The organism is Sphingomonas chlorellae (assembly GCF_056485145.1).
In genome coordinates, this window is record NZ_JBQXXM010000003.1 from 56,412 (window position 1) to 169,114 (window position 112,703).

A 112,703-nucleotide genomic window follows, 5' to 3' on the forward strand; every position below is an offset into this window, starting at 1 on the left:
GTTCATTCCATTGCGGAGGGTCGTGTATTCCTCCGTGCCCATGTAGAAAGTTGCCCCGTCGATGCGGGTCGTCTCCTTCTCCGAAATGACGAGACGGCGAACACCCTTGAGTTCCTGTATTGAATTCACCAGCGGCTTCATCTCCTTGACGAAGCCGAGGCCGAATGACGGGTCCTTGATGAAGCCGTTGGGGATGGCCTTCATAAGCTCAACCACGCCGAAGTGCTCTTCGGGTAAGTCTGGCTCCTGAGGCAGGTCGATCTGTATCTCCTCCAGCTGCTTGTATTTTTGCTGGTAGAGCCGGTCAGAGAAGTAGATCAGCTGTGGGTAGATGCTGAGCGTCCCTGCCTCATAATCAAGCCGCAATGCCGTCCTGGGCACAGGTTCTTCGTCCTCGAAGTACTCACGAGCTACACTCCGCACGAGCGCGTCCGAGGCTTTGATCTTCACATCCACGATCTTATCGCTTCGTGTGACGATGAAGCGCGCCTCGCCAAAGCCAGTCTTTGGCGTGATGTCGCCAAGGAGCTCGTTGAAGTCGTCGGGTTCTGCGCCGGGCAGCATGTCCAAGTCAGTCATATCGCTGACTTACCTAAGCTGGCGTAGATTTAGAACTAGGTCGGGCTGAGTAGGAGAAACAGCGCTGTATCGCAATTGGGCACGCCGACGATGATGTGCTGTCCGCTTCTCGTAAAAACCTGGCGGCCCAGTCGCAGCCGCTCTTATCCGCCACTGACCCCCGGTACCGATCGCGCTCGACACCGCGCACGCCAAGCCGTTTGTGCCCGCTGTCCGTCACCATCGGCCCGGACTTTGCCGAACCGCAGGCGAGCAGGCGCGCATTCCTGCCCACCTCGGCGAGCGGCGGTCCGCCCGCCGGGGTCGGTGCGTCAGTTGGCCAGCGCGGCGGCGGCGCGGGCTTTTTGTTCGACTTCGGGCATCGTGCCGGTGGCGATCCAGCTGCCGCCGACGCACAGCACCGGATCGAAGCCGAGCCAGGCGGGCGCGCTGTCGAGCGTGATGCCGCCGGTGGGGCAGAAGCGCGCCTGATAGAAGGGGGCGGCGAGCGCCTTGAGCGCCTTGAGCCCGCCCGAGGTCTCGGCGGGGAAGAACTTGAAATGGCTGAGGCCGAGATCGAGCCCGCGCATGATGTCGGCGGCGCTGGCGATGCCGGGGAGGAAGGGCACGCCGCTTTCGATCACCGGGCGCGCCAGCCGCTCGGTGAGCCCCGGCGAGACGATGAATTCGGCGCCGGCATCGACCACCTGGGCGAACTGGTCGGGATTGATGACGGTGCCCGCGCCGACGATCGCGCCGTCGACCTGCTTCATCTCGCGGATCGCGTCGAGCGCGGCGGGGGTGCGCATCGTCACCTCGAGCACGCGCAGCCCGCCGCGGACGAGCGCCTCGGCCAGCGGGCGGGCGGTGGCGGCGTCGTCGATCACCAGCACCGGGATCACCGGGCTGGTGCGCATGATGGCTTCGATGTCGTGCGTGCTCATCGGGCATGCTCCTGGGCAAAGGCGGCGGCGGCGCCGAACAGGCCGGGCTGGGGATGGGTGATCAGCTTGACCGGGATCGTGGCCATCAGCCCGCGGAACCGGCCCTTGGCGACGAAACGCTCGCCGAAGCCCGACTGGAGCAGATGGTTCTTGAGCCGCAGCCCGAGCCCGCCCGCGATGACGACGCCGGTGGGGCCGTGCGACAGCGCAAGGTCGCCCGCGACGGCGCCGAGGCTGAGGCAGAAGCGATCGAGCGCGGCGACGGCGAGGCTGTCGCGCCCGTCGAAGGCGAGCTGCCAGATCTCCTTGTCGTCGAGGCGCTGGAAGGGCTTGCCCTCAAGCTCGGCGAGCGTTTCGTAGATCGAGACGATCGCCGGGCCGGCGGCGACGCGTTCCTTCGACACGCGCGTATAGGTCTTGCGCAGCCGCTGGACGAGCGCGTCCTCGATCGGGTCGAGCGGGGCGAAATCGGAATGGCCGCCCTCGGTCGCGATGACGTGATAGCCGCCGTCGTGGCGGAACACCTGGGCGACGCCGAGCCCGGTGCCCGGGCCGCAGACGGTGAGCGAGCCGGACGCGGGCAGCGGCGTTTCGGGGCCGCACAGATGCTGGAAGTTCGAATCGTCGAACTGGGCGACGGCGTGGCCGATCGCCTCGAAATCGTTGACGACGGTCCAGATCTCGGCGCCCAGCCGGTCGGGGATCAGCGCGGGGCGGATGATCCAGGGGTTGTTGGTGAGCTTGATGATCTCTCCGCCCACCGGCGAGGCGACCGCGATCGCCGCCGCGCGCGGGGCGGGCCGATCGAGCGTGGCGGCAAAGGCCTGCCAGGCGAGCTGAAGGCTGGGATGCTCCGCCACCTTCTGGGTCACCGGGGGGCTCATCGAGACGACGCGACCCTCGGCGACCTCGGCAACGGCGAAGCGGGCGTGGGTGCCCCCGATATCGACCGCGACGACTTCCATTGTTCCTCCCCGATTTTTCGGACGCGTTCCACTGTCAACGTTGGCAGTGCCGCACGCCTTTCGGCCTTTCAAGCCCGTTTTGTAAAGCGTCGATCAAGCGGCGGGTCAGAGCCCCGCCGCCGACAGCATCGCGCTTGCCCCCCGTTCCGCCTCGTCCGCGCCGGTGCGCAGCATCGCGAACAGCTCGCGGCCGGTGCCGATCGCCGCGGGCGGGGCGGCAACGGGCCGGCGCGCCGCCCACTCCTGTGGATCGACCACGGCTTCGAGGATGCCGCGTTCGGCATCGAGCCGCACGCGGTCGCCGTCGCGCAGCAGCGCGATGGGGCCGTTGCCGATCGCTTCGGGCGAGAGGTGGATCGCGCAGGGCACCTTGCCGCTGGCGCCCGACATCCGCCCGTCGGTGACGAGCGCGACGCGGAAGCCGCGGTTCTGGAGCACGCCGAGCGGGGGCGTGAGCTTGTGCAGCTCGGGCATGCCGTTGGCGCGCGGGCCCTGGAAGCGGACGACGACGACGACGTCGCGATCGAGCTCGCCCGCGCGGAACGCCGCCTGCACCTCCGACTGGTCGTGGAAGACGCGCGCGGGGGCGTCGATGACCCAGCGGTCGCGCTCGACCGCGCTGACCTTGATGCAGGCGCGGCCGAGATTGCCCTTGAGGATGCGGAAGCCGCCCTCGGGCGAGAAGGGCGCGTCGGCGGTGCGGACGATCGCGGGGTCGCCGCTGGTCGCGGGAAGATCGCGCCAGGCGAGCGCCTCGTCCTCGATCACCGGCTTGCGGCCATAGGCGGCCATGCCGCCTTCGGCGACGGTGAGCGTGTCGGCGTGCATCAGCCCGGCGGCCAGCAGCTCGCGGATGACGAATGAGGGGCCGCCGGCATCCTCGAACTGGTTCACGTCGGCCGAGCCGTTGGGATAGACGCGCGCGAGCAGCGGCACGACGCGCGAGAGCCGGTCGAAATCGTCCCAGTCGATCATGATCCCGGCAGCGCGGGCAAAGGCGGGGATGTGGATGAGGTGGTTGGTCGATCCGCCCGTCGCGAGCAGCACGATCGCGGCGTTCACGATCGCCTTTTCGTCGACGACATGGCCGATCGGGCGATAATCGTCGCCGTTCCAGCCGATCGCCGCGAGGCGATGCACGGCGGCGCGGGTGAGTTGCTGGCGCAGCCCGGTCTGGGGGTTGGCGAAGGCGGCGCCGGGGATGTGGAGGCCCATCGCCTCCATCATCATCTGGTTCGAGTTGGCGGTGCCGTAGAAGGTGCAGGTGCCCTTGCCGTGATAGGCGGCGATCTCGGCCTCGAGCAGTTCCTCGCGGCTCGCCTTGCCCTCGGCGAAGCGTTCGCGGACGGCGGCCTTGTCCTTGTTGGCGAGGCCCGAGCGCATCGGGCCGCCGGGCACCATCACCATCGGCAGATGGCCGAAGCGCAGCGCGCCCATCAGCAGGCCGGGGACGATCTTGTCGCAGATGCCGAGCAGCGCCGCGCCCTCGAACACGCGGTGGCTGAGCGCGATCGCGGTCGACAGCGCGATCGTGTCGCGGCTGAACAGCGACAGCTCCATGCCCTCATAGCCCTGGGTCACGCCGTCGCACATCGCGGGCACGCCGCCCGCGACCTGCGCCGTGGCGCCCGCCTCGAGCGCCCAGACCTTCATCTGCTCCGGGTAGCGATAATAGGTCGCGTGCGCCGAGAGCATGTCGTTATAGGCGGTGACGATGCCGATGTTCATCGCGCGACCGTCCTTCATCCGGTCGCGCTGTTCGTCGGTGCCGGCATAGGCGTGCGCGAGGTTCGCGCAGCCGAGCTTGGGACGGTCATTGCCCGATTCGCGCGCCTGGCGGATCAGGTCGAGATAGGCGGTGCGTCCCGCCCGCGACCGTTCGATGATCCGGTCGGTGACGGCGGCGATTTCGGCGTGCAGCGTGGCCATCAGGCGCTCCAGTGGATGTCGACCGGCAGCTCGACGTCGGCAAGCACGCGGCCGATGGGGTAGGGCGAGGCGGCACCCGCCTCGATTGCGGTTTCCAGCACGTCGCGCTTGGCCTGGCCCGACACGGCGATCATCAGCGCGCGCGCCGAGGCGATGGCGGCGCGGCTGAGCGTGACGCGCGCCACCGGCGCTTCGGGCGGCAGCGGATCGGGCATGACGCCGAGCGCGCGGCGCTCCTTGGGGCCGTTGAGCGCCTCGTCATAATCGGGGCCGGGGAAGATCGAGGCGCAATGCCCGTCGGCCCCGACGCCGAGCAGGCACAGGTCGAGCGGCCAGTGGACGTCCTGGAGCCGCGCGTCGGCGGCACGGCCGGCGGCCTTGTAATCCTCGGCCTTGTCGCTGATCAGCGGCAGCACGCGCGCGCCCCGGGGAATGAAGATCTTGCCGATCGCGGTGACGTTCGACAGCGGATCGCCCAGCGGCACCAGCCGGTCGTCGCCGGGGATGATCGTCACGCGCTTCCAGTCGAGCTTGGCCGCGGCGAGTTTTTCATAGATCGGCAGCGGCGTCTTGCCGCCGGCAAGCGCGACGACCGCGCCGCCGCGCGCGTCGATCGCGCTTTCGATGATGAACTGGATGTCACCGGCGACCGCGTCGGCCATTTCGGCGGCGTCGTCATAGTCCCACCATTCGATTTCGGTCATTCTTGTTCTCCTGCGCGTGGGGTCCGGTGGGTGGACTTCGGATATGGGATCACGCGCCTATTCGTTCCACGTCACCCCGTCGCGCTCGGTCAGCGCGACCGAGGCCGAGGGGCCCCAGCTTCCCGAAGCATAGGGCTTTGGCTTGAGGTCGGAAACCTGCCATCCGTGACGGATGCCGTCGATCCAGGCCCATTGCGCCTCCACCTCGTCGCGGCGGACGAACAGCGTGGGATCGCCCTCGATCAGATCGAGGAGCAGGCGTTCATAGGCGATGCGGCGGCGCGTGCCGGCGAATTCGTTCTCGAGGCTGAGGTTGAGCGGCACCTCGCGCAGGCGGATGCCGTCGCGATCGAGCCCGGGCTGCTTCGCCATGACGAGCAGCCGCACATATTCCTCGGGCTGAAGCCGGATGACGAGCGTGTTGGGGTGCAGCACGCCGCCGCGATCGGCGAAGATCGAGTGCGGCACCGGCTTGAACTGGATGACGATTTCCGAACGGCGTTCGGCCAGCCGCTTGCCGGTGCGCAGGTAGAAGGGGACGCCGTGCCAGCGCCAGTTGTCGACATGCGCCTTGATTGCCACGAAGGTCTCGGTCGACGACGGCTTTTCGAGGTCGGTCGCATAGTCGCGGACGATCGAGCCGTTGACGGCGCCGCCGCCATATTGGCCGGTGACGGTCAGGTGCGCCGCATCGCCGCCGGTGATCGGGCGCAGCGAACGCAGCACCTTGACCTTTTCGTCGCGGATCGACGTGCCGTCGAACTGGGCAGGGGCCTCCATCGCGATCAGCGCAAGGAGCTGAAGCATGTGGTTCTGGACCATGTCGCGCAGCGCGCCGGTCTCGTCATAGAAGCCGGCGCGCCCTTCGAGCCCGACGGTTTCGGAGACAGTGATCTGGACATGGTCGATGCCCTGGGCGTTCCACACCGGCTCGAACAGCGAGTTGCCGAAACGCAGCGCCAGGATGTTCTGGACGGTTTCCTTGCCGAGATAATGGTCGATGCGGAAGGTCCGCTCCTCGGGAAAGACGCTGGCGACGAGGTCGTTGATCTCGCGGCTGGTGTCGAGATCCTTGCCGAGCGGCTTTTCGAGGCTGATCCGCACATTGTCGCCGGCAAGACCCGCGGCTTCGAGGCCGCGGATCGTCGGGCCGAACAGCCAGGGCGCGGTCGACAGGAAGATCGCGAGCCCGTCGCGGATGTCGCCCACCTTTTCCTTGAGCGCGGCGAAGCCCGACACGTCCGAGGCGTCGAGCGGCTGATAATGCACGCGCTCGAGAAAGCTTTCGACAGCGCTGTCATCGCGCCGGTCGGCGGTCAGGAAGGTGTCGAGCGCCTGACGGGTGAAGCGGCGATAGCCGGCATCGTCGAGGTCCGAGCGCGCGGTGCCGATGATCGACAGCCCCTGCGGCAGCAGGCCGTCGGCATGGAGCGCATAGAGCGACGGCAGCAGCATCCGCTGCGCCAGATCGCCGGTTGCGCCGAACAGCAGGAGTTTGCCGACGGATTGCTGCATTGCGTGCCTCTTCTGATCCTGTCCCTGGTCCTTCAGGACACGAACGGCGGGCAAAGATCAAGCGTCGGCTTGGCCCGGACGCGCGGGGACCGGCCCCGCCGCGCCCGGTCGCCGGTTCAGAGAACGAGCCCCGCGCTGGGCGAAAAGCCCGCCATGACGTTGAGATTCTGGACCGCGGCACCCGCCGCGCCCTTGCCGAGATTGTCGAGCGTCGCCACCAGTCGCGCCTGACCGCGCTCGGCATTGCCGAACACGCGCAGCGACAGCCGGTCGGTGCCGGCATCGGCCTCGATCGTCACCATGGTCTCGTCGGCGGGAAGCACGCGAACAATATCGCTGTCGCGATACGCCTCGCGCAGCACATTCTCGATCGCCTCGATCGAGGGACGCCGGGTGAAGGCGAAGAGCGGCAGCGGCACTTCGATCAGCATGCCGCGATAGGTGCGCGCGACCGCCGGCATGAAGATCGGCGGATGTTCGATGCGCGCGTGCTTCTGCATCTCCGGCACATGCTTGTGCGCAAGGCCGAGGCCATAGGTGCGGAAGGCGGGATGCGCATGCCCGGGCGATTCGGGCTGTTCGAACTCGGCGATCATCGCCTTGCCGCCGCCCGAATAGCCCGACACGGCGTTGACGCTGAGCGGATAGTCGTGCGGGATCAGCCCCGCGCGGACGAGCGGCCGGACGAGCGCGAGGAAACCCGTGGGATAGCAGCCCGGATTGGCGACGCGGGCCGATTCGGCGATCGCCGCCATCTGGCCGGGCTCAAGCTCCGGGAAGCCATAGGTCCAGTCGGGCGCGACGCGATGCGCGGTCGACGCGTCGATCACGCGGGTGCGGTCGTTGCGGATCATCGCAACCGCCTCGCGCGCCGCATCGTCGGGCAGGCAGAGAATCACGAAATCGGCATCGTTGAGCGCGGCCTCGCGGCGCGCGGGATCCTTGCGCTCGGCATCGTCGAGCTGGATCAGCGCGATTTCCTGGCGGCCGGCCAGCCGCTCGCGGATCTCGAGCCCGGTGGTTCCGGCCGCCCCATCGATGAAGACGCGCGTCGTCATGCTGCTGCATTCTCCTCGGGCAGGGCCACGGCGGTCGCGTCGACATAGCCGACCAGACGCAGTTCGGGCGCGCTGCCCCAGACATGCGCGCCGGCGACCTCGAGCACCTCGAACACCGTCCCGGCGGCGAGCGTCGCCAGCAGCGGCGAATCGGCGCTGATGCCGCTGCGCAACGCTGCGGCGCGCACGAGCGGGCAGGGCATCGGCGCGGCATAATGTGGCGCGAACACCCGGTCCGCCAGGCGCACATCGGCCAGATCGCCGCGAACGGCGTCGGCCCGCGCGTCAAAGACGGGGGATTTTCCCTTTAGTGAGAAACGTTTACGCGTTGGCCCTGCGGACGACCGGTTCGTTGTCGTGGTCGCCCGCAAGGAATTGCCCGAACTCTGCAAGAAAATCTGCCCCTTCAGCGGTCCGTGCGACGAAGATGTTCCGCTTGTCGGTATCGTCGCGTTGGCGACGCAGATAGCCGAGCGTGCCCAGGCGATTCAAGGCGCGGGTGACTACGGGTTTCGAAACGTTGAGCGCGCGCGCGAGCCCGCGGACCGTGTGCGGCCCCGGTTCGAGATAGATGAGCAGAAGCATCGCCATCTGACGATTGGTGAGATCCGGCTCCCCCGAGCGCACATAGTCGATCAGGGTGGTCTTCCAGGAAGATAGCGCCTGGTCTTGAAGTGCGTTCACAGCGTTTACCCGGTCTGCAAATTGGCCCCCGGCCATGACGGGGGCTTCCCAGCAGCGGTAACGCGTCTTGGCGCGACTGGTTTCAGTGCGTGGCCGAAATGTTTCATCTTCGTGTAAAAAAGTATCGCAACGGCGGGCCGATCGCCGCATTTTGCGACGAAAATCGTCCGTTCGCCGGCAACGAGGCGTCGCCGCCGCGCAAAAATGCGCCCGAAGCCGCCGTTCGGGGCAACGCGATGGCGACCCGCCGCGGCGCGCGCCGAAGCGCAAGGTTGATCCCCGCGCCCGGCTCCCCTATGTCGCCGCTTTCTCAACAGGTCGGGTCCTGATGTACACCTTTCTGCTCGTCGTCCACGCCATCATCGCGGCGCTTCTCGTGACCGTGATCCTCGTGCAGCGCTCGGAGGGCGGCGGCCTGACCACCGGCGGCAGCCCCTCGGGGCTGATGTCGGCGCGGGGCGCAGCCGATTTCCTGACTCGGTCGACCGCGATCCTGGCGACGGCGTTCATCGTGATGAGCATCGTGCTCGCCGTGATCGCCGCGACGCGCCACAACGTCTCGATCGACACCTCGCTGCGCCGTGCGCCTGCGCCCGCAAGCGCGCCCGCCGCGGCCCCGACGGCGCCGGCTCCGGCCGCGCCCGCCGCACCGGCGCCCGCCAACGGCCAGGTTCCGCTGGCCCAGTAACCGGCCGGCCCCGCGCCCCTGCGGCGCGGGCCTGACCACCCCCATGGCTCCCCGGCCGCGGCGCCGGGGGAGCCGTTTCGCTGTCCGGCATCCGCCGGACTTGACCAAAAAATAGTGCGCCGGCCCGGATTCGGGCGCTTGTCGGCGCGCGCACATTCACGTTAGGCGTTTCCTCCCATGGCGCGGTATATCTTCATCACCGGCGGCGTGGTCTCCTCGCTTGGCAAAGGTCTGATGGCGGCAAGCCTTGCGGCGTTGCTCCAGGCCCGTGGCTATCGAGTCCGCATCCGCAAATTCGATCCCTATCTCAACGTCGATCCGGGCACGATGTCGCCCCACCAGCATGGTGAGGTGTACGTCACCGACGACGGGGCCGAGACCGACCTGGACCTGGGGCATTACGAACGCTTCACCGGCGTCGCCTCGCGCCAGTCGGACAACGTCACGTCGGGCCGGATCTACAAGACGATCATCGAGCGCGAGCGGCGCGGCGACTATCTGGGCGCGACGGTGCAGGTGATCCCGCACGTCACCGACGCGATCAAGGCGTTCGCCCAGGCCGAGACCGAGGACCTGGATTTCGTGCTGTGCGAGATCGGCGGCACGGTGGGCGACATCGAATCGCTGCCGTTCATCGAGGCGATTCGCCAGCTCCGCAACGACCTGGGCCGCGGCCAGACGGTGAGCATCCACGTCACGCTGGTGCCGTTCATCGCAGCGGCGGGCGAGCTGAAGACCAAGCCGACGCAGCACAGCGTGCGCGAGCTCGCCGCGCTGGGCGTCCAGCCCGACGTGCTCGTCTGCCGGTGCGAGCGCGACCTGCCCGCGGGCGAGCGCGCCAAGATCGCGCAGTTCTGCAACGTCCCCGCGAGCGCGGTGATCCCCGCGCTCGACGCGAGCAGCATCTATGCCGTGCCGCTGCAATATCACCATGAGGGCCTCGACGTCGAAGTGCTCAAGGCGTTCGGCATCGACGCGGGCGGCCCGCCGCCGCTCGAGCGGTGGGAAAACATCGTCGCACGGCTCCAGAACCCCGAGGGCGAGGTCACGATCGGCGTCGTCGGCAAATATATGGGCGTCCCCGACGCGTATAAATCGCTGACCGAGGCGCTGGTCCATGGCGGCATCGCCAACCGCGTGAAGGTCAACATCCGCTGGCTCGACGCCGAATTGTTCGAGAAGGACGAGGCCGACATCACCGCGACGCTGGAGCCGATGCACGGCATCCTCGTCCCCGGCGGCTTCGGCGAGCGCGGCAGCGAGGGCAAGATCGCGGGCGTCCGCTTTGCGCGCGAACGCAACGTGCCGTTCTTCGGCATCTGCCTGGGCATGCAGATGGCGTGCATCGAAGGCGCGCGCGCGCAGGGCATCGCCAAGGCGTCGACCACCGAATTCGGCCCGACCGAAGAGCCGGTGGTGGGCATGATCACCGAATGGATGACCGCCGACGGGCTGGAAAAGCGCGAGGCCGGCGGCGACCTGGGCGGCACGATGCGGCTGGGCGCCTATCCCGCGCGGCTGGCGGGCAACAGCGTCGTCGCGTCGATCTATGGCGGCACCGAGATCAGCGAACGCCATCGCCACCGTTACGAGGTCAACACCGCGTACAAGCCGGTGCTCGAAAAGGGCGGGCTGGTGTTTTCGGGCATGTCGCCCGACGGTACGCTGCCCGAGATCGTCGAGCGCCCCGACCATCCGTGGTTCATCGGCGTGCAGTTCCATCCCGAGCTGAAGTCGAAGCCGTTCGATCCGCACCCGCTGTTCGCGAGCTTCATCGCCGCGGCGGTGAAGCATTCGCGGCTGGTGTGAGCGCCGGGCGGGGAGGGCATCGCGCCGGCCCCGCCGAACGATCACCGCAAGACGGGCAGGGGGGGCGGGCGACCGCCCCCTTTTTCGTGGCGCCGCCGCGCCGACGACGGCGGGCCGGGGGGCGGGCCGGGGTCGGGGCGATGCCGTGCCGGGGCCGGGCCGGCGCCGTGCCGCGGCGGAACGGAGTTCTCCTCTTGTTCCGCGAGAACAAATGGAATACATAGCCATTCGCGCGGTTGAACGAGCGGCGCAAACGCTTTAGCGACGGGGACTTCAGATGGCAGCATCCCTCAAGGTGATCGAAGGCAACATGGCGATTTCTTCCGACAAGCAGAAGGCACTCGACGCCGCGCTCGCACAGATCGACCGCGCGTTCGGCAAGGGCAGCGCCATGAAGCTGGGCAGCCGCCAGACGATGGAGATCGAGGCGATCTCGACGGGGTCGCTGGGGCTCGACATCGCGCTGGGCATCGGCGGGCTGCCGCGCGGGCGCATCGTCGAGATCTATGGCCCCGAAAGCTCGGGCAAGACGACGCTGGCGCTCCACGCGATCGCCGAGGCGCAGAAGAACGGCGGCGTCGCCGCGTTCGTCGACGCCGAGCACGCGCTCGATCCGGTCTATGCCAAGAAGCTGGGCGTCGACATCGACGAGCTGATCGTCAGCCAGCCCGACACGGGCGAGCAGGCGCTGGAGATCACCGACACGCTGGTGCGATCGAACGCGATCGACGTGCTGGTCGTCGACTCGGTCGCCGCGCTGGTGCCGCGCGCCGAGATCGAGGGCGAGATGGGCGACAGCCATGTCGGCCTGCAGGCGCGGCTGATGAGCCAGGCGCTGCGCAAGCTGACCGGATCGATCAGCCGGTCGCGCTGCCTGGTGATCTTCATCAACCAGGTGCGCATGAAGATCGGCGTGATGTACGGCAACCCGGAGACGACGACGGGCGGCAACGCGCTCAAATTCTATGCGTCGGTCCGGCTCGACATCCGCCGCACCGGGCAGATCAAGGACCGCGACGAGATCATCGGCAACAGCACGCGCGTCAAGGTGGTGAAGAACAAGGTCGCGCCGCCGTTCAAGCAGGTCGAGTTCGACATCATGTACGGCGAGGGCGTGTCGAAGATCGGCGAGATCCTCGACCTGGGCGTCAAGGCCGGGCTGGTCGAGAAGTCGGGCGCGTGGTTCAGCTATGACAGCGTCCGCATCGGCCAGGGACGCGAGAACGCCAAGAACTTCCTGCGCGAGAACACCGAATTGTGCGCGCGGCTGGAGGCGGCGATCCGCGGCCGGACCGAACAGGTGGCCGAGGGGCTGATGGCGGGGCCGGAACCCGACGACGATCTTTGAGGCGGGAACCCCCGGCCTTGCGGTGAAGAACCGGCCCGGAGCGCAGGCTTCGGGCCGTTTTTTGTTGGGACGCGTGCGGCCGGCGGGGCGGTGCGGCCGGGCCGGGGGGCGAGGGCCGGTACCCCGCGGCCGGGGAGAATGCGGGGGCAGGGACGTTTTGCTTCGGGCGGGAAGCCTTTAGGATCGGGGCGCGGGGCAGGTGCGACCAGGGGGGGCGCCGCCTCGCACGCAGGAGGCCGATGATGACGACACCCGCCGATCCCGACGACGGCGACGCCACGCAGGCGCAGGTCGAGGGTTTCATCGACCGTTTCGCACCCGAAATCGCCGACCGCGTTCGCACCGCGCGCGCGGTGCTGCGCGTGCGGTTCCCCGGCGCGACCGAGCTGGTCTATGACAATTACAACGCGCTCGCGATCGGCTATGGCGCGGGCGAGCGGGCGTCCGAGGCGATGTTCAGCCTTGCCGTCTATCCGCGCAACGTCCTGCTCTATTTCCGTTTCGGTACGACGCTGCCCGACCCTGCGGGGTTGCTGCGCGGCGAGGGGCGCCAGGGGCGCTATGTCTGCCTGAAGGACGTCGCGCTGCTCGATGCGCCGGCGGTGATCGCGCTGCTCGACGCCGCGCTCGCGGCTGCCGGGCGCCCGATGCCGGCGGCGGGCGGGCGCACGATCGTCAAGTCGATCGCCGCGCGACAGCGCCCGCGCCGGCCGGGCGCGGCGCAGCGCTGATCCGGGCGGAGGACCGGGGCGGGGACCGACCCGTCGCGGCGCGCATGCGCGGCGCGGGGCGTTCGGCCGCGCTGGCGGAGGTTCGATGCCGGGGTTCCGCCGCTTACGCGGCGGCCCCTCCACCACCGGCCTGACGGCCGGCGGTCCCCCTCCCCGGGGCGGGGAGGATTTTTTTGGGCGAGGCGGTGGGGGCGGCTTTGGTGGGGTCGCGGCTTGCCAGTCGGGGGGCGGGGCGGCACCTTGGGGGCGCGCGGGCGGAACGGCGTCGGCGCGTGGAGGGGAGGATCGGCGATGCTGACGGTGCATCATCTGGAGAATTCGCGGTCGCAGCGCGTGCTGTGGCTGCTCGAGGAACTGGGCGTGGCGTACAAGGTGCGGCGCTATGCCCGCGATCCGCGCACGATGCTGGCGCCGGCGGCGCTGCGCGCGGTGCATCCGCTGGGCAAGTCGCCGGTGATCGAGGATGACGGCACCGTCGTCGCCGAGACGGGGGCGATCGTCGAATATCTGGTCGAGAAGGCCGGCGGGCGGCTGGGGGCGCCCGCGGATCGCGAGGGGGCGCTGCGCTATCGCCATTTCCTCCATTATGCCGAGGGATCGCTGATGCCGCCGCTGCTGGTGATGCTGGTGCTGGGGCGCGTGCCGCTGATGGGCAAGCTGGCGCTGCGCCGGTTCCGGCCGATGGCCGCGGTGCATTTCGACTATGTCGAGCGCGAGCTGGCGACGCGGCCTTGGTTCGCGGGCGACGATTTCACCGCCGCCGACGTGATGATGAGCTTTCCGATCGAGGCGGCGGCGGCGCGCGCCGGGGCGCTGGACGGCCGCCCGCATCTGGCGGCGTTCGTCGAGAAGGTGCAGGCGCGCCCGGCCTATGCCGCGGCGCTGGCGGCGGGCGGCCCCTATGCCTATGCCCGCTGACGCGAGCGGGCGCCCCGGCCGGACGGTTCCGGCCGGGGCGCCGCGGCGTCAGTCGTGCGACTTGCCGTAGTCGCGGAAGCTGTCGGCATCGTCCGCCGCGTGCGCCGCGGGGAAGCGGATGTCCTCGTCGGGGTTTTCGGGGCGGTCGAGCTGCCCCTCCCAGCGCGCGACGACGGTGGCGGCGACCGCATTGCCGATGACGTTGGTGGCGGTGCGCCCCATGTCGAGGAAATGATCGACCGCGAGGATGAGCAGCACCCCCGCCTCGGGGATGTTGAAGTGCGACAGCGTGCCGGTGATGACCACCAGGCTGGCGCGCGGGACGCCGGCGATGCCCTTGCTGGTGATCATCAGCATCAGCAGCATCGTGATCATCGTCCCCCAGTCGAGATGGATGCCATAGGCCTGCGCGATGAAGATCGACGCGAAGGTCATGTACATCATCGACCCGTCGAGGTTGAACGAATAGCCGAGCGGCAGCACGAAGCTGGCGATGCGCGGCGGCACGCCGAACCGGTCGAGCGCGTCGAGCGTGCGCGGATAGGCCGCTTCGGACGAGGCGGTCGAGAAGCCGAGCAGGATCGGATCGCGCAGATAGCGGATCAGCAGCCGCGTGCGCGGCCCGACGATGACGAAGCACGCCGCGAGCAGCACCGACCACAGCACCGCAAGCCCGATATAGAAGCTGCCCATGAACAGCGCGAGATCGCCGACGACCGACAGCCCCTTGGTCGCGAGCGTGCGCGCGACGGCGCAGAACACCGCGACCGGCGCGAACAGCATCACATAGCCGGTGACGGTGAGCATCACCTGGACCAGCGCCTCCATCCCGCGCAGCAGCGGCGCGGCCTTTTCGCCCACCGCCGCCATGCCGACGCCGAAGAAGAGCGAGAAGATGACGAGCTGGAGAATGTCGTTGTTCGCCATCGCGTCGATGGCCGAGGTGGGCACGATGTGCGTGAAGAACTTGGCCGCGTCGAACGCCGAACGGTCGACCCCGCTCGAGGCGGTGGCCGGCGGCAGCGGCAGGTGAAGCCCCACGCCGGGATGGAGCAGGTTGACGAGCACGAGCCCGAGGAACAGCGAGACGAAGCTGGCGCCGAGGAACCAGCCGAACGCCTTGATCCCCACGCGCCCGATCGCGCCGGTGCCGCCCATGTGCGCGATGCCGACGACCAGCGTCGACACCACGAGCGGCGCGAGGATCATCTTGATGAGATGAAGGAACATCTGGGTGGGCACGTCGAACCAATAGGCCGCCCCCGCCAGCCATTGGGTGCCCGGCCCCCCATTGTCGTCCCAGGTGGCATGGAGCCCCCAGCCGAGCAGCCCGCCGGCGACGAGCGCACCCAAGATCAACCACGTCAGTCTTTTGCCCACGAATGACCCCTGTATCGTTTGCGGCGCAGGGAAGGGGATTGTGGCGGCCGGGTCAAGCGCCGTATCGCCGGGTTGTCGCCAACGCATCGAAAAGGGGAATGCCGATGCCCGCCTGCTCCCGCCGCCAATTGCTTGCCGCCGCCGCGGCGTTTCCGCTGATCGGGGCCGCCGGCGGCGTGCTGCGCGCCGCCGAGCCCGACCTGGCCGGATTGAAGGACATGACCGCCGGCGCGGTGCCGATCGGCGTCGACGAGCGGCTGGCGCGAATCGCGCGCGCGCAGGCGCTGATGAAGGCGAACGGCATCGGCGCGGTGCTGATCGAGCCGGGGGCGAGCCTGGTCTATTTCACCGGTGTGCGCTGGGGGCGCAGCGAGCGGCTGACCGCCGCGGTGCTCCCGGTCGAGGGTGAGCCGTGCATCGTCACGCCCTTCTTCGAGGAGGCGCGGACGCGCGAGACGCTGGCGATCCCGGCCGAGGTGCGCGTGTGGCAGGAGGACGAGGACCCGCTGAAGACCGTCGCCGGGCTGCTGCGCGACCGCAAGCTGGCCGGGATGCCCGTGGGGATCGAGGAGACGGTGCGCTATTTCGCGGTCGACGGGCTGCAGAAGGCGGGGCTGCGCGTCACCTCGGCCAACCCGGTCGTGCGCGGATGCCGGATGATCAAGAGCCCCGCCGAGATCGCGCTGATGCAACTGGCGACCGACATCACGATCGCGGCGTATCGCTGGGTGCATCCGCGCGTCGAGAAGGGAATGTCGCAGCGCGACGTCTCCGCGCTGATGGACGCGGCGACGCGCAAGCTGGGCGGCAGCCCCGAATTCAGCATGGTGCTGGTGGGCGAGGGCGCCGCCTATCCGCACGGGACCAAGGTGCCCGCGCCGGTCGCCGAAGGGCGGATCGTGCTGATGGATTGCGGGTGCAACGTCCAGGGCTATCAGTCCGACGTGTCGCGCACCTTCGTCTATGGCAGCGCGAGCGCCGAGCAGCGGCGCGTGTGGGACGCAGTGGCCAAGGGACAGCAGATCGCCTTTGCCGCCGCGCGGCCGGGGGCGGCGGCCGGAAGCGTCGACGATGCGGTGCGCCGCTATTACGCGTCGCTGGGCTTCGGCCCCGACTACAAGCTGCCCGGACTGTCGCACCGCACCGGCCACGGCATCGGCCTGGACGGGCACGAGCCGGTCAACCTGGTGCGCGGCGAGACGACGCGGCTGGCGCCGGGCATGTGTTTCTCGAACGAGCCGGGCATCTATATTCCGGGCAGCTTCGGCGTGCGGCTGGAGGATTGTTTCCACATGACCGAGTCGGGGCCGAAATGGTTCTCGACCCCGCCCGTCTCGATCGAGCAGCCGATGGGCTGAGGCCGGGCCGCGACCGGGCGCGACCGCGGCGGGCCGCCGGCGTCCGGTCGTGATCCGTCCGGTCGCATCGGCGCGTTGCCGCGCCCTTGGGGTACGCCAGCGCAGCATCGAAGTGCCGCCAACCGATACGATGGCGGAACGATCGCGCGCGGTGGTGTGTTTCGCTTGAGCGAAACGCGCCATGCCCTTAAGTCGGCGCTCATGACGTCGACCAATGATATTCGCCGCTCGTTTCTCGACTATTTCGAGGGCCAGGGGCATGCCCGCGTCCCCAGCGCGCCGCTGGTGCCGCACAACGATCCCACGCTGATGTTCACGAACGCCGGCATGGTCCCGTTCAAGAACGTTTTCACCGGGCTCGAGTCGCGGCCGTACACCACCGCGACGAGCAGCCAGAAGTGCGTGCGCGCGGGCGGCAAGCACAACGACCTCGACAATGTGGGCTATACCGCCCGCCACCACACCTTTTTCGAGATGCTCGGCAATTTCTCGTTCGGCGACTATTTCAAGGATCGCGCGATCGAGCTGGCGTGGAACCTGATCACGCGCGAATGGGGCATCGCCAAGGACCGGCTGACGGTCACCGTCTATCACAATGACGACCAGGCGTTCGACCTGTGGAAGAAGATCGCCGGGCTGCCCGACGAGCGGATCATCCGCATCGCCACCAAGGACAATTTCTGGGTGATGGGATCGGACGGGCCGTGCGGGCCGTGCTCCGAGATCTTCTATGACCATGGCGACCATATCTTCGGCGGCCCGCCGGGATCGCCCGACGAGGACGGCGACCGTTTCGTCGAGATCTGGAACCTGGTGTTCATGCAGTTCGTCCAGGCGAACGACCAGATCGTCGGCGACCTGCCGCGTCCGTCGATCGACACGGGCATGGGGCTGGAGCGCGTGGCGGCGGTGCTCCAGGGCGTCACCGACAATTACGACACCGACACGTTCAAGGCGCTGATCGAGCAGTCGGGCGCGCTGACCGGCGCGTCGACGACGGGCGAGAACCAGGCGAGCCACCGCGTCATCGCCGACCATCTGCGTTCGTCGGGATTCCTGGTCGCCGACGGCGTGCTGCCGGCGAACGAGGGCCGCGGCTATGTCCTCCGCCGCATCATGCGCCGCGCGATGCGTCACGCGCACCTGCTGGGCGCCAAGGACCCGCTGATGCACCGCATGGTGCCCGCGCTGGTCGCCGAGATGGGCGCCGCCTATCCCGAGCTCGTCCGCGCGCAGCCGCTGATCGAGGCGACGCTGTTGCAGGAAGAGACGCGGTTCCGCCAGACGCTGGCGAACGGGCTCAAGCTGCTCGACGAGGCGACGCAGGGGATGCAGGCGGGCGACACGCTGCCCGGCGAAACCGCGTTCAAGCTCTATGACACCTATGGCTTCCCCTATGACCTGACCGAGGATGCGCTGCGCGCGCATTCGATCGCGGTCGACCGGGCGGGCTTCGATGCGGCGATGGCCGAACAGAAGCGCGCCGCGCGCGCCGCGTGGAAGGGATCGGGCGACAAGGCCAGCGAAGAGGTGTGGTTCGACATCGCCGACGAGCTGGGGAGCACCGAGTTCACCGGCTATGCCGGGACCGAGGGCGAGGGCCAGGTGGTGGCGATCGTCAAGGACGGCGCCCGCGTCGAGCGCGCGGCGCCCGGCGACAGCGTCGTGATCCTGACCAACCAGACGCCCTTTTATGCCGAGAGCGGCGGCCAGATGGGCGATGCGGGCACGATCACCAACGACAAGGGGCTGCGCGCGATCATCGACGACACGTCGAAGCCGCTCGGCCGGCTGCACGCGCACCAGGCGCGCGTCGAGGCGGGCGAGATCGCCGTCGGCGACACGGTGAAGCTGAGCGTCGACGCGGTGCGGCGCGACCAGATCCGCGCCAACCATTCGGCGACGCACCTGCTCCACGCCGCGCTGCGCAAGCGGCTGGGCACGCATGTGACGCAGAAGGGCAGCCTGGTGGCGCCCGAGCGGCTGCGTTTCGACTTTTCGCACCCGGCGGCGCTTTCGGCCGACGACATCGCCGCGATCGAGGCCGATGTGAACGCGCAGATCCGCCACAACGAGGCGGTGTCGACGCGGCTGATGACCCCCGACGACGCGATCGCCGCGGGCGCGATGGCGCTGTTCGGCGAGAAATATGGCGACGAGGTCCGCGTGCTGACGATGGGCCGCGGCGATGATGCGGCCTATTCGGTCGAGCTGTGCGGCGGCACGCACGTCAATGCGACGGGCGACATCGCGATCTTCAAGATCGTCGGCGAAAGCGCGGTCTCTTCGGGCGTGCGCCGGATCGAGGCGCTGACCGGCGAGGCGGCGCGCCAGTGGCTCAACGCGCGCGACGAGCGGCTGCGCGAGGCGGCGGCGGCGCTGAAGGCGACCCCCGACGAGGTGCCCGCGCGCGTCGCGGCGCTGGTCGAGGAACGCCGCCGGCTCGAACGCGAGCTGGCCGAGGCGAAGAAGGCGCTGGCGCTGGGCGGCGGTGCGGGCGCGGCGCCGGCGGGGCCGGAACAGGTCGCCGGGATCGACTTTGTCGGCCAGGTGATCGACGGGCTGGAGCCCAAGGCGCTGCGCGGCGCGGTCGACGAGGCCAAAGGGCGGATCGCGTCGGGCGTCGCGGCGTTGGTGGCGGTGAACGAGGGCCGTGCGTCGGTCGCGGTCGGCGTGACCGACGACCTGAAGGGATCGCTGAGCGCGGTCGATCTGGTCAAGGTCGCGGTGGCGGTGCTCGGCGGGCAGGGCGGCGGCGGCCGGCCCGACATGGCGCAGGGCGGCGGCCCCGACGGCGACAAGGGCGCCGAGGCGCTGGCGGCGGTGCGCGCGGCGATCGCGGCGGCACGAGCGAGCGCCTGACGCTTTGATCCCGCGCAAGGCCCGGGCGGTTTTCCGTGCCTAGGCGCGGAAAATGGCTCCGATGCGGAGTGAGGCAAAAGGGGTAGTGGAATGACCAAGGCTCGACTGATTTCGGTGATGGTGGCCGCGCTTGCGGTTTCGGCCTGCGGCTCGCAGTCGAGCGCGCCGGCACCCGAGCAGACCGCAGCGGCGCCCGAGGCCGCGGGCAATATCGAGATTCCCGCGATCGACAACGCCGCGACGCCGGGCAACGCGACCGTCGCCGACGCCAGCGCGGCCGCCGGCCCCGCCGCACCGGCCGCGTTCACGCCGTGCAAGACCTGTCACACCGCCAACAAGGACGGCAAGCCGGGCGTCGGCCCGAACCTGTGGGGCGTTGCGGGCGGCAAGGCCGCGCAGAAGGCGGGCTTTGCCTATTCGGACAAGCTGAAGGCCGCGGGCCTGACCTGGGACGACGCGACGCTCGACAAGTGGATCAGCGGCCCGATGAAGCTGGTTCCCGGCACCAAGATGACCTTTGCGGGCGAGGCCGATGCGGCCAAGCGCCAGGAGATCATCACCTATCTGAAGTCGCTGCACTGATCGTGCCGCCCGTCGCGCGCGTGCCGTTCGCGGCCGCGCCGGCGGGTTGACCGGACCTCGGTTCTGCCCCCGCCCGGCATTGCGTCGGGCGGGGGCATTTTCGTTGGGGCCGCGCCGGGGCGTCCCGTTGGGCGGTTGCCGAACGACGGCTCAGGCCGCGTCGTCGGCGGGCGCGGGGGGAGCGGCGTCCTGCTTGAGCCGGCGGATGCGCGGATCGCGTTCGAGCCCCGCCTGCTCGCGGATCGCGCGGCGCATCTCGTCGCGCTTTTCATGGACCGACGCGATCACCGGGCCGACCGCGACGCCCAGATCGACGAGCACCGCCTCCGAAAGCTGGAGCGAGCTTTCGAGCGTTTCGGGCACCGCCTCGGTCGCGCCGGCGCGATAGAGTTCGGCGGCGTGGCGCGCGTCGCGCGCGCGGGCGATGATCGGCAGGTCGGGCACCCAGGCGCGCACGCGCTTGGTGAGGCGGACGGTGAGCACCGGATCGTCCATCGTCAGCACCAGGGCGGTGGCGTGGCCGAGCCGGAGCTGATCGACCATCTCGCTGCGCGTCACGTCGCCGAACATGACGTTGAACCCCGCCTTGCGCGCAGCATTGACCGCGTCGATATCGGCATCGACCGCCAGATAGGGGCGGCCGTGGCGCGCGAGCATGTCGGCGACGGTGCGCCCGACGCGGCCGAAGCCGATCACCACCGCATTGCCCGTCGCGGCATCGAGCGCGGGCGGCGGCACCTCGCCCGGCGCGCGCCGCTCGATCAGCCGCGCGGCGAGCTGCCCCGCCTTGGCGAGCAGCGGCGTGGCGGTGAGGCCGAGCGCGGTCACGGTGGTCCAGAAGGCTGCGGTGTTCGGGCTGATGAGCCCGGCCGCGGCGGCGACGCCGAGGACGATCAGCGTCGTTTCGGACGGGCTGGCCATCAGCACGCCGGTCTCCGCCGCGGTGCCGAGCCGCACGCCCGCGATCTTGAGCAGGCCGCTGGTCACCAGCACCTTCACCACCATCACGAGCAGCGTCGCGAGCAGCAGCGGCCCCCAGCTCGCGAGGATGAAGCCGAGGTCGAGCCGCATGCCGACGGTGATGAGGAACACGCCGAGCGCGAGGCCCTTGAACGGCGCGGTGATCGCCTCGACCTCGCCGTGATATTCGGTCTCGGCGATCAGCAGCCCCGCGACGAGCGCGCCGACGATCGGCGACAGCCCGGCGGCGGTGGTGGCGAGGCTGGCGGTGATGACGACGAGCAGGCTGGCGGCCAGGAACAGCTCGGGGCTCTTGGTCCGCGCGGCCTGGGCGAACATGCGCGGCAGCAGCAGCCGCCCGCCGAGGAACAGCACCGCGACCGTCAGCGTGCCGATGCCCAGCGTGGTGAACAGCCCGGCGACGCCCGCATCGCCCGCCGCCGGCGCCAGCGCGCCGAGCAGGAAGATGATCGGCACGAGCGCCAGATCCTCGAACAGCAGCATCGCGAAGGCGGCGCGGCCGACCGCGCTGGTCGTCCCCGCGATCGGCAGCACGATCGCGGTCGACGACAGCGCGAGCGCCAGCCCGAGCCCGATCGCCCCGCCGGTGCTGAGCCCGGTGAGATAGAGCAGCGCCGCGAGCACGAAGCCGGACAACAGCAGTTCGGCCGCGCCGACGCCGAACACCAGCGTGCGCATCGACCAGAGCCGCCGGAACGACAGTTCGAGCCCGATCGAGAAGAGCAGCAGGATGATGCCGAATTCGGCAAAGGGCTCGATCGCGTGCGCGTCGGAGATGGTGAAATAATAGAGCCAGGGATAGCTGCTGACGAGCGTCCCGAGCCCGGCCGGGCCGACGAGCGCGCCGACGAGGATGAACCCGATCACCGGGCTGATGCGGAAACGCGCGAAGGCGGGGATGACCAGTCCCGCCGCGCCGAGGATGACCAGCGCGTCGCTGAAGCCACTATTCTGAAGATTGAGCGCCATATCCGTTTCTTAGACGGCGGATGGCGGCGCTGTCATGCCTTAAGCCGCCGGGCCGGCCGGGCGCCGCCGCGCGGCGGGGCGGACAAGCAAAGGGCCACCCCGGCGGGTGCCGGGATGGCCCTGAAAAGCTGCGTGGCCGCGACGGCTCAGCGTCGCGGCGCGGGGCGGGGCGTCAGGCCCACTTGCCCATCGCTTCCTCGAGGTTGACGCGAATCGCCTCGAAGAACTGCTCGGTGGTCATCCAGGGCTGTTCCGGCCCGATCAGGATGGCGAGGTCCTTGGTCATCTTGCCGCTCTCGACGGTCTGGATGCAGACCTTTTCCAGCGTTTCGGCAAAGCGCGTCACCTCGGGGGTGTTGTCGAACTTGCCGCGATACTTGAGGCCGCCGGTCCAGGCAAAGATCGACGCGATCGGGTTGGTCGAGGTGGCCTTGCCCTGCTGGTGCTGGCGATAGTGGCGGGTGACGGTGCCGTGCGCCGCTTCGGCCTCGATCGTCTTGCCGTCGGGGGTCATCAGCACCGAGGTCATCAGGCCGAGCGAGCCGAAGCCCTGCGCGACCTGGTCCGACTGGACGTCGCCGTCATAGTTCTTGCAGGCCCAGACGAACTCGCCGTGCCACTTGAGCGCCGAGGCGACCATGTCGTCGATCAGGCGGTGCTGATACTCGATACCCGCATCCTTGAAGGTCGACGCGAACTCGGTCTCGTAGATCTCCTGGAAGATGTCCTTGAAGCGGCCGTCATAGGCCTTGAGGATCGTGTTCTTGGTCGACAGGTACAGCGGCCAGCCGCGGCCGAGCGCATAGTTCATCGACGCGCGCGCGAAATCGCGGATCGATTCGTCGAGATTGTACATGCCCATCGCGACGCCGGCGGCGGGGAAGTTGAACACCTCCTCCTCGATCGTCTCGCCGTTCTCGCCTTCCCACTTCATCGTCAGCTTGCCCTTGCCGGGCACCTTGAAGTCGGTGGCCTTGTACTGGTCGCCGAACGCGTGACGGCCGACGACGATCGGCTTGGTCCAGCCGGGGATCAGGCGCGGCACGTTCGAGATCACGATCGGCTCGCGGAAGATCACGCCGCCCAGGATGTTGCGGATCGTGCCGTTGGGCGACTTCCACATCTTCTTGAGGTCGAATTCCTCGACGCGCGCCTCGTCCGGCGTGATCGTCGCGCACTTCACGCCGACGCCATATTCCTTGATCGCGTTGGCCGAATCGATCGTGATCTGATCGTTGGTCTCGTCGCGCTTCTGGATCGACAGGTCGTAATATTTGAGATTGACGTCGAGATAGGGGAGGATCAGGCGCTCGCGGATCCATTCCCAGATGATCCGCGTCATTTCGTCGCCGTCGAGCTCCACGACCGGCGTTGCAACCTTGATCTTCGCCATAAGCTTCTTTCCTGTGAGGGAGTGGATTGCCGCCCGTCTAGGAGCAAGCCCGGCCGGGATCAACCTCCGGGCCGATGCGGGCGCCCGCGCGCGCCGCACGGGCGGGGCGCCGGGCGGGCGGCGCCGCCGGCCGGCTCAGTCCTTCCACGCCCAGTAGAGCTGCGCCGGGGGGATGTTCCACCACTCCATCGCATGATCGATCCGGTGCCAGTGCGGCGTCAGCCGGTGCTTCACCGTCGGCGAATATTGATAGACGAGGAAGGCGCCGCCGGGGCGCAGCACGCGGTGCGTCGCCGCGGCGATCGCCTCACCCACGCCGGGCGGCAGCGTCGAGAAGGGCAGGCCCGAGGCGATATAGTCGGCATGGTCGAAGCCATGGTCGCGGACGATGCGCTCGACATCGGCGGCCGAGCCCTGGACCGGGATCAGCCGCGGATCGGCGATCGTCTGCTTGAGATAGCGGATGAAGTCGGGATTGGTGTCGATCGCGATCAGCCGCGCATCGGGCGCAAGGCGACGCAGGATCGGCACGGTGAAGGTGCCCACGCCCGGGCCATATTCGACGAACAGCCGGCAACCGGCCCAGTCGACCGGGCCGAGCATCCGCCGAATCAGGCGGTCGGAAGAGGGCGCGATCGCCCCCACCATCACCGGCTCCTTCAGAAATCCCTTGAGGAACATCCGCCAGGGCGACGGAAGTCCGGCAGCGCGGCGGCGTGCACGGCGTTCGGCAGCGGTCGATACGGACATGCAATTCCTTGATCTGCAATGGACGGACCCGATGGGTGCGCAATTCCGAACGAACATTCAAGCGTCGTGGTTGCGCCGCGGTTGCGCCGTGGTCGGCCGCGGGCGGCGCCGGACGGGCCGCGCGGGGAACCGCTATTGTCGCGCGACCATCGCGGCGGCGCGCGCGCGCGAACCAATTCTTGCGACGGACACGATTCGTGTCGTCTCGTGTCGCCGCCGCCAGTTGCGCGGCGGGCTCTAGGCATTGTCCGTCGGCGCGGCTAAACCCGGGGCATGGGTTCGCTCGATAAGCCGCCGGTCGGCACCAACACCGTCAAGTGGCGCTTTCCGGATGTTCATCCGGAAGGGCGCAAATATGCGCTGATCGCCGCCGCGATCACGCTGCTTTCCTTTTTCGTCTGGAAGTTCCTCACCTGGCCCTTCGTTTTTCTGACGATGGGCGTCGCGGCGTTTTTCCGCGATCCGGTGCGCGTGACGCCGCAGGAGGACGGCATCCTCGTCTCGCCCGCCGACGGGCTGGTGACGATGATCGAGCGCGTGCCGGTGCCGCCCGAACTGCGCGGTCCCAACGCGCTGGGCGACAACCCGCTGGTGCGCATCTCGGTGTTCATGAGCGTGTTCGACGTCCACATCAACCGCACGCCGATCACCGGCACGGTGCGGCAGGTCATCTATATCGCGGGCAAGTTCCTCAACGCCGATTTCGACAAGGCGAGCGAGGAAAATGAGCGCCAGCACATCCTGGTCGAGGACCGGATGGGGCTGCGCATCGGCTTTACCCAGATCGCCGGGCTGGTCGCGCGCCGCATCGTCGCGTTCGTCAAGCCTGGCGACATGGTGGTGGCGGGGCAGCGGATCGGCCTGATCCGCTTCGGCAGCCGCGTCGACATCTTCCTGCCGCCCGAATATGCGCCGACCGTGGCGCTGGGCCAGCGCGCGATCGCGGGCGAGACGGTGCTGGCGCGTCGCGGCGCGGTGGCGGCGAGCGGCATCGCCCAATGAGGCCGCCGCTTCGCGAGCGCGGCGTGCCGCTGCGCACGTTGCTGCCCAACACCGTCACCGCGCTCGCGCTGTGTTCGGGGCTGACCGCGATCCGTTTCGGGATGCTCGGCAACTGGGAGGCGGCGGTGCTGATGGTGCTCGCCGCCGCGGTGCTCGACGGCATCGACGGCCGCATCGCGCGGCTGGTGCATGGCGAGAGCCGCTTCGGTGCGGAGCTCGACAGCCTGTCCGACGCGATCTCGTTCGGCGTCGCGCCGGCGATGATCCTCTATCTGTGGGCGCTCCAGCCGCTCGGCCGTTTCGGCTGGCTCGTCGCGCTGCTGCTCGCGCTGTTCTGCGCGCTGCGGCTCGCGCGGTTCAACGCCAATATCGACCGCGCCGAACAGCCGCACAAATCGGCGGGCTTCCTCACCGGCGTGCCCGCGCCCGCCGGGGCGGTGCTCGCGCTGGCGCCGCTGTTCCTGTGGCTGTGGACCGGGCACGAGGTGCTGCGCACGCCGATCGCGATCGCGCTGTGGACGGCCTTTGTCGCGGTGCTGATGATTTCGAGCGTCGCGACCTTTGCCCCCAGCATCCGCCTGCGCCACGAAGTGCGCTTCCAGGCGGTGGCGGTGCTGATGGGACTCGTCGCCGCGCTCGTCTCGGCGCCGTGGCCGACGCTGGCGGTGCTCGCCGGCCTCTACCTCGTCTCGATCCCGTTCAGCATCCGCCGCTATCAGCGGATCAGGCTGCTGCGCGCCGGGGGCCAGGCGCCGTCGGCCGCACCCGCGCCGCCCGCACCGTAAGGCGCGGCGCGCGCGGCGGCAGCGCCGGCAGCGTCGACATCGGGCGGAACAGCTCGGCGAAGCGATGGCGCTGGGCGGCGACGCTTGAAACCAGCGTCCACAGGGCCGCCGCAAACGCGGCACCGAACAGCAGTGCAATGGCGAGACCAGTCATTCCAGCGCCTCCTTCACGACCCGTGCGGTCGCCCTGTCGCCGGGCGTCCTGCATCGGGCGGTTCCAACGGTGCGCGGTCGCCTTCTGTTCCGTCGTCCGCGCTATGGACCCCATATGTTCCAACAATGTTCCGGCGTCAAGCCCCGCGTTCCGGCTTGCCATGGCCGGCATTGTGGAGTAAGCGCGCGGCCTCAACCCGCATGGGAGGCATCATAGCCCGGTGTCCGGAACGGTTTCCGGATGTCCGCCTCCCAGAGGTTCAACCGGAAGGAGATATCCCTATGGCGGCACCCGTCGTCACCATGCAGCAGCTGCTCGAATCGGGCGCGCATTTCGGCCACCAGACGCACCGCTGGAACCCGAAGATGAAGCCTTACATCTTCGGCGACCGCAACGGCGTCCACATCATCGACCTGTCGCAGACCGTTCCGCTGTTCGCGCGCGCGCTCGAGTTCATCAGCGCCACCGTCGCCGCGGGCGGCAAGGTGCTGTTCGTCGGCACCAAGCGCCAGGCGCAGGAGCCGATCGCCGACGGCGCGCGTCGTGCGGGCCAGCACTATGTCAACCACCGCTGGCTGGGCGGCATGCTCACCAACTGGAAGACCATCTCGGGCTCGATCAAGCGCCTCAAGACGCTTGAAGAGCAGCTTTCGGGCGACACGCGCGGCCTGACCAAGAAGGAAGTGCTGCAGCTCACCCGTGAGCGCGACAAGCTCGAGCTGTCGCTCGGCGGCATCCGCGACATGGGCGGCATTCCCGACGTGATGTTCGTGATCGACGCCAACAAGGAAGAGCTGGCGATCAAGGAAGCCAACACGCTGGGCATCCCCGTCGTCGCGATCCTCGACTCGAACGTGTCGCCCGACGGCATCGCGTTCCCGGTTCCGGCGAACGACGACGCGAGCCGCGCGATCCGCCTGTACTGCGAGGCGGTGTCGATCGCCGCGACGCGCGGCGGCCACGAAGCGCTGCTGAACGCGGGCTATGACATCGGCGCCGCCGAGGCTCCGCCGGTCGAGGAAGCGATCGAGGCCGAGCGCCAGATCGACGCCTGACCGGTGCGTCCGCGCGCAAGCGCGTCATTGCATTGTAATCCGGGCGGGGCAGGGCGCGAAGCACTGCCTCGCCCGATCCTTTAATCAGAGGAATTTTGAACATGGCCGAGATCACTGCAGCCGCCGTCAAGGAACTGCGCGAGAAGAGCGGCGCCGGTATGATGGACTGCAAGAAGGCGCTTGCGGAAAACAACGGTGACATGGAAGCTGCGGTCGACTGGCTGCGCACCAAGGGCCTCGCCACCGCCGCCAAGAAGTCGAGCCGCACCGCGGCCGAGGGTCTGGTCGGCGTCGCCGTCGCGGGCACCAAGGGCGTTGCGGTCGAGGTCAACTCGCAGACCGACTTCGTCGCCAAGAACGAGATCTTCCAGAACTTCGTGCGCGGCGTGACGGCGCTGGCGCTCGAGCAGGGCGCCGACATCGACGCGCTGAAGGCGGCGAAGATGGCGCAGGGCGGCACCGTCGAGGAAGTGCTGACCGCGAACATCGCGACGATCGGCGAGAACCAGGTGCTGCGTCGCGCGAAGGCGGTGCAGGTGAGCCAGGGTGCGGTCGTCTCCTACGTCCACAATGCCGCGGCTCCCGGCCTGGGCAAGATCGGCGTGCTCGTCGCGCTGGAATCGGACGCGGGCGTCGACGTGCTCGAGCCGCTGGGCAAGCAGATCGCGATGCACGTCGCGGCGGCTTTCCCGCTCGCGCTCGACGAGAACGCGCTCGACCCCGAAGTGATCGAGCGCGAGCGCGCGATCGCCGCCGAAAAGGCGTCGGAGAGCGGCAAGCCCGCCGAGATCGTCGCCAAGATGGTCGAGGGCGCGGTGAAGAAGTTCGCCAAGGAAAACGCGCTGCTCAGCCAGCCGATCGTCATGGACGGCAAGACCCCCGTCGCCGACGTGGTGGCCAAGGCCGCCAAGGACGCCGGCACGACGATCGTGCTCAAGGACTATGTCCGCTTCCAGCTCGGCGAAGGCATCGAGAAGGAAGAGAGCGACTTCGCGGCCGAGGTCGCGGCGACGGCCGGCCTGACCAAGTAAGGTCGTCCTTCGATCGAACGCGCGGGCGCGGGCACCCACGGGTGGCCGCGCCCGTCGTCGTTTCGGGCGTCGCCGCAGCGCGCGACCGGCGCGCGCGCGCCGATGCTTTCCCGGCGCTTGCGGCCATCGGCGCTTGTCGCGGCGGGTCCGCGCCTCTAAGGTCCGCGCCGCTTCTTTCCCCCCGATTCAAGGCTTCCATGACCGTTTCCCGCTTCAATCGCATCCTGCTCAAGCTCTCGGGCGAGGTCCTGATGGGCCAGGGCCAGTTCGGTATCGACCCCGCGACGTGCGACCGCGTCGCCGCGGAGGTGAAGGAGGCGGTGGAGGCCGGTCTCGAAATCTGCATGGTGGTCGGCGGCGGCAACATCTTCCGCGGGCTGGCGGGCGCGGCGCAGGGCTTCGACCGCGCGAGCGCCGACTATATGGGCATGCTCGCGACGGTGATGAACGCGCTGGCGATGCAGAACGCGCTCGAAAAGGTGGGCATCCAGACGCGCGTCCAGTCGGCGATCCCGATGGCGAGCGTGTGCGAGCCCTATATCCGCCGCCGCGCCGAGCGGCACATGGAAAAGGGCCGCGTGGTGATCTTTGCCGCGGGCACGGGCCTGCCGTTTTTCACCACCGACACCACTGCGGCGCTGCGCGCGGCCGAGATGAACTGCGACGCGCTGTTCAAGGGCACCAGCGTCGACGGCGTCTATGATGCCGATCCGAAGAAGGTCGCCGGCGCGACCCGGTACGACACGCTCAGCTATGACCGCGTGCTCGCCGACAATCTGAAGGTGATGGACGCATCGGCCGTGGCGCTGTGCCGCGACAATCATATCCCGATCGTGGTGTTCAACATCCGCGACGAGGGCAATCTTTCGGCCGTGCTGCGCGGCGAGGGAACGTCCACGATCGTCCAGGACCAAGCTCAAACCGCATAAGAGGAGAGCCATTCATGGCTGCTTACGACAAGGCCGACCTCGAGCGCCGCATGGCGGGCGCGGTCGAGGCGCTGAAGCACGATCTCGCCGGGCTTCGCACCGGCCGCGCATCGACGACGCTGCTCGATCCCGTGACCGTCGAGGTCTATGGCGCGCAGATGCCGATCAACCAGGTGGCGACCGTGTCGGCGCCCGAGCCGCGCATGCTTTCGGTGCAGGTGTGGGACAAGACCAATGTCGGGCCGGTCGACAAGGCGATCCGTTCGGCGGGCCTGGGCCTCAACCCGATCGTCGACGGCCAGACGCTGCGCCTGCCGATCCCCGACCTGACCGAAGAGCGCCGCAAGGAGCTCGCCAAGCTGGCCAACCAATATGCGGAAAAGGCCCGCATCGCCGCGCGCAACGTGCGCCGCGACGGCATGGACAGCCTCAAGACCGACGAGAAGAAGGGCGTGTTCGGCGAGGACGAGCGCAAGCGCCACGAAACCGAGGTCCAGAAGCTGACCGACGCGACGATCGCCGATATCGACGCGGCGGCGGCGGCGAAGGAAAAGGAAATCCTGGGCAAGTGATGCGCCGGGATTCCGCGGCAACGACGCCCGGCATCGGGCGGGCAGGGCGCCATGGCCGCTAGGCCGGCGCCCGGCGCGCCGCCGGGGCCGGTGCCGCGCCACGTCGCCATCATCATGGACGGCAACGGCCGCTGGGCCAAGGCGCGCTTCCTGCCGCGGATCGCCGGGCATCGCCAGGGTGTCGAGGCGGTGCGCCGCGTCGCGCGTGCGGCGCGCACGCTCGGCATCGAGGTGCTGACGCTCTATGCCTTCTCGTCGGAGAACTGGCGCCGGCCCGAGGACGAGGTGCGCGACCTCATGGGGCTGTTGCGCCATTTCCTTGCCAACGAGCTCGACGAGCTGGCGCGCGAAGGCGTGCGGCTGCGCGTGATCGGCGCGTGGCGCAACCTTTCGCCCGATCTGGTCGCGATGATCGACGGCGCGATCGCCGGGACCGCCGACAATCCGGGGCCGACGCTGGTGATCGCGCTCAACTATGGCGCGCAGGCCGAGATCCTGGCGGCGGCGCGGACGCTGGCGACGCGCGCCCAGTCGGGGCTGCTCGATCCCGCCGCGATCGACGAGACGATGTTCGAGGCGAACCTGACGACCGCGGGGTTGCCGCCGCTCGACCTGATGATCCGCACCTCGGGCGAACAGCGGCTGTCGAATTTCCTGTTGTGGCAGGCGGCCTATGCCGAGCTGCTGTTCGTCGACACGCTGTGGCCCGATTTCGACGAAAAGGCGCTCGCCGCGGCGATCGAGCAGTTCGGGCGCCGCGAGCGCCGGTTCGGCGGGTTGTGAGCCGGCCGCGTTCCGAACTCGCGACGCGCGCCATCGTCGGCGTCGCACTCGTCGCCGTCGCGCTGGCGGTGATCGTCGCGGGCGGCGCGTGGTTCTGGGGCGCGCTCGCGCTTGTCGGCGTGCTGATGGTCGACGAATGGGCGCGGCTGGTCGGCGTGTCCGGCCCGGCGGTGCGCGCGGGTCAGGCGCTGCTCGTGCTGCCCTTCCTCGCGCTGGCGCCGTTCATTCATTTCGGGCTGCCGATCACGCTCGAGCTGCTGGCGATCGCGGCGATCTGCGCCGGGCTCAACGCGCGCTCGGCGGCGTTCGGCGCGGGGCTGCTCTATGCCGGGCTGCCCGTCGCGGCGCTGTGCGTGCTGCGCGCGCCGCCGTTCGGGCTGGTGCCGACGCTGTGGGCGATGGCGCTCGTCTGGGTGTGCGACACCGGCGCCTATTTCGGCGGGCGCGCGATCGGCGGGCCGAAGCTGGCGCCGCGGGTCAGCCCCAACAAGACCTGGGCGGGCTTTCTGTCGGGCAGCATCGCCGCGGGCGCGTTCGGGCTGATCCTCCACGCGACCGCCGGACTGTCGCTGGGGCTTGCCCTGGCGTCGCTTCCGCTTGCCATGTTGTCGCAAGGGGGCGATCTGTTCGAAAGCCATCTCAAGCGGCGGGCGGGCGTGAAGGATTCGGGCGCGCTGCTGCCGGGGCATGGCGGGTTGCTCGACCGGCTCGACGGGCTGGTGCCGGTGGCCCCGGCGGCGGCATTGTGCGCGATCGTCGATTTCTGGTTTCAATCGGGACAGTTCGCTTGGCAGTAAAACGGGTTACCATCCTGGGCGCGACGGGGTCGATCGGCACCTCGACGCTCGACCTGATCGAGCGCGATCCCGACGCCTTCGACGTGGTCGCGCTCACCGCGCATCGCGACGTCGCCAAGCTGGCCGATGCCGCGCGGCGCGTGCGCGCGCAGGTGGCGGTGATCGCCGATCCCGCGTGCCACGGCGCGCTGCGCGCGGCGCTGGCGGGCAGCGGCGTGACCGCGCTGGCCGGGGCCGACGCGGTGTGCGACGCCGCGCGGATGGGCGCCGACTGGACGATGGCCGCGATCGTCGGCACCGCCGGGCTCAAGCCGGTGATGGCCGCGGTCGAGCGCGGCGGCACGATCGCGCTCGCCAACAAGGAAGCGCTGGTTTCGGCGGGAACGATCATGACCGCGGCGGTCGCGCAGCACGGCGCGACGCTGCTTCCGGTCGATTCGGAACACAATGCGGTGTTCCAGTGCCTCGACGCGTCGGCGCCGCGCGCGGTGCGGCGGATCATCCTCACCGCCAGCGGCGGGCCGTTCCGCGAGACTCCGGCCGAGGCGATGCGGACGATCACCCCGGCCCAGGCGGTCGCGCATCCCAACTGGTCGATGGGCGCCAAGATCTCGGTCGATTCGGCGACGATGATGAACAAGGGGCTCGAACTGATCGAGGCCTATCACCTGTTCCCGGTCGCCGCCGAACAGCTCGACGTGCTCGTCCATCCGCAGTCGGTGGTGCATTCGATGGTCGAATATGTCGACGGGTCGGTGCTGGCCCAGCTCGGCACGCCCGACATGCGCACGCCGATCGCCTATGCGCTCGCCTGGCCCGAACGGATGGCGACGCCGTGCGCGCCGCTCGACCTGGCAAAGGTCGGCCGGCTCGATTTCCAGGCGCCCGATCCGGTGCGCTTTCCCGCGCTGCGGCTGGCGCGCGAGGCGCTGGTCGCGGGCGGCGCGCGCCCGGCGGTGCTCAACGCCGCGAACGAGGTGGCGGTGGCCGCTTTCCTCGGCGGACGCATCGGCTTTCTTGAAATTGCCGCAATCGTTGCCGATACCCTGGCCAGCTTCGATCCCGAGGCACCGCAATCGCTCGATGCCGTGCTGGCGATCGACGCGGAGGCGCGGGTCCGGGCCGAAGCGCGCGTGAAGGACTGCCTCGCTTGATCGAATCTCCCGGTTTGCTTCTGACGGTCCTTGCCTTTGCGCTGGTGATCGGCCCGCTCGTCTTCGTGCACGAGCTTGGCCATTACCTCGCCGGACGGCTGTTCGGCGTGAAGGCCGAGGCCTTCTCGATCGGGTTCGGGCGCGAGATCGCGGGCTTTACCGACCGGCGCGGCACGCGGTGGAAGTTCGGCTGGCTGCCGCTGGGCGGCTATGTCCGCTTCGCGGGCGACATGAACCCCGCCAGCCAGCCCGAGCCGGGCTGGATCGCGCTGCCGCCCGCCGAACGCGCGCAGACCTTTCAGGCCAAGCCGCTGTGGCAGCGCGCGATCGTCGTCGCGGCGGGGCCGGTCACCAATTTCCTGGTCGCGATCGTCATCCTCGGCGGTTTCGCTGCGGCCTTTGGCGAGGTGCGCACGCCCAGCACGGTCGGCGCGGTGATGCCCGGCACGGCGGCGGCGAGCGCGGGGCTGCGTCCCGGCGACCGCATCGTCGCGATGGGCGACCGCACGGTCGACGATTTCGGCGACATGGCGCAGTTCACCGCGATCCGTCCGGGCGAGGTGGTGACGATCCGCTTCGAACGCGACGGGCAGCCCCTGGCCGCAACGGTGACGATCGGCAGCCGCAGCCTCAAGGACCGATTCGGCAACGTCACGCATCGCGGCGTGCTGGGGATCGCGCCGGGCGCGCCGACGGTGGTGCCGGTGCCGCTGTGGCAGGCGCCCTGGGTCGGCGTGCGCCGCACGGGCGAGATCGTCGAGATGATGGTCGACGGGCTCGGCCAGATGATCCTTGGCCGCGTCCCGGTGAGCGAGCTTGGCGGGCCATTGAAGATCGCGCAGATTTCGGGCCAGATGCTGTCGATGGGGGTGTTCGACTTTGTCGGGCTGATCGCGCTGCTTTCGATTAATCTGGGATTCATCAACTTGTTGCCAGTCCCTGTGCTCGACGGCGGGCACCTGCTCTTCTACGCCATCGAGGCGGTGCGGCGGCGCCCCGCCGATCCGCAGATGGTGGAGTGGGCGTTCCGCGGGGGACTGATCGTCATTCTTGCGCTGATGCTGTTCGTGACCTTCAACGATCTGAGCGGCCTGGGCGTGTGGAAGAATATCGCCGGCTTGATCGGGTGACGGGGTTCAGGCAGGGGCGGTTGCGAAGTCCGCGTGGGCAAGCGGCATTACTCGAGTTCCACTGGGGTTGGATGTGACGACGAAGAATAGCAATTTGAGTGCCCGCGCGGTGGCGACGCTGTTGGTTGGGACGATGCTGACCAGCGCGCCGGCGCTTGCCCAGTCGCGTGGCGGGCGTCCCGCACCGGGACGCGCCGCGCCGCCGGCCGCCCCGGCGGCGGTGGCGACGCCCGCACCCGTCCAGGCGGTGACCGATCCGGCCGCGCGCACGATCAAGTCGCTGCGCGTCGAGGGATCGCAGCGGCTCGAGCCGGAGACGGTGCTGTCCTACACCCGTCTGCGCGTCGGCGACCGCTACACCAACGAGACGGTCGACCAGGCGATCAAGGACCTGCTCGCCTCCGAACTGCTCGCCGACGTGCAGATCGAGGGCGTCGAGACCGGCGACCTGGTGATCCGCATCCGCGAGAACCCGATCATCAACCGCGTCCTCTACGAGGGCAACAAGCGGCTGAAGCAGGACAAGATCGGCAAGGAAGTGAAGCTGGCCCCGCGCCAGATCTTCACCCGCACCGCGGTCCGCGCCGACGTTGCGCGCATCATCGAGCTCTATCGCCGCCAGGGCCGCTTCGCCGCGCGCGTCGAGCCCAAGATGGTCACGCTCGACCAGAACCGCGTCGACGTGATTTTCGAGATCGACGAAGGCCCCAAGTCCAAGGTCCGCCAGATCAACATCATCGGCAACGAGGTGTTTTCGGACAAGAAGCTGCGCGGCGAGATGGCGACCAAGGTGTCGGGCTTCGCGCATCTGCTCAGCTCGAACACGAGCTACGACCAGGACCGGCTGGCCTATGACCAGCAGAAGCTGCGCCAGTTCTACCTCACCAACGGCTATGCCGATTTCCGCGTGATCTCGGCGGTGGCCGAGCTGACGCCCGACAAGCGCGACTTCATCATCACCTATGTGATCGAGGAAGGCCCCCGCTACAAGTTCGGGCCGGTCACGGTCGACAGCGCGATCCGCGACTTCGACGACAAGAAGCTCGCCGCCGCGCTGCCGATCAAGCAGGGCGACTGGTACAACGCCAAGGCGGTCGAGGACACGGTCGAGCAGCTCAGCGAGACCGCCGGCGCGTTCGGCTATGCCTTTGCCGATGTCCGTCCCGAGTTCCAGCGCGACCACGACACGCTGACGATGGGGCTCAACTTCCACATCGGCGAGGCGAACCGCACCTATATCGAGCGGATCGACATCACCGGCAACCGCACCACGCACGACAAGGTGATTCGCCGCGAATTCCGCGTGGCCGAGGGTGACGCCTTCAACACCTTCATGGTCAAGCGTTCGCAGGACCGCATCAACAGCCTGGGCTATTTCCAGGACAAGTTCGAGATCGAGCGCAAGGAAGGCTCGTCGCCCGACCGCATCGTGCTCGCCGCGAACGTCGAGGAAAAGCCCAGCGGCGAGCTCACGCTGTCGGCCGGCTTCTCCAGCCTCGAGCGCTTCATCCTCTCGGCCTCGGTGCGCCAGAACAACTTCCGCGGCATGGGCCAGACGGCGTCGATCGCCGCCGACTATTCCTATTATTCGAAGTCGGTGTCGCTCGGCTTTACCGAGCCGTATCTGTTCGACACCAACATCGCGCTCGGCGCGTCGGTGTTCCGTCAGGACTATAACTCGTTCAGCTATATCGGCACCAACCGCAACACCACCTATTCGCAGGTGTCGACCGGTTTCCAGGTCGTCGCCGGCCTGCCGCTGACCGAGTTCTGGACGCTGTCGACGCGCTACACGCTGCGCAAGGACGAGGTCTCGCTCGACAAGAACAACTTCTACACCGACGGCGTCTGCGATCCGCTCAAGGCGGGCCGCTATTATTGCGACGCGGTCGGCAACCGGCTGACCTCGCTCGTCGGCGCGTCGCTGATCTATGACAGCCTCAACAGCCGCCTGCGCCCGACGCGCGGCCAGCGCGCCAGCCTGGGCGTCGAGATCGCGGGGCTGGGCGGCGACGTCCGCTATATCCGCGGCCGCTTCGAGGGCGCGAAGTTCTGGAACATCGGCAAGGGCTTCATCTTCTCGCTGTCGGCCGAGGGCGGCTATATCCAGTCGCTCGAAAGCACCAAGAACGGCATCGAGACGATCCGCATCAACGATCGCTTCCTGCTCGGCGAACCGCAGTTCCGCGGCTTCGACATCCGCGGCGTCGGCCCGCGCGTGAAGCGCTTCTACTATACCGGCGACGTGGCGTCGGGCACGCAGTTGCTCAACACCGCCAAGGACAATGTCGTCGACGATCCGCTGGGCGGCAAGGCCTATTACCTGACCAAGGCCGAGCTCGAGATCCCGCTGGGCGCGGGCGCGCGCGAGATGGGGCTGCGGCCGTCGGTCTATGTCCAGGCGGGTTCGCTGTTCAACATCAAGCGGCCGGCGCTGAACACCTATTTCGACCAGGCCAAGGACGCGAGCGGCAAGCTGCTGTACAACAAGGACGGCTCGCCGTCGCTGCTGCCCAAGGTCACCGAGCTGTTCGACAGCGCCGGCAAGCCGATCTACATCGTCCCGGCGACCGATCCGACCAATGGCGGGCTGACCACCTATTGCAGCGTCGGCTATTCGTCGAGCGCGACCGCGGCCTGCTCGGGCACGTCGATCAACACGCGCGCGGTGAACACCACCTCGCCGTTCTACGAACAGTTCCTGGGCGACTCGCCGAGCCCGCGCCTTTCGGTCGGTTTCGGCGTCAACTGGACTTCCCCCTTTGGCCCGCTGCGTATCGACGTGGCCAAGACCATCCTCCACCAGAAGGGTGACGACACCAAGCTCGTGACTTTCAACGTAGGGACCCAATTCTGATGACTTCGAAGAAGCTGATCCTCGCCGCGCTCGCCGCGGCTCCCGTGGCGATTGCCTTCGCCGCGCCGGCGCAGGCGCAGGTCGCCGGCATCGCCTCGGCCAACCCGACCGACGTCGTCGCCCAGACCAAGGCCTATGGTGCGGCCAACCAGCAGATCCAGACGACGTACAAGACGACGTTCGACCAGATCCGCGCGCGCCGCGACGCGCTCCAGAAGGAAGTCGAGCCGATGCTGGCGCAGCTCGACACCAACAAGGACAAGAAGCTCGACGACGCCGAGATCAAGGCGGCGCAGGATTCGAAGAACCCCGTGCTCGACCGTCTGCGCACCGCCCAGACCAAGGCCGACGAGGAAATCAACAACCTGACCAAGCCGGTCGCCCGCGCCGAGCTGTTCGCGGTCGAATCGATCCTGCGTCAGTACGAGGCGGCGCAGCTCCGCGTCGTCAACGCCAAGAAGATCTCGGTGGTGCTCAGCCCCGAGGTGTTCATGTACGCGCCTGACTCGGTCGACATCAGCAGCGCGATCGCGCAGGAAATCGACAAGGTCGCGCCGACCGTCGCGATCGCCGCGCCCGCCGACTGGCAGCCCGCGCGCCAGACGATCGCGATCCAGCAGCAGCTCGTCCAGCTCAACCAGCTTCGCGCCTATCAGGCCGCGATGCAGCAGCAGCAGGGTGCCGCCGCGGCGCCGGCCGCTGGCAAGCCCGCCGCAGGCAAGCAGGCCGAGCCGCGGTGAGCGAGGCTGCGGTGACGGGAACCGACATCGGCCCGCTCGAAATCGGGCGGGTGATGGCGGCGTTGCCGCACCGTTATCCGATGCTGCTGGTCGACCGGGTGGAACAGCTCGTGCTCGACCAGCGCATCGTCGCGGTGAAGGCGGTGACGATCAACGAGGCCTTTTTCCAGGGCCATTTCCCGGGCCGTCCGATCATGCCGGGCGTGCTGATCGTCGAGGCGCTGGCGCAGGCCGCGGGCGTGCTCGCGGTCGAATCGCTCGGCCTCGCGGGCTCGGGCAAGCTCGTCTATTTCATGAGCATCGACGGGGTGAAGTTCCGCAAGCCGGTCGAACCCGGCGTGCTGCTCAAGCTCGAGGTCGAGTTCGTGCAGAAGCGCGCGCGCGTCTGCAAGTTCGCCGGCAAGGCGATGCTCGACGGTGAAGTCGCGACCGAATGCGAATTCACCGCGATGATCGCGGACCCGCCCAAGGCCTGACCGGGCCGTGGGCGCGCGCGCCGCGCCCGTTTTGGTTGCATGGCGCGCGTGTCTCTGCTAGGCGCGCGCGTCCGCTGCTGGTCGGTAACCAGCGGCTCCTTTCAAGGATTTTGGTCGTGAAGAAAGACACCCATCCCGATTATCACATGATCAAGGTGCAGATGACCGACGGCACCGTGTTCGAAACCCGCTCCACCTGGGGCAAGGAAGGCGACACGATGCAGCTCGACATCGACCCGCTGGCGCACCCGGCCTGGACCGGCGGTTCGCAGCGTCTGCTCGATCAGGGCGGCCAGGTCGCGCGCTTCAACAAGCGCTTCGGCGGGCTCTCGCTCACCAAGAAGTAATCGGGTGGGGCCGCGTTCTCGCGGCCCGATCACGCGTTGCGTGACCAGCCCCGGTTTCCCGCCGCCGCCCCCGGGCTGCGCGGCATGGGAGGCCGGGGCTGTTCGCGTCTGGGGTCGTTCGCGTCCGGGCTCGTTCGGGTGGGCCGCGCGCGGGGCGGGGCGCCATGCCCTCGGTTGCGGCGGCGGCTTGCCCCTCCGGGCGAACGCTTAAGTGCCGCCCCGAAATAGCCGGCACGCCGGCCGGGGCTTAGAGAAGGGCATGCGTCCGCATGGGCGCGTGCCGGGCGGAACACCATCCCCTCTAGTTCCGCCCGGCGCCATTTCTGGTCGCGCCGCTGCGGGCCGCTGCGCCCGCCTAGGGCCGCCGATCCCCCTCCCGTCATCGTGCCTCACCATCGCGCCTCATCGCGGTGCCTCATCGCGGGGCCGCGTCGTGCCGCCCGGTCGTTACGCCCGTCGCCCGCTTTCGCTCGACTGCCCGCGCGCGCCGCGATATGCGCAGGGGTGACGCGAACAGGGCAGTGGCCTGACCAGTGATGCACCAGCTTTCCTCCACGCCGAACGCGACTTCGAACGCGACGAACGCGACCCCGCCGGGCGATGCGGCGCTCTCGATCCTCGTCGTCGAGGACGATGCCCGGCTTTCGGAACTGCTCGTCGGCCAGCTTGCGGCACGCGGGCATCGCGTCGCTGCGGCGGGCGACGTTCCCGCCGCGACACGCGCGGTCGCCAACGCGCCCTATGACCTGATCCTGCTCGACCGGATGCTGCCCTCGGGCGACGGTGTCGACGCGCTGCGCTGGCTGCGCGAGGAAGGCGTGGCGACGCCGGTGATCGTGCTGTCGGCGCTGGGGCGCACGGGCGAACGGATCGAGGGGCTCGACGCGGGCGCCGACGATTACATGGTCAAGCCGTTCGATTCGGACGAGCTCGAGGCGCGGATGCGCGCGGTGTTGCGGCGTCGCGGCGTCGCGCCCGCCGACGACAGCGCGACGATCGCGGCGGGCGACGTGACGGTCAGCCTCGTCCAACACCGCGCGACGCGGGCGGGCCGGTCGGTCGAACTGCACAAGACCGAACTCAGGCTGCTCACCGAACTGGTTCGCAATGCGGGCACGGTGATGACGCGCGCGATGCTGCTCGAACGCGTCTGGGGCTATGATTTCGTGCCGACCACCAACATCGTCGATGCTTATATCCGGCGGTTGCGGTTGCGGCTCGAGGTGCCGGGGCTGCCCGATCCGATCGTCACGATCCGCGGCGTCGGCTATATGATCCGCGCCTGACCCTTGCGCCGATTCCGCACCATCCGCGCGGTCGCCTTCGCCTTTGCCGGGGCGATCTCGGTGGCGGTGCTGGTCACGGGCGCGGGCGTGTATTTCGCGCTGGTGGGCGCGGTCGATCGCCAGGTCGACCGGCGCCTGCGGGCCGAGGCGAACGAACTGCTCGCCGATGCGCCGAACCGCGCGACGCTGATCGAACGGATCGGGCGCGAACAGCAGGCGCGCGACAGCGGCGATATCGGTTTCGAGCTGCGCGACGCGCGCGGGGTCCGGCGGGCGGGCAACATGCTGCTCGCTGCGCCGCTGCCGCGCGGGCTGTCGGGCGTCGATGCGCGCGCCGGGATCGTCGGGCTCAGCCGCGGGCGCGCGCTCGTGCTCGGGCTGCCGGCGGGCGACACGCTGACGCTGGTGATCGAAAGCGAGCCGATCGACCATCACGACCATCGCCGCGTGACGATCCTTGCGATCGGCTTCGGGACGGTGCTGCTGCTCGTGCTGCTCGGCACGCTGGTGCTCACGCGCGCGATCCGGCGGCGGATCGAGGCGGTGCGGCTGGCGGCGGAGGCGATCGTCGAGGGCGATCTGCGCGCGCGCGTGCCCGTCGAGGCGCCCGACAGCGCGTTTGGGCGCCAGGCGGTGACGTTCAACCGGATGCTCGACCGGATCGAGGCGCTGATGGACAGCCTGCGCGGGTTGTCGAACGACATCGCGCACGACCTGCGCACGCCGATTGCGCGGCTCCACGGGCGGCTGGTCGCGATCGCGCAGCAGCCCCAGGCGGCGCCGCTGGCCGATGCGCTCGCCGATGCGGTCGCGCAGGCCGAGGAGATCCTGGCGCTGTTCGCGGCGATCCTGCGCATCGCCGAGGTCGAGGGCGGCAGCGCGCGCGGCGGCTTCGCCCCGATCGACCTGGCGGGCTGGGCGCGCGAGGCGGGCGAGGCGCTGGCTGTGATGGTCGAGGACAGCGGCCGCGCCTTCACGGTCGCGGTGCCCGATGCGCCGGTGTGGATCGACGGCGATGTCCGGCTGCTCAGCCAGTTGCTCGTCAACCTCGTCGAGAATGCGGTGCACCACACGCCGCCGGGGACGCGCATCGCCGTCACCGTCTCGGCGCGGCCGGGCGAGGCCGTGCTGGCGGTGATCGACAACGGCCCCGGCATTGCCGCGGCGGCGCGCGCGCAGGCGCTGCGTCGCTTCGGCCGGCTCGACGCCAGCCGCAGTCGTCCGGGGCATGGGCTGGGGCTGTCGCTCGTCCAGGCGATCGCGGCGCTGCATCGCGGGACGCTCGCGCTCGACGATGCGGGGCCAGGATTGGCGGTGCGCCTTTCGCTTCCCCGCAACGGCTGAAATTCGCGCGCGAACGGCACGATCGGCGCGCGAACGACGAAAAAGGGGCCGGAAATGCGGCTTCCGGCCCCTTTCGTCACGTCATTGGCGGGGCACTGCCCCCGCGATCAGAACTTGATGCTCAGCTCGCCGCCAAAGGTGCGCGGGGCGTTGAAGTTGCCATAATCGCCCAGCACGTTGTTGATATTGCCCGTGGTCACGCTGCTGCTCGGCGCGCCGGGCAGGCTGTTCGACGGGTCGCGGCGATAGACATACTGCTCGTCGAACAGGTTGCGCGCCCACACGCTCAGCGACATCGTCCGACCCTCGGCAACCGGGATTTCTGCCAATGAAATCCGGCCGTTAAAGATCAGCGACGCATCGTTCTTGGTGGCGAACTGGTCGAACGCCTGCGTCGCCTGCGCATAGTTTCCGTCGAAGTGGAAGCGCAGCTTGGCACCGCCCACCGGCGTCTCGTAATCGATCGACCCGCTGGCGGCGTTGCGCGGCGTGAAGACGATGTAGAAGTTCTGGTAGACGTTGCTCGTCGCCCCGCCTGCCGTCGCGCTGATCAGCACCGGCGGGATCTTGGTGTAGGTATAGGCATAGGACGCGTTGAGCGTCAGCCCGGTGACCGGCCGCAGCGTCAGTTCGGCCTCGATCCCGCGGATCTTGGTCGTTCCCGGCGCATTGATCGTCACCAGGTTGTTGAAATTGCTGCCGTTGAACGGCTGGATCGAGCTGATGTCGACCTGGCTGTCCTGGCGGTCCATGATGTAGCCGGCGATGTTGAAGCGACCGCGATGGTCCCAGAAGTCGCTCTTCAGGCCGATTTCGTACGACTTGACGTCTTCGGGGTTGAACGCCTGGTAGTTGGCGGTACGCGAGCTGGCGCCGCCGGCGCGATAGCCGGTCGCATATTTGGCATAGACGTGGACCGCGTCGCTCACGTCATAGGCGAGCGTGACCATCGGGTCGAAACGATCCCAGCTCTTGTCGAGCGGCTTGTAACCCGCATTGGTCGCGGCGGTGGTGTTCACGTCGTAGTTCACGTTGCGCGAGAAGTGCAGCACGCCGCGCTTCTTGTCATGCGTGTAGCGGCCGCCGACGGTGAGGTGCAGCGCATCGGTGGCGTTCCACGTCACCTGGCCATAGGCGGCATAGCTCTTCGACCACACTTCCGATGCACGGTCGATCGAGCGGCAGTTGCGCAACGAGCCGAAGCCGCCCGAGCCGGTGCAGGGGTCGAGCACGACGAAGTTGGCGCCGGTGACCTGGCCCGACCCGTTCACGATCGCGACCGCACCGTTCGAGTTCGGCGTGGCGGCATCGTCGCTGACATGTTCGTTGAAGTAATAGAGACCGGCGACGTAATCGATGCGGTCGATCGTGCCGACTGCCTGGAACTCCTGGCTGAACTGGTGCTGGTAGAGGTCGGCGAGGCTGTAGCGGCTGAACGCGCACGGCGCCGTCGCGGTGCACGATGCGGTCAGGTTGACGACCGGCACGCGGTGCGCGCCGCCCGAATTGTCCCACTGGGTCGCAGTGACGCCGCGCCATGCGGTGATCGAGCGGATTTCGAGCGACGGGCCGAAGTTCCACTTGAAGCTGTTGGTGAAGCCGTGCGTCTTGTCGACGCTGGGCTGCTGCGGCACGCCGATGTCGGCGGTCTTCATCCGGCTGGTGCCGTTGACGACCACGCCCGGCATCAGCGGCTTCACCGTGCCGGTGAGGTTGGTGTAGCCGGTGCCCGGCAGATAACAGCCCGGGACCGCGGCCTGGGTGCCGGCAACGCAGCCATTCGGGTTATAGTTCAGCAGCTGGCTGTAGAACGGCGTGTTGGCGTCATAGCCGTTGTCATAGCTGAAATCGTTGGTGATGCCGTCGACCGGCTGCCAGCGCACCGCGGCGCGGACGCCGTGGCGATCGAAATAGTTCCAGCCGGTCTGGCCCGCGAGCGGGTTCTTGGTGGTGGCATCCTGATGCTGAAGCACGCCGTCAAGTTTGACCGCGAAGTTCTTGTATTCAGGCAGGTCGAGGTGCAGCTCGGCATTGTAGCCGCCATAGTTGGAGATGCCTGCGGTCGCGCGACCGCCGAACACGCCGCTCGGCGCCTTGGTGACGATGCTCAGCGCGCCGCCCTCGGTGTTGCGGCCGAACAGCGTGCCCTGCGGGCCCTTGAGCACCTCGACGCGCTCGACGTCGAACAGCGCGGCGTTGAGGCCGTGCTGGCGGCCGAGATAGACGCCGTCGACATAGATGCCGACGCCCTGCTCGCGCGCGGGCTGGTTGGCGTCGAGCGGAACGATGCCGCGGATGCCGACGGTCAGCGCCGACTGGCGGGCCTCGAACGTCGCGACGCGCAGGCTGGGCACCGCGCCGTCGGCGAGGTCGTAAAGGCTCTGGACATGGCGGTCCTTGAGCGCGGCCTCGCTCAGCACGTTGATCGAGATCGGCGTCTGCTGCAGGTTGGTCTCGCGCTTCTGCGCGGTCACGACGATTTCGCCGAGGCCGTCCTGGTTGGTGTCCTGCGCGGCGACTTCGGGCGTGGGCGCGGCCTTGGTATCGTCGGCCATGGCGGGCGTTGCAGTCGCCGCAACAAGCAGCGCGCTGCTGACGAGCAGCGACAGACGGATCCGCGTGATGTTCTGCATTTGGTGGTTTCCCCGACTCAGGCTGATTCCTGAAGCTGGGGCGCCGCTACGAATGCCGCTTGGCATTTCGATTACAGTCGCTGCAACTGTCCAAGAACATCTGTTTCATGTTCGGTTCATGTTGCCGCGATTGTGGGATGCAACACGCTAAATTCCGGGCAAAACGCGGCGTGTTGCCAAAAAGATACAGGTGGCCCGTAAAGCGCATCTGGTGTCGATCTTGCGCGAAAGCGAAAGTCGATTGCCGCACCTGGCGATACGGGGGAGGCGTTATTGTTGATATAGCACGGGAATTGTGTGCCGTACTGCGCGATCGGTGATTTATTGGATCGACGCGAGGCATGGCAACGCCGTTCGGCGGCCGTGTGGCGGAGAGGGTGGGATTCGAACCCACGGTGAGCGTGAACCCACGGCGGTTTTCAAGACCGCTGCCTTAAACCACTCGGCCACCTCTCCGCGTGCGGCACCCGCTATCGCGAGACGCGACGACTTGCCAGAAAATCTTGCTCAATCCGGCAAAGCGGGGTTCAGCCGCACGGCGGGCTGTGGCACTAGGTCCATATGTGGGGACGGCGTTTTTCGTGGCGGAAATGGTGGTTCGGCGTGGCGGCGGCGACCGTGATGGCCGGGGTGTCGGCACCCGCGCATGCGCAGGACGAGGCGGGTTTCCAGGCCTATCTGCCGACGCTCGCGCGCCAGGCGCTCGACGCGGGCGTTCGTCGCGCGACGGTCGATTCGGTGATCGCGACGCTCACCTATAATCCGCGCGTCGTCGCGCTTGACCGGCAACAGCCCGAAAGCCGGCCCAACGCGCCCGTGCCACCGTTCGAACCCTATCGCCGCGCGCATGTCGACGCGGCGCGCATTCGCGACGGGCGCATCGCCTATCAGCGCGCGCGGGGACGGCTGGCGGCGATCGAGCGCCAGACCGGCGTGCCCGAATCGGTGATGGTCGCGATCTGGGGGCACGAGACGCATTATGGCCGCGTGATGGGCGGGTTCGACCTGCCGCGCGCGCTGGCCAGCCTGGCCTATGAGGGGCGGCGGCGCGCGTTGTTCACCGACGAGTTCATCGCCACGCTCAAGATGATCGACCGCGGCGTCCCGCGCGAAAAGCTGGTCGGAAGCTGGGCAGGGGCGTTCGGCGGGCCGCAGTTCCTGCCCTCGGTCTATCTGCGCCTCGCGCGCGACGGCGACGGCGACGGACGGGCCGATATCTGGACGAGCGACGCCGACACGCTCGCCTCGATCGGCGCCTATTTTGCCGATGCGGGATGGCGGCCGGGCCAGCCCTGGGGCTTTGCCGTCCGTGTGCCCGACGGTTTCGACCGCGCCGGGATGACGACGCGGCTCGTCTCGCCGCGCTGCCCGCGCGTGCATGCGCGTCACAGCCAGTGGCGGACGATCGCCGAATGGCGTGCGCTGGGGCTGGCGCCGCTCACGCGCGCCTGGCCCGACGACAGCGTGATGGCGACGCTGATCGAGCCGGACGGGCCGGGGCGTACGGCCTATCTGCTCACGGGCAATTACCGCGTGATCCTCGATTACAATTGCTCCAATTTCTATGCGCTTTCGGTGGGGCTGCTGGCCGATGAAGTCGAACTTCCTTCTTGAGCGGATCGCCGCGGCGGCCGGGGTGATCGCGCTGCTGGTGCCGGGGACGGCATTGGCGGACGGGGCGGGACAGGACCGACCGGGCGCCGGCTATCCCGCGCCCGACGCCCGGCCCGACATTCGCGACGCCGATCCCGCCGCCCGTGCGCCCGGTCCGCGCGGTTCGTCGCAGCGCGTGCCCGGCGAGCAGCGCTATGACGAGGTGGGGATCGCGGGCGTTCGTGCGGTCGACCCGGGCGACGGCGCCGATTCGGCCGTGGTCGCGGTGCATCGCAGCCTGCCGGCGGATACTGCGGTCGAGGTGACCGCGCTCGACAACGGCCGCACGATCCTGGTGCTCGTCACCGGCGCGATGGAGCCCGGCGCGGACCATCCGATCGATCTGTCGGCATCGGCGGCGCGTCAGTTGGGGCACGCCGGGGCCGGGCGGTTTCCGGTGCGGGTCCGCACCGTGGTCGCGACGCCGCAGGAACTCGCGGCGCTCCATGCCGGGCGTGCGGCGCCCGCGCGCATGGACGCGCCCGAACTGCTGCTCAAGGCGCTTCGGCGCCAGCTCGCGACCGGCAGCGCCAGCCCGGTGCCGGCTGCCGAGCCCGTTGCCGTGCCCCCGTCATCGCCGATCCCGCCTGTTCGGGCGGCCGCGCGTCCGGCCGCAGCGGCGCCCAGCCCGGCGGCGAGGCCGTTGCCGAAGCCTGCGCCCAAGCCGGCCCCTCTGCCCGCATCGCTCCCAAAGCCCGCGTCCCGGCCGGCTCCCGCCGCCCCGAAGCCCGCGGTACCCGCCGGGCGCTGGCTCGTGCAGGTGGCCGCGCTTTCGAACGCGGGCAATGCACAAGCGCTTGCGCATCGGCTGCACGGCTTCGTAAAGCAGGGCGGTGGGCTGCATCGCGTGCAGCTCGGCCCCTTTGCCACGCAGCATGAGGCCGATGCCGCACGCGCCAAAGCCGTCCGCGCGGGTTATGCCGACGCGCGCGTTCTTGCCGTCAACTGACTTGTCCCCGGGAGTTCGGGAAAACCCATGAAGAAGCTGTTCGCCGCGTCCACCCTGGCGCTTGCCCTTGCGTTCCCCACCCGTGCGGCCAACCCGCCGTTCGAAACCCCCGCGCCGGTGGCCTATATGGAGGACCTGTCGTCGGGCGCGGTGCTCTATGCCAAGGATGCCGACCGGCGGATGCCGCCCGCGTCGATGGCAAAGATGATGACGGTCTATGTCGCGTTCGAGCTCATCAAGAAGGGTGAGCTCAAGCTCGATCGCCAGATCGAGGTGCGGCCCGAAACGTGGCGCAAATGGCATTCGCAGGGTTCGACGATGTTCCTCGCGGTGGGCGAGAAGCCGACCGTCGCCGACCTGCTGAAGGGGATCGTCACCTTGTCGGGCAACGATGCCTGCGTCGTGCTCGCCGAGGGCGTCGCCGGGACCGAGGAAGCCTATGTCAACCTGATGAACGAGCAGGCGCGCAAGCTGGGGCTGACCAACAGCCATTTCGGCACGGCGAATGGCTGGCCCGACGGCGGTCGCACCTATGTCACCGCGCGCGACCTGGCGCATCTCGCCGCGGCGACGATCCGCGACTTCCCCGATCTCTACAAGCAGTTCTATTCGCTTCCCAGCTTCACCTGGGGGCGCACGCTGGGGGCGGGCGACGCGATCAGCCAGGCCAATCGCGACCCGCTGCTCGGCCGCGTCCAGGGGGCCGACGGGCTCAAGACCGGGCACACCGACGAGGCGGGCTATGGCTTCACCGGCTCGGCCGAACAGAATGGCCGCCGTCTGGTGATGGTGGTTGCCGGGCTCGACACCTATGGCGGTCGTGCCGAGGAATCGGTGCGTTTCATGGAATGGGGCTTCCGCGCGTGGAAGGCCAAGCCGATCGCGGCCCAGGGCAAGCGCATCGGTGAGGTCGAGGTGCAGGGCGGCGACCGTTCGGCGATCGGCGTCATCGCACCGCGTGCGCTCAATGCGACGGTGCCGGCGGGCACCGATCCCAAGATGCAGGGACGGCTCGTCTATACCGGGCCGGTCAAGGCGCCGATCAAGGCGGGCGACCATATCGCCGACCTGATCGTCGATAGCCCCGGCATGCCGCAGCAGGTGCTGCCGCTCGTCGCCGAGGCGGATGTGGGCCAGGCCGGGTTCTTCCGCCGCGTGTGGCTGGGCTTCTGGTCGCTGTTCGGCGCTTGACGCGACAGCGCGCGGATCGGCGCGAGGGAGGACGGGGCGCGGCATGGCGCTGATCGGCAACGAGGCCGCGCACCACGCGCTCGCCGCCGCGATGGCCAGCGGCGCGCTCCACCATGCCTGGTTGTTCGCCGGGCCGCAGGGTGTGGGCAAGGCGAGCTTTGCCCGCATCGCGGCGCGGCGGATGCTGGCCGAGGCGACCGAGCCCGGCATCCTCACGCCCGGCTGGGACGTGCCCGCCGGGTCGCGAACCGCGCGATTGTTCGATACCGGCGCGCATCCCGATTTCCGCGCGCTGGTGCGGCTTCCCAAGGATCCCGACAAGCCCGACGAGGCGCTGGCGCGGTCGATCACCATCGCACAGGTGCGCAGCCTGCAGCCGCTGTTCGCGACCAAGCCGGCATTGTCGTCGCGGCGCGTAGTGCTGATCGATTCGATCGACGACCTTGAACGCAGCGGCGCGAACGCGCTGCTCAAGAATCTTGAGGAACCGCCCGCGGGCACGATCTTCCTGCTGGTCAGCCACGCGCCCGGACGGCTGCTGCCGACGATCCGGTCGCGCTGTCGGCTGTTGCGGTTCGAGCCGCTCGACGATGCGGCGGTGACACGGGTTCTGCACGACACGCTGGGCGAGCTTCCGGCGGCGGAACTGGCGGCGCTGGTGCGGGCGGGCGGCGGATCGCCGGGGCGTGCGCTCGGCTTTGCCGGGCTCGACATGGCCGCGATCGAGGACGATCTGGCGGCGCTGGCGACGACCGGCGACCCCGACAACCGCATCCGTGCGCGGCTCGCCCGGGCGCTCGGCACCAAGGCCGCGCAGCCGCGCTACGAGGCGTTCCTCGAACGGGCGCCCAGCTTCATCGCGGCGCACGCGCGCGAGCGCGGCGGCGAGGCGCTGCGCGTCGCACTCGACGCCCAGGCGGCGGCGCGCACGCTTGCCGGATCGGCGCTCGGCCTGTCGTTGGACGCCGGGGCGACGGTGTTCGAAATGGGCGGACTCGTGACCCGGCTGGCCCCGCCGCGTGGTTGATCCGGCCGGCGGCGCCGCTCAGTTGAGCGGGCCGCGCGGGCCGTGCGACGGCTTTGTTGACGCGAACACGGCGCGTGCCGCCGCGGCGGCATCGCGCATCACGATCGTGATGCGGTCGCCGGCGCCGATCACCTCGTCGGGGGCGGGGCGGGGGATCGTCTGTCCCGACGCACGGTCGATCTGGACGATGAACAGCGTGCCGCCCGACTGGCGTTCGGCCTCGGCGACGCTCCTGCCGCACAGCTCCGAATCGGGTGCGGCAGTGACCTGCTCGAGCTCGAGCCCGATGCGTTCGAGTTCGCGTCGCACCGTCGCCACCTCGGCTTCGGCCGACAGCATCTCGCTGTTCGGGTAAAGGATCATCCGCGCGATCGCCTCCGCGCCGATATGCGTGGGGAAGATCACCCGGTCGGCGCCGGCGTGGAGCAGCTTGCGCTCGGTGGTCGATGCCTCGCCGCGCGCGATGATCTCCAGCCGGTCGTTAAGGTTGCGGGCGCTCAGCGTGATGAACACGTTGGCGGCGTCGTCGGGCAGCACGGTCGCGAGCGCGCGGGCGCGCTGGATCCCGGCCGTGACCAGCACCTCTTCCTCGGTCGCGTCGCCAGCGAGCGTCAGATAGCCTGCCGCCTCGGCCTCGCCGCGTTTTTCGGCGCCGCGCTCCACGATCAGGAACGGCATTCCCGCGCGCGTCAGCTCCTGCGCCAGCATCGTGCCGATCCGGCCATAGCCACAGATCACCACATGGCCGGTGAGCTTCGCGATCTTGTCCTGCATCCGGTTCGCCCCGAATAATTGTCGGATCTGGAAAACGGTGAACACCTGCACCAGCGCGCTGGTGAGCAGGATCATGCCCGTGCATCCCAGCGCCATCGTCCCGATGGTCACCAGATGGAGATAGGGCGTGTCGATCGGCCGGACCTCGCCATAGCCGACCGTATAGATGGTGAGCAGCACCATATAGGCCGAATCGAGCAGGCTCCATCCGGCCGCCATATAGCCCAGCGTCGCGAGCACCACGACGCAGAGCACGAAGACGAGAATGGTCGCCAGGTTCCTGAGCGGTGACCCGAGTACCGCCTCGGCATCGTCCAGCATCGTGCGCATCGCGCGCTTGTGCCGGGCGAAGCGGCGCCTGTCCACAGCGTTGCACTGCGGAAACAACCCGATGGCGGAACGGCGCGAAGCGGGAAGTGCGGCGGATCGCCGTCGCGGCGCTTTGGGGCGGCACCTCATGCGCGCCGGGGCATGCTTCATGCCGGATTGCGCCAGCGCGTGCCGCGGCCGTTCCACGGCCGATTTCGCCAAGGCGCCGATCTGCGGGTCGCGAATGTCGGCCTGCGACCGGCCCTGAAGCGGCGAAGCAGTCCTCCGGACGGGCTCGCGCTTGCGGGTTTCGCGTCGCGCCGCTAAAGGGCCGCCCTCAGCTCTTTCTCAGCGACAGGTCTCGACCATGAAGATCAGCGGCGTGGACATCCGTCCCGGCAACATCATCGAGTATGAAGGCGGCATCTGGCGCGCCGTCAAGATCCAGCACACCCAGCCCGGCAAGGGCGGTGCCTATATGCAGGTCGAGCTCAAGAACCTGCGCGACGGCCGCAAGAACAACGTTCGCTTCCGCTCGGCCGAGACGGTCGAGCGCGTCCGGCTCGACACCAAGGATTTCCAGTTCCTGTACCCCGAAGGCGACATGCTCGTTTTCATGGACAAGGAAACCTATGACCAGACCACGCTGCCGCGCGACCTGCTCGGCGACGCCGCAGCCTTCCTTCAGGACGGCATGGACGTGGTGATGGAATTGTACGACGAAGAGCCGATCAGCGTGCAGCTGCCCGACACGATCGAGGCGACGATTGTCGAGGCCGACGCGGTGGTGAAGGGCCAGACGGCCTCGTCCTCGTACAAGCCGGCCGTGCTCGACAACGGCGTGCGCATCATGGTGCCGCCGCACATCGCGTCGGGCACGCGCATCGTCGTCGACGTGTACGAGCAGACCTACGTCCGCCGCGCCGACTGACCGGATCGCGCTCCCGCCCTGTGCGGGAGACCTGAAGGGGAGGGCGTGGCCGAGGGTCCATGCGCCTCCCCTGGTTTTTTCGGACCCTCTTCAACAGCCCCTCGCGCAAGCCGGGGGAGGAGACGCATCGTGGTTGCTCATTCCGGCCTCCTGACCGTCATGGAACGCGCGGCGCGCAAGGCCGCCCCGCGCCTTCGTCGCGACTTCAACGAGGTCCAGCACCTCCAGGTGAGCCGCAAGGGCCCCGCCGACTTCGTGTCGATGGCCGACAAGCGCGCCGAGGAAACGCTTGTCGAGGAACTGCGCAAGGCGCGACCCGACTGGGGCTTTCTGCTCGAGGAAGGCGGTGAGATCGCGGGCGATCCCGACAAGCCGCGCTGGATAATCGACCCGCTCGACGGCACGACCAACTTCCTCCACGGGCTCCCGCACTTCGCGATCTCGATCGCGGTCGAGGATCCGCGCGGGCCGCAGGGCAAGCCCGAGATCACGCACGGCCTGATCTATCAGCCGCTCACCGACGAGAGCTTCTGGGCCGAAAAGGGCCGCGGCGCGTGGTTGCAGGACCAGCGCCTGCGCGTGTCGGCGCGGCGCGAGCTGTCCGAGGCGCTGATCGCGACGGGAATCCCCTTTCTGGGGCATGGCGATTTCGTCGAGTGGAGCCGGATCTTCGGTGCGGTTGCGCCCGAAGTCGCAGGCATCCGGCGGCTGGGTTCGGCGGCGCTCGACCTGGCATGGGTCGCGGCGGGCCGGTTCGATGGCTATTGGGAATCGGCGCTCCAGCCGTGGGACGTCGCGGCGGGGCTGTTGCTCGTCAAGGAGGCCGGCGGCTTCGTCACCGACTTCCGCGGGCAGGACATGGCGCGCGAACGCAACCAGTATCTGGCGGCGAACGACGCGATCCACTCCCGCTTGCACAAGCTTGTCGCGGGCGCACTGCGCAACCGCTGACGCATTCGGGGCGGCGATGTCCGCCCCGGCAGCTTCCGATGCTATAGTGAACTATGGCAAGCGCACGGCCCGGCCCCGAAGGCCGGTGCCGGGCGTTTGTCGTGCAGGCTCTGGCGACCCTAGCGGAAGGCGGCGATTTCCCGGTTTTATTGAGAGTGATTCTCAGGGCTTTCCGGGCCTTGCCGCACAACCGTCACGGTCCTAGAAGCCCCCTCAGATTCCGCATTCGCGAGAAGGCGCCTTGGTCGATCTATCTCAATATCTGCCGATCCTGCTTTTCCTCGGGGTCGCACTGGTGCTCTCAAGCGCCTTTGTCTTCCTGCCGATCCTCGTTTCGCGAGGGACCGGCACGAACAAGCCCACGCCCGAAAAGCTCACCGAATATGAGTGTGGCTTCCCGGCATTCGAGGATTCGCGCAGCCAGTTCGACGTGCGTTTCTACCTCGTCGCCATCCTCTTCATCGTCTTCGACCTCGAAGCCGCGTTCCTGTACCCGTGGGCGGTGTCGGTGTTCAAAATGAGCACTGCCGCCCAGGCGTGGACCGCGTGGGTCTCGATGATGATCTTTATCGCCGAGCTTGCGCTCGGTCTCGTCTACGCATGGAAGAAGGGAGCGCTGGAATGGGAGTAGAACTCACCGCGCCGCCTCCGGGGACGCAGCCCAATCAGGCGTTCTTCGACGACATCAATGCCGAACTGGGTGACAAGGGCTTCCTTGTCACCTCGACCGAGGAACTGTTCCAGTGGGCCCGCACGGGCTCGCTGTGGTGGATGACCTTTGGTCTGGCTTGCTGTGCCGTGGAAATGATCCACGTCAACATGCCGCGTTACGACCTCGAACGCTTCGGTGCTGCGCCGCGCGCCAGCCCGCGTCAGTCGGACGTGATGATCGTCGCCGGCACGCTTTGCAACAAGATGGCGCCTGCGCTTCGTCGGGTCTATGACCAGATGTCGGAGCCGAAATACGTCATCTCGATGGGCTCGTGCGCCAATGGCGGCGGCTATTACCACTATAGCTACAGCGTGGTGCGCGGCTGTGACCGGATCGTGCCCGTGGACATCTATGTCCCCGGTTGCCCGCCGACGGCCGAGGCGCTGCTCTATGGCGTGATGCAGCTTCAGCGGAAGATCCGCCGGATCGGGACCCTGGAACGGTGAAGGCACCTGCACCCAAATATGCCGCCAATGACGGCGTGATCGAAGCGGCTGCGGCTGCGCTGGGCGACATGCTCGTCGAGTCGAAGGACGCCGTGGGCGAAGTTTCGCTCACCGTCGTCCGCGAGCGGCTGGTCGACGCGATGATCGCGCTGCGCGACACGCCGGGGCTCGAATATCAGATGCTGGTCGAGATCGCGGGCGTCGACTATCCGCAGCGCCCCGAGCGCTTCGACGTCTGCTATCACCTGCTGTCGCTGACGCGGAACCACCGCATCCGCGTCCGGGTGACCACCGACGAGGAAAAGCCGGTGCCGTCGGTGACTGGGATCTGGCCGGTCGCAGGCTGGCTCGAGCGCGAAACCTACGACATGTACGGCGTGCTGTTCGACGGCAACACCGATCTGCGCCGTATCCTCACCGACTATGGTTTCCAGGGCCATCCGCTGCGCAAGGACTTCCCGATGACGGGCTATGTCGAGATGCGCTATTCGGAAGAGGCCAAGCGCGTGGTCTACGAGCCTGTCGACCTGCCGCAGGATTTCCGCAGCTTCGATTTCATGAGCCCGTGGGAAGGTGCGAAGTACGTCCTCCCCGGCGACGAAAAGGCGGCACCCGGTGCCGGCCCGGCCGAGACGCCGCAGGCCAAGCCCGTGACGCCGCCCGCCGGCAGCCCGCCCGCCGTGCCGCAGGAAAAGGGCGCGCCGACCCCGGTCAGCGCGGCCGAGGTCCAGAAGGCCGGCGACAAGGCCGATGCCGATGTCGCGCCGCAGGCAAAGAACACCAAAACCGTGGAAGGCACCGCCGACACCGGCGCCGGCCAGCCGCATCCGGGCAACCAGCCGCAGGAAAAGCCGGCCGATCCGGGCGTGGTCCCCACCAAGGGTGAGGGGCAGAACCAGTGAGCGACACTGTCGAACAGATGATGGCGCACGACGCGGTGAAGGATCCCGCGACCGGTGATGTCGCCATCGCCAACTACACGATCAACTTCGGCCCGCAGCATCCGGCGGCGCACGGCGTGCTTCGCCTCGTCCTCGAACTCGACGGCGAGATCATCGAGCGCGTCGATCCGCATATCGGCCTGCTCCATCGCGGCACCGAAAAGCTGATCGAGTACAAGACCTATACCCAGGCGCTGCCTTATTTCGATCGCTTCGACTATTGCTCGCCGCTGTGCATGGAGCACAGCTTCGTGCTGGCGGTCGAGAAGCTGCTCGACCTCGAGGTGCCGCTGCGCGGCCAGTATCTGCGGACCTTCTTCGCCGAGCTGACCCGCATCAGCAACCACATGCTGAACCTGGGCTCGCACATCATGGACGTCGGCGCGATGACGCCGAACCTGTGGCTGTTCGAGATCCGCGAGGACTGCCTCAACTTCTTCGAACGCGCTTCGGGCGCGCGCATGCACTCCAACTATTTCCGCGTCGGCGGCGTGCGGCAGGACGTGCCGCTCAAGCTGCTTACCGACATTGCGGACTGGCTGGACACGCGCCTGCCGCGGCTGTTCGAGGACGCGATCAGCCTCGTCGCCGAAAACCGCATCTTCAAGCAGCGCAACGTCGACATCGCGACGGTCAGCCGCGATGACGCGATCCGCTGGGGCTTTTCGGGTCCGATGATTCGCGCCGCAGGCATCCCCTGGGATCTTCGCAAGTCGCAGCCCTATGACGCGTATGACAAGGTCGATTTCGACGTGCCCGTCGGCACGCGCGGCGACTGCTATGACCGGTTCATGGTGCGCGTCGAGGAAGTCCGCCAGTCGGCGCGGATCATGAAGCAGTGCCTCCAGCAGATGCCCGAAGGCCCGGTAAAGAGTCAGGACCACAAGGTCGTGGCACCGACCCGCGGCCAGATGAAGCGGTCGATGGAAGCGCTGATCCATCACTTCAAGCATTTCACCGAGGGCTATCACGTCCCGGCGGGCGAAGTGTATGTCGGCACCGAAAGCCCCAAGGGCGAATTCGGCGTCTACCTGGTCGCCGACGGCACCAACAAGCCGTACCGGTGCAAGGTGCGGCCGACGGCCTTCAGCCACCTTCAGGCGATGGACTTCATGTCCAAGGGGCACATGCTCGCCGACGTCACCGCCGTGCTCGGCGCGATGGACATCGTGTTCGGGGAGTGCGACCGGTGATTGCCGCGACGCTGCCCGTGAACCTTCATCTTGCGGCCCCCGTGCGCAACGGCGCGCGGGCGGACCGCGCTGGGATCCGCATCCATGGCTGACGCACCCAATATTCCCGACGAAGCCGAAGTCCGCGCGCGCTGGGGCAATTTCGCCTGGACGGCGGAAAATGCCGAGAAGGCGCGCGAGATCATGGCGCGCTATCCGGCCGGCCGGCAGCAGTCGTGCACGATTCCGTTCCTCGACCTTGCCCAGCGCCAGGTCGGGGCAGAGACGAACACGCAGGGCTGGCTTCCCGTTCCGGTGATCGAGTTCATCGCGCGTGAGCTCGAACTGCCCTATATCCGCGTGTACGAGGTCGCGACCTTCTACACGATGTTCAATCTGGCGCCTGTCGGCCGCTATCACGTCCAGGTGTGCGGCACGACGCCGTGCATGCTGCGCGGCAGCGACGACGTGCTGGCGGCCTGTGCCGCGCGCGGGATGAAGAAGGGGCATACCACCCCCGACGGCCTGTTCACGCTCACCGAGGTCGAGTGCATGGGCAATTGCGCCAATGCACCGATGGTCCAGATCAACGACGATAATTTCGAAGATCTGGACTATGACAAGACGCTCGCCGTGCTCGACGCGCTGGCGCGGGGCGAGACCCCGAAGGCCGGACCGCAGAACGGGCGGCACACGAGCGAGCCCGAGGGCGGGCCGACGACGCTCAAGGCGATGGTCGACGAAAACCACGACTATCGCGGGGATTGGGCATGAGCGACAACACTCAGAAGCTGATCGTCACGATCCTTGCCGTGATCGGCGGGTTCGTGGTGCTCGGCTGGGTGTTCAAGCTCGCTTTCAAGCTGATCGGGCTCGGCATTCTCGTCGGCCTGATCGTCATTGTGTATCTGCTTTTGCAGAAGATGGTGGGGAAGGGGCGCTAGGGTGCTCGAAGACAAGGACCGCATCTTCACCAATGTCTACGGCTTTCAGCCGTGGAACCTGTCGTCCGCCATCCAGCGCGGCGACTGGGACAATACCAAGGCGCTGCTGGCGCTGGGGCAGGACACGATCATCGATCGGATCAAGGCCTCGGGGCTGCGCGGCCGCGGGGGCGCGGGCTTCCCGACGGGCATGAAGTGGAGCTTCATGCCGAAGGAGCCGACGCCCAACCGTCCCAATTTCCTGGTGATCAATGCCGACGAATCCGAACCGGGTTCGTGCAAGGACCGCGAGATCGTCCGTCACGATCCGCACAAGCTGATCGAGGGCGCGCTGATCGCGGGCTTCGCGATGCGTGCGCGGGCGGCCTATATCTACATTCGCGGCGAATATATCCGCGAGGCGCAGACGCTGTTCGCAGCCGTCGCCGAGGCGTACGACGCCGGGCTGCTCGGCAAGAACGCCGCGGGCTCGGGCTATGATTTCGACGTGTTCGTCCATCGCGGCGCCGGCGCCTATGTGTGCGGCGAAGAAACGGCGATGCTCGAAAGCCTCGAGGGCAAGAAGGGCCAGCCGCGGCTCAAGCCGCCGTTCCCGGCGGGCGCGGGCCTTTACGGCTGCCCGACCACGGTCAACAACGTCGAGTCGATCGCGGTCGTCCCCACCATCCTGCGGCGCGGTCCCGAATGGTTCTCGTCGTTCGGACGCGACAACAACAAGGGCACCAAGCTCTTCCAGATCTCGGGCCATGTGAACCGCCCGTGCGTCGTCGAAGAGGCGATGGGCATCCCCTTCCGCGAGCTGATCGAGAAGCATTGCGGCGGCATTCGCGGCGGCTGGGACAATCTGCTCGCGGTGATCCCGGGCGGCTCGTCGGTGCCGCTGGTTCCGGCGGCGCAGATCATGGACGCGCCGATGGACTTTGACGGGCTCAAGGCCGTCGGTTCGGGTCTGGGCACGGCCGCGGTCATCGTCATGGACAAGTCGACCGACATCGTCCGCGCGATCAGCCGCATCAGCTACTTCTACAAGCATGAGAGCTGCGGCCAGTGCACGCCGTGCCGCGAAGGCACCGGCTGGATGTGGCGCGTGATGGAGCGGCTGCGCACCGGCGACGCCGACATCAGCGAGATCGACATGCTCCAGCAGGTGACGAAGCAGGTCGAGGGCCACACGATCTGTGCACTCGGTGACGCCGCCGCCTGGCCGATCCAGGGCCTGATCCGCCATTTCCGCCCCGAGATCGAGCGCCGCATCAACGCGCGCAAGTCGGGCGGCATCGAAACCATGCAAGAGGCGGCAGAGTAATGCCCAAGCTCAAGGTTGACGGAATCGAAGTCGAGGTGCCGCAGGGCGCCACCGTGCTGCAGGCCTGCGAGGCCGCGGGCAAGGAGATTCCGCGTTTCTGCTATCATGAACGGCTGAGCATCGCCGGCAACTGCCGCATGTGCCTGGTCGAGGTGAAGCCCGGACCGCCCAAGCCCCAGGCTTCGTGCGCGCTTCCGGCTGCCGAGGGGCAGGAGGTCCGCACCGACAGCGCGATGGTCAAGGCCGCGCGCGAAGGCGTGATGGAGTTCCTGCTCATCAACCACCCGCTCGACTGCCCGATCTGCGATCAGGGCGGCGAGTGCGACCTGCAGGACCAGTCGGTTGCCTATGGCCGCGGCAACAGCCGCTTCGGCGAGAACAAGCGCGCGGTCACCGAAAAATATATGGGCCCCATCATCAAGACGGTGATGACCCGCTGCATCCAGTGCACCCGCTGCGTCCGCTTCGGCGAGGAAGTCGCCGGGGTCGAGCAGATCGGCGCGATCTATCGCGGCGAGAACATGCAGATCACGACCTATCTCGAGCACGCGTTCAAGAGCGAGCTGTCGGGTAACGCCGTCGATCTGTGCCCGGTGGGCGCGCTGACGCACCGTCCGGTCGCGTTCGAATACCGCCCCTGGGAGCTCAAGCGGAACCTGTCGATCGACGTGATGGATGCCGTCGGCACCAACATCCGCGTCGATACGCGCGGGCGCCAGGTGATGCGCGTCCTGCCGCGGATCAACGAGGACGTGAACGAGGAATGGGCGCACGACAAGACGCGCTACCATGTCGACGGCCTCGTCCGCCGTCGCCTCGATCGTCCGTTCATCCGTCGCGACGGCAAGCTCGTCGAAGCCAGCTGGGAAGAGGCGTTCGAAGCGATCGCCACCGTGGCGCGCGCGGCGGGATCGAGCGTTGCGGCGATCGCCGGCGACCTGCTCGACTGCGAGACGATGTTCGCGGCCAAGTCGCTCGTCAACGCGCTCGGCTCGACGCTGCTCGAGGGGCGGCAGACCGGGATGGACTATGACGTGTCCAACCTCGGCGCGGTGGCGTTCAACCCGACGATCGCGGGCGTCGAACAGGCCGATGCGATCCTGCTCGTGGGCACCAACCTCCGCTGGGAGGCGCCGCTCATCAACACGCGCATCCGCAAGGCGATCAAGCGCGGCGCCAAGGTGTTCGCGCTCGGGCCGGAGGTCGATCTGACCTACAAGGTCGAATGGCTCGGCAACGATCTCGCCACGCTCGGCCGCCTGCCGGAAAGCGTCGTTCAGGCATTTGATGCGGCGAAGAAGCCGGTCGTCATCGTCGGCCCCGGCGCGCTCGCCAACGGCTTCGGCGCGGCGCTTGCGCTCGTCGAGCCGATGAAGCTCGTGCGCACGCTCGACGACGGCATGTCGTGGAACGGCTTCGGCGTCATCCACACCGCCGCGGCGCGGATGGGCGGGCTGATGCTCGGTTTCGCGCAGAAGGGCGGCATCGCCGACATCGTCGCGGCGGCGCCCAAGCTCGCCTTCTTCCTCGGCGCCGACGAGGTCGATTTCGGCAAGTTCGCGGGCAGCTTCAAGGTGTTCATCGGTCATCACGGTGACAAGGGTGCACACCACGCCGACGTGATCCTGCCGGGTGCGGCCTATACCGAAAAGCCCGGCACCTATGTGAACGTCGAGGGCCGCGTCCAGCGCGCCGATCGCGGCGTGTTCCCGCCGGGCGATGCCCGTGAGGACTGGTCGATCCTGCGTGCCCTTTCGGACAAGCTTGGCCACACGCTGCCGTTCGACAGCTTCGACGAACTGCGCGCGGCGATGGCCGTCGCGGTTCCCGCGCTGGCCGAGGAAGGGCTGGTGCGCTTCGACTGGGCGCCGCCGTCGCTCGCCGCGACGGCCAGCGGGCCGATCGCCTATCCGATCGCCGACTTCTATCTCACCAACGCCATCTGCCGGGCGTCGCCGACGATGCAGCGCTGCTCGGCCGAACTGCTCCATGGCGAAGCCTTTGCGGAGGCCGCAGAATGACCTCGTGGTTCACCTATCTCGGTCTGCCGTTCGGCTGGGCCTGGTTCGTCGCCACGCTGATCGACATCCTGGTCATCGCGCTGCCGCTGATGCTGGCGGTCGCCATGATCATCTATGCCGATCGCAAGATCTGGGCGGCGATGGCGCTGCGCCGTGGCCCGAACGTCGTCGGCCCGCTGGGCCTGCTCCAGTCGTTCGCCGACGGTCTGAAGGTTTTCCTTCAGGAAACGATCATCCCGTCGGGGGCGAACAAGGGGCTGTTCCTGCTCGCGCCGATCATCACCTTCACGGTCGCGCTGATCGTGTGGGCGGTGGTGCCGTTCCAGGTCGGTGTCGCGCTCGCCAACATCAATGTCGGCCTGCTCTATGTGCTCGCGGCGTCGTCGCTCGGCGTCTACGGCATCATCCTCGCCGGCTGGTCGTCCAACTCGAAATACCCGTTCTACTCGGCGATCCGCGCCGCGGCGCAGATGGTCAGCTATGAAGTCTCGATCGGCTTCGTGCTCATCTCGGTCGTGATGTGGGCGGGCACGTTCAACATGGGCGGCATCGTCGAGGCACAGAAGGGCTATTACGGCCTCCTCAACGGCAATTTCGCCAACCCGCTGCTGTTCCCGATGGCGATCGTGTTCTTCATCTCGTCGCTCGCCGAGACGCAGCGCGCGCCGTTCGACCTGACCGAGGCGGAGTCGGAGCTCGTCGCGGGCTACCAGACCGAATATTCGTCGATGGCGTTCGCGCTCTACTGGCTTGGCGAATATGCCAACGTCATCCTGATGTGCGCGCTCAACGCGACGCTGTTCTGGGGTGGGTATCTGCCGCCACTGGATATTCCGGCGTTCTATTATGTGCCGGGCATCATCTGGCTGCTCGCGAAGATGGCGTTCTTCTTCTTCTGCTTCAGCTGGGTGAAGGCAACCGTCCCGCGCTATCGCTATGACCAGCTGATGCGGCTGGGCTGGAAGATTTTCCTCCCGCTGTCGCTGTTCTTCGTCTTCCTCGTTTCCGGGTTCCTCATGTTCACCCGTATCGGAGTGCCCGCATGAGCGTCGCACAGATCATCCGCTCCTATACGCTGTGGGAGTTCGTCAAGGCGCACGCGCTGACCTTGAAGTACTTCTTCAAGCCGAAGGCGACCATCAACTATCCCTACGAAAAGAACCCGCTTTCGCCGCGGTTCCGTGGGGAGCACGCGCTGCGCCGCTATCCGAATGGCGAGGAACGCTGCATCGCGTGCAAGCTGTGCGAGGCCGTCTGCCCGGCGCTGGCGATCACGATCGAGGCCGAACCGCGTGAGGACGGCAGCCGCCGGACGACGCGCTACGACATCGACATGACCAAGTGCATCTATTGCGGGCTGTGCCAGGAAGCGTGCCCCGTCGATGCCATCGTCGAGGGACCGAATTTCGAGTTTTCCACCGAAACGCGCGAGGAGCTGATCTACCAGAAGGAGAAGCTGCTCGAGAACGGGGACCGCTGGGAACGGGCGATCGCGGCGAACCTTGCCGCGGACGCGCCGTACCGGTAATCGCCGCCACGACTCTTGGGGCCGTCATGATCCACATCAAATCCGTCGAGGCTGCGTGATACAGCTCCTAGCCTTTTATCTGTTCGCCGCGGTGGTGGTGCTTTCGGGCACGTTCACCATCCTGGCGCGCAATCCGGTCCACAGCGTGCTGTGGCTCATCCTCGCCTTCTTCAACGCGGCAGGGCTGATGCTGCTCGCGGGCGCCGAGTTCATCGCGATGCTTCTCGTCATCGTCTATGTCGGCGCGGTCGCGGTGCTCTTCCTGTTCGTGGTGATGATGCTCGATATCGACTTCGCCCAGCTGCGGGCCGGCGTGATGCGCTATGCCGCGGTCGGCGTGCTGCTCGCGGTCGCGCTCGCTGCGGAGATCATCTTCGCGGTCAGCGCATGGCGCGCGGGCGGCCTGTCGCTCGGCCGGCGCGCTGCGCCGGTCGATCCGGGCGTTCCCAATATCGAGGCGATCGGCAACCTGCTCTACACGCGCTACCTCTATCTCTTCGAGGGCGCGGGGCTGGTGCTGCTCGTCGCCATGATCGGCGCGATCGTGCTCACCTATCGTCACCGCAGCGACGTGCGGCCGCAGAATGTCGGCCGCCAGGTTCGCCGGCGTGCGGCGGATGCGACGCGCCTCGTCAACCAGCCCGTGGGCAAGGGGGTCGAGCTGTGATCGGACTCGAACATTATCTGGTCGTCTCGGCCATCCTGTTCACGCTGGGGGTGCTCGGCATCTTCATGAACCGGAAGAACCTGATCGTCATCCTGATGGCGATCGAGCTCATCCTGCTCAGCGTGAACCTGAACCTCGTCGCGTTCTCGTCCTTCCTGGGTGACCTGGTGGGGCAGGTGTTCGCGATGTTCGTGCTGACCGTCGCTGCCGGCGAGGCTGCGATCGGCCTGGCCATTCTCGTCATCTACTTCCGCGGTCGTGGCACGATCTCGGTTGAAGACGTTAATCGGATGAAGGGCTGATGGCGCCGCTACACCTCATCGTTTTCCTGCCGCTCGTCGCGGCGATCGTCGCCGGCCTTTCGAACAAGGCGTTCGGCAAGACGTTCCCGAAGGTCGTCACCACGGCCTCGCTGTTCGTCGCCTGCGCGTTTTCCTGGTCGATCTTCCTGCCCTATCTCAACGGCACCGCGCAGCCGGTCGTCGTGCCCGTGCTCGACTGGCTCAATTCGGGTCCGTTCCAGGCACAATGGGCATTGCGCGTCGACGCGCTCACTGCGGTGATGCTCGTCGTCGTCACCAGCGTCTCGGCGCTCGTTCACCTCTATAGCTGGGGCTATATGAGCGACGAGCCCGACCAGCCGCGCTTCTTCGCCTATCTGTCGCTGTTCACCTTCGCGATGCTGATGCTCGTGACGGCCGACAATCTGGTGCAGATGTTCTTCGGCTGGGAAGGCGTCGGTCTCGCCTCGTACCTGCTGATCGGCTTCTGGTTCCGCAAGCCCAGCGCCAATGCCGCCGCGATCAAGGCGTTCGTCGTCAACCGCGTCGGCGACTTCGGCTTCATGCTCGGCATCTTCGGCACCTTCCTGGTGTTCGGCACCGTCTCGATCCCGGCGATCCTGGCGGCCGCGCCGAACATGGCGGGGTCGACGATAGGCTTCCTGTGGTTCCGCGCCGACACGATGACCGTGCTCTGCCTGCTGCTGTTCGTCGGCGCGATGGGCAAGTCGGCGCAGCTCGGCCTGCACACCTGGCTTCCCGACGCGATGGAAGGCCCGACCCCCGTGTCGGCGCTGATCCACGCCGCGACGATGGTGACCGCGGGCGTGTTCATGGTGTGCCGCCTGTCGCCGATGTTCGAGATGAGCCACACCGCGCTCACCGTCATCACGGTGATCGGCGCCGCGACCTGCTTCTTCGCCGCGACCGTCGGCCTGGTGCAGACCGATATCAAGCGCGTGATCGCCTATTCGACCTGTTCGCAGCTCGGCTACATGTTCTTCGCGGCCGGCGTCGGCGCCTATGGCGCGGCGATGTTCCACCTGTTCACGCACGCCTTCTTCAAGGCGCTGCTGTTCCTGGGTGCCGGCTCGGTGATCCATGCGATGCACCACGAACAGGACATGCGCTTCTACGGCGGGCTGCGGAACAAGATCCCGGTCACCTTCTGGACGATGATGGCGGGTACGCTCGCGATCACCGGCGTCGGCGTTCCCGCGCTGTTCGGCAATCCGGTGGCGTTCGGCTTTGCCGGCTTCCACTCGAAGGACGCGATCATCGAGGCGAGCTATGCCGCGGGTGCCACCGGCGCCTTCTGGGTCGGCGTGTTCGTCGCGCTGCTCACCAGCTTCTATTCGTGGCGCCTGGTGTTCCTCACCTTCTACGGCAAGCCGCGCTGGGCGGGCTCGGAGCATATCCAGCATGCGGTGCACGACGCGCACGGTCACGGCCATGACGATCATGCCCACGCGCACGCTGCGCATGGCCATGACGATCACCACGCGCACGATCACGGCGACGGCACGGCGGGCTATCACCCGCACGAAAGCCCGCTGGTCATGCTGATCCCGCTGCTCGTGCTCACGATCGGCGCGGTCGCGGCCGGCTTCGTCTTCCACGGCGCGTTCATCGAACCGACCGCGGGCGAAACCTATTGGAAGGGCGTCATCGCCTTCAACGAGCACCTGATGCACGCGATGCATGAAGTGCCGGTGTGGGTGAAGCTGTCGGCCACGGTGGCGATGCTCACCGGCCTCGGTTCGGCGATCATCGCCTATATCGTGGCGCCCGATCTGCCCGCCAAGGTCTCCTCGGCGCTGCGTCCGCTCTACCTCTTCCTGCTCAACAAGTGGTACTTCGACGAGCTCTACAACTTCCTCTTCGTGCGTCCGTCCATGGCGATCGGTCGCATCCTGTGGAAGGCGGGCGACGAGAAGACCATCGACCGTTTCGGCCCCAACGGTGCCGCCTATGTGACCAAGCTGGGCAGCATCGCCGCCGTGCGGCTCCAATCGGGATACCTCTATACCTATGCCTTCATCATGCTGATCGGGCTCACCGCCGCGCTCACCTGGATCATTGCGGGGTGATGGGGAAATGACTGGCTTCCCGATACTTTCGCTGATGCTCGCCATCCCCGCGGTCGCCGCGGTGCTGGCGCTGTTCGCCGGCGAACGCGCCGCGCGCTGGATCGCGCTCGTCGCCACCTTCGTCGATCTCGCGCTGGGGATCGTGCTCTGGGCCAATTTCCAGATGGGCCCCGACGCGCCGCAGTGGCAGTTCGTCGAGAGCCGGCTGCTCTTCGGGCAGCCGGGCGGGGTGGGCTTCTCCTGGGCGCTCGGCATCGACGGTTTCGCGCTGCTGCTGATCCTGCTCTCGGTCTTCCTGATGCCGATCTGCATCGGGGCGAGCTGGGAGTCGGTGAAGACGCGCGTGCCCGAATATATGGCCGCATTCCTCGCGACCGAGGTGCTGATGATCGGCACCTTCGCCGCGCAGGACCTGTTCCTGTTCTACATCTTCTTCGAAGGTGGCCTGATCCCGATGTTCCTCATCATCGGCATCTGGGGCGGCGCGAACCGGATCTACGCGAGCTACAAGTTCTTCCTGTACACGCTCGTCGGCTCGCTCGTGATGCTGATCGCGATGATCTACATGGTGACCAGCACCGGCACCTCGTCGATCCCGACGCTGATGGCGCACGACTTCCCGGTCCAGGTCCAGACGCTGCTCTGGCTCGCCTTCTTCGCCTCGTTCGCGGTCAAGATGCCGATGTGGCCGTTCCACACCTGGCTTCCCGACGCGCACGTTCAGGCGCCGACGGCGGGCTCGGTGATCCTGGCGGGCGTGCTGCTCAAGCTCGGCGGCTATGGCTTCCTGCGCTTCTCGCTGCCGATGTTCCCGGAAGCGTCGGCGCAGCTGATGACCTGGGTTTTCGCGCTGTCGTGCATCGCGGTCGTCTACACCAGCCTCGTCGCGCTCGTTCAGTCGGACATGAAGAAGCTGATCGCCTATTCGTCGGTCGCGCACATGGCGATCGTCACGATCGGGCTGTTCACCTTCAACCGTCAGGGTATCGAAGGCGCGATGATGGTGATGCTGGGCCACGGCCTTGTGTCGGGCGCGCTCTTCCTGTGCGTCGGCGTCATCTATGACCGGCTGCACACGCGTGAGATCGATCGTTATGGCGGCCTCGCGGTCAACATGCCGCGCTACGCCGTGCTGTTCCTGTTCTTCACCATGGCCTCGATCGGCCTGCCGGGCACCAGCAACTTCGTGGGCGAGTTCCTCGGCCTCGCCGGCGCCTATCAGGTGTCGACCTGGACGGCGTTCTTCGCGACCACCGGCATCATCCTTGGCGCGGCCTATATGCTGTACCTGTTCCGTCGCGTGGTCTGGGGCGACCTGACCAAGCCCGACGTCAAGGCGATGCCCGACCTGTCGGCGCGCGAAATCGCGCTGCTCGTCCCGCTCGCTGCGGTCGTGCTGTGGATGGGCGTCTATCCCGAAAGCTTCCTGAAGCCGATGCGCGGCGACGTCGCGCGGCTGCTGGCCCGCGTCGAACGCGCGGCGCCGGCGGGTGACTCGCAGCCGACGCCGGGGCATCCGGCACCGGCGGCGCATGACGGTGCGGGCGAACATGGCCCCGCCGCGGGTGAGGCTTCGGCGCACGAGGGGGCGCACTAATGGACTATTCGACGCAATTGCTGATGGTGCTGCCCGAGCTGGTGCTCGCGGTCGGCGCGATCGTCCTGATGCTCGTGGCCGCCTTTGGCGGTCAGGGCTCGACCCGTGCGGTGAGCATCACCGCGGTCGCGGTGCTGGTCGGCGCGGGCATCTCGCTCGCCGGGCCGGCGGCGACGGGCGGCGAGGCATTCGGCGGGCTCTATCGCGCCGACATGTTCGCTGCCTTCGCCAAGGCGGTGATCTTCGCCTCGGCGGCGATCTCGATCCTGATCGCGCCCGGCTTCTTCGCGCGCACCTCGGGCGATGATCTGCGCCCCGAATATCCGGTGCTGATGCTGCTGTCTGCGGCGGGCATGGGCATGATGGTGTCGGCGGGCGATCTGCTGACGCTCTATGTCGGGCTCGAGCTGCAGAGCCTCTCGGCCTATATCCTGGCGAGCTTCATGCGCCGCGACGCGCGTTCGGCCGAAGCCGGGCTCAAATATTTCGTGCTGGGTTCGCTCGCCTCGGGCATCCTGCTCTACGGCATCAGCCTCGCCTACGGCTTTTCGGGGACGACGCTGTTCGCGGGCGTCGCCGATGCCTATGCGCAGTCGGGCGGGCATCAGCTCGGGCTGACCTTCGCGCTGGTGTTCGTGTTCGCCGGCCTGGCGTTCAAGATCAGCGCGGTGCCGTTCCACATGTGGACGCCCGATGTCTATGAAGGCTCGCCGACGCCGGTCACCGCCTTCTTCGCCTCGGCGCCGAAGGTTGCCGGTATCGTGCTCGTCATGCGCGTCGCGATGGAGGCGATGGGCCCGGCGATCCACGACTGGCGCCCGATCGTGATCTTCGCCTCGCTCGCCTCGATCATCCTCGGTGCGGTGGGCGCGATCGGCCAGACGAACATCAAGCGGCTGCTCGCCTATTCGTCGATCAACAATGTCGGCTTCGCGCTGATCGGCCTGGCCGCCGGCAACGAGGCGGGCATTTCGGGCGTGCTCAGCTACATGGTGATCTATGTGGTGACGACGCTCGGCGCGTTCCTTGTCGTGCTTCAGATGCGCGATGCCGAGGGGCGCCAGATCGAAACGATCGAAAGCCTGTCGGGCATGTCGCGCACGCGTCCCGGCCTGGCCGCGGCGCTCGCGATCTTCATGCTCAGCCTGGCGGGTATCCCGCCGCTGATGGGCTTCTTTGCCAAGCTGGCGGTGTTCGTCGCCGCGGTGCAGGCGGGGCTGATGGTCTTTGCCGTCGTCGGTGCGGTCGCCTCGGCGATCGGCGCCTATTATTACCTGCGCATCGTCAAGACGATGTACTTCGATGATCCCGCACCGGCCTTTGCCGGTCGCGCCGGGGTGGTCGAAGGCGGGCTGATCGCGCTTTCGGCCGCGGCGATGTCGCCGCTCGGCTGGGCGCTGCTGCTCCCGCTCGGTGCCTGGACCGCGCTTGCCGCAAAGGCGCTGTTCTGACGATCACGCTGCGAACCGTCGCCCAGACGGGTTCGACCAACGCGGACATGGCCGACCTCGCCCGCCTCGGCGCGGGCGAGGGGCTGTGGCTCCGGGCCGAACGCCAGGACGCCGGGCGCGGCCGCCAGGGGCGCGCCTGGCAATCGCCGCCGGGCAATCTCTATGCCTCGACGCTCGTTCGCCTGCGGCCGAGCGATCCCACGCCCGCCACGCTCGCGCTCGTCGCCGCGGTGGCGCTGCACGAGGCGGTCGGCGTCTTCGGCGTCACAGCCCAGGTCAAATGGCCCAACGACCTGCTGATCGACGGTGCCAAGCTGTCGGGCATCCTGCTCGAACGGATCGGCGATGCGGTCATCCTCGGCTTCGGCGTCAATCTTGCCCATCATCCCGACTTGCCCGACCGGCGCAGCACCAGCCTCGCCGCGCACGGCAGCGCGCCCGATCCGGACGGTTTCGCCCAGGTGCTGGGCGAGGCATTCGAACGCTGGGTCGCGCGCTGGCGCGGCGAGGGGCTGGCGGTGGTGCGCGATCGCTGGCTTGCCGCGGCGCACCCGCGCGGTACCGCGCTCACCGCGCGGCTTGCCGACGGCCAGTCGCATGACGGGCTGTTCGACGGGCTCACCGGCGACGGCGCGCTCATCCTGCGCTTGGCCGACGGCACGCCGCATGTCATTCACGCAGGCGATGTTTTCCTGATCTGAGCTTCCTGGAGGAGAGGGCCCGATGCTGCTCGCCATCGATGCCGGCAATACCAATATCGTCTTTGCGCTCGTCGACGACGACCAGATCCGCGCGCGCTGGCGCAGCGCCACCGATCCGCGCCGCACGGCCGACGAATATGCGGTGTGGCTCGCCCAGTTGCTTCAGCTCGAAGGGTTTTCGCGCAGCGACGTCACCGGCGTCATCATCGGCACCGTGGTCCCGCGCGCGCTCCACAATCTTCAGGTGCTCAGCGAGAAATATTTCGGCGTCGAGGCGCTCGTCGCGGGGCAGGGGGCGGCCGACTGGGGCTTCCCGCTCGACGTCGACGAGCCCGGTACGGTGGGCGCCGATCGCGCGCTCAACGCGATTGCGGGCCATGCGCGGCATCCGGGCGACCTCATCATCATCGACTTCGGCACCGCGACCACGTTCGACATCGTCGATTACCGCGGCGCCTACAAGGGCGGGATCATCGCGCCGGGGATCAACCTGTCGCTCGACGCGCTCGTCACCGCGGCGGCAAAGCTTCCCCGCATCGCCATTTCGGCGCCCGAAAGCACCAGCGTGATCGGTCGCAACACCGTCGATGCGATGCATATCGGCATCTACTGGGGCTATGTCGCGATGATCGAAGGGCTCGTCGCGCGGCTCAAGCACGAGGTCGGTCGCCCGCTCAAGGTGATCGCAACCGGCGGGCTCGCGATCCTGTTCGAACGCCACACCGACGCCTTCGACGCGATCGAGCCCGATCTGACGATCCAGGGGCTGGCGATGTTGTGGGAGCGGGTGCACAAGGGTTGATGCGGCGACGCATGCCGGGGGGCGTCGGGGGCGATATTGGAATTTGAAAGCGCGGCCGTCAGGCACGCGCGTGGAAGGCAAAGGATCGAAGTGACTCCCGGAAACGAACTTCTCTTCGTCGCGCTCGGCGGTTCGGGCGAGATCGGCATGAACGTCAATCTCTATGGAGCCCAGGGCAAATGGCTGATGGTCGATTGCGGCATCACCTTCGGCGATGCGAGCTATCCCGGCGTCGACGTGATCCTGCCCGACCTTCAGTTCATCGAGGACCGGCTCGACAGCCTGCTCGGCATCGTGCTCACGCACGGGCATGAGGATCATATCGGCGCGCTGCCCTATCTCGCCGCCGATCTGGGCGTGCCGCTTTACGCGACGCCGTTCACCGCGGGGCTGATCCGCGGCAAGCTCGAGGAAGAGGGGATCGAGGATCGCGTCGAACTCAACGTGGTCGACGATCTCGATCCGTTCGCGATCGGTCCCTTCCGCGTCCGCTATGTGCCGCTCGCGCATTCGATTCCCGAGGGCAATGCGCTGCTGATCGAAACGCCGCACGGGCGCGTCTTTCACACCGGCGACTGGAAGCTCGATAACGCGCCGTCGCTCGGCGGCGCCTCGACTGCCGAGGAACTCTCCGCGATCGGCGACAAGGGCGTGCTCGCGCTCGTCTGCGATTCGACCAACGTCTTCAATCCCAAGGCGTCGGGGTCCGAGGCGGCGGTGCGCGACGGGCTCGATCGGGTGATCGGCGAGGCGACGGGTCGCGTCCTCGTCACCACCTTCGCGTCGAACGCCGCGCGGCTCCAGACGCTGGGCGAGGTCGCGCGCGACACCGGCCGCGAGCTGTGCGTCGCGGGCCGTTCGCTCGAACGCATCATCCGCGTCGCGCGCCAGACCGGCTATCTGCGCGATTTCCCCGAAACGATCGATTTCGACACCGCGATGACGCTGCCGCCGTCGCGCGTGCTGATGGTCGCGACGGGCGGGCAGGGCGAACCGCGCGCCGCCTTGTCGCGTATCGCCGAGGGCAGCCACCCGCTCAAGCTGAGCGAGGGCGACCGCGTCGTATTCTCGTCGCGCCAGATCCCCGGCAACGAGGTGGCGATCGGCCGCATCATGAACGCGCTCGCCGCACGCGGGATCGAGATCGTCACCGATCGCCAGGCGTTCGTCCACGTGTCGGGCCACCCCGGCCGCCCCGAACTCGCCGAGATGTACCGCTGGATCCGCCCGGAGATCATCCTGCCGGTGCATGGTGAGGTCCGCCACATGCGCGAGCAGGCGCGCTTTGCGCTCGAACAGGGCGTGCCCCAGGCGATCCGTCAGGTGAACGGCGACATCTGGCGGCTCGCGCCCGGCAAGCCCGAACTGGTCGGCCATGCACCGGTCGGGCGGCTCGTCCTCGACGGCGACGTCATCCTGCCTGCCGACGGCGCGACGATTACCGAGCGCCGCCGGCTGTCGCTCTATGGTCATCTCTCGGTCGCGGTGGCGATCCGCGGCGGCCGCCTCCTCGGCGCCCCGCAGGTGCGCGTCCAGGGCGTGCCGGTCGAGGAGGATCGCGACGCCTTTATCGAGGAGGCCGCCGAAGCCGCCGCCGACGCGGTGGCCAAGGACAGCCGCGACCTCGAATCGCTGCGCGAGGCGCTGCGGCTTGCCGTGCGCCGCGTGGCGACGCGCTATACCGGCAAGAAGCCGGTGGTCGACGTGATGATCGTGGAGGTCTGAGATGCGCTGGCAGTCGGCGCTTGCGATCTATGTGCTGTTCTGGGCCTTTTCGGTCTTCCTCGTGCTGCCCTTCGGGGTCCGCACGGCGGAGGAGGCGGGGGTCGATCTCGTCCCGGGCCAGGCCGACAGCGCACCCGCGCATTTCGACCTGCGCCGGCTGCTCGTCCGCACGACGATCGTGGCGACACTGCTCTTCGCGGCCTTCTTCCTCAACTATGTCTATGGCTGGGTCACCGCCGACATGCTCGACTGGGCGCGCCGCTAGGCGGCCCCGGCGGGCGCGTCAGGCGCGCAGCCGCTCGATCGCCTGGGCAAGCGCGACATAGAGCTTGCCCACGTCCGACGACAACAGCGTCACGCCCAGCGGCGACCCGTCGCGCAGCGCCAGCACCTGGCGCAACATCGCCTCGAAATCATGGATATAGCGGTTGACGTTCTCACGGAACGTCGGGTCGCTGTCGTACAGGCGCACGATCTCGCGCGTTTCGCCGGGCTCGAGCAGCCGCACCGCGCGCCGCGTGAACACGCCGCGATCGCCCTTCAGATACGCCGCCCAGGCGCTGTCGCTCACATCGGCGGCAAAGGCGCGCGTGATGTCGATCGCCGCCGAATTGAGCGAGTCCACCAGCGCGCTGTTGCGCCGCGCGAAATTCTCGCTGTCGGCGGTCTCGATCGCGTCGCGCGCCTGCTCGACCTGCTGCTCGATCGCCCCCGTCGCGCGCGTCAGCGCCGCCAGCTGTGCCGCCAGCCGTTCGGAGGCGCGCGTCGCCGCCGCAACGGCATCGTCGGTCGCCTCGGTCAGCGCCGCGATCTGCCGCCGCACCGATCCGTCGATCGCCCGGCGCAGCGCCGCGTCGCTCGCCGCCTCGAGCGCGCGTTCGGCATGCGGCACGATGTCGTCGAGCGCCTCGCGCGCATGTTCGGCCGCGGCGACCGAGGTGTCGCGTACGCGCACCAGCGCGTCGGCCAGTTGCGGCGCCGCGCTCTCGCCAAAGCTGCGCACCGCCGCGATCGTCGCCTCGACGCTGTCGGACAGCGTCGCCGCGCGCTCGGTCCCCGTCGCCAGCGTGTCGAGCAGCGCCGCCTGCGTCCGCGCCAGCGTCTCGCGCTGCTGGGCCACCACATCGGCGATCGCCTCGATCGCGTCGTGCGTGCTTTCGGCGGCGGTCACGAGCGCGAGCAGCTCGGGCTTGGCGCCCGCCACCGCCTGCCGGCTCGCCGCGATCCGCTGGTCGAGCCGCGCGAGCGCCTCGGGCAACGTCTCGTCGATCTCGCGCGCCGCGGCGTCGAGCGCCAGCAGCAGGTCGTCGGCCGTGGCGATCACCTTGCGCGCCAGCGCCTCGCCGCTTCCCATCGCGTCGCCCATGCCCTCGAACGCGCTGGTGAGCGCGCTCACCGCCGCGGCAAGCGACTGGGTCCGCTCGACACCGCCGTCATGGAAGCGCGTCATCGCCGCATCGGCCTCGCCCAGCCGCTCGTGCAGCGTGTCGAACAGCGTTGCGCTGCGCAGATGCTCGTCGCCCAGCCGCGCGCCGATCCGGTCGATCGCGCCCTCCACCGCGGCGATCCGCTCGGCGAGCGCGTCGATGCTGTCGCGTCCGGCGCGGTCGATCGCGGCCTGGTTGGCGCTCAGCATCGCCAGCATCGCCTCGCCTTGCGCGGCGATCCCTGCGCGCGCGCCGTCGACCGCCTGCGTCGTGCGGTCGAGCACCGAATCGACCGCGGCGGACATCTGTCCGGTCACGCCCTCCAGCCGCGCGCTCGCGCTCTCGCTCGTCGCTTCCATCCGCGCGATATGCGCCGCCAGCCGTTCGGCGGCGCCGCTCGCGACGTCGTTGGCCTCGCGCCCGCGTTCGGCGAGCGCGGTGAGCTGCGTGTCGAGCGCGGCGGCATGCTGGCTTGCGAGCAGCCCCGCGGCGTCGACGCGTTCGGCCAGCCCGCGCATCTCGTCATGCGCGCGCGGCAGCGAGGCGAGCACCAGTTCGACGCGGCGCTCGGCCTCGCCCAGCGATTCGGCCAGCGTATTGGTGGTCGCCTCGATCGCGCGCACCTGCGCGCCGAGCCCGGCGCTGGCGCCGTCGACCTGGTCGACCGCCCGGTCGCCGATCCGTCCGAAGGCGGCGGTCTGTTCGGCAAGCTCGACACGGTTGCGCTCGATCCGCATCGCCAGCCGGGCAATGCTGTGCTCCAGCGCGGCGGCCTCGGCGCGCATCGCGCGCGCGACATCGGCAAAGCGGCGCGCCTCGCGGCGGCTCGTCCGCATGCCGATCAGCCACAGCACGCCGATCAGCGCGGGCGGCATGCACAGCGCGGCGACGAACTGGGTGAGCGTCAGCGCGTCGATCGCGCCCAGTTGCGGCGCGGCAAGCGCCAGCATCGTCGCGACCCATCCGATCCCCGCGATCACCGTCACGCCGGCGAGCAACCAGCCGAGGACGTGACGCGCCGAAATGCCCGGCGTCGCGTCCCAATCGGGGGCATCGGCCTCGTCGTCATGGTCCGCAGCGTGCGCGGCGTCGCTGTCGGGCGCGCCGATGGCAGGCGCGGGCGCCCCCTCGATCGCGTCCGAAAGGATCAGTTCGTCGGCGTCGGTGCCGGGCTGGTGCGCCGTTGCGGCCGGAGTTCCCCCAGTCATCGGCGACGTTTACCACAAGCGCGGGGCGCCCGGCCAGCGTTGGAAACGATCGGTTAAGCCTGTCGCGCTATCGCCGTCATCATGGCCTATGATCCCGGTGCGATCGATGCGACTCTGGCGGCGGCGGTGGGCGACGAGCCCGCGCTGATCGCCGATCTGCGCGCGGCGTTTCTCGAAAGCGTGCGCCGCAGCCTCTCGGCGCTCAAGCTTGCCGACAGCCCCGATGCCTGGAGCAGCGCGGCGCTGCGGCTCAAGGGGCTCGCCGCCAGCTTCGGCGCAGTGCGGCTGATGGCGCTCGCGGCGGAAGCGGCCGAGGGGCAGGCGCACGACGCGGCGGTGTTGCGTCGCCTCCACCGGGCGATCGAGCGGCTGTAACCGCGCCGCGCCCGCGCCCGCGCCTGAGTCAGCGCTTGCGGCTCAGCTCGCGCATCGCCCCGTCGAGCCCTTCGAGCGTCAGCGGATACATGCGGTCGCGCATGATCTCGCGGACCAGCCCGATCGAGTGGGTGTGCCCCCAATATTCGCGCGGCACCGGGTTGATCCACACGGCGGCGGGATAGGTGTTGGTCAGCCGCTGGAGCCACAGCGCGCCGGCATCCTCGTTGAAATGCTCGACCGATCCGCCCGGATGGGTGATCTCGTAAGGGCTCATCGACGCGTCGCCGACGAACACCAGCTTATAGTCGTGGCCATATTTGTGCATCACCTCCCAGGTGGGGGTGCGCTCGGTGCGGCGGCGGCTGTTGTCCTTCCACACGCCCTCATAGACGCAGTTGTGGAAATAAAAGAATTCCAGGTTCTTGAACTCGGCGGTCGCGGCCGAAAACAGCTCCTCGCACAGCGTGATGAACGGGTCCATCGACCCGCCGACGTCAAGAAAGAGCAGCAGCTTGACGGCATTGTGCCGCTCGGGCCGCATCCGCACGTCCAGCCAGCCGCGGCGCGCGGTGCCGTCGATCGTCGCGTCGATGTCCAGCTCGTCGGCCGCGCCCTCGCGCGCAAAGCGGCGCAGCCGGCGCAGCGCGACCTTGATGTTGCGCGTGCCCAGTTCGCGGCTGTTGTCCAGGTTGCGAAAGGCGCGTTCCTCCCACACCTTGATCGCGCGCCCGTGCCGGCTTTCGCCGCCGATCCGCACGCCCTCGGGATTGTACCCCGAATTGCCGAAGGGCGAGGTGCCGCGCGTGCCGATCCAGCGATTGCCGCCCTCGTGGCGCTCGTGCTGCTCGGCGAGCCGCTCGCGCAGCGCGTCCATGATCGCGTCCCACGATCCGAGCGATTCGATCTTCGCCATCTCCTCGGGGGTCAGGTAGCGCTCGGCGACGGCGCGCAGCCATTCCTCGGGGATCGCCGCGCCTTCGGCCGCCGGGGCGGCAAGCGCGCCGCGAAAGACATGGGCGAACACCTGGTCGAACCGATCGAGCAGCCCCTCGTCCTTCACATAGGTCGCGCGGGCGAGGAAATAGAAGGCGTCGGGCGTTGGCTCGATCACCTGCGCATCGAGCGCTTCGAGCAGGATCAGATGCTCCTTCAGGCTGGCTTGGATGCCGGCGGCGCGCAGCGCGTCGAGAAAGGCGAGGAACATCGCGCCATCTTAGGGCGCGCGTGCGTACAGCGTCCAGTGGGTGCCCGACATGCCGCGCGCCTCGCCATGCGCGATCGCGGCATAGTTGCGGCCACAGCGTTCGTGCGCGCCCGGCGGCGCGGCGGCGTCGAAACGGTCGGCGAACAGGAATGCCGCGTCGGCGCACGGGTCGAGCGTCAGGTTCAGCGGATAATGCGCCTGCGCCGCCGCGACGAGCAGCACCGCGCGTGCGGGCTCGCGGTCGAGCATCGCGGTCGTTCCCTGCGGCGCGCGCGCCTGCATCGCGGCGATCGCCGCGGCCGGGTCACCGCGCCGGTTGACGATCAGCGTGGCGTCGCCCGCGATCATCCCGGCGACGATCAGCGCCAGCGTCGCGGTCGCCGTTCCGCGCGGCATCCCGCCGCGGCGCCATGCCGCCGCGATCAGCGTGCCGGTCAGCATCAGCAGCGACAGGCTGACGATCAGGTAATAGCGCGCGTGCCCCGGATTGGCCGGATGGAGGATCAGCACCGCGGCGGGCAGGCCGATCAGCGCGGCGAGGTGAAACGCCGTTCGCGGCAGGCGCATCGCCGCCGCGATGCCGAACAACAGCGGCGGGAGCACGATCAGCGCGTCGGCGAATCCCGCCGTGTCGAGCCATTGCAGCCCCAGCCCGAAACCGACCGCGCCCGACATGCCGTGGACGAAGGCCGCGATCCGGAACGGCTCGACGGCGCCGAAGTGAAAGCCGCCGCCATGCCATGCGCCGATCGCCACGATCGTCAGCACGCCCGCCAGCGCGGCGGCGGCGGGGAACATCAGCCGGGCGGTGCGCGCGAAGGCGGCGCGCGGGCCGTGCCGCCGCGCCGTCGCGATCCACACCCAGCCGGTCAGCGCGGCAAAGCCGAACAGCATCGTCAGTTGCGACAGCGCGCCGATCAGGAAGCACAGCCCGAGCGTCAGGGCAGGGGGCTCGCGCCGCGGGTCGCGCAGCCAGCGGTCGGTCCGCTCGATCGCGACGAGCAGCGCGAGCAGCATCGGCGCATAGCCGCGCGCCTCGGACCCCATGGTGACGAGCGCGGGCGACAGCGCGAACAGCAGCGCGGTGACGATCGCCGCGGCGCGGCTCGTGCGCCCCGCGATCGCCGCGGCGACGGGGATCGCGATCGTGCCCGCGACGATCGCCGGCGCGCGCATCAGCAGCGACGGCGCATCGACGCCGACCGCAAGCAGCCACAGCGAGTTGAGGTGATGGTTGTTGTCGTGGTTGATCGACAGGAACACGCCCAGCGGCGTCCGCACCTCGGCCGCCTGGACCACCGACCATGCCTCGTCGAGCCACAGTCCGCCGCGCGCGGCGGCGATCCGCAGCGCCAGCCCGGCAAGCGTGATGAGTGCCAGCGGCAGCCGCGCGTCACGCGTTCCGGATCGTCGCTCCATGGCGTGGTGATGCGTCACGCTGCGGGCCGCGGCAAGCGCAACCGCCAGTGTAACCGCAACCGCTGCGCCCGCGGGCTTCAGCGGGCATAGGCGTCGATCAGCGATGCGACATAATCGGGGTGGCGTCCGGTCAGCTCGCGGGCGGGGCGGGCGCGGGGGACGCGCGCCGACGCCGTCGGGTCGGGCGCGCCATAGATGAAGCCGTTGACCGGGTATCTCGACGATCCCAGCCCCTCGCTGTCGCGGAACCAGACCTTGACGATGCTCCAATCGCCGCGTTCGGACACGTCGAACAGCGTCACGTCCTGCTCGGCATGGCCGCGCGCGCCGTTGAGCCGCGACCAGTTGGCGTGCGTGACCATCACCACGCGCGGTTCGACGATGCGGCTGACGACGGCGACATGGCCCAGCGGCAGGCGGGCGGTGCGGGCAAAGACGATCACCGCGCCCACCTTGGGCCGGTTGCCGCGGGCATAGCGGCCGCGTGCCTGGTTCCACCAGGTCCAGGCGTCGCCATAGATCTGGATGCCCGATGCCGCACGGGCAAAGGGCACGCACTCGCCGACATATTCCAGCAGCGATTCGCGGCCGACGGCCGGCGTGGCCGGAACCGCCAGGGCGAACGCCGCGATCCAACACAAGCTACGCATACTCGGGCACCGTTACAGCGCCCCCCTGTACCTGGAGGTATCCGGAACGGGTTAACGAAGCATTAACGTTGATTGAATCGACCGGCGAACGGCGGTTTTCGCCGGGATATTGCGGCGAAACGCCAATTTCGTCCTGCCATTGGGGCTCAATTCTTGGTGCGACGGGCCATGAAGGCGAGCCGTTCGAACAGCATCACGTCCTGTTCGTTCTTCAAAAGCGCCCCGTGCAGCGGCGGAATCGCCTTGGTCGGGTCGCGCGACTGAAGTACTTCCAGCGGCATTTCCTCGTGCAGCAACAGCTTCAGCCAGTCGAGAAGCTCGCTGGTCGAAGGTTTCTTTTTCAATCCCGGCACTTCGCGAATATCGTAGAAGATATCGAGCGCACGGCTGACGAGGATCTTCTGGATATCCGGGAAATGGACGTCGATGATCGCCTGCATCGTCTCGCGATCGGGGAAGCGGATATAGTGAAAGAAACACCGTCGCAGAAACGCGTCGGGAAGTTCCTTTTCGTTGTTCGACGTGATGACGACGATCGGGCGGCGCTCGGCGCGGATCGTCTCGCCGGTCTCGTAAACGTGAAACTCCATCCGGTCGAGTTCCTGCAACAGGTCGTTGGGAAACTCGATATCCGCCTTGTCGATTTCGTCGATCAACAATACCGGCAGTTCGGGTGCGGTGAATGCTTCCCACAATTTGCCGCGGCGGATGTAATTGCCGATATCATGGACGCGCGGGTCGCCCAGTTGCCCGTCGCGCAGCCGCGCAACTGCATCATATTCATAAAGACCCTGCTGCGCCTTGGTCGTCGACTTGACGTTCCACTCGATCAACGGCGCCCCGACCGCCCGCGCGATCTCGTGCGCCAGCACGGTCTTCCCCGTCCCCGGCTCCCCCTTCACCAGCAACGGCCGCCGCAGCATCACAGCAGCATTGACCGCGACCTTCAGGTCGTCGGTCGCGACATAGCTCTCGGTTCCTTCAAAGCGCATTTGCCAAGCGTGCGGCAGGACGCGCTGGCTTGCAAGAGGCTGTTTCAGCCCCGCAAACGCGCGCTCGCGCGGGCTTCGAGCAGATCCCACAGCCCCCGATGCTGGGCGAGCAATTGTTGCGCACCGAACAGCATGGCCCGTTCGACCGCAGGCCGCTCGGCCATTGCGTCTACCACGGTCAGCGTTTCTTCGGGCGGCGGCAGCGCGGTTTCGGGCGCATTGACGCCGAACCGCTCGGCGGCGAGATCGAGAACCGCGCGCAGCATCGCCCAATCGATTGCGAGCGCCAGTGCGGCGCCCGTCGCGCACCCGACGCGATCCGACTGCGCGAGCATGTTGAGCGCATGGCGTTGCCCCAGCGCTGCCGTCTCCGCCTCGGCATGGCCGGGCGTGCTGGGCATGGGGCCCGCGCCTGCGACCAGGCGTACCAGAAACGCGCGTTCGGCAGCAAAGCCGGCCGCCGCGGCTTCGATCCATTCGATTTCGGCCGGATGGCGCGCCTGGCCAAGCGCATGATCGATTACGCCCGGATGATGGCCATGCAGCAGACAGAGGAAGTGAACCGCATCTGCCAGGTCGCGCATCGGCCCCGACACCGCGCGCAGGCGCTGCATATGGGGATGACGCGCGCTTGCGTCGGATTCAACGAGCGCGCCGAGCACACCCCAACTGCCACCGAGACGGGCGATCTGTGCGGTATCGTATAGCATAGGCTCCCAACGCAGCATCGCCCCAGAAGCGGGCCGCATTCGCCTTTCTGCCAAAGGGGTTATACCGAAGCGCGTAGAGACGTGGTTGACGCCGCGTTCACCATCTGCGCCGGCCGGGTCGGGCTGGGCAGGGCTCCGGAAACGAAAACGCCCCGGAACCCATGCGGGTCCGGGGCGCGTCGATGCCGGGTCAGCAGCGACAGGCCACGCATTCGCGCAGCCTTGGCCGCATCACTGGTCGAGGAAGCTGCGCATCTTGCGGCTGCGGCTCGGATGCTTGAGCTTGCGGAGCGCCTTGGCCTCGATCTGGCGGATACGCTCGCGTGTCACCGAGAATTGCTGGCCGACTTCTTCCAGCGTGTGATCGGTGTTCATGCCGATGCCGAAGCGCATGCGCAGCACGCGCTCCTCGCGCGGGGTAAGGCTCGCCAGAACGCGGGTGACCGTTTCCTTGAGGTTCGCCTGGATCGCCGCGTCGACTGGGATGATCGCGTTCTTGTCCTCGATGAAGTCGCCGAGATGGCTGTCTTCCTCGTCGCCGATCGGCGTTTCGAGCGAGATCGGCTCCTTGGCGATCTTCATCACCTTGCGCACCTTCTCGAGCGGCATGCTCAGGCGCTCCGCCATCTCCTCGGGCGTGGGCTCGCGGCCCTGCTCGTGGAGGAACTGGCGGCTGGTGCGGACCAGCTTGTTGATCGTCTCGATCATGTGCACCGGGATGCGGATGGTGCGCGCCTGATCGGCGATCGAGCGGGTGATCGCCTGACGGATCCACCAGGTCGCATAGGTGCTGAACTTGTAGCCGCGGCGATATTCGAACTTATCCACCGCCTTCATCAGGCCGATATTGCCCTCCTGGATGAGATCCAGGAACTGCAGGCCGCGATTGGTGTACTTCTTGGCGATCGAGATCACGAGGCGGAGATTGGCCTCGACCATCTCCTTCTTCGCGATACGCGCCTCGCGCTCGCCCTTCTGCACCATGTTGACGATGCGGCGGAATTCGCTGAGCGACATGCCCGTCTGCTGGGCGATTTCAGCCATCTCGCCGCGGATGCGGTCAACCGCGACGGCTTCGGTCTCGGCGAAGTTCTTCCACTTCTTGTCGAGCCCGCCAACGGCCTGCAGCCAGTTTTCGTCAAGCTCGTGGTCGACATAGCGGGTAAGGAAGTCCTTGCGGCTCACCTTGTGCCGTTCGGCGAGGCGCAGCATCTGCCCGCCCAGCGCCGTCAGGCGCCGGTTGAAGCTGTAGAGCTGGTCGACGAGATATTCGATCTTCTGCTGGTGGAACTGGACGCTTTCGACTTCCGCGGTCAGGTCCTCGCGCAACTTGTGGTACTTGCGCTCGTCGGTCGCCGGGAGTTCGCCGCCCGCCGCCATCGCTTCGAGGCGCTGCTGCTGGACCTTGGCGAACTTCTTGTAGATCGCGGTGATGTTCGCGAACTTCTCGAGCGCCTGCGGCTTGAGCTGTTCTTCCATCTGCGCAAGCGACAGCGTGTTGTCGTCTTCTTCCTCTTCTGCGGGACGGCGCGCGCGGTGCTCGGTCATCGAGTCCTCGTCGTCCTCGCCGGGCTCTTCCTCGATGTCCTCTTCTTCCTTGTACGACGGACCGGCGGTCTTTTCGCTGATCTCGCCGTCACCGGCGTCGCCTTCGCCGTCCTCGGCCATCGCCTCGGCGCCAGGATCCTTCGAGAGCATCGCGTCGAGATCGAGGATCTCGCGAAGCTGCATCGTGCCCTCGTTGAGCGCGGTAGACCAGCCGATGATCGCGTTGAACGTGATGGGCGACTCGCACAGGCCCAGGATCATCGTGTCCCGGCCCGCCTCGATGCGCTTGGCAATCGCGATCTCGCCTTCGCGGCTCAGCAGCTCGACGGCCCCCATCTCGCGCAGATACATGCGCACGGGGTCGTCGGTACGGTCGACCGTTTCCTTCTTCTTGGTTTCGAAGGCGGGCGCGGAATCGTCGATCGAGTCGTTCGAATCGGTCTCGTCGGCCGAATCGTCCTCCGCCTCGGCGTCCTCGCCGGCGTCTTCGTTCTCGACAACGTTCACGCCCATGTCGTTAAGCGCGGACATGATGTCCTCGATCTGCTCCGAGGACATCTGGTCCTGCGGCAGCATTTCGTTGAGCTGGTCAACCGTGATGTAGCCGCGCTTTTTCGCGCGTGCGATCAGCTTCTTGATCGAACCTTCGTTCAGGTCGATCAGCGGTGCATCGCCAGCCTCAAGGTTGTCGTCACCGCCACCGTTCGCCTTCGCCATCAAATGCCCTCGAAAATACCGATGGCGGCTATTTTACACCGCCCTATTCATCGAAATCGCCTTCGTCCGCAAGTCTCAGATTTGCAAGACGCTGTTGAAGCTCCTGCCGCTGGCGGCCCAGGGCCACCTGACGGGTAAAGGCTTCCTCGGAACCATCGCGTGCAAGAGCGGCCGTCGCTGCCGCCAGTGCCGCATCGACGGCCGGCTGTGCCACCATAACCGCAATGGCTTCGCCCAGGTCGGCGCGTGCCCGTTCCTCGTCATCGGGTTTCCGACGCACGAAGGAAAAGGGCAGCGTGTCGGCCCGCAACAACTCGTTTGCTACCTGATCGAATCCAGACCGCGCCAATATGGTGACGAGTTTGTCGCTATCAAGCTGCCTTTCCTCAAGTGCGGCATCAATGACCGCCTCGAACAATTTTCCGAGTGCGCCAGAGGCATCGCGCATCGTGCCCAGCACCTCGACATGCCGCGCGATCTCAGCGGGATGGCGCAACAGCCCGGCCAGGACGGCGCGGGCCAGGACGGGGTCGAGCCCGCCGGCGCCAAGGCTGCGGGCGACGGGTGAGGGGGGCGCTTCGGGTGGTTGCCAGCCGCGCGACGGGCGCCCCGCGCGTCCTGCCGGGCGGGGGGCATAGCTGCGCCCCGGCGCGCTTCCGTGCCGATCGCCGCGTGCGAACAGCGCGTCAAAACGACGACGGAATTCGGCCTGATATTCGCTGCGCACGTCGGGATCGGCGATGCTGCCGGCCTGTTCCCCGAGCCGTCGCTTGAACCCCGCCCGGGCTTCGGGCGTGCCGATCGGCTCGGCGGCAAGCTCGCTCGCCCAGAGGCGGTCGACCAGCGGTTCGGTGCGCGCGAGCAACGCCTCGAAGGCGCCCGGCCCCTGTTGCCGGATCAGGTCGTCCGGATCGAGGCCGTCGGGCAGCGTGACGAATGCAAGGCTGCGCCCGGGCTGGAGCAGCGGCAGCGCCCGATGGGCGGCCCGGAGCGCGGCCTTCTGTCCCGCGGCGTCGCCATCGAAGCAGAGCAGGGGCACCTCGGACATCCGCCAAAGTCGGTCGAGCTGGTGCTCGGTCATCGCGGTTCCAAGCGGCGCGACGGCGGTTTCGAACCCGGCCTGGGCGAGCGCGATCACGTCCATATAGCCTTCGACGGCGATCACGCGCCCCGACCGTCGGGCGGCCGCCTGGGCGCGATCGAGGTTGAACAGCGTCCGCCCCTTGTCGAACAAGGGCGTCTCGGGAGAATTGAGATATTTGGGTTCGCCGTCGCCGATGATGCGGCCGCCGAACGCGATCACGCGACCGCGTGCATCGCGGATCGGGATCATCAATCGGCCGCGGAACCGATCATAGGGTTCCTTGTCGTCGACCGCGATCAGCAGACCTGCCTCGACCAGCATCGCATCACCGAAGCTGGCGAGTGCTTGGCGAAGGCGACCGCGCGAGTCGGGGGCGAACCCCATCCCGAAGCTGCGGGCGACGTCCGCCTTGATCCCACGCCGTTCGAGCAATGCCCGTGCGGGTGCACCGTCGATGCCGTGCAGGCACTCGGAAAACCAGCGTGCGGCGGCCTCCATGACGTCGTGCAGCCCGCGGGCGCGTTCGGCCTGCTGCGCCGAACGCCGATCGGGTTCGGGCATGTCGAGGCCTGCAGCCTGCGCCAGTTCCTTGACGGCGTCGATGAACGGCAGCCCGCGCTGATCGGTCATCCAGCGGATCGCATCGCCATGCGCGCCACAGCCGAAGCAGTGATAGAAGCCCTTGTCGTCGTTGACGTAGAAGCTGGGCGTCTTTTCGTTGTGGAACGGGCAACAGGCGCGAAATTCGCGGCCCGCACGCTGCAGCTTCACCGTCTTGGCGATCAGCGCCGAAAGCAGCGTGCGCGAGCGGAGCTCGTCGAGGAACTGGGGCGAAAGGCTCATCCGCGTCGTATCTGTCGCTCGCCGGCGGCGGAGCGGCCCGCCCGGGGATTCCCCCAAGGCGCGCCGCACCGTCGCATCAGGCGAGCGCTGCCTTTACCAGCGCACTGGCCTTGCTCATGTCGAGCTGCGCGGCATGGCGTGCCTTAAGCTCGGCCATCACCCGGCCCATGTCCTTCATGCCGGTGGCGCCCAGTTCGGCCTTGATCGCCTCGATCGCGGCGCGGGTATCGTCTTCGCTGAGCTGTGCGGGCAGGAAGCGTTCGATTACGACGACCTCGGCCGCCTCCTGGTCGGCCAGTTCCTGCCGGCCGCCCTTCACATACATCTCGATCGATTCGCGGCGCTGCTTGACCATCTTTTGCAGCACCTCGACGACCAGCGCGTCGTCGTCGGCGGGAGCGCCGCCGGTCCGCGCCTCGATGTCGCGGTTCTTGATGGCGCTCTGAATGAGGCGGATGGTCGCCGTGCCCTGCTTGTCACCTACCTTCATGGCGGTGACGAGCGCGGCCTTGATGTCGTCGCGAATCATGATCTCTCTCGATGTGGTAAAGCGCGAAGCTTGGGAGGGGAGCCAGCCTAGCGCGGCTCACCCGATTTTAACAGATTGACGCACGCCCCCCCGGCGTCTAGCGGACGGGCCTTAGCAACATTGCCAGCCCAAACTATGGAGTGCCCGCCCACAATGGCCGACGCCAAACCCTTTCCCGTGCCCGCAGGTGCGACTGCCGCTCTGGTTCTGGCCTCGGGCGAGGTGTTATGGGGCCGTGGTTTCGGCGCCGAAGGGCAGGCGGTCGGCGAGGTGTGTTTCCACACCGCGATGACCGGTTATCAGGAGATCATGACCGACCCGAGCTTCGCCGGTCAGATCATCAATTTCACCTTCCCGCATATCGGCAATGTCGGCGCCAACGCCGAGGATATCGAGGCCGACGATCCGCATGCGCTCGGCATGATCGTGCGCCAGGACGTCACCGAACCGTCGAACTTCCGTGCAGTCGAACGGCTCGACGCCTGGATGCGCGAACACGGCCGCATCGGCATCGCGGGCGTCGATACGCGCGCGCTGACGCGGCGCATCCGCGTCGGCGGCGCGCCGAACGGCGTGATTGCGCATTCGCGCGACGGGCGGTTCGACATTCCGGCGCTGATCCGCATGGCGCAGGAATGGCCGGGGCTGGAGGGGATGGACCTTGCCATCACCGTGTCGTGCGAGACGCATTTCGGCTGGGAAGGCGGCGTCTGGCGGCTCGGCGCCGGTTATGACGATACGCGGCCGGGCGACAAGCGCCCGCACGTCGTGGCGATCGACTATGGTTCGAAGCGCAACATCTTCCGCAACCTCGTCCATGCCGGCGCGGACGTGACCGTGCTGCCCGCAACCGCGACGTTCGAGCAGATCATGTCGTTCAACCCCGACGGCTTCTTCCTGTCGAACGGCCCCGGCGATCCGGCCGCGACCGGCAAATATGCCGTACCGGTGATCCGGAAGCTGCTCGAGACCGGCAAGCCGCTGTTCGGCATCTGCCTCGGCCACCAGCTGCTCGCGCTCGCGGTGGGCGCGCGGACCACCAAGATGTTCCAGGGCCATCGCGGCGCCAACCATCCGGTCAAGCGGCTGGAAGACGGGGCGGTCGAGATCACCAGCATGAACCACGGCTTCGCCGTCGAGCGCGAGAGCCTGCCGGCCAATGCGCGCGAGACGCATGTGTCGCTGTTCGACGGCTCTAACGCCGGCATCGAGCTCACCGACCGCCCGGCGTTCAGCGTGCAATACCACCCCGAAGCCAGCCCGGGCCCGCAGGACAGCCTCTATCTGTTCGAGCGGTTCGTGGGGATGATGGTGAGCGCTGTATGATAGTCGTTGGACAGATCCTGGCCGCTGCATTGGCCATTTCGGTGGGTCAGGAGCGACCTTCGACTGCTTTCATCCCGCAGTCGGACTGGAGCTATGCCTGCTTACCGGGACACCTCGATGCTAAGGGTGAACCTCTTTGTAGTGCGCGCCACGTTCCGCTTACGGTTGAGCGAACGAATGTTGGGATGAAAATCTCTTATGTTGCGCAATGCGGCTTGAGGAATCGACCCGACCCGTACGCGGGACGATATATATATCGGACCCTGGTCGCAGAAGTCGCGCTGCGATCGCCCGATGACGCCGATTACTTGAAGGGCCTGTTTCTCCAACAGCTGGCTGCAATTCAGAAGAGTGCAAAAAAGCATTGCAACGATGATGGCCGAGTTAGTTTAGACATGGGCCAGATACCAGACATGATTGAAACAGTGTTTCTTAGAAAGCGGCTCCCCTTCTAATGCCCAAACGCACCGACATCTCCTCCATCCTCGTCATCGGCGCGGGGCCGATCGTCATCGGTCAGGCGTGCGAGTTCGATTATTCGGGCACGCAGGCGATCAAGGCCCTGAAGGAAGAGGGCTATCGCATCGTCCTGGTCAATTCGAACCCGGCGACGATCATGACCGATCCCGAGCTGGCCGACGCGACCTATATCGAGCCGATCACGCCTGCGGTCGTCGCCAAGATCATCGAGAAGGAGCGGCCCGACGCCGTCCTGCCGACGATGGGCGGCCAGACCGCGCTCAACACCGCGCTGGCGCTGTTCGAGGACGGCACGCTCGACAAGTTTGGCGTCAAGATGATCGGTGCCGATGCGGAGGCGATCGACAAGGCCGAGGATCGCCAGAAGTTCAAGGCGGCGATGGACAAGATCGGGCTCGAAAGCGCGCGTTCGGCGATCGCGCACAGCGAGGCCGAGGCGCTGGCCGGGCTCGACATTGTCGGATTGCCCGCGATCATCCGGCCCAGCTTCACGCTGGGCGGCACGGGCGGCGGTGTTGCCTACAACAAGGAAGAGTTTCTCGAGATCGTCCGCAAGGGGCTCGACGCTTCTCCGACCACCGAGGTGCTGATCGAGGAATCGCTGCTCGGCTGGAAGGAATATGAGATGGAGGTCGTCCGGGATCGGAACGACAATGCCATCATCGTCTGCTCGATCGAGAATATCGACCCGATGGGGGTCCATACGGGCGACTCGATCACGGTCGCGCCGGCGCTGACGCTGACCGACAAGGAATACCAGATCATGCGCAATGCATCGATCGCGGTCCTGCGGGAAATCGGCGTCGAAACAGGTGGTTCGAACGTTCAGTTCGCAGTCAATCCGAAGGATGGCCGGCTGGTCGTCATCGAGATGAACCCGCGCGTGAGCCGTTCGTCGGCGCTCGCGTCGAAGGCGACGGGCTTCCCCATCGCCAAGGTCGCGGCGAAGCTGGCGGTGGGCTATACGCTCGATGAGATCGAAAACGACATCACCAAGGCGACCCCGGCGAGTTTCGAGCCGACGATCGACTACATCGTCACCAAGATTCCGCGGTTCGCCTTCGAGAAGTTCAAGGGCGCCGAGCCGGTGCTGTCGACCGCGATGAAATCGGTCGGCGAGGTGATGGCGATCGGCCGCTCGATCCACGAGAGCCTGCAAAAGGCGCTGCGCGGGCTCGAGACGGGCCTGTCGGGCTTCAACGACGTCGATCATCTGGTCGGTGCGCCGCGTGATGCGATCGAGGCGGCGCTGACCCGCGCCACGCCCGACCGCTTGCTCGTTGCCGCGCAGGCGCTGCGCGAGGGCTTCACCGTCGCCGAAGTGCATGCGCTCGCCAAATATGATCCCTGGTTCCTCGAACGCATCCGCGAGATCGTCGAGGCCGAGCGCGAGGTGATCGCGAACGGGTTGCCGCATGATGCGGCGGGGATGCGCAGACTGAAGACCATGGGCTTTTCGGACAAGCGGCTTGCCTATCTGGCGCTGAAGTCGGCCAACCTCCCCAAGGGGACCGAGCGCGGCATCGCCCGTGGCGCGGGGCTGGTGCGCGACGCCGTCGTTGCGATGACGGGCGGCATCACCGAGCAGGAAGTGCGCAAGTTGCGCCACCGGCTGGGCGTGCGGCCGGTATTCAAGCGGATCGACACCTGCGCGGCCGAATTCGAGGCGCGGACGCCTTACATGTACTCGACCTACGAGGCGCCGAGCTTCGGCGAGCCCGAGAACGAGGCGATGCCGTCCGAACGGCGCAAGATCGTGATCCTGGGCGGCGGCCCCAACCGGATCGGTCAGGGGATCGAGTTCGACTATTGTTGCTGCCACGCGTGCTTCGCGCTGGAAGATGCGGGCTATGAGACGATCATGGTCAACTGCAATCCGGAGACGGTGAGCACCGACTATGACACCTCGGACCGGCTCTATTTCGAGCCGCTGACCGCCGAGGATGTTCTCGAAATCCTCGAGGTCGAAAAGTCCCGGGGCGAGCTGGCTGGCGTGATCGTCCAGTTCGGCGGGCAGACCCCGCTCAACCTCGCCAAGGCGCTGGAGGATGCGGGGATCCCGATCCTAGGCACCAGCCCGGACGCGATCGACCTGGCCGAGGACCGCGAGCGCTTCGCCGATCTCGTCGCCAAGCTGGGCCTCAAGCAGCCGATGAACGGCATCGCCCGCAGCCGCGACGAGGCGGTGCGCGTCGCCGAGCGGATCGGCTATCCGGTGCTGATGCGGCCGAGCTATGTGCTGGGCGGCCGGGCGATGGAGATCGTCGACACCACGCAGCAGCTGGACGACTATATCCAGACTGCGGTTCAGGTTTCGGGTGATTCACCCGTGCTGATCGACCAGTATCTGCGCGATGCGATCGAGGTGGATGTGGATGCGATCGCCGACGGCACCGATGTTGTCGTCGCGGGTGTGCTCCAGCATATCGAAGAGGCCGGCGTCCATTCGGGTGACAGCGCGTGTTCGATCCCGCCCTATAGCCTGTCGGACGCGATCGTCGCCGAGATCGAGCGCCAGGCCGATGCCCTGGCCCGAGCGCTCAAGGTCAAGGGGCTGATGAACATCCAGTTCGCGGTCAAGGACGGCGAAGTCTATCTGATCGAGGTCAATCCGCGCGCGAGCCGCACGGTTCCGTTCGTCGCCAAGGCGATCGGCACCCCCATCGCCAAGATCGCGGCGCGGGTGATGGCGGGCGAAAAGCTCGCGGCGCTTCCGAAGATCGACCGCAACATCGGCCATATCGCCGTGAAGGAAGCGGTGTTCCCGTGGGGACGCTTCCCCGGCGTCGATCCCGTCCTCTCACCGGAAATGAAGTCCACCGGCGAAGTGATGGGAATCGATCGGGATTTTGCGACGGCCTTTGCCAAGTCCCAGCTTGGAGCCGGCACGATCCTGCCCAAGTCGGGCACGGTATTCGTGAGCGTGAAGGACAGCGACAAGCCGGTCATCCTGCCCGGCGTGCGTATCCTCACCGATCTGGGCTTCCGCATCGTCGCGACCGGCGGCACCGCCAGCTATCTGGAGGCTGAGGGCGTTGCGGTGGAGCGCGTGAACAAGGTGGCGCAGGGGCGCCCGCACATCGTCGACCGCATTCAGGACGGCGACATCGCGCTTGTTTTCAACACGACCGAAGGCTGGCAGTCGCTGAAGGATTCCGCGAGTATCCGTCGCTCCTCGCTCGCGCAGAAGGTGCCGTATTTCACTACGGCGTCTGCCAGCGTCGCTGCGGCGCATGCGATTGCGGCCCTTTCGGGGCACCCGCTTGATGTTTGCCCGTTGCAGTCCTACTATTCGCGTTCGCACAATTGATCCCAAACGCCCGGTTTTCATGTGTGCGGGGTCCCGCCGTCCGGCGGGATGTCCGGCGATGAAGCGTTTTACGAAGGACGGCTGAGAGTATGGCGACGGTCGAGAAGATGCCGATGCTGGCGGAAGGCTATGAGAAGCTCAGCGAGGAGCTGAAGCGGCTCAAAGCCGAACGACCGCAGATCGTGGATGCGATCGAGGAAGCGCGCGCGCATGGCGACCTTTCGGAAAACGCCGAATATCATGCCGCCAAGGAGCGTCAGGGCCAGGTCGAAGCCTCGATCGCCGATATCGAGGACAAGCTGAGCCGCGCGCAGATCATCGATCCCAAGGAGCTTTCGGGCGACAAGATCGTGTTCGGCGCGACGGTGACGCTGCTCGACGAGGACGACAAGCCGGTGAAGTACCAGATTGTCGGCCAGACCGAAGCGGATGCGAGCAAGGGCCGCATCTCGTACAACTCGCCGCTGGGGCGTGCGCTGATCGGGCGCAAGGTCGACGAGGAGATCGAGGTTTCGGTCCCCGCGGGCGACCGTTACTATCTGGTCTCGCGGATCGAGTTCATCTGAGGCAGCGCCCCATGCGGCGGCCCGTGGGAACGCTCGCCATCGTCCTGTTGACGGTGGCGGTTTCCATCCTCGTCTATTACGGGCTCGACCCCCTGGAATGGTCGCAGCGCGCGGGCTTCATTCCCGCGCGTGCGAGCGGCGTGGGCACCGATTTTGCCGCGGTTCCGGTGTGGCTGACGCCGCTGACGTGTACGTTGATGCATGGCGGCATGCTTCACCTGGTCAGCAACATGCTGATCCTGGCCTTTGTCGGGCGGATGACCGAGCCGGTCGTGGGCGCCGTGGGGATCGTGATCCTCTATATCGCCGGTGCCTATGCCGCTGCGTTCGCGCAATGGTTGCCTGACCCGCATTCGGTAACGCCGATGATCGGCGCGAGCGGCGCCGCGTCGGCGATCCTGGGCGCCTATGCGCTGATTTTCGGCCGGGCGCGCGCGCGGGCGATCGGGCCGGTGCCGGCGACTGTCGTGCATGTGCTCTGGCTGGCGGCGGCGTGGGTGGTGCTCAACCTGATGCTCGCCTTTGCGATGCAGGCCAGCGGCTATGGCGTGGCCGCGGCCGCGCATATCGGCGGTTTTCTGGCCGGAATCGCGCTCGCGCGGCCCTTGGCGCGGCGGCATCTTCGGCAGCTGGCCTGAGGCGGCCGGGAGAAGGGCGGGGGCGCGGGACGGCCCCCGGTCGCAGCGGCGATCAGCCCTTGGGGTCGAGTTCGGGCTCGAGCAGACGGTGCAGATGGACGACGACGTAACGCATTTCGGCGTCGTCGACGGTGCGCTGGGCAGCGGCGCGCCACGCCTTTTCGGCGGCCTCGTAATCGGCGTAAATGCCGACGATATCCAGCTTTTCCGGATTGACGAAGTCGAGCGTCTGCGGGTCGGCCACGCGGCCGCCGAAGACGAGATGAAGCTTGCTCAAAGAGACCTCCTGGGGAGTGCGATAACGCGGTCCCCTTAACGGCGACCGACGCCCCGGCTCAAGACCGATTGGTTGCAATATATCGCTGTTCGCGTGCAACCGGTGTCGCCACGGCGCAAAATTACCGCAACTAAGGGCCGTCCGAAGGTCAAAACGGCCCGTTCGGAGGTGCGCCGAGTCCATGCGCCTTTTCTCGACCGCGCGCATGGTCCCGGCGCGGAAAACGATCAGTCGGCGCGGGCCGCGTTCTTGGCCGCGTCGACGACATTGCCGATGAGCGAGGTCACGCGCGACTTGGTCGCGTCGCGGTCGGGGAGCAGCGCGTCGAGCTCCTGCCGGCCCGCTTCCTTGGCCGCCTGTGCCGCCGCGGTCGCGCGCTCGGCGAGCTTGCGCCCGACGGGTTCGAGCAACTCGCGCTCCTTGGCGAGCCGCGGGATCAGCGCACCGAGCAGCGCGCCGACCGCGACGCCCGCGGCGAGCAGCGCGACCGGGTTGGAGCCCAGCTCGTCGATCGTCGTGCGGACCTTGTCACCCATGGTCTCGGCGGCGGGTCCGGTGTTGGTTTCGCTGGTCATTTCGAGGATCCTTTCATCCAAGTCGCATCGCTGTCCAAACCCGCCGCACCGGACGGGGTTTCGTCGGGATCGGCTTCGTTCCCCCGGCTGCGGCGGCCGAACCAGCCGCGCGCGGCGAACAGCCCGATCGCGGCGGCGACGCCGGCAATCGCGAGCGGACGGCGCCGCGCGGCCCGGGCGCCGCGCAGCGCCGCCGCAGTCGCGCGTTCGGTAACGCCGTCGAGCGCATCCTGCGCAAGCCGCGCCGGGGCAAGCCGTGCCTGGGTCGCCGTCGCCGAGGCGATCAGCCGGGCGCGCGCGGCGTCGGCGCGTGCCCGCGCCGCGGCGACCGGATCGGAGGCGCCCGCGCTCATGGCCGCCGCGTCGCCCGGCCGAAGCGCCGAACGCCGGCCCAGCCGAACAGCGCCGCGACGCCCAGCGTCGCCACCACGACGATCAGCGTCGCCCAGCCAGCGCCGATCAGCGCGGCGAGCGCAAGCACCAGCCCCACGACGAGCGCGATCGCCGCCGCGATCACGAGCACCGCCGCGATCGAGACGAAGAGAAGCGCGCGTCGCGCCAGCGCCAGCCGATCGGCGACGACCGCGCCGGCATAGTCGAGTTCGGCACGAACATAGGCCCGCGCATCGTCGACCAGCCGCGCGATCACCACGCCGATCGCGGCGTCGTCAGGTTCGGGTTGTTCCACCCCCACAGCCCCCGATCAGATCGTCGGGTTCGGTCCCGCGGTGCCACCCGTTCCGGTGGCATCGTTCGACGACGCCGTGTTCGAAGCCGCCCCGCCCGCCGCATCGGATGTGCCGGCGGCCGGGGCCGCCGTGGTGGCCGGTTCCGCCGCAGGGGCGTCGCCGTCTGTCGTGCCCGCAGTGCCGCGCGCCGAATCGACGCCCGACTTCACCAGCCGCGCGAGCACGAAGCCGAGCGCGGCGGCGGTGCCGACGGCAACCGCCGGGCTCTTGCGGATCAGCGCGTTGGCGTCGGCGAGCAGGTCGTCGACCTCCTTGCTGCGGAGCGAATCGGCGAAGCCCGAAATGCCCTCGGCCGCGCTGCGCGCATAGCGGCCATATTCGGCCCCCAGCTTGGCATCGACATCGTCGGCCGCGCCGGCCATCAGCCGCGCGAATTCGTCGAGCGCGCTCGTTGCCTTGGCCTTGCCCTCGTCGGCGAAGCTGCGCGCCTGATCGGCGGCCTGCTGGCCGAGCTTGCTCGCCTCCTCGCGCAGCGTGTCGGTCGCGCTGCGCTTGGACTGGGCCTGCGCCTGCGGCTCTTCGTCGCCGTTGAGCGGGATAGCGGGCGTTGCCGCGCCGGAAATCGTTTCGTCAGCCATGCCGAAGCCCTTTCTGTTGCTCGATCCAGACAACCACAGGCACTTGTGGCGGTTCCATCCTTCGCGTTGCCGTGCCGCGCACAAGCCGTTAGAGGCTCGCGGCGAAACACCGACAATCCGACACCCTACGTAGGGAGACCGTTCCGTGACCGCAATCATCGACATTCATGGCCGCCAGATCCTCGACAGCCGCGGCAATCCGACTGTGGAAGTCGACGTGCTGCTCGAAGACGGCAGCTTCGGCCGCGCCGCGGTGCCCTCGGGCGCGTCGACCGGCGCGCACGAGGCCGTCGAGAAGCGCGACGGCGACAAGAGCCGCTGGCTCGGCAAGGGCGTCGACGACGCGATCGACGCGGTCAATGACGAGATCGCCGAGGCCGTGCTGGGCCTCGACGCCGAGGACCAGGCCGACCTCGACCGGGTGATGATCGAACTCGACGGCACCGCCAACAAGGGCCGGCTGGGCGCCAACGCGATCCTGGGCGTCAGCCTGGCGGTGGCGAAGGCGGCGGCGGAGGCGCGCGGCCTGCCGCTCTATCGCTATGTCGGCGGGGTGAGCGCGCATGTCCTGCCGGTGCCGATGATGAACATCATCAACGGCGGCGAACATGCCGACAATCCGATCGATTTCCAGGAATTCATGATCATGCCGGTCGGCGCGCCGAACATCGTCGAGGCGGTGCGGTGCGGTGCCGAGATCTTCCACACGCTGAAGAAGAAGCTGCACGACAAGGGGCTGGCGACGGGCGTGGGCGACGAGGGCGGCTTTGCCCCCAACATCGCCTCGACCACCGATGCGCTCGACTTCCTGATGCAGTCGATCGAGGCGGCGGGCTATACCCCCGGCGAGGACGTGATGCTGGCGCTCGACTGCGCCGCGACCGAGTTCTTCCGTGACGGCGCCTATCACATCTCGGGCGAGGGCAAGGTGCTGTCGCCGACGGGCATGGCCGAATATCTGGCCGACCTGGCGGCGCGTTACCCGATCCTGTCGATCGAGGACGGCATGGCCGAGGACGATTTCGAGGGCTGGAAGGCGCTGACCGACGCGATCGGCGACAAGGTCCAACTGGTCGGCGACGACCTGTTCGTCACCAACCCGAAGCGGCTGGCGATGGGGATCGAACAGGGGCTGGCGAACTCGCTGCTCGTCAAGGTCAACCAGATCGGCACGCTGACCGAGACGCTGGAGGCGGTAAGCCTGGCGCAGCGTTCGTCGTACACCGCGGTGATGTCGCATCGTTCGGGCGAGACCGAGGACGCCACGATCGCCGACCTGGCGGTGGCGACCAATTGCGGGCAGATCAAGACGGGCAGCCTGGCGCGTTCGGACCGGCTCGCCAAGTACAACCAGCTGATCCGCATCGAGGAAGAGCTGGGCGACGCCGCCGTCTATGCCGGCACGTCGATCCTGCGGAACTGAAAATCCGGGAAAATCGCACCTTGATTAACGACTGGTCATACGCGACACAGGGGATCATGGTGCGACGGTCCCCCATCCAGACGTTGTTGCGCCGCGCGGGGCTTCCCGCTGCGGCGCTCATCGCGATCGCCTTTTTCGGCTATAATGCCGTGATGGGGCCGACGGGCATCTTCGCGACCAAGGCGCTGAAGATCGAGCTGCAGCAGAAGCAGGCCGAATATGCCGCGCTCGACAAGCGGCGCGCCGAATTGCGCAACCGCGTCAACCTGCTCGACCGCCGGCACGGCGCCGACCCCGACCTGGTCGACGAACTGGTGCGCCGCCAGCTCAACGTGGCGCGCCCCGACGAGGTGATCGTCCCGCTCGACCGCAAGTGACGGTTCGTCCATGATGGCGGTGCGCCGCTTTCGGGACGCATGCGGACGGTCAACGTTGACATAATCAAAAGGACAGGCATGGGAGGAAAGGCGCGGTCAGGCAGAAGGGCGAGGGGCGAACAGCCCGGTTCCCGATGCGTTGACGTTGCGTCCCCCGCGGGATCGCGCATATAGGCGAATGACCTGACCTCCCCCAGGCAAGAGGATATATCGTGGCCAAAACACCGGCACGCAAAACCCCCGTCGAACCCCCGGTACCCAATCGCGAGCGGCCGAGCGAGCCGCAGCGGTACACGGCCTCGAAGGACGAGCTGCTCGCCTTTTATCGCCAGATGCTGCTGATCCGCCGTTTCGAGGAAAAGGCCGGCCAGCTCTATGGCCTGGGCTTCATCGGCGGCTTCTGTCACCTTTACATCGGCCAGGAGGCGGTTGCCGTCGGGCTGCAGTCGGCGCTGGACGGCGAGAAGGACTCGGTGATCACCGGCTATCGCGACCATGGCCACATGCTCGCCTATGGCATCGATCCCAAGGTCATCATGGCCGAGCTGACGGGACGCCAGGCCGGCATCTCGAAGGGCAAGGGCGGGTCGATGCACATGTTTTCGACCGAGAAGAAGTTTTACGGCGGCCACGGGATCGTCGGCGCGCAGGTCTCGCTCGGCACCGGGCTTGCCTTTGCGCACAAGTATAACGGGGACGGCGGCGTCGCCATGGCCTATTTCGGCGACGGCGCCGCGAACCAGGGCCAGGTGTACGAATCGTTCAACATGGCCGAGCTGTGGAAGCTCCCGATCATCTATGTGATCGAGAACAACCAGTATGCCATGGGCACCAGCGTCAACCGTTCGTCGGCGGAGGACCAGCTCTATCGCCGCGGCGAGAGCTTCCGCATCCCCGGCATCCAGGTCGACGGCATGGACGTGCTTGCGTGCCGCGGCGCGGCCGAGGAGGCACTCGCCTGGGTGCGCGCGGGCAAGGGACCGATCATCCTCGAGATGAAGACCTATCGCTATCGCGGCCACTCGATGTCGGACCCGGCCAAGTATCGCTCGCGCGAGGAAGTGCAGGCGGTGCGCGAGAAGTCGGACCCGATCGAGGCCGCCAAGCGCGAGCTGGCGGCGATGGGCGTCGACGAGGACGCGCTGAAGCCGATCGACCAGGAGATTCGCAAGATCGTCAACGAGGCCGCCGATTTCGCCGAACAGACGCCGGAGCCCGATCCGGCCGAACTGTATACCGACGTGCTGGTGGAGTCCTATTGATATGGCGATCGAACTGAAGATGCCGGCGCTGTCGCCGACGATGGAAGAAGGCACGCTCGCCAAGTGGCTCGTCAAGGAAGGCGACGTGGTGAAGTCGGGCGACATTCTCGCCGAGATCGAGACCGACAAGGCGACGATGGAATTCGAAGCGGTTGACGAAGGCACGGTCGCGCAGATCCTGGTGCCCGCGGGCACCGACAATGTGAAGGTCGGCACCGTGATCGCGATGATCGCGGGCGAGGGCGAGGACGCCGCCAAGCCCGCGACCGCCGCCGCCGCCGAGGCGCCCGCCGCTGCGGCCAAGGCGGCCGAATCGGATGCGCCCGCGCCGCGCAAGGCCGACAGCGGCACGACGCAGCTTGCCAGCAACAAGGCCGCGACCGTTTCCGATCCCGCCATCCCGGCGGGAACGCCGATGGTCAAGGTGACGGTGCGCGAGGCGCTGCGCGACGCGATGGCCGAGGAAATGCGGGCCGACGCGCGCGTGTTCGTGATGGGCGAGGAAGTCGCCGAATATCAGGGCGCGTACAAGGTGACGCAGGGGCTGCTCGAGGAATTCGGGCCGCAGCGCGTGATCGACACGCCGATCACCGAATATGGCTTTGCCGGCGTCGGCACGGGCGCGGCGATGGGCGGGCTGAAGCCGATCGTCGAGTTCATGACGTTCAACTTCGCCATGCAGGCGATCGACCACATCATCAATTCGGCGGCCAAGACCAACTATATGTCGGGCGGCCAGATGCGGTGCCCGATCGTGTTCCGCGGCCCGAACGGCGCGGCGAGCCGCGTGGGAGCGCAGCACAGCCAGAATTACGGCCCGTGGTATGCGAGCGTGCCGGGGCTGATCGTGATCGCGCCCTATGACGCGGCCGATGCCAAGGGGCTGTTGAAGGCGGCCATCCGTTCGGAAGATCCGGTCGTGTTCCTCGAGAACGAGCTGATGTACGGCCGGACATTCGAGATCCCGCAGCTCGACGACTATGTCCTGCCGATCGGCAAGGCGCGCGTGATCCGCGAGGGCCGCGACGTGACGCTGGTGTCCTATTCGATCGGTGTCGGCGTCGCGCTGGAAGCGGCGGAGACGCTGGCCGCCGAGGGGATCGAGGCCGAGGTGATCGACCTGCGCACGCTGCGTCCGCTCGACCGCGAGACGGTGCTCCAGAGCCTGAAGAAAACCAACCGGATGGTGGTTGTCGAGGAAGGCTGGCCGACCTGTTCGATCGCGTCGGAGATCTGCGCGATCGCGATGGAGGACGGCTTTGACGACCTCGACGCGCCGGTGCTGCGCGTCACCGACGAGGACGTGCCGCTTCCCTATGCCGCCAACCTTGAAAAGCTGGCGCTGATCACCGCCGACAAGGTGGTCGCGGCAGTCAAGAAGGTGACGTACCGCTAAACGCGGTCGCCACCGTCGCCGAGCCATGCCGGCCCGTCGTCCGCTCCCTTGCCGGGGGCAGGCGGCGGGCCGGTTCGCTGTTGGAGGCAATCAGCTCGTGTAGCGGTCGCAGGTCGAGCGGGTGGCCGCGGGCGAGGGGTTGTAGATCTGGGCGAAGTCGCGATTGTCGCGGACCACGAACGACGCGATGAAGTGCAGCTTGCGCGTGTTCGCGATCCAGCCGTTGCCGACGAGCGGCGTGTATTGATAGTTGATCTCGACGAACATCACGCCAGAGTTGGTGGGGGCGTTCACCATGGCGCCGCTGTCGCCCATGCCGCTGGGCGCGGGCGTTCCCGCGTCGGCTGCGTTGGTGGTGGTGCCGTCGCTGGGGTCGGTGGTCCCGTAGCTCGAATCCCAGCCGGCGCCGCGCTGAAGCCCGAGGCAGCGCTGCCAGTGGATCTTCTGCGTGCCCCCGCTGTTTTCGAGGCTGGAGAGCGTGATCCGGCCGTTGGTGGTGAGCCCGATCGAATTGCCCTGGAAGCGCGCCGCCTGGAGCACGTCGTTGAGGTCCGCCTCGCGCAGCTGGACGGTGCCCTGGCCGCTCATCAGCCCGACGCGCGAGGCATTGTCGGCGAGGTTGAGCGCGATCTGGCTGAGCTTCTGGTTCACCAGCGAATAGCGCGTGAGCTCAAGGCCGTAGAGCCCGGCCATCAGCAGCACGGGCAGGCCGAGCGCGAACTCGATGAATGCCGCGCCGCGCCGGTCGTGCAACAGGCGTGCGCACCTCAGTTGCATAGATTCTGCACCGTCGGGATCGCCTGGGTGGCATAGGGCTGGTTCTTGAGCAGCGTCTGCGCCGACAGGCTGATCGTCGGCGACCAGCCGATCAGCGCGGCGAGCGGGAAGAGCCGCTTGTAGCTGACGCTGACCGAATAGAGCGTGATGTCGCTGGCGCCGCCCTGACCGGTGAGGCCGGGATCGGCGTCCCACATCTTGTTGCCGTTGACGTCGTCATAGCATTCGCCGGGGTCGCGCACGCCGTTGTTGTTGGCGTCGGTGAAGCGTTCCGGGGCGACGGTGCCGAAGCTGGTATAGCTTTTGCGGGTGGTCGTGACCTGGGCGTTGGCGATGACGGCACGGATCTGGGCGGCGACCTTGCCATCGATCGTGGACGGGCTGGCGCTTTCGATCCCGGAGTCGCGGCCGGCCTTCTGTACCGCGCCTTCCAGCACGGCCTGGGCATAGGCCTGATAGGCCATGTCCATCAGCCCCATGACCGCCATGAGCAACGCGGGAGTGATGAGCGCGAACTCGACCGCGGTGACGCCGCGGCGGTCGGGCGCGAGCCGGCGCAACCGCCGGCCGAGGGGGCGCGCGCCGGTCATTTCGACAGCCGCAGCATCGCGACGCGCTTCGCGATCGTCTGGAACGCGGCGTTGAGCGCGGTGTCGCTCGACGCCTGGAAGGCATTGCCGCTGCTCGACGCGCATTGCTGAAGCGGCGTGGTGAGCGACTGGCCGAAGGCGACGACCCAGACGGTGATGCCGCGACGCTTCGCCGCCTCGCATTCGGCGAGGAAGCGCGCATTGTGGCGATCGGTCTGGGAGTTGAAGTCGCCGCCGGTGACGCGCTTGTCGTACCGTTCGAAGGCGTACATGCCGTAGATATCGATACTGGGCGCCATCTCGCCGTCGGTCATGAACACGATGTGGCGCAGCGGCTGGTTGCGGCCGGGCCAGGGCGCGGTGTCGCTGGCAAACGGGCCGGTGGGGTTGATCAGGCGCGTGCCCCAGATCATGCCGGTGTCATGATAGGTGCCGCCCTGGGGCCGGAATTCCGGGGCGTTCAGATAGTTGCTGAGGTCCGTGCGCGACATCGCGGTCAGGCGCTGGGCCGACTTGCCGCAGCTCACCCAGCCGCCCTGCAGATAGCTGCCGCCGCCGATATTGTTGTAGTCGGTGCCGGTATCGACCGACGGGTTGTAGCCGTTGCGATCGTAGATGATGTCCGGCCACATCGGCCGCCACCGCGTCGCGTCGCTGGTGACGAGCAGGTCGGGATCGAGATCGGGCGGGAGCGCGGCCTGGCTGAAGCTCGTCAGCGCTTGCGTATCGCGCTCCTCGATGCAGCCCTGCCACTTGCTCGTCGCGCCGGTGACCTTGCTGGGATCGGGAACCGTTGCGCCGGTGACATATTGGGTGACGTCGACGGGAAGGCGGGCATAGCGCCACAGCGGACCGACCGTGGCCGTGGTGACGGTGCAGGTGCCGCCGCCCCAGCCGCTGCTCCAGCTGACGGTAGAGCTCGTCGCGGTGCCGTCGCTGCGATACCCGGTGGCCGGATCGCGGCTCGCCTTGGCGTTGCAGGCGGGCTGGGAGGTGTAATAATAGGTCGAGGTACTGATGTAATTCCTGACCGAATCCCCGATGACCTGGCGCGTCTGGTAATATTGCTGGCCGGTCAGCAGATAGCCGGCCGGAAGCTGATAGCCGACATTCACCGTCGACGTGTACGGAACCAGCCCGTAGCGGATCTTGGTCGTCGGGTCGGCGGCGGCGGCGAGCGTGTCGTAGAAGTTGAGCACGGCGGTGCGCAGCGCCTTGATCCGTGCGTTCGACTTTTCCTGAACATAATAGCCGGTAGTGCCGTCGGTCCGGGTGTAGGACTGGGTCGGCTGGCCGCTATAGCTGGTGTCGGTGGCGGCATAGGCCATCGAGCCGGTGGTATCGAGAACGAACATCACGTCGACGTCGGACACGTCGAACCGCGCCTCGCACGTCACGGTGAGCGTGGTGTCGCCGAAACCCATCATCTGGGTGAGCGTCATCGGCACGACCGCGGTGGCGGTGCCGCCGACCTGATTGTCGCTCGTCTTGACCGGCGTGAAGCTGATGTTCTTTGCGCCGAACAGCCCGGCCTTGAAATTGTTGTTGAAGAAGGCGCTCGCCTGCGTGCTCGCATTCGTGTCGAGCGTGGTGCCGGCGGTCGTCGTCATGAACTTGCGGCCCGCCAGCACGCCCGCGTCGCACGCCTGCTGAAGGCGCGACTTCACCATGTAGAGGCGCGAGGTATCGACCGCCGAGCCGACGAACAGCATCAGCGGGATCATCGCGACGGCAATGATCGTGAGCGCGTTGCCGCGCCGGTCGCGGCGAAGCCGTGCCAGGAAACCGGAACCGGAGCCGTCGCGGCGGGCGAGCGTCAAGTCGTCCGTCACCCGTGCCGGCAGGGGGATCGTCGATGCAAAACCCAACAGGAGCCACTCTCACCGAACAGCCCTCTTTGAAGGGCCGGTCCGTCGGCCTACAGGGGAGAGGTGAATTCTTCCCTACCGCCCCATTCCGAGCCCCATCCCGAGCCCCATCCCGAGCGCGCGCTGGCGCTCACCTATGCCGCCCCGTCGGCGCGTGCCGGCCTGGCCGCGCTGTTCGCGCTCGACGATGCACTGGCGCAGTTGCTGCGGACGACGCGCGAGCCCGCGGTGGGGCAGTTGCGGCTGGCGTGGTGGCGCGAGTCGCTTGAGAAGCTCGACCATGCGCCCGCGCCGGCCGAGCCGGTGCTGCGTGCGATCGAGGCCGAGGTGCTGCCGCGCGGCATTCGCGGCGCCCAGATCGTCCCGATCGTCCATGGCTGGGAAGTTCTGGTCGAGGAAAGCACGCTCGAGGCGGCGGCGCTGGCACGGTTCGGCGCAGGGCGCGGGACGCTGTTCGAACTGGGCGGCGTGATGCTGGGCGCCCGCGCCGCCGATCCGCTGGCCGATGCCGGTGCGGGATGGGCGCTCGGAGATCTTGCCCGCCACCTCGGCGAGCCGGGCGAGGCGGCAATCGCACGCGATCTTGCGGCCGAGCGGCTGACGCGCGCGACGCGCAGGCGGTGGAGCGGCCGCACGCGCGCGCTGGGGGCGATGGCGCATCTGGCGCGCATGGACCTGGCGATCGCCGCCGATGCGCCCATTCCGACGGGGGCGCCGGGCCGCGTCGGCCGTATGCTGTGGCACCGGCTGACGGGGCGTTGAGCCGCTTCTAACCGGCCGGAAATTCTGATAATTTGCGCGCATCAGGGGCAATCCGGGGGGATTGGCGATGTGGCGCTATGCAGTGGGGGCAGTGGTTGCGCTGCTCCTGGGGACGGCCGCGGTCTTGCTGTTCGGCGGACAGGCGCGCGAGCGGGCCGTGCTGCCCGCGGCGCCGAAACCCGGCGCGGGGCAGGCGACACCGACACCGCCGCTTCCGGACGTCGCCCCGAGCGCGCCCGAGCGTAGCCGCGAACAGAAGCGGTTCGACCGATATGACAAGGACCGTAACGGCGCGATCGCACGCGCCGAATATCTGGAGCCGCGTCGCAAGGCCTTCGCCAAGCTCGACCGCGACGGCGACGGCAAGCTGAGCTTCGAGGAGTGGGCGGTGAAGACCACCACGCGTTTCGACCAGGCCGACAAGGACCGATCGGGGACGCTTACCCGCGAAGAGTTCGCCACCACCGCGCCCAAGCGCAAGCCCGCGCATCCGCGCTGTGCCTGCCCGAAACCCGCGCCGGCCGAGGCCGAGGGCGGCGGCAGCGACGACTGATCCCTGCTGCGCGCTGCCCAGCGCCGCCGCCGGTCAGGCGGCGGGGAGCGGTGCGACCTGTCCCAGCCAGTCCGCAAAGGCCGTGCGCGCGCGTTCGGTGTAGAGCAGCTTGCGATCGGCCTTCCTGGTCCGCCCCGGGATCGGCGGGAACAGCCCGAAATTGACGTTCATCGGCTGATAGGTCTCTGCTTCGGCATCGCCGGTGATGTGCGCGAGCAGCGCGCCGAGCGCGGTTTCGCGTGGCGGCGGGGGCAGCGTGCGTCCGGCAAGTTCGGCGGCGGCGAAGCGGCCGGCGAGCATTCCGATCGCCGCGCTTTCGACATAACCCTCGCACCCCGTCACCTGGCCGGCAAAGCGGATATTCGGGCGCTGGCGCAGGCGCAGGCTGCGATCGAGCAGTTCGGGCGACTTGATGAAGGTGTTGCGATGGAGGCCGCCGAGCCGCGCGAACTCGGCATTTTCGAGGCCGGGGATCGTGCGAAAGATGCGGACCTGTTCGGCATATTTGAGCTTGGTCTGGAAGCCGACCATGTTCCAGAGCGTGCCCGACGCATTGTCCTGGCGTAGCTGGACCACCGCATAGGGCCAGCGGCCGGTGCGCGGATCGTCAAGCCCCACGCCCTTCATCGGGCCGTAGCGGAGCGTATCGACGCCGCGTTCGGCCATCACCTCGATCGGCATGCAGCCGTCGAAATAGGGGACGTTCTCCCACTCGCGGAACTCGGTCTTTTCCGCGGCGAGCAGGGCAGCGTGGAAGGCGAGATACTCGTCCTTCGTCATCGGGCAGTTGATATAGTCGCGGCCCGGCCCGGCGGCGGTGGTGTCGATCGCGGTCGGCGGGACGTCGTCGGCCTCTGCGCCGTCAGCCGCGCGGACCTCTGCCCCCTTGTTCCAGCGCGACTGGAACCATGCCTTGTCCAGGTCGATCGAGTCGAAATGGACGATCGGCGCGATCGCATCGAAAAAGGCGAGATGGTCCGCACCGGTCGCCGCACCGATCGCCTCTGCCAGCGCGGGCGCGGTGAGCGGGCCGGTGGCGACGATCGTCGGGCCCTCTGCCGGAAGCGCGTCGATCCGTTCGCGCACGATCGTGATGTTGGGATGCGCGGCGAGCGCCTGCGTCACTCCCGCCGAAAAGCCGTCGCGATCGACGGCGAGCGCCGACCCGGCGGGCAGGCGGTGCGCATCGCCCTGGGCGAAGATGAGCGAGCCGAGGCGGCGCATCTCCTGATGGAGCAGCCCGACCGCGTTGCGTTCGGCATCATCCGAGCGGAAGCTGTTCGAGCAGACCAGCTCGGCAAGGTGGTCGGTCTGGTGCGCCGGGGTCATTTCGCCCGAACCGCGCATTTCGGACAGGCGCACTTTCCAGCCCGCCTGCGCGAGCTGCCAAGCCGCTTCGGATCCGGCGAGGCCGCCGCCGATGATATGGATATCGTACTTCACCCGAGCGCGAATAGCGATTTGGCCGCCGCGGCAAAAGAGCCTCGCCGATGGTCGGTGGGGCGGGGCGGAAAAGGTCGGGGCAGCCGAAGCTGCCCCGTAGTTCGGGGAGGGCCGACGCGAAGAGGGGCAACGCATCGGCCCGCGCGCTGTGCAGCCGGGATATTACAGGCATATTTCCATGACAGCGTTTTCCGCCGCCCCAGTGAAGGGCCGGGGGCGCCGTTGCCATGCGGCGGGTCAGTCCTGGCGCGGCGCGCGGGGACGGATCAGCCCCTCCTGCGCGACGCTGGCGACCAACTGTCCCTCGCGCGTGTAGATCCGGCCGCGGTTGAAGCCACGCGAATGGCCGCTCCACGGGCTGTCGGTGGTGTAGAGGAGCCATTGGTCGGCGCGGAACGGCTCATGGAACCAGATCGCGTGATCAAGGCTGGCGGTCTGGACCTGCCCGCGTGCCCAACTGGCACCGTGCGGCAACAGGCTGGTGCCGAGCAGCGTCATGTCGCTGGCATAGGCGAGCATCGCGCGATGGAGCGCGAGATCGTCGCCCGGCGGCGCAACCACGCGGAACCAGCTGTGCTGGACCGGCTCGCCCGGTTCGGTGGCCAGCCAGCTGTGGCGGCTGGCGGGGCGGATCTCGATCGGGCGACCGCGGGCGATCAGGCGCCGCAGCGCCGGCAATGCGCTGTCGGGCATCATCGCGATCAGTTCGCGCTCGCTCGGCAGCGCCTCGGGCTCGGGGACGCCTTCGGGCATCGGGATCTGGTGCGCATAGCCGGGTTCGGGGCGCTGGAACGAGGCGGTGAGGTTGAGGATCGGCTGGCCGCGCTGCATCGCGACGACGCGACGATTGGCGAAGCTGCGCCCGTCAAAGTCGCGCTCGACGCGATAGAGGATCGGCAGGTTCTCGTCGCCGGGACGCATGAAATAGGCGTGCAGCGAATGGGCAACCTGTTCGGCCGCCACCGATCGCTGCGCCGCCTGAAGCGCCTGGGCGATCACCTGACCGCCGAACACCCGCCCTTCGCCGCCGGGCTGGCGCGGGCCGCGGAACAGGTCGATGTCGAGCATCTCGACATCGAGCAGCTGGACGAGCCCGGCGACCAGCGCCTCGGGCGTGCGTTCGTCGGTCATCGTGGCGTGCGCGCTCCCCTCAATAACCCGACGCTTCGGCGAGCGCGTTGGCGTGGAAATTGGCGTCGCCGAACAGTTCGGCGAGCACGCGGGTGCGCTTCATGTAGAAGCCGACGTCATAGGCGTCGGTCATGCCGATGCCGCCGTGCATCTGGATCGATTCCTGGACCGAGAGCGTGGTTGCCCAGCCGGTCATCGCCTTCGCGACCGCCACGGCCTCGTCGGCACCGTCGCCGGAATCGAGCAGTTGCTGCGCCTTGAGCACCGCCGCGCGCGCGACCTCCATCTCGCTGTAGAGATGCGCGGCGCGGTGCTGGAGCGCCTGGAAGCTGCCGATCGGCAGGCCGAACTGTTTGCGCTGCTTGAGATAGTCGATGGTCATCGCCATCGCGCCGCCGCCGACGCCGAGCATTTCGGCCGCAGCCCCGGCGCGACCCGCCGCGAGCATCCGCCGCAGCAGTACGCCGCCGGCGTCGACTTCGCCGACGACGCTGTCGGCATCGACCGCCACGCCGTCGAAAGTGATGTCCGATGCAAGGCTCGAATCGGCGAGGCGCTGCGGGTCGATGGCGAGGCCCGCCGCCTTGGGATCGACCGCGAACAGCGTGAGCCCGGCGTCGCCGCTGCCCTCGCCCGTCCGCGCAGCGACGAGCAGCAGATCGGCGACATGCGCGTGATGGACGAAGCGCTTGGTGCCGGTGAGGCGGAAGCCGTTGCCCGCACGCTCGGCGCGCATCGCGATCTGGCCGGTGAACTTCGCCCCCTCGTCGATCGCAAGCGCGGCGACGGTTTCGCCCGCGAGAATGCCGGGGAACCAGCGGTCGGCATGCGCGGTGCCGCCGAGCCCCGAGACCGCCGCGACTGCGGTGGTGAGGAAAGGCGAGGGGGAGAGATTGCGCCCGATCTCCTCGAGCACGATCCCCGCCTCGACATGGCCGAGGCCCAGGCCGCCCTGGGCCTCGGGAATCAGGATGCCGGTGAAGCCGAGCTCGGCGAAGGATTTCCAGAGATCGCGCGAAAAGCCGGTACGGTCATCGGCGTCGCGGAGCGCGCGCAGGTGCGAAACGGGCGCGTTGGCGGCAACGAAGTCGCGCGCGGTTTCGAGCAGCAGCGACTGGTCGTCGGAGAGAAAGAGCGGCATGGCAATTCCTTTCGGTCACCCGCGTCGCGGCAGCGCGCGCGGCGGGCGGAAACAAGGGGAAGGGCGGGGCACGACGGCCCCGTCAGGCGCCCGGAAGCTCGAGGATCCGCTTGGCGATGATGTTGAGCTGGATCTCGCTCGTCCCCCCCTCGATCGAGTTGGCCTTGGTACGCAGCCAGGCACGCGCGGCGCGGCCGTGGTGCGAGCGTTCGCTGTCCCATTCGAGTGCGTCGGCACCGCCGGCGGCCATGACGAGTTCGTGGCGCGCCTTGTTGAGCTCGGTCCCGTAATATTTCATCATCGACGGCTGCGCCGGATGCGCGCGGCCCGCCTTGAGCTCGTCGAGGAAGCGTTCGGACATCGCGGCAAAGGCGCGCATGCGGACGTCGAAGGTGGCGATCTGCGCACGCAGCAGCGGATCGGCGAGGCGACCCTGCGCATCAAGGCCGATCGTGGCGATCGCGCCCTCGATCAGCGGATTGCCGCCGGTACCGCCCAGGCCCATGCCCGAGATCATCTCGCGCTCATGGCCGAGCAGATATTTGGCGACGTCCCAACCCTTGTTCTCGTCGTGCACGCGCTGCGACTTGGGCACCTTCACATTGTCGAAGAAGGTCTCGCAGAAGGGCGAATAGCCCGAGATGAGCAGGATCGGTCGGGTCGAGACACCGGGCGACGCCATGTCGAAAAGGACGAAGCTGATCCCGCCCTGCTTCGATTCCTTGCTGGTGCGCACGAGGCAGAAGATCCAGTCCGCCTTGTCGGCGTAGCTGGTCCACACCTTCTGGCCGTTGACGACATAGTGATCGCCTGCGTCCTCGGCCCAGGCCTGAAGCCCGGCCAGGTCCGAGCCGGCATTGGGTTCGGAATAGCCCTGGCACCAGCGGATCTCGCCGCGGGCGATCTTCGGCAGATGTTCGAGCTTCTGTTCCTCGGTGCCGTATTTGAGCAGCGCCGGCCCGAGCATCGAGATGCCGAAGCTGTTGAGCGGGTTTCGGCAATGAAGGCGGGCCATTTCCTCGCGAAGGATCTTGGTCTCCGCGGGCGAGAGGCCGCCGCCGCCATATTGCGTCGGCCAGTCGGGCACCGTCCAGCCGCGCGCCGCCATGCGGTCGAGCCACAGCTTCTGGTCGGGGTGGGCATAATCGGGGTTGCGCCCGCCCCAGGTGATATCCTTTTCCGAGCGCACCGGCTCGCGCATCGCGGGCGGGCAGTTTTCCTCCAGCCAGGCACGGGTTTCCGCGCGGAACTGGTCGAGTTGTTCGGTCATCATCCTCTCCCGATCGCTCCTGGCGAACGGAGGGGCGCGATCGGAGCGCGCGTTCCGCGTCGTCCGCCGATCACCGCCTGTGCGGCCCCCTCCCAGTGCCTGGAGGATTTTGCATGGTTCGCGCCGGCTGGGCCTTTGCCTCTTGTCGGACGACGCGATGATGGACTGCCCCCTTCCCACGACGGAAGGGGGCATGCCCGGTCACTTGTTGAAGCGTTCGCCCTTTTCCGCCTTTTCACGGAGCAGCGGCGCGACGTCGAAGCCGTATTTTTCAAGACCTTCGACGATCTTCTTGAGCCCTTCGCCATCGGCCCAGAACATGGGGCCGCCGCGGTAGGGAGGCCAGCCATAGCCATAGACCCAGACGACATCGATGTCGCTCGCGCGCTGTGCCATGCCCTCGGCAAGGATGAGCGCGCCCTCGTTGACCATCGTGTAGAGCGTGCGGACGACGATCTCCTCCTCGGTCACCTCGTGCTGCGGCACGCCGAGCTTGCCGCGCCATTCCTCGATGATCTCGGCCACGCGCGCGCTGTTCGACGGCGTCCGCTTCTCGTCATAGTCGTAGAAGCCTGCGCCCTTCTTCTGCCCCCAGCGGCCTTCGGCGGCGAGCGCGTCGCGGATATTCTCGATGCGCGTGGGATCGCGGTGCCAGCCGATGTCGACGCCGGCGAGGTCGGCCATCTGGAACGGCCCCATCGGCATGCCGAAAGCGACATGAACCTTGTCGATCTGTTCCGGCGTCGCACCTTCGAGCAGGAGCTGGTTTGCCTCGACCTGGCGCGGCATCAGCATGCGGTTGCCGATGAAGCCGTAGCAGACGCCCGCGATCACGGCGACCTTCTTGATCTTCTTCGACAGCGCCATCGCGGTCGCCAGCACGTCGTCGGCGGTCTTGGCGCCGCGAACGATCTCGAGCAGCTTCATCACGTTCGCCGGCGAGAAGAAGTGCAGCCCCAGCACGTCCTGCGGACGGCTGGTGACGGCCGCGATCTCGTCGATGTTGAGATAGCTGGTGTTCGAGGCGAGGATCGCACCCGGCTTGGCGATCTTGTCGAGCCGGCCGAACACGTCCTTCTTCACGTCCATGCTCTCATAGACGGCTTCGATGATGAGGTCGCATTCGGCAAGGTCGTCGAAGTTGAGCGTGGGCTTGAGCAGCCCCATCGCCTTTTCGACCTGTTCGGTCGTCAGCCGGCCCTTGGCCGCGGTGGCTTCGTAATTCTTGCGCATCGTCGCGGTGCCGCGGTCGAGCGCCTCCTGCGCCATTTCCACGATCGTTACCGGGATGCCGGCCGACAGGAAATTCATGCTGATGCCGCCGCCCATCGTGCCGGCACCGATCACGCCGACGCGACGGATGTCACGCAGCGCGATGTCGTCGGCGATGCCGTCGATCTTCGAAGCCTTGCGTTCGGCGAAGAAGATATGGCGCAGCGCTGCCGACTGCTTGCCCATGATGAGCTTCATGAAGCCCATGCGTTCGGCCTGGACGCCCTCGGCATAGGGCTTGGCGATCGTCTGTTCGACGACGCTGATGATTTCGGCCGGCGCGTCGAGCCCGCGGAAACGCTTGGCGTTGGCGGCGCGGAAGCCGTCGAACACGCCCGCATCGGCGACGACGGTCTTTTCCGAGGTGCGCGGCAGCGGACGGGCAGCGGCGACTTCGTTGGCGAAGGCGACGGCGTCGGCAAGCAGGCTGTCCTCGCCCGCCAGACGATCGATCAGCCCCGCGTCCTTTGCCTTGGCGGCGGGGATCGGGTCGCCCTTGGTCATCATGTCGAGCGCGGCTTCGACACCGATCACCCGCGGCAGCCGCTGCGTGCCGCCCGCGCCGGGAAGGATGCCCAGCTTGACTTCGGGCAGGCCGAACTTCGCCGACGGAACGGCGATGCGATAGTGCGCCGCGAGCGCCACCTCACAGCCGCCGCCGAGCGCGGTGCCGTGGACGGCCGCGATCACCGGCTTGTCGAGCGCCTCGATCTGATCGACGAGCACCGGCAGCGAGGGTTCCTGCATCGGCTTGCCGAACTCGGTGATGTCGGCGCCGGCGAAAAAGGTCTTGCCGGCACAGGTGATGACGACGGCCTTGATGCTGTCGTCGTTCTTCGCCTGTTCGATGCCAGCCTGAAGCCCCTGACGCACCGCCGCGCCGAGCGCATTCACCGGCGGGTTGTCGGAGGTGAGGATCAGGACATCGCCCTGACGACTGGTGGTAATCACGGACATTATCGAACTCCCTCGTTCGTCTTTCCGGCATGCGCCGGGATGGTGTGAGATATGGTTTGAGATGGTGTGACCCGCAGCAGCGGGGTGGGCGCCGGGCTCATTGCGTCAGTGCCGCGTAGATCAGCGTCTTGAGCTCGCGCCGGATCGGATAGAGCATCGACGGCGAGAACTGCGTCATGAACACCATGCTGATGCGTTCGACCGGGTCGACGAAGAAGGCGGTCGAGAACATGCCGCCCCAGTAGAACTCGCCGGGCGAGCCGGGGATCATCGTCTTGGCCACGTCCATGTTGATCGCGAAGCCGAGGCCGAAACCGGTGCCGGCATTGGTCGCCTCGCTGAACAGCGCACGCGACAGGCTGGTCAGGTCGCGGCCGCCCGGAAGGTGGTTGATCGTCATCAGCTCGATCGTCTTGGGCGACACGAGCCGTGTGCCGTCGAGCGCGCCGCGATTGAGCAGCATGGTGTTGAAGCGGTGATAGTCGAGCGCCGTCGAAACGAGCCCGCCGCCGCCCGAGAGCAGCCGCGGGAAACGCGACCAGGCCGAAGCCTCCCCGCGATCGTACATCACCCGACCCTCGCCCGGCTTCATCGTCCAGCAGTCGGCCAGGCGGTGCACCTTGTCCTCGGGTACCTGGAAGAAGGTGTCGTCCATCGCCAGCGGGGCGAAGATGCGCTCGGCGAAGAAGCGGTCGAGCCGCTGCCCCGAAAGCCGTTCGACCACCGCGCCGAGCACGTCGGTCGACACCGAATAGTTCCATTCCTCGCCAGGCGAGAATTCGAGCGGCAGCTTGCCGAGCGCCGCGACGAACTCGTCGAGCGTCAGGTTGCCGTGCCAGCTTTCGATCCGGCCTTCGCGATAGGCGGCGTCGACATTGGTGCGGTTCTGGAAGCCATAGGTCAGCCCCGAGGTGTGCCGCAGCAGGTCGATCATCCGCATCGGCTGCGCCGTGGGCCGCGTGGCGAACGGAACGCCGGCGCCCCCGCCGGCATAGACGCCGAGGCCCTTGAACTCGGGCAGGACGTGATGAACCGGCGTGTCGAGCGCGACCAGCCCTTCCTCGACCAGCATCATGAAGGCGATGCTGGTGATCGGCTTGGTCATCGACGCGATGCGGAACAACGTCGTCTCGTCGACCGGAGCCCCGCCCTCGCGTGCGGCGCCCTGATGCGAGAAATGCACGACCGCGCCGTCGCGTGCGATCAGCAGCTGGGCGTGGGGAAGGCGCCCCGAGTCGAGGTAGCGTTGCTTGACGAACGCGTCGATGCGGGCAAGCCGCGCGGCATCGAATCCGTAGCGTTCGGGCGGTGCGATCGTCATGCGGCGGGCATACCTCTCTTTCGAATCCTTCTCCGCCGGGCTTGGCCGACTTGGCCCCATTCTATTGCCTTGAGCGCGCTTTTAATCAACAGTAACGTTCGAGTCCGGAGAGAGCGAAAACGCCAAACCCGACTTTCGGAAACGAAAAGCCATGCAGCTTAGGAGAGACAGGTGCAGCTTGAACCGATCGTGCCGATCGATCCCGATTGGCCGAGGATGTCGCTCGACCAGGTAAGGTCGATCCTCACCGCGCCCGGCGCGCGTTTCGAAATGGAGACGGTCGAGATCCGCGGCGTCCCCACACGGGTCTGGAAGAACGCGCCGCCGAGCCTGCGTGTGCTCGCCCAGCTGGCGCGGGGGTGGGGAGAGCGGACCTTCACCGTCTATGAAGGCGAGCGGGTCAGCTATGAAGCGACCTATCGGGCGACCGTGGCGCTGGCGCACCGGCTGCTGGCGGCGGGGATCGGCAAGGGCGACCGGGTGGCGCTCGCGATGCGCAATCTGCCCGAATGGCCGGTCGTCTTCTTTGCCGCAGTGAGCATCGGTGCGATCATCGTGCCGCTGAACGCATGGTGGACCGGCGCCGAGCTGGAATATGGGCTGCGCGACTCGGGCGCCAAATTGCTGGTCGTCGACGGCGAACGGCACGAGCGGCTCCGCCATTGCTATGATCGCATGCCCGCGCTGGAACAGGTCGTGGTGGCCCGTGCGCTGGGTCCGGTGGATGCGGGCGCGGTGACGCTCGACAGCTGGGTTGGGGATAGCGGCGCATGGGCGACGCTGCCCGACCAGCTTTTCCCCGATTGCGACATCGCCCCCGACGACGATGCCGCGATCTTTTACACCAGCGGCACGACCGGACATCCGAAGGGGGCGATCGGCTCGCACCGCAACTTCATCACCAACATCTTCACCAGCGCCTATGTCTCGGCGCGCACGGTGCTTCGTCGCGGCGAGATGCCGCCCGAAATGCCCGAGCCGAAGGTGATGCTGCTCGTCATCCCGCTGTTCCACGTCACGGCGTGCAGCGCGGTGATGATGGGGTCGATCGCGACGGGTTCGTCGCTGGTGATGATGCGCAAGTGGGACGTCGAGGGCGCGATGGCGCTGATCGAGCGCGAGAAGGTGCAGTTGACCGGCGGCGTTCCGACGATCGCCTGGCAGCTGATCGAGCATCCGGCGCGCAGCCGCTATGACCTGTCGAGCCTCGACACGATCGCCTATGGCGGCGCCCCGTCGGCGCCCGAACTGGTACGGCGGATCCACGAAGAGTTCGGCGCGCTGCCCGGCAATGGCTGGGGGATGACCGAGACGACCGCGACCGTCACCAACCACCAGGGCGAGGAATATCTGACGCGCCCGACGAGCGCCGGGCCGCCCGTGCCGACGGCCGACCTGAAGATCATGAGCGTCGACGGCACCACCGAACTGCCGCTGGGCGAGGTCGGCGAACTGTGGGCGCGGGGGCCGATGGTGATGCGCGGCTATTGGAACAAGCCCGAGGCGACCGCCGAGACCTTCATCGAGGGCTGGGTGCGCACGGGCGACCTTGCGCGGCTCGACGAGGAGGGGTTCCTCTACATCGTCGACCGGGCAAAGGATATCGTGATCCGGGGTGGCGAAAACATCTATTCGTCCGAGGTCGAGGACGTGCTTTACGCCCATCCCGCCGTCACCGACTGCGCGTTGATCGGCATTCCGCACAAGACGCTGGGCGAGGAGCCGGCGGCGGTGGTGCACCTCGCGCCGGGAATGCATGCGAGCGAGGAAGAGCTGCAGGCGTGGGTGCGCGCCCGGCTGGCGGCCTTCAAGGTTCCGGTGGCGATCCGGTTCGTGAAGGAAGTGCTTCCGCGCAACGCCAACGGCAAGATCCTGAAGAAGGAACTGCACGCGCTGTTCGCCGAGGAGGTCGCGGCCTGAAATCCGCGATCGGTGCCGGGCGCCTGCGAATCGGGTGCCCGGCGCGTTTTCCGACCCGATTCGCGATCGTTTTCGCTCTTCCTGTCCAAAAGTGATTCGCGCCCCGAATCGGCGCTGATTCGGGCCCGGCGACATTGCCGTCCGCCGGGGGGCTGCCTACTATGGCGGCAAGGGGAGTATCGTGGACGAACGCACCGGACGATTTGAGGAAGACGCAGCGTCGGCCGCCGCATTGGCCGAAGCCGAGGACGCGCATGAGGCGGGCCGGCGCGACCGGTTGATGGCGGCGATGACGCTGATCCTGGGGGCAGGGCTGTTGCTTGCCTTGCCCTTTGCGTTGCAGGCAGGCGCACCGTTTTTCCTGCCGCTCACGGCGGCGCTGGTGATCGCGATCGCGCTGGTGCCGCTGCTCGAATGGCTGGAGCGTCATCGCGTGCCCGCGCCGCTGGCGGCATTCATTTGCGTGCTGCTGTTCCTGACGGGCGCCAATGCCGCGCTCGTTTCGATCGTCGTCCCGGCGTGGCAGTGGATCCAGCGGCTTCCTGAAAGCGTGCCGCAGATCCAGCACAATATCGAACCGCTGATCCGTTTCTATGCCAATCTCGAACAGTTCGTGGACAAGACGCTGCGCAATTTCGCGACGGCGCCGATCCGTCAGCCCGAGGCGATCACCGCGCCGCCGCCGCGATCGCTGATCGACCTGCTGACGACCTCGGCCCCCTCGGCGCTGATCGAAATGTTCTTCGCGATCCTGGTAATCTATTTCTTTCTCTCCGGCTGGACGCGGCTTCGCCAGCGCGCGATCACCAGCCGTGCGAGCTTTGGCGGCGCGATGGCGACCGCACGCGTCATCCAGGACGTCGTCGACGACACCTCGGCCTATCTCGGCACGATCACGCTCATCAACCTGTCACTGGGGCTGATCGTCGCGGGCGCGCTGTGGATGCTGGGCATGCCGTCGCCGCTGATGTGGGGCGGCATCGTCGCGCTGCTCAACTACATCCCCTATATCGGCCCGGTGATGGCGGCGATCCTGCTGGGCGTGGGCGGGCTGATGAGCTTTGCCGACATCGGCACGGCGATGGTTCCCGCGGCGATGATGATCGGCGCCCACCTGATCGAGGCGAACGTCGTGACGCCGTTGATCGTCGGGCACCGGCTAACGATCAGCCCGATCCTGATTCTCGTCTCGCTGTCGTTCTGGGGATGGGTGTGGGGCACGACGGGCGCGTTGCTGGCAGTGCCGCTGCTCATCATCGTCCAGACGATCGTGGATGCCGCCGGCAAGCCCGATATCGCCGGTTTCCTGTTCGAACATGGCGCGCTGGTGCGCGATCCCGCTGATCTGAAGGGACATCGTCGACAAAGTCGTGATCAATCCGGTTGACAGGCGTTCGAGGCACGGTTAGTGGGCGCCTCCTCGCTTGGAACGAGCGGGTGTAGCTCAGTTGGTTAGAGCGCCGGCCTGTCACGCCGGAGGTCGCGGGTTCGAGCCCCGTCACTCGCGCCACGCGCTGCCCCAGGAGGGTGGTGCTGGCCCTGCGGAAACCCCGATGGGGTACCGTGGAATCGTCGGTGAGGCCGTGCGGCCGGTCTGCCGCAATCTCGCTTGGCTCAAGCGGGTGTAGCTCAGTTGGTTAGAGCGCCGGCCTGTCACGCCGGAGGTCGCGGGTTCGAGCCCCGTCACTCGCGCCATTCGGCGCACCGCCGCAATGGCCCCGACCGGTTCATCACGAAAGCCGGTCGCTGCCTGACTTCACGATCACGTTGCGGCGTTTCCCGGCCCCCGCAGTTCAGCGTCGCACGACGACGTTCAGCCGCGCCAGCGACCGGTCTCCATCCAGCGCAGAAGCGGCTTGAGCGGCAGGATCCAGACGATCCCCAACACGACATAGAAAGCCAGCTGGACCAGCACGGGCAGCCGTCCGAGCGGCCCCGAAAAACTGGCGACGCCGACGATCCACACCGCGATCAGCGTGAGGATCGCGAGCATGCCCACGGGCTTGCGCCAGTTCGGCTTCAACTCTCCTTGTGACAAATCACTTCCTTTTCGGTGACGATGAAGTGCAGCGGCACGTCCCAGATGTCGGCCGGGACCGCGGGCACCTCCTGGACCGACCATGCCACGCCGATTCGCAACGCATGGTCGAATCGGGCGAAGGCCCGGTCATAATAGCCCGCGCCCTGGCCCAGCCGGTTGAGCCGCCGGTCGAAACCGACGAGCGGCGTCAGGATGATGTCGGGGACGAGTTCCGGACTGTCCGCCGGCGGCTGGCTGAGTCCGAACGGACCGGGCTCGAGTGCTCGCGCGGGATCCCATGCCAGGAAGCGCATCGGCATCGAGCGGCGGACGACATGCGGCAATGCAAGCCGGCAACCGGCATCGGCCGCCGCCGCAGCCAGCAGCGACGGGTCGGCCTCGCTCCCCATCGGGCAATAGGTCGTGACGACGAGGTCGGGCCTGAACAGGGCGCCAACCGCCTCGGGCACCAGAATCGCGCGCATATTGTCCGCAGCGAAGCGATCGCGTTCGGCGCGCAGATGGGCGCGCAGGGCCTGCTTGTCGCGTATCATCGCGACGTCCGGTGCAATGCGGACAACGGGGCGGGGTGGCGGGACCGCCATGGCCGTTTGCCTGAATATCCACCGACGCACAGCACGT

At 67.7% G+C, this 112,703-nt stretch carries 103 protein-coding genes, 3 tRNA genes and 1 other RNA gene (2 of these 107 cut by a window edge); 65 read left to right on the forward strand and 42 right to left on the reverse strand.

Going from position 1 to position 112,703, the window contains the following annotated elements; genetic code table 11:
* The 9 genes from ACT3CF_RS09040 to ACT3CF_RS09080 all read right to left on the reverse strand — a co-directional run.
* Positions 1 to 579, reverse strand: the 5' end (the start) of a protein-coding gene (locus ACT3CF_RS09040; RefSeq protein ID WP_478422032.1) for a Shedu immune nuclease family protein. Its footprint begins 975 nt before the window's first position; 579 of the gene's 1,554 nt are visible here — the first part of the coding sequence; it begins with the start codon at positions 577 to 579; its stop codon lies off the left edge, out of view.
* Between the two features lie 311 nt (positions 580 to 890).
* Positions 891 to 1,502 (reverse strand): bifunctional 4-hydroxy-2-oxoglutarate aldolase/2-dehydro-3-deoxy-phosphogluconate aldolase, encoded by a 612-nt coding sequence (gene eda, locus ACT3CF_RS09045; RefSeq protein ID WP_478422034.1) that lies wholly within the window; start codon positions 1,500 to 1,502, stop codon positions 891 to 893.
* Entirely contained in the window at positions 1,499 to 2,467 is a 969-nt protein-coding gene (gene glk, locus ACT3CF_RS09050; RefSeq protein WP_478422036.1) for a glucokinase, read from the reverse strand. The genes eda and glk overlap by 4 nt, the downstream gene beginning before the upstream one ends.
* A gap of 105 nt (positions 2,468 to 2,572) precedes the next feature.
* Entirely contained in the window at positions 2,573 to 4,396 is a 1,824-nt protein-coding gene (gene edd, locus ACT3CF_RS09055) for a phosphogluconate dehydratase (protein ID WP_478422038.1), read from the reverse strand.
* Entirely contained in the window at positions 4,396 to 5,100 is a 705-nt protein-coding gene (pgl, locus tag ACT3CF_RS09060; RefSeq protein ID WP_478422040.1) for a 6-phosphogluconolactonase, read from the reverse strand. Before pgl ends, edd begins: the two co-directional genes overlap by 1 nt.
* A 57-nt stretch (positions 5,101 to 5,157) precedes the next feature.
* Entirely contained in the window at positions 5,158 to 6,615 is a 1,458-nt protein-coding gene (gene zwf, locus ACT3CF_RS09065) for a glucose-6-phosphate dehydrogenase (RefSeq protein ID WP_478422042.1), read from the reverse strand.
* A 116-nt stretch (positions 6,616 to 6,731) separates the two neighbouring features.
* Complete coding sequence (gene argC / locus ACT3CF_RS09070; protein ID WP_478422044.1) at positions 6,732 to 7,673, reverse strand: N-acetyl-gamma-glutamyl-phosphate reductase; 942 nt, start codon at positions 7,671 to 7,673, stop codon at positions 6,732 to 6,734.
* The gene (locus tag ACT3CF_RS09075; RefSeq protein ID WP_478422046.1) at positions 7,670 to 7,903 is read right to left on the reverse strand and encodes an SH3 domain-containing protein; all 234 of its coding nucleotides are present in this window, start codon (positions 7,901 to 7,903) and stop codon (positions 7,670 to 7,672) included. Before ACT3CF_RS09075 ends, argC begins: the two co-directional genes overlap by 4 nt.
* 91 nt (positions 7,904 to 7,994) lie before the next feature.
* Positions 7,995 to 8,357, reverse strand: a complete 363-nt coding sequence (locus ACT3CF_RS09080; RefSeq protein ID WP_478422048.1) for a MarR family transcriptional regulator — start codon at positions 8,355 to 8,357, stop codon at positions 7,995 to 7,997.
* An 89-nt stretch (positions 8,358 to 8,446) separates the two neighbouring features.
* Between ACT3CF_RS09080 and ACT3CF_RS09085 the strand changes: the two genes are divergently transcribed.
* From ACT3CF_RS09085 to ACT3CF_RS09110, 6 genes are all read left to right on the forward strand, one after another.
* Positions 8,447 to 8,686, forward strand: coding sequence for a hypothetical protein (locus ACT3CF_RS09085; protein ID WP_478422050.1), 240 nt, complete (start codon positions 8,447 to 8,449; stop codon positions 8,684 to 8,686).
* Positions 8,686 to 9,045 (forward strand): preprotein translocase subunit SecG, encoded by a 360-nt coding sequence (secG, locus tag ACT3CF_RS09090; RefSeq protein ID WP_478422052.1) that lies wholly within the window; start codon positions 8,686 to 8,688, stop codon positions 9,043 to 9,045. Before ACT3CF_RS09085 ends, secG begins: the two co-directional genes overlap by 1 nt.
* A gap of 177 nt (positions 9,046 to 9,222) precedes the next feature.
* Complete coding sequence (locus tag ACT3CF_RS09095; protein WP_478422054.1) at positions 9,223 to 10,854, forward strand: CTP synthase; 1,632 nt, start codon at positions 9,223 to 9,225, stop codon at positions 10,852 to 10,854.
* Positions 10,855 to 11,131: 277 nt separating this feature from the next.
* A complete protein-coding gene (gene recA / locus ACT3CF_RS09100) occupies positions 11,132 to 12,202 on the forward strand; it encodes a recombinase RecA (protein ID WP_478422056.1) in 1,071 nt (356 codons plus the stop codon).
* Positions 12,203 to 12,444: 242 nt separating this feature from the next.
* On the forward strand, positions 12,445 to 12,933 hold the full coding sequence (locus ACT3CF_RS09105; protein ID WP_478422058.1) for a hypothetical protein: 489 nt from the start codon (positions 12,445 to 12,447) through the stop codon (positions 12,931 to 12,933).
* A 291-nt stretch (positions 12,934 to 13,224) separates the two neighbouring features.
* Positions 13,225 to 13,851, forward strand: coding sequence for a glutathione S-transferase family protein (locus ACT3CF_RS09110; RefSeq protein ID WP_478422060.1), 627 nt, complete (start codon positions 13,225 to 13,227; stop codon positions 13,849 to 13,851).
* Positions 13,852 to 13,899: 48 nt separating this feature from the next.
* Here ACT3CF_RS09110 and ACT3CF_RS09115 read toward each other — a convergent pair whose 3' ends face one another.
* A complete protein-coding gene (locus ACT3CF_RS09115) occupies positions 13,900 to 15,231 on the reverse strand; it encodes a dicarboxylate/amino acid:cation symporter (protein ID WP_478422062.1) in 1,332 nt (443 codons plus the stop codon).
* A gap of 104 nt (positions 15,232 to 15,335) precedes the next feature.
* Between ACT3CF_RS09115 and ACT3CF_RS09120 the strand changes: the two genes are divergently transcribed.
* From ACT3CF_RS09120 to ACT3CF_RS09130, 3 genes are all read left to right on the forward strand, one after another.
* Positions 15,336 to 16,589, forward strand: a complete 1,254-nt coding sequence (locus ACT3CF_RS09120) for a M24 family metallopeptidase (RefSeq protein ID WP_478422064.1) — start codon at positions 15,336 to 15,338, stop codon at positions 16,587 to 16,589.
* Between the two features lie 201 nt (positions 16,590 to 16,790).
* Positions 16,791 to 19,451, forward strand: a complete 2,661-nt coding sequence (gene alaS, locus ACT3CF_RS09125; protein ID WP_478422066.1) for an alanine--tRNA ligase — start codon at positions 16,791 to 16,793, stop codon at positions 19,449 to 19,451.
* A 90-nt stretch (positions 19,452 to 19,541) separates the two neighbouring features.
* The gene (locus ACT3CF_RS09130) at positions 19,542 to 20,033 is read left to right on the forward strand and encodes a c-type cytochrome (protein ID WP_478422067.1); all 492 of its coding nucleotides are present in this window, start codon (positions 19,542 to 19,544) and stop codon (positions 20,031 to 20,033) included.
* Between the two features lie 150 nt (positions 20,034 to 20,183).
* On the opposite strand, the gene ACT3CF_RS09135 is transcribed toward ACT3CF_RS09130, so the two are convergent.
* From ACT3CF_RS09135 to ACT3CF_RS09145, 3 genes are all read right to left on the reverse strand, one after another.
* Entirely contained in the window at positions 20,184 to 21,983 is a 1,800-nt protein-coding gene (locus ACT3CF_RS09135) for a cation:proton antiporter domain-containing protein (protein WP_478422069.1), read from the reverse strand.
* Positions 21,984 to 22,155: 172 nt separating this feature from the next.
* Positions 22,156 to 23,376 (reverse strand): NADP-dependent isocitrate dehydrogenase, encoded by a 1,221-nt coding sequence (locus tag ACT3CF_RS09140; RefSeq protein WP_478422071.1) that lies wholly within the window; start codon positions 23,374 to 23,376, stop codon positions 22,156 to 22,158.
* A 135-nt stretch (positions 23,377 to 23,511) separates the two neighbouring features.
* Complete coding sequence (locus tag ACT3CF_RS09145) at positions 23,512 to 24,126, reverse strand: class I SAM-dependent methyltransferase (RefSeq protein ID WP_478422073.1); 615 nt, start codon at positions 24,124 to 24,126, stop codon at positions 23,512 to 23,514.
* A 273-nt stretch (positions 24,127 to 24,399) separates the two neighbouring features.
* Between ACT3CF_RS09145 and ACT3CF_RS09150 the strand changes: the two genes are divergently transcribed.
* From ACT3CF_RS09150 to ACT3CF_RS09225, 16 genes are all read left to right on the forward strand, one after another.
* Positions 24,400 to 25,128, forward strand: a complete 729-nt coding sequence (locus ACT3CF_RS09150) for a phosphatidylserine decarboxylase (protein WP_478422075.1) — start codon at positions 24,400 to 24,402, stop codon at positions 25,126 to 25,128.
* A complete protein-coding gene (pssA, locus tag ACT3CF_RS09155) occupies positions 25,125 to 25,913 on the forward strand; it encodes a CDP-diacylglycerol--serine O-phosphatidyltransferase (RefSeq protein WP_478422077.1) in 789 nt (262 codons plus the stop codon). Before ACT3CF_RS09150 ends, pssA begins: the two co-directional genes overlap by 4 nt.
* A gap of 435 nt (positions 25,914 to 26,348) precedes the next feature.
* On the forward strand, positions 26,349 to 27,122 hold the full coding sequence (rpsB, locus tag ACT3CF_RS09160) for a 30S ribosomal protein S2 (protein ID WP_478422079.1): 774 nt from the start codon (positions 26,349 to 26,351) through the stop codon (positions 27,120 to 27,122).
* Positions 27,123 to 27,223: 101 nt separating this feature from the next.
* Positions 27,224 to 28,153, forward strand: a complete 930-nt coding sequence (tsf, locus tag ACT3CF_RS09165; RefSeq protein WP_478422081.1) for a translation elongation factor Ts — start codon at positions 27,224 to 27,226, stop codon at positions 28,151 to 28,153.
* A 197-nt stretch (positions 28,154 to 28,350) separates the two neighbouring features.
* Positions 28,351 to 29,082 carry a UMP kinase gene (gene pyrH, locus ACT3CF_RS09170; RefSeq protein ID WP_478422083.1) on the forward strand — a complete coding sequence of 244 codons (732 nt, stop codon included), beginning with the start codon at positions 28,351 to 28,353 and terminating at the stop codon, positions 29,080 to 29,082.
* A 14-nt stretch (positions 29,083 to 29,096) separates the two neighbouring features.
* Positions 29,097 to 29,654, forward strand: coding sequence for a ribosome recycling factor (frr, locus tag ACT3CF_RS09175; RefSeq protein ID WP_478422085.1), 558 nt, complete (start codon positions 29,097 to 29,099; stop codon positions 29,652 to 29,654).
* Positions 29,655 to 29,705: 51 nt separating this feature from the next.
* Positions 29,706 to 30,437, forward strand: a complete 732-nt coding sequence (locus ACT3CF_RS09180) for an isoprenyl transferase (RefSeq protein ID WP_478422087.1) — start codon at positions 29,706 to 29,708, stop codon at positions 30,435 to 30,437.
* Positions 30,434 to 31,234 (forward strand): phosphatidate cytidylyltransferase, encoded by an 801-nt coding sequence (locus tag ACT3CF_RS09185; protein ID WP_478422088.1) that lies wholly within the window; start codon positions 30,434 to 30,436, stop codon positions 31,232 to 31,234. The genes ACT3CF_RS09180 and ACT3CF_RS09185 overlap by 4 nt, the downstream gene beginning before the upstream one ends.
* Positions 31,225 to 32,388, forward strand: a complete 1,164-nt coding sequence (locus ACT3CF_RS09190) for a 1-deoxy-D-xylulose-5-phosphate reductoisomerase (RefSeq protein WP_478422090.1) — start codon at positions 31,225 to 31,227, stop codon at positions 32,386 to 32,388. The genes ACT3CF_RS09185 and ACT3CF_RS09190 overlap by 10 nt, the downstream gene beginning before the upstream one ends.
* Positions 32,385 to 33,518 (forward strand): RIP metalloprotease RseP, encoded by a 1,134-nt coding sequence (gene rseP / locus ACT3CF_RS09195; RefSeq protein WP_478422092.1) that lies wholly within the window; start codon positions 32,385 to 32,387, stop codon positions 33,516 to 33,518. The genes ACT3CF_RS09190 and rseP overlap by 4 nt, the downstream gene beginning before the upstream one ends.
* 133 nt (positions 33,519 to 33,651) lie before the next feature.
* Positions 33,652 to 36,375, forward strand: a complete 2,724-nt coding sequence (gene bamA, locus ACT3CF_RS09200) for an outer membrane protein assembly factor BamA (RefSeq protein ID WP_478422791.1) — start codon at positions 33,652 to 33,654, stop codon at positions 36,373 to 36,375.
* Positions 36,375 to 37,115 carry an OmpH family outer membrane protein gene (locus ACT3CF_RS09205; RefSeq protein WP_478422094.1) on the forward strand — a complete coding sequence of 247 codons (741 nt, stop codon included), beginning with the start codon at positions 36,375 to 36,377 and terminating at the stop codon, positions 37,113 to 37,115. The genes bamA and ACT3CF_RS09205 overlap by 1 nt, the downstream gene beginning before the upstream one ends.
* A complete protein-coding gene (gene fabZ / locus ACT3CF_RS09210) occupies positions 37,112 to 37,591 on the forward strand; it encodes a 3-hydroxyacyl-ACP dehydratase FabZ (RefSeq protein WP_478422096.1) in 480 nt (159 codons plus the stop codon). Before ACT3CF_RS09205 ends, fabZ begins: the two co-directional genes overlap by 4 nt.
* A gap of 116 nt (positions 37,592 to 37,707) precedes the next feature.
* On the forward strand, positions 37,708 to 37,938 hold the full coding sequence (rpmE, locus tag ACT3CF_RS09215; RefSeq protein WP_478422098.1) for a 50S ribosomal protein L31: 231 nt from the start codon (positions 37,708 to 37,710) through the stop codon (positions 37,936 to 37,938).
* Between the two features lie 536 nt (positions 37,939 to 38,474).
* Positions 38,475 to 39,224 carry a response regulator transcription factor gene (locus tag ACT3CF_RS09220; protein ID WP_478422100.1) on the forward strand — a complete coding sequence of 250 codons (750 nt, stop codon included), beginning with the start codon at positions 38,475 to 38,477 and terminating at the stop codon, positions 39,222 to 39,224.
* A 3-nt stretch (positions 39,225 to 39,227) separates the two neighbouring features.
* On the forward strand, positions 39,228 to 40,568 hold the full coding sequence (locus ACT3CF_RS09225) for a sensor histidine kinase (RefSeq protein WP_478422102.1): 1,341 nt from the start codon (positions 39,228 to 39,230) through the stop codon (positions 40,566 to 40,568).
* 107 nt (positions 40,569 to 40,675) lie between these two features.
* On the opposite strand, the gene ACT3CF_RS09230 is transcribed toward ACT3CF_RS09225, so the two are convergent.
* Both ACT3CF_RS09230 and ACT3CF_RS09235 read right to left on the reverse strand, forming a co-directional pair.
* Complete coding sequence (locus ACT3CF_RS09230) at positions 40,676 to 43,201, reverse strand: TonB-dependent receptor (RefSeq protein WP_478422104.1); 2,526 nt, start codon at positions 43,199 to 43,201, stop codon at positions 40,676 to 40,678.
* 366 nt (positions 43,202 to 43,567) lie between these two features.
* A tRNA-Ser gene (locus ACT3CF_RS09235) sits at positions 43,568 to 43,657 on the reverse strand.
* Between the two features lie 165 nt (positions 43,658 to 43,822).
* On the opposite strand from ACT3CF_RS09235, the gene ACT3CF_RS09240 reads away from it, so the two are divergent.
* From ACT3CF_RS09240 to ACT3CF_RS09255, 4 genes are read left to right on the forward strand one after another with little or no spacing between them, the layout of a single operon-like run.
* Entirely contained in the window at positions 43,823 to 44,815 is a 993-nt protein-coding gene (locus ACT3CF_RS09240) for a lytic murein transglycosylase (RefSeq protein WP_478422793.1), read from the forward strand.
* Positions 44,793 to 45,803 (forward strand): SPOR domain-containing protein, encoded by a 1,011-nt coding sequence (locus tag ACT3CF_RS09245; protein WP_478422106.1) that lies wholly within the window; start codon positions 44,793 to 44,795, stop codon positions 45,801 to 45,803. Before ACT3CF_RS09240 ends, ACT3CF_RS09245 begins: the two co-directional genes overlap by 23 nt.
* Positions 45,804 to 45,830: 27 nt before the next feature.
* Positions 45,831 to 46,994 carry a D-alanyl-D-alanine carboxypeptidase family protein gene (locus ACT3CF_RS09250; protein ID WP_478422108.1) on the forward strand — a complete coding sequence of 388 codons (1,164 nt, stop codon included), beginning with the start codon at positions 45,831 to 45,833 and terminating at the stop codon, positions 46,992 to 46,994.
* A gap of 43 nt (positions 46,995 to 47,037) precedes the next feature.
* Complete coding sequence (locus ACT3CF_RS09255; protein WP_478422110.1) at positions 47,038 to 48,021, forward strand: AAA family ATPase; 984 nt, start codon at positions 47,038 to 47,040, stop codon at positions 48,019 to 48,021.
* Positions 48,022 to 48,039: 18 nt separating this feature from the next.
* On the opposite strand, the gene ACT3CF_RS09260 is transcribed toward ACT3CF_RS09255, so the two are convergent.
* Positions 48,040 to 49,125 (reverse strand): potassium channel family protein, encoded by a 1,086-nt coding sequence (locus ACT3CF_RS09260; protein ID WP_478422112.1) that lies wholly within the window; start codon positions 49,123 to 49,125, stop codon positions 48,040 to 48,042.
* Between the two features lie 346 nt (positions 49,126 to 49,471).
* Between ACT3CF_RS09260 and efp the strand changes: the two genes are divergently transcribed.
* The 21 genes from efp to ACT3CF_RS09365 all read left to right on the forward strand — a co-directional run bounded on the left by efp (position 49,472) and on the right by ACT3CF_RS09365 (position 69,635).
* Complete coding sequence (gene efp, locus ACT3CF_RS09265) at positions 49,472 to 50,035, forward strand: elongation factor P (RefSeq protein ID WP_478422113.1); 564 nt, start codon at positions 49,472 to 49,474, stop codon at positions 50,033 to 50,035.
* 129 nt (positions 50,036 to 50,164) lie between these two features.
* Positions 50,165 to 50,986, forward strand: a complete 822-nt coding sequence (locus ACT3CF_RS09270; protein WP_478422115.1) for an inositol monophosphatase family protein — start codon at positions 50,165 to 50,167, stop codon at positions 50,984 to 50,986.
* A 241-nt stretch (positions 50,987 to 51,227) separates the two neighbouring features.
* On the forward strand, positions 51,228 to 51,617 hold the full coding sequence (gene ndhC / locus ACT3CF_RS09275) for an NADH-quinone oxidoreductase subunit A (RefSeq protein WP_478422117.1): 390 nt from the start codon (positions 51,228 to 51,230) through the stop codon (positions 51,615 to 51,617).
* Positions 51,608 to 52,144, forward strand: coding sequence for a NuoB/complex I 20 kDa subunit family protein (locus tag ACT3CF_RS09280; RefSeq protein WP_478422119.1), 537 nt, complete (start codon positions 51,608 to 51,610; stop codon positions 52,142 to 52,144). The genes ndhC and ACT3CF_RS09280 overlap by 10 nt, the downstream gene beginning before the upstream one ends.
* Positions 52,141 to 53,046 carry an NADH-quinone oxidoreductase subunit C gene (locus tag ACT3CF_RS09285; protein WP_478422121.1) on the forward strand — a complete coding sequence of 302 codons (906 nt, stop codon included), beginning with the start codon at positions 52,141 to 52,143 and terminating at the stop codon, positions 53,044 to 53,046. Before ACT3CF_RS09280 ends, ACT3CF_RS09285 begins: the two co-directional genes overlap by 4 nt.
* Positions 53,047 to 53,063: 17 nt before the next feature.
* Positions 53,064 to 54,278 carry an NADH-quinone oxidoreductase subunit D gene (locus ACT3CF_RS09290; RefSeq protein WP_478422795.1) on the forward strand — a complete coding sequence of 405 codons (1,215 nt, stop codon included), beginning with the start codon at positions 53,064 to 53,066 and terminating at the stop codon, positions 54,276 to 54,278.
* Positions 54,279 to 54,362: 84 nt separating this feature from the next.
* A complete protein-coding gene (locus ACT3CF_RS09295) occupies positions 54,363 to 55,031 on the forward strand; it encodes a complex I 24 kDa subunit family protein (protein ID WP_478422122.1) in 669 nt (222 codons plus the stop codon).
* The gene (locus tag ACT3CF_RS09300; protein WP_478422124.1) at positions 55,028 to 55,201 is read left to right on the forward strand and encodes a hypothetical protein; all 174 of its coding nucleotides are present in this window, start codon (positions 55,028 to 55,030) and stop codon (positions 55,199 to 55,201) included. The genes ACT3CF_RS09295 and ACT3CF_RS09300 overlap by 4 nt, the downstream gene beginning before the upstream one ends.
* 1 nt (position 55,202) lies before the next feature.
* Positions 55,203 to 56,507, forward strand: coding sequence for an NADH-quinone oxidoreductase subunit NuoF (gene nuoF, locus ACT3CF_RS09305; RefSeq protein WP_478422126.1), 1,305 nt, complete (start codon positions 55,203 to 55,205; stop codon positions 56,505 to 56,507).
* Positions 56,507 to 58,528 (forward strand): NADH-quinone oxidoreductase subunit NuoG, encoded by a 2,022-nt coding sequence (gene nuoG, locus ACT3CF_RS09310; RefSeq protein ID WP_478422128.1) that lies wholly within the window; start codon positions 56,507 to 56,509, stop codon positions 58,526 to 58,528. The genes nuoF and nuoG overlap by 1 nt, the downstream gene beginning before the upstream one ends.
* Positions 58,525 to 59,574, forward strand: coding sequence for an NADH-quinone oxidoreductase subunit NuoH (nuoH, locus tag ACT3CF_RS09315; RefSeq protein WP_478422130.1), 1,050 nt, complete (start codon positions 58,525 to 58,527; stop codon positions 59,572 to 59,574). Before nuoG ends, nuoH begins: the two co-directional genes overlap by 4 nt.
* Positions 59,571 to 60,056, forward strand: a complete 486-nt coding sequence (nuoI, locus tag ACT3CF_RS09320) for an NADH-quinone oxidoreductase subunit NuoI (RefSeq protein WP_478422131.1) — start codon at positions 59,571 to 59,573, stop codon at positions 60,054 to 60,056. Before nuoH ends, nuoI begins: the two co-directional genes overlap by 4 nt.
* Positions 60,057 to 60,111: 55 nt before the next feature.
* Positions 60,112 to 60,723, forward strand: a complete 612-nt coding sequence (locus ACT3CF_RS09325) for an NADH-quinone oxidoreductase subunit J (protein ID WP_478422133.1) — start codon at positions 60,112 to 60,114, stop codon at positions 60,721 to 60,723.
* Positions 60,720 to 61,025 carry an NADH-quinone oxidoreductase subunit NuoK gene (gene nuoK / locus ACT3CF_RS09330; RefSeq protein ID WP_478422135.1) on the forward strand — a complete coding sequence of 102 codons (306 nt, stop codon included), beginning with the start codon at positions 60,720 to 60,722 and terminating at the stop codon, positions 61,023 to 61,025. Before ACT3CF_RS09325 ends, nuoK begins: the two co-directional genes overlap by 4 nt.
* Positions 61,025 to 63,094 (forward strand): NADH-quinone oxidoreductase subunit L, encoded by a 2,070-nt coding sequence (nuoL, locus tag ACT3CF_RS09335; RefSeq protein ID WP_478422137.1) that lies wholly within the window; start codon positions 61,025 to 61,027, stop codon positions 63,092 to 63,094. Before nuoK ends, nuoL begins: the two co-directional genes overlap by 1 nt.
* Positions 63,095 to 63,101: 7 nt before the next feature.
* Entirely contained in the window at positions 63,102 to 64,691 is a 1,590-nt protein-coding gene (locus ACT3CF_RS09340; protein ID WP_478422139.1) for an NADH-quinone oxidoreductase subunit M, read from the forward strand.
* On the forward strand, positions 64,691 to 66,142 hold the full coding sequence (nuoN, locus tag ACT3CF_RS09345; RefSeq protein WP_478422140.1) for an NADH-quinone oxidoreductase subunit NuoN: 1,452 nt from the start codon (positions 64,691 to 64,693) through the stop codon (positions 66,140 to 66,142). Before ACT3CF_RS09340 ends, nuoN begins: the two co-directional genes overlap by 1 nt.
* A gap of 8 nt (positions 66,143 to 66,150) precedes the next feature.
* Entirely contained in the window at positions 66,151 to 66,843 is a 693-nt protein-coding gene (locus tag ACT3CF_RS09350) for a biotin--[acetyl-CoA-carboxylase] ligase (RefSeq protein WP_478422797.1), read from the forward strand.
* Positions 66,844 to 66,865: 22 nt separating this feature from the next.
* Positions 66,866 to 67,645: a type III pantothenate kinase gene (locus ACT3CF_RS09355; RefSeq protein ID WP_478422142.1), complete on the forward strand. Its 780-nt coding sequence runs from the start codon at positions 66,866 to 66,868 to the stop codon at positions 67,643 to 67,645.
* 90 nt (positions 67,646 to 67,735) lie between these two features.
* Positions 67,736 to 69,370: a ribonuclease J gene (locus tag ACT3CF_RS09360; RefSeq protein WP_478422144.1), complete on the forward strand. Its 1,635-nt coding sequence runs from the start codon at positions 67,736 to 67,738 to the stop codon at positions 69,368 to 69,370.
* A 1-nt stretch (position 69,371) separates the two neighbouring features.
* A complete protein-coding gene (locus ACT3CF_RS09365) occupies positions 69,372 to 69,635 on the forward strand; it encodes a DUF1467 family protein (protein WP_478422146.1) in 264 nt (87 codons plus the stop codon).
* Between the two features lie 18 nt (positions 69,636 to 69,653).
* Here ACT3CF_RS09365 and ACT3CF_RS09370 read toward each other — a convergent pair whose 3' ends face one another.
* A complete protein-coding gene (locus ACT3CF_RS09370) occupies positions 69,654 to 72,005 on the reverse strand; it encodes a coiled-coil domain-containing protein (RefSeq protein ID WP_478422148.1) in 2,352 nt (783 codons plus the stop codon).
* 81 nt (positions 72,006 to 72,086) lie between these two features.
* Between ACT3CF_RS09370 and ACT3CF_RS09375 the strand changes: the two genes are divergently transcribed.
* Complete coding sequence (locus ACT3CF_RS09375; RefSeq protein WP_478422150.1) at positions 72,087 to 72,380, forward strand: Hpt domain-containing protein; 294 nt, start codon at positions 72,087 to 72,089, stop codon at positions 72,378 to 72,380.
* A gap of 28 nt (positions 72,381 to 72,408) precedes the next feature.
* Here the strand turns inward: ACT3CF_RS09375 and ACT3CF_RS09380 are convergent, their stop codons facing one another.
* The 8 genes from ACT3CF_RS09380 to ACT3CF_RS09415 form a co-directional block, all read right to left on the reverse strand.
* On the reverse strand, positions 72,409 to 73,587 hold the full coding sequence (locus ACT3CF_RS09380) for a vWA domain-containing protein (protein ID WP_478422152.1): 1,179 nt from the start codon (positions 73,585 to 73,587) through the stop codon (positions 72,409 to 72,411).
* 9 nt (positions 73,588 to 73,596) lie between these two features.
* Positions 73,597 to 75,006: a hypothetical protein gene (locus ACT3CF_RS09385; RefSeq protein WP_478422154.1), complete on the reverse strand. Its 1,410-nt coding sequence runs from the start codon at positions 75,004 to 75,006 to the stop codon at positions 73,597 to 73,599.
* A 77-nt stretch (positions 75,007 to 75,083) separates the two neighbouring features.
* Positions 75,084 to 75,656 carry a CHAP domain-containing protein gene (locus tag ACT3CF_RS09390; protein WP_478422156.1) on the reverse strand — a complete coding sequence of 191 codons (573 nt, stop codon included), beginning with the start codon at positions 75,654 to 75,656 and terminating at the stop codon, positions 75,084 to 75,086.
* Positions 75,657 to 75,802: 146 nt separating this feature from the next.
* Positions 75,803 to 76,648, reverse strand: coding sequence for an AAA family ATPase (locus ACT3CF_RS09395; RefSeq protein ID WP_478422158.1), 846 nt, complete (start codon positions 76,646 to 76,648; stop codon positions 75,803 to 75,805).
* A gap of 44 nt (positions 76,649 to 76,692) precedes the next feature.
* Complete coding sequence (locus tag ACT3CF_RS09400; RefSeq protein WP_478422159.1) at positions 76,693 to 77,358, reverse strand: DUF6975 family protein; 666 nt, start codon at positions 77,356 to 77,358, stop codon at positions 76,693 to 76,695.
* Positions 77,359 to 77,589: 231 nt separating this feature from the next.
* Entirely contained in the window at positions 77,590 to 79,623 is a 2,034-nt protein-coding gene (rpoD, locus tag ACT3CF_RS09405; RefSeq protein WP_478422161.1) for an RNA polymerase sigma factor RpoD, read from the reverse strand.
* 43 nt (positions 79,624 to 79,666) lie between these two features.
* Positions 79,667 to 81,550 carry a DNA primase gene (gene dnaG / locus ACT3CF_RS09410; protein WP_478422162.1) on the reverse strand — a complete coding sequence of 628 codons (1,884 nt, stop codon included), beginning with the start codon at positions 81,548 to 81,550 and terminating at the stop codon, positions 79,667 to 79,669.
* Positions 81,551 to 81,626: 76 nt separating this feature from the next.
* The gene (locus ACT3CF_RS09415) at positions 81,627 to 82,079 is read right to left on the reverse strand and encodes a GatB/YqeY domain-containing protein (RefSeq protein WP_478422164.1); all 453 of its coding nucleotides are present in this window, start codon (positions 82,077 to 82,079) and stop codon (positions 81,627 to 81,629) included.
* A gap of 153 nt (positions 82,080 to 82,232) precedes the next feature.
* On the opposite strand from ACT3CF_RS09415, the gene carA reads away from it, so the two are divergent.
* The 4 genes from carA to ACT3CF_RS09435 all read left to right on the forward strand — a co-directional run bounded on the left by carA (position 82,233) and on the right by ACT3CF_RS09435 (position 88,399).
* The gene (gene carA, locus ACT3CF_RS09420; RefSeq protein ID WP_478422165.1) at positions 82,233 to 83,405 is read left to right on the forward strand and encodes a glutamine-hydrolyzing carbamoyl-phosphate synthase small subunit; all 1,173 of its coding nucleotides are present in this window, start codon (positions 82,233 to 82,235) and stop codon (positions 83,403 to 83,405) included.
* Positions 83,406 to 83,859: 454 nt separating this feature from the next.
* Positions 83,860 to 87,195, forward strand: coding sequence for a carbamoyl-phosphate synthase large subunit (carB, locus tag ACT3CF_RS09425; protein WP_478422167.1), 3,336 nt, complete (start codon positions 83,860 to 83,862; stop codon positions 87,193 to 87,195).
* A gap of 89 nt (positions 87,196 to 87,284) precedes the next feature.
* On the forward strand, positions 87,285 to 87,761 hold the full coding sequence (gene greA / locus ACT3CF_RS09430) for a transcription elongation factor GreA (protein WP_478422168.1): 477 nt from the start codon (positions 87,285 to 87,287) through the stop codon (positions 87,759 to 87,761).
* A gap of 11 nt (positions 87,762 to 87,772) precedes the next feature.
* Positions 87,773 to 88,399, forward strand: a complete 627-nt coding sequence (locus ACT3CF_RS09435; protein WP_478422169.1) for a rhomboid family intramembrane serine protease — start codon at positions 87,773 to 87,775, stop codon at positions 88,397 to 88,399.
* Positions 88,400 to 88,451: 52 nt separating this feature from the next.
* On the opposite strand, the gene ACT3CF_RS09440 is transcribed toward ACT3CF_RS09435, so the two are convergent.
* From ACT3CF_RS09440 to ACT3CF_RS09460, 5 genes are all read right to left on the reverse strand, one after another.
* On the reverse strand, positions 88,452 to 88,676 hold the full coding sequence (locus ACT3CF_RS09440; protein ID WP_478422170.1) for a DUF4170 domain-containing protein: 225 nt from the start codon (positions 88,674 to 88,676) through the stop codon (positions 88,452 to 88,454).
* Between the two features lie 227 nt (positions 88,677 to 88,903).
* A complete protein-coding gene (locus tag ACT3CF_RS09445; RefSeq protein ID WP_478422172.1) occupies positions 88,904 to 89,251 on the reverse strand; it encodes a hypothetical protein in 348 nt (115 codons plus the stop codon).
* Positions 89,248 to 89,604 carry a hypothetical protein gene (locus ACT3CF_RS09450; protein ID WP_478422174.1) on the reverse strand — a complete coding sequence of 119 codons (357 nt, stop codon included), beginning with the start codon at positions 89,602 to 89,604 and terminating at the stop codon, positions 89,248 to 89,250. Before ACT3CF_RS09450 ends, ACT3CF_RS09445 begins: the two co-directional genes overlap by 4 nt.
* On the reverse strand, positions 89,601 to 89,939 hold the full coding sequence (locus ACT3CF_RS09455) for a phage holin family protein (RefSeq protein WP_478422175.1): 339 nt from the start codon (positions 89,937 to 89,939) through the stop codon (positions 89,601 to 89,603). Before ACT3CF_RS09455 ends, ACT3CF_RS09450 begins: the two co-directional genes overlap by 4 nt.
* Positions 89,940 to 89,954: 15 nt before the next feature.
* Entirely contained in the window at positions 89,955 to 90,578 is a 624-nt protein-coding gene (locus tag ACT3CF_RS09460; protein WP_478422177.1) for a hypothetical protein, read from the reverse strand.
* A 145-nt stretch (positions 90,579 to 90,723) separates the two neighbouring features.
* On the opposite strand from ACT3CF_RS09460, the gene eno reads away from it, so the two are divergent.
* From eno to ACT3CF_RS09480, 4 genes are all read left to right on the forward strand, one after another.
* Positions 90,724 to 92,001 (forward strand): phosphopyruvate hydratase, encoded by a 1,278-nt coding sequence (gene eno / locus ACT3CF_RS09465; RefSeq protein ID WP_478422179.1) that lies wholly within the window; start codon positions 90,724 to 90,726, stop codon positions 91,999 to 92,001.
* A gap of 56 nt (positions 92,002 to 92,057) precedes the next feature.
* Positions 92,058 to 92,378 (forward strand): FtsB family cell division protein, encoded by a 321-nt coding sequence (locus ACT3CF_RS09470; protein WP_478422181.1) that lies wholly within the window; start codon positions 92,058 to 92,060, stop codon positions 92,376 to 92,378.
* A 212-nt stretch (positions 92,379 to 92,590) separates the two neighbouring features.
* Positions 92,591 to 93,640 (forward strand): pyruvate dehydrogenase (acetyl-transferring) E1 component subunit alpha, encoded by a 1,050-nt coding sequence (gene pdhA, locus ACT3CF_RS09475; protein WP_478422182.1) that lies wholly within the window; start codon positions 92,591 to 92,593, stop codon positions 93,638 to 93,640.
* Between the two features lies 1 nt (position 93,641).
* The gene (locus tag ACT3CF_RS09480) at positions 93,642 to 95,036 is read left to right on the forward strand and encodes a pyruvate dehydrogenase complex E1 component subunit beta (RefSeq protein WP_478422184.1); all 1,395 of its coding nucleotides are present in this window, start codon (positions 93,642 to 93,644) and stop codon (positions 95,034 to 95,036) included.
* 90 nt (positions 95,037 to 95,126) lie between these two features.
* Here the strand turns inward: ACT3CF_RS09480 and ACT3CF_RS09485 are convergent, their stop codons facing one another.
* From ACT3CF_RS09485 to ACT3CF_RS09495, 3 genes are read right to left on the reverse strand one after another with little or no spacing between them, the layout of a single operon-like run.
* Positions 95,127 to 95,813: a TadE/TadG family type IV pilus assembly protein gene (locus ACT3CF_RS09485; protein WP_478422185.1), complete on the reverse strand. Its 687-nt coding sequence runs from the start codon at positions 95,811 to 95,813 to the stop codon at positions 95,127 to 95,129.
* Positions 95,804 to 96,403, reverse strand: coding sequence for a TadE/TadG family type IV pilus assembly protein (locus ACT3CF_RS09490; RefSeq protein ID WP_478422187.1), 600 nt, complete (start codon positions 96,401 to 96,403; stop codon positions 95,804 to 95,806). Before ACT3CF_RS09490 ends, ACT3CF_RS09485 begins: the two co-directional genes overlap by 10 nt.
* Positions 96,400 to 98,235: a TadE/TadG family type IV pilus assembly protein gene (locus ACT3CF_RS09495; RefSeq protein WP_478422189.1), complete on the reverse strand. Its 1,836-nt coding sequence runs from the start codon at positions 98,233 to 98,235 to the stop codon at positions 96,400 to 96,402. The genes ACT3CF_RS09490 and ACT3CF_RS09495 overlap by 4 nt, the downstream gene beginning before the upstream one ends.
* Positions 98,236 to 98,334: 99 nt before the next feature.
* Here ACT3CF_RS09495 and ACT3CF_RS09500 point away from each other — a divergent pair, with 99 nt between their 5' ends.
* Both ACT3CF_RS09500 and ACT3CF_RS09505 read left to right on the forward strand, forming a co-directional pair.
* Positions 98,335 to 99,033, forward strand: coding sequence for a squalene/phytoene synthase family protein (locus ACT3CF_RS09500; protein ID WP_478422191.1), 699 nt, complete (start codon positions 98,335 to 98,337; stop codon positions 99,031 to 99,033).
* 67 nt (positions 99,034 to 99,100) lie between these two features.
* Positions 99,101 to 99,586 (forward strand): EF-hand domain-containing protein, encoded by a 486-nt coding sequence (locus ACT3CF_RS09505; protein ID WP_478422192.1) that lies wholly within the window; start codon positions 99,101 to 99,103, stop codon positions 99,584 to 99,586.
* A gap of 33 nt (positions 99,587 to 99,619) precedes the next feature.
* Here the strand turns inward: ACT3CF_RS09505 and trmFO are convergent, their stop codons facing one another.
* The 6 genes from trmFO to ACT3CF_RS09535 all read right to left on the reverse strand — a co-directional run bounded on the left by trmFO (position 99,620) and on the right by ACT3CF_RS09535 (position 108,121).
* A complete protein-coding gene (gene trmFO / locus ACT3CF_RS09510; protein WP_478422194.1) occupies positions 99,620 to 101,029 on the reverse strand; it encodes a methylenetetrahydrofolate--tRNA-(uracil(54)-C(5))-methyltransferase (FADH(2)-oxidizing) TrmFO in 1,410 nt (469 codons plus the stop codon).
* 237 nt (positions 101,030 to 101,266) lie between these two features.
* Positions 101,267 to 102,160, reverse strand: coding sequence for an acyl-CoA thioesterase (locus ACT3CF_RS09515; protein WP_478422196.1), 894 nt, complete (start codon positions 102,158 to 102,160; stop codon positions 101,267 to 101,269).
* A gap of 19 nt (positions 102,161 to 102,179) precedes the next feature.
* Complete coding sequence (locus ACT3CF_RS09520; protein ID WP_478422198.1) at positions 102,180 to 103,301, reverse strand: acyl-CoA dehydrogenase family protein; 1,122 nt, start codon at positions 103,299 to 103,301, stop codon at positions 102,180 to 102,182.
* 82 nt (positions 103,302 to 103,383) lie between these two features.
* Positions 103,384 to 104,574: an acyl-CoA dehydrogenase family protein gene (locus ACT3CF_RS09525; protein ID WP_478422200.1), complete on the reverse strand. Its 1,191-nt coding sequence runs from the start codon at positions 104,572 to 104,574 to the stop codon at positions 103,384 to 103,386.
* A gap of 198 nt (positions 104,575 to 104,772) precedes the next feature.
* Positions 104,773 to 106,800, reverse strand: a complete 2,028-nt coding sequence (locus ACT3CF_RS09530) for a 3-hydroxyacyl-CoA dehydrogenase NAD-binding domain-containing protein (protein ID WP_478422202.1) — start codon at positions 106,798 to 106,800, stop codon at positions 104,773 to 104,775.
* Between the two features lie 97 nt (positions 106,801 to 106,897).
* Positions 106,898 to 108,121, reverse strand: coding sequence for a serine hydrolase domain-containing protein (locus tag ACT3CF_RS09535; RefSeq protein WP_478422204.1), 1,224 nt, complete (start codon positions 108,119 to 108,121; stop codon positions 106,898 to 106,900).
* A 216-nt stretch (positions 108,122 to 108,337) separates the two neighbouring features.
* On the opposite strand from ACT3CF_RS09535, the gene ACT3CF_RS09540 reads away from it, so the two are divergent.
* The 4 genes from ACT3CF_RS09540 to ACT3CF_RS09555 all read left to right on the forward strand — a co-directional run bounded on the left by ACT3CF_RS09540 (position 108,338) and on the right by ACT3CF_RS09555 (position 111,736).
* Positions 108,338 to 110,041, forward strand: a complete 1,704-nt coding sequence (locus tag ACT3CF_RS09540; RefSeq protein WP_478422799.1) for a class I adenylate-forming enzyme family protein — start codon at positions 108,338 to 108,340, stop codon at positions 110,039 to 110,041.
* Between the two features lie 181 nt (positions 110,042 to 110,222).
* The gene (locus tag ACT3CF_RS09545; protein ID WP_478422206.1) at positions 110,223 to 111,428 is read left to right on the forward strand and encodes an AI-2E family transporter; all 1,206 of its coding nucleotides are present in this window, start codon (positions 110,223 to 110,225) and stop codon (positions 111,426 to 111,428) included.
* Between the two features lie 46 nt (positions 111,429 to 111,474).
* Positions 111,475 to 111,551 (forward strand) — tRNA-Asp (locus ACT3CF_RS09550).
* A 108-nt stretch (positions 111,552 to 111,659) separates the two neighbouring features.
* Positions 111,660 to 111,736, forward strand: a tRNA-Asp gene (locus ACT3CF_RS09555).
* A gap of 118 nt (positions 111,737 to 111,854) precedes the next feature.
* On the opposite strand, the gene ACT3CF_RS09560 is transcribed toward ACT3CF_RS09555, so the two are convergent.
* From ACT3CF_RS09560 to ssrS, 3 genes are all read right to left on the reverse strand, one after another.
* Complete coding sequence (locus ACT3CF_RS09560) at positions 111,855 to 112,064, reverse strand: DUF2842 domain-containing protein (protein ID WP_478422207.1); 210 nt, start codon at positions 112,062 to 112,064, stop codon at positions 111,855 to 111,857.
* Entirely contained in the window at positions 112,061 to 112,615 is a 555-nt protein-coding gene (locus ACT3CF_RS09565; protein WP_478422208.1) for a 5-formyltetrahydrofolate cyclo-ligase, read from the reverse strand. The genes ACT3CF_RS09560 and ACT3CF_RS09565 overlap by 4 nt, the downstream gene beginning before the upstream one ends.
* A 37-nt stretch (positions 112,616 to 112,652) precedes the next feature.
* A non-coding RNA gene (ssrS, locus tag ACT3CF_RS09570) (6S RNA) lies at positions 112,653 to 112,703 on the reverse strand; it runs 108 nt beyond the window's last position.

What these genes read in the sequence shown, in the direction of transcription:
- eda (WP_478422034.1), bottom strand. Translation starts at nt 1,502, where the DNA reads ATGAGCACGCACGACATCGAAGCCATCATGCGCACCAGCCCGGTGATC.
- glk (WP_478422036.1), bottom strand. Translation starts at nt 2,467, where the DNA reads ATGGAAGTCGTCGCGGTCGATATCGGGGGCACCCACGCCCGCTTCGCC.
- edd (WP_478422038.1), bottom strand. Translation starts at nt 4,396, where the DNA reads ATGGCCACGCTGCACGCCGAAATCGCCGCCGTCACCGACCGGATCATC.
- pgl (WP_478422040.1), bottom strand. Translation starts at nt 5,100, where the DNA reads ATGACCGAAATCGAATGGTGGGACTATGACGACGCCGCCGAAATGGCC.
- zwf (WP_478422042.1), bottom strand. Translation starts at nt 6,615, where the DNA reads ATGCAGCAATCCGTCGGCAAACTCCTGCTGTTCGGCGCAACCGGCGAT.
- argC (WP_478422044.1), bottom strand. Translation starts at nt 7,673, where the DNA reads ATGACGACGCGCGTCTTCATCGATGGGGCGGCCGGAACCACCGGGCTC.
- secG (WP_478422052.1), top strand. Translation starts at nt 8,686, where the DNA reads ATGTACACCTTTCTGCTCGTCGTCCACGCCATCATCGCGGCGCTTCTC.
- ACT3CF_RS09095 (WP_478422054.1), top strand. Translation starts at nt 9,223, where the DNA reads ATGGCGCGGTATATCTTCATCACCGGCGGCGTGGTCTCCTCGCTTGGC.
- recA (WP_478422056.1), top strand. Translation starts at nt 11,132, where the DNA reads ATGGCAGCATCCCTCAAGGTGATCGAAGGCAACATGGCGATTTCTTCC.
- ACT3CF_RS09105 (WP_478422058.1), top strand. Translation starts at nt 12,445, where the DNA reads ATGACGACACCCGCCGATCCCGACGACGGCGACGCCACGCAGGCGCAG.
- ACT3CF_RS09110 (WP_478422060.1), top strand. Translation starts at nt 13,225, where the DNA reads ATGCTGACGGTGCATCATCTGGAGAATTCGCGGTCGCAGCGCGTGCTG.
- ACT3CF_RS09120 (WP_478422064.1), top strand. Translation starts at nt 15,336, where the DNA reads ATGCCCGCCTGCTCCCGCCGCCAATTGCTTGCCGCCGCCGCGGCGTTT.
- alaS (WP_478422066.1), top strand. Translation starts at nt 16,791, where the DNA reads ATGACGTCGACCAATGATATTCGCCGCTCGTTTCTCGACTATTTCGAG.
- ACT3CF_RS09130 (WP_478422067.1), top strand. Translation starts at nt 19,542, where the DNA reads ATGACCAAGGCTCGACTGATTTCGGTGATGGTGGCCGCGCTTGCGGTT.
- ACT3CF_RS09135 (WP_478422069.1), bottom strand. Translation starts at nt 21,983, where the DNA reads ATGGCGCTCAATCTTCAGAATAGTGGCTTCAGCGACGCGCTGGTCATC.
- ACT3CF_RS09140 (WP_478422071.1), bottom strand. Translation starts at nt 23,376, where the DNA reads ATGGCGAAGATCAAGGTTGCAACGCCGGTCGTGGAGCTCGACGGCGAC.
- ACT3CF_RS09145 (WP_478422073.1), bottom strand. Translation starts at nt 24,126, where the DNA reads ATGTCCGTATCGACCGCTGCCGAACGCCGTGCACGCCGCCGCGCTGCC.
- ACT3CF_RS09150 (WP_478422075.1), top strand. Translation starts at nt 24,400, where the DNA reads ATGGGTTCGCTCGATAAGCCGCCGGTCGGCACCAACACCGTCAAGTGG.
- pssA (WP_478422077.1), top strand. Translation starts at nt 25,125, where the DNA reads ATGAGGCCGCCGCTTCGCGAGCGCGGCGTGCCGCTGCGCACGTTGCTG.
- rpsB (WP_478422079.1), top strand. Translation starts at nt 26,349, where the DNA reads ATGGCGGCACCCGTCGTCACCATGCAGCAGCTGCTCGAATCGGGCGCG.
- tsf (WP_478422081.1), top strand. Translation starts at nt 27,224, where the DNA reads ATGGCCGAGATCACTGCAGCCGCCGTCAAGGAACTGCGCGAGAAGAGC.
- pyrH (WP_478422083.1), top strand. Translation starts at nt 28,351, where the DNA reads ATGACCGTTTCCCGCTTCAATCGCATCCTGCTCAAGCTCTCGGGCGAG.
- frr (WP_478422085.1), top strand. Translation starts at nt 29,097, where the DNA reads ATGGCTGCTTACGACAAGGCCGACCTCGAGCGCCGCATGGCGGGCGCG.
- ACT3CF_RS09180 (WP_478422087.1), top strand. Translation starts at nt 29,706, where the DNA reads ATGGCCGCTAGGCCGGCGCCCGGCGCGCCGCCGGGGCCGGTGCCGCGC.
- bamA (WP_478422791.1), top strand. Translation starts at nt 33,652, where the DNA reads ATGCTGACCAGCGCGCCGGCGCTTGCCCAGTCGCGTGGCGGGCGTCCC.
- ACT3CF_RS09205 (WP_478422094.1), top strand. Translation starts at nt 36,375, where the DNA reads ATGACTTCGAAGAAGCTGATCCTCGCCGCGCTCGCCGCGGCTCCCGTG.
- ACT3CF_RS09220 (WP_478422100.1), top strand. Translation starts at nt 38,475, where the DNA reads ATGCACCAGCTTTCCTCCACGCCGAACGCGACTTCGAACGCGACGAAC.
- ACT3CF_RS09230 (WP_478422104.1), bottom strand. Translation starts at nt 43,201, where the DNA reads ATGCAGAACATCACGCGGATCCGTCTGTCGCTGCTCGTCAGCAGCGCG.
- ACT3CF_RS09240 (WP_478422793.1), top strand. Translation starts at nt 43,823, where the DNA reads ATGGCCGGGGTGTCGGCACCCGCGCATGCGCAGGACGAGGCGGGTTTC.
- ACT3CF_RS09245 (WP_478422106.1), top strand. Translation starts at nt 44,793, where the DNA reads ATGAAGTCGAACTTCCTTCTTGAGCGGATCGCCGCGGCGGCCGGGGTG.
- ACT3CF_RS09250 (WP_478422108.1), top strand. Translation starts at nt 45,831, where the DNA reads ATGAAGAAGCTGTTCGCCGCGTCCACCCTGGCGCTTGCCCTTGCGTTC.
- ACT3CF_RS09255 (WP_478422110.1), top strand. Translation starts at nt 47,038, where the DNA reads ATGGCGCTGATCGGCAACGAGGCCGCGCACCACGCGCTCGCCGCCGCG.
- ACT3CF_RS09260 (WP_478422112.1), bottom strand. Translation starts at nt 49,125, where the DNA reads ATGCGCACGATGCTGGACGATGCCGAGGCGGTACTCGGGTCACCGCTC.
- efp (WP_478422113.1), top strand. Translation starts at nt 49,472, where the DNA reads ATGAAGATCAGCGGCGTGGACATCCGTCCCGGCAACATCATCGAGTAT.
- ACT3CF_RS09280 (WP_478422119.1), top strand. Translation starts at nt 51,608, where the DNA reads ATGGGAGTAGAACTCACCGCGCCGCCTCCGGGGACGCAGCCCAATCAG.
- ACT3CF_RS09290 (WP_478422795.1), top strand. Translation starts at nt 53,064, where the DNA reads ATGATGGCGCACGACGCGGTGAAGGATCCCGCGACCGGTGATGTCGCC.
- ACT3CF_RS09295 (WP_478422122.1), top strand. Translation starts at nt 54,363, where the DNA reads ATGGCTGACGCACCCAATATTCCCGACGAAGCCGAAGTCCGCGCGCGC.
- ACT3CF_RS09300 (WP_478422124.1), top strand. Translation starts at nt 55,028, where the DNA reads ATGAGCGACAACACTCAGAAGCTGATCGTCACGATCCTTGCCGTGATC.
- nuoG (WP_478422128.1), top strand. Translation starts at nt 56,507, where the DNA reads ATGCCCAAGCTCAAGGTTGACGGAATCGAAGTCGAGGTGCCGCAGGGC.
- nuoH (WP_478422130.1), top strand. Translation starts at nt 58,525, where the DNA reads ATGACCTCGTGGTTCACCTATCTCGGTCTGCCGTTCGGCTGGGCCTGG.
- nuoI (WP_478422131.1), top strand. Translation starts at nt 59,571, where the DNA reads ATGAGCGTCGCACAGATCATCCGCTCCTATACGCTGTGGGAGTTCGTC.
- nuoL (WP_478422137.1), top strand. Translation starts at nt 61,025, where the DNA reads ATGGCGCCGCTACACCTCATCGTTTTCCTGCCGCTCGTCGCGGCGATC.
- ACT3CF_RS09340 (WP_478422139.1), top strand. Translation starts at nt 63,102, where the DNA reads ATGACTGGCTTCCCGATACTTTCGCTGATGCTCGCCATCCCCGCGGTC.
- nuoN (WP_478422140.1), top strand. Translation starts at nt 64,691, where the DNA reads ATGGACTATTCGACGCAATTGCTGATGGTGCTGCCCGAGCTGGTGCTC.
- ACT3CF_RS09355 (WP_478422142.1), top strand. Translation starts at nt 66,866, where the DNA reads ATGCTGCTCGCCATCGATGCCGGCAATACCAATATCGTCTTTGCGCTC.
- ACT3CF_RS09365 (WP_478422146.1), top strand. Translation starts at nt 69,372, where the DNA reads ATGCGCTGGCAGTCGGCGCTTGCGATCTATGTGCTGTTCTGGGCCTTT.
- ACT3CF_RS09370 (WP_478422148.1), bottom strand. Translation starts at nt 72,005, where the DNA reads ATGACTGGGGGAACTCCGGCCGCAACGGCGCACCAGCCCGGCACCGAC.
- ACT3CF_RS09375 (WP_478422150.1), top strand. Translation starts at nt 72,087, where the DNA reads ATGGCCTATGATCCCGGTGCGATCGATGCGACTCTGGCGGCGGCGGTG.
- ACT3CF_RS09380 (WP_478422152.1), bottom strand. Translation starts at nt 73,587, where the DNA reads ATGTTCCTCGCCTTTCTCGACGCGCTGCGCGCCGCCGGCATCCAAGCC.
- ACT3CF_RS09385 (WP_478422154.1), bottom strand. Translation starts at nt 75,006, where the DNA reads ATGGAGCGACGATCCGGAACGCGTGACGCGCGGCTGCCGCTGGCACTC.
- ACT3CF_RS09390 (WP_478422156.1), bottom strand. Translation starts at nt 75,656, where the DNA reads ATGCGTAGCTTGTGTTGGATCGCGGCGTTCGCCCTGGCGGTTCCGGCC.
- ACT3CF_RS09395 (WP_478422158.1), bottom strand. Translation starts at nt 76,648, where the DNA reads ATGCGCTTTGAAGGAACCGAGAGCTATGTCGCGACCGACGACCTGAAG.
- ACT3CF_RS09400 (WP_478422159.1), bottom strand. Translation starts at nt 77,358, where the DNA reads ATGCTATACGATACCGCACAGATCGCCCGTCTCGGTGGCAGTTGGGGT.
- rpoD (WP_478422161.1), bottom strand. Translation starts at nt 79,623, where the DNA reads ATGGCGAAGGCGAACGGTGGCGGTGACGACAACCTTGAGGCTGGCGAT.
- dnaG (WP_478422162.1), bottom strand. Translation starts at nt 81,550, where the DNA reads ATGAGCCTTTCGCCCCAGTTCCTCGACGAGCTCCGCTCGCGCACGCTG.
- ACT3CF_RS09415 (WP_478422164.1), bottom strand. Translation starts at nt 82,079, where the DNA reads ATGATTCGCGACGACATCAAGGCCGCGCTCGTCACCGCCATGAAGGTA.
- carA (WP_478422165.1), top strand. Translation starts at nt 82,233, where the DNA reads ATGGCCGACGCCAAACCCTTTCCCGTGCCCGCAGGTGCGACTGCCGCT.
- carB (WP_478422167.1), top strand. Translation starts at nt 83,860, where the DNA reads ATGCCCAAACGCACCGACATCTCCTCCATCCTCGTCATCGGCGCGGGG.
- greA (WP_478422168.1), top strand. Translation starts at nt 87,285, where the DNA reads ATGGCGACGGTCGAGAAGATGCCGATGCTGGCGGAAGGCTATGAGAAG.
- ACT3CF_RS09435 (WP_478422169.1), top strand. Translation starts at nt 87,773, where the DNA reads ATGCGGCGGCCCGTGGGAACGCTCGCCATCGTCCTGTTGACGGTGGCG.
- ACT3CF_RS09445 (WP_478422172.1), bottom strand. Translation starts at nt 89,251, where the DNA reads ATGACCAGCGAAACCAACACCGGACCCGCCGCCGAGACCATGGGTGAC.
- ACT3CF_RS09450 (WP_478422174.1), bottom strand. Translation starts at nt 89,604, where the DNA reads ATGAGCGCGGGCGCCTCCGATCCGGTCGCCGCGGCGCGGGCACGCGCC.
- ACT3CF_RS09460 (WP_478422177.1), bottom strand. Translation starts at nt 90,578, where the DNA reads ATGGCTGACGAAACGATTTCCGGCGCGGCAACGCCCGCTATCCCGCTC.
- ACT3CF_RS09470 (WP_478422181.1), top strand. Translation starts at nt 92,058, where the DNA reads ATGGTGCGACGGTCCCCCATCCAGACGTTGTTGCGCCGCGCGGGGCTT.
- ACT3CF_RS09480 (WP_478422184.1), top strand. Translation starts at nt 93,642, where the DNA reads ATGGCGATCGAACTGAAGATGCCGGCGCTGTCGCCGACGATGGAAGAA.
- ACT3CF_RS09485 (WP_478422185.1), bottom strand. Translation starts at nt 95,813, where the DNA reads ATGCAACTGAGGTGCGCACGCCTGTTGCACGACCGGCGCGGCGCGGCA.
- ACT3CF_RS09490 (WP_478422187.1), bottom strand. Translation starts at nt 96,403, where the DNA reads ATGACCGGCGCGCGCCCCCTCGGCCGGCGGTTGCGCCGGCTCGCGCCC.
- ACT3CF_RS09505 (WP_478422192.1), top strand. Translation starts at nt 99,101, where the DNA reads ATGTGGCGCTATGCAGTGGGGGCAGTGGTTGCGCTGCTCCTGGGGACG.
- ACT3CF_RS09515 (WP_478422196.1), bottom strand. Translation starts at nt 102,160, where the DNA reads ATGACCGACGAACGCACGCCCGAGGCGCTGGTCGCCGGGCTCGTCCAG.
- ACT3CF_RS09520 (WP_478422198.1), bottom strand. Translation starts at nt 103,301, where the DNA reads ATGCCGCTCTTTCTCTCCGACGACCAGTCGCTGCTGCTCGAAACCGCG.
- ACT3CF_RS09525 (WP_478422200.1), bottom strand. Translation starts at nt 104,574, where the DNA reads ATGATGACCGAACAACTCGACCAGTTCCGCGCGGAAACCCGTGCCTGG.
- ACT3CF_RS09530 (WP_478422202.1), bottom strand. Translation starts at nt 106,800, where the DNA reads ATGTCCGTGATTACCACCAGTCGTCAGGGCGATGTCCTGATCCTCACC.
- ACT3CF_RS09535 (WP_478422204.1), bottom strand. Translation starts at nt 108,121, where the DNA reads ATGACGATCGCACCGCCCGAACGCTACGGATTCGATGCCGCGCGGCTT.
- ACT3CF_RS09540 (WP_478422799.1), top strand. Translation starts at nt 108,338, where the DNA reads ATGTCGCTCGACCAGGTAAGGTCGATCCTCACCGCGCCCGGCGCGCGT.
- ACT3CF_RS09565 (WP_478422208.1), bottom strand. Translation starts at nt 112,615, where the DNA reads ATGATACGCGACAAGCAGGCCCTGCGCGCCCATCTGCGCGCCGAACGC.